Raw genomic sequence first — 111,067 nt, 5'->3', positions numbered from 1 at the left:
CTGGTGGACGACGCGCGCGAGGCGGTGCTGGCACTGCGCGGGCGCGGCGTGCGCGTGCACTGCGTCGCGCTGGACGCCAAGGCGGAACCGCAGCTGCGTGCCATGTTCGGTTTCCGCGGTTACCGGATCGTGACGAACCCGGCGGCGTTGCCGCAGGCGCTGGTCCGCGCCTACGCCCGGACGGTGCTGTGATGACCCCAGGAATCCTCGTGTTGACGGCGGCTGCGGCTGTGCTGAAACTGTTGAACTCGAAAAAGGATGGATGTCCGCGGCAGCGGACGTCTCGATCATGGCAAACAAAGATCCAATCCGCGTAGGCGTGCTGTTTTCCGAGACAGGCGCGACATCGACCATAGGCCGGTCGCAGTTGCATGGCACCTTGCTGGCCATCGACGAGATCAACGAGGCGGGCGGGGTCGACGGACGGGAGATCGTGCCCGTGCGCTACGACCCGAGATCGGATCCCGCCACCTACAGCGTGCTGGCGGAAAGGCTGATCACGCAAGACCGCGTGAATGTCATATTCGGCTGCTACATGTCCAGCAGCCGCAAGGCGGTGCTGCCGGTGGTGGAAAAGTGGAACCGGCTGCTGTTCTATCCGACGCTGTATGAAGGGTTCGAGTTCTCGAACAACATCATCTACACCGGCGCCGCGCCGAACCAGAACAGCGTGCAGCTGGCCGAGTTCATGACTGCCAACTTCGGCGCCCGGGTCTACCTGATCGGCTCGGACTACATCTATCCCTACGAGTCCAACCGCATCATGCGCGAGCTGGTGCTGCAGCGCCAGGACAGCGCCAAGCTGGGCGAGCGCTACGTGCCGCTTACGGCCACCGAACGCGACTATCGCGAGATCCTGGACGATATCCGCAACAAGCGTCCCGACTTCATCTTTTCCACGGTCGTGGGGAATTCCACGGCCTGCCTGTACCGCGCCTACGCGGATGCGGGCTTCGACCCCAAGACCATGCCGATCGCCAGTCTCACGACCTCGGAGGCGGAAATCTCGCAGATGGAGCCCGAGGTGGCTGCCGGACATTTCACGTCCGCGCCTTACTTCCAGTCCATTGATTCCGACATCAACCGGCGCTGCCTGGAGCGGTTGCGGCGGCGCTTCGGCCACGATTGCGTGCCCAACCTGTGCTGGGAGGCGGCGTACTTCCAGATGCACATCTTCGCCAACGCCTTCCGCGACACCGGCACCGACGAGATCGCCCAGATCCTGCCGCGCGTGCTGCAGAGCGAATTCCAGGCGCCCCAGGGCCGTGTGCGCATCGACCCCACCAACCACCACACCTGCCTGTATCCCCGCGTCGGCCGGGTCAATGCCAAAGGCCAGTTCACCATCGTGCGCGAGGCCACCCGGCCGGTGCATCCCGATCCGTACCTGGTCACCCATTCGCTCGGCGACTGGACGGCCACCCTGAGCTCGCTGGAGATCTGATGGGGGAGCCCGCCAGCCGCCAGCGCGCGGTGCGCGCAACGCCTTCCCTGCTCAAGGACCTGCGCACGCTGCGGATCGCCGTCTACCATCCCGACGATGCCGATGGCCGCCAGTTGACGCAGCAATTGCAGCGGATCGGCTGCCAGGTGCAGACCTTCTGGCCTCCGGCGCCGACCTTGCCCGAAGGGCTGGACGCCGTGTTCCTGGCCGTGCGCCCGGACGTGATTGACCTGGGCTTCGAGTGGGCCAAGAGCGAAGACGCGCCCATGGTGATCGCCATCGTCACCTACGAGAATCCGACCATCGTCGAGGCGGTGCTGCGTATCGGGGCGAAAGCGGTGCTGCCTTCGCCCGTGCGCTCATTCGGCCTGCTGTCGTCGCTGGTGGTGGCGCGCCAGGTCTACGACGACATCAAGTCGCACGCCAGGCGTTTGCGCAAGCTCGAAGGCAAGCTGCTGGGCGTGCGCCGCATCGCGGAGGCCAAGAGCATCCTCATGCGCACGCGCAACGTCACCGAGGACCAGGCCTACGACCTGATCCGCGAGCAGGCCATGAACAAGCGCGTCACCACCGAGGAGATCGCCGGCGCCATCGTCAACGCCAACGAGATCCTGTCCTTGGGAAAGTAGGACGCGCCTGGAACGGGCAGGCTCAGTACTTGCCCGTCAGCAGCTCGCCCGCATTCGGCACGCGCGCTTCCAGGTCCAGCACCTTCAGCATCCGGTAGACCGTGGCCGCGGCGGCGGTCACCACCGGCAGACCCAGGCGGTCCTGCACCGGCTGGATCGACGCCAGCGACGGCATCTGCACGCAGGCGGACAGCACCACCGCATCCACGCCGCGCGTGTTCAGGCGGTCGACGTGGCTGGCCGGCGCCATCGGGTCCTGCGCGCCGACCTTCAGGTTGTCGGCGATCTCCAGCGACACGCTGTCCTGCACCTCGATGCCTTCGTTCTCGATGTAGTCCACCACCAGCTTGGTCAGCGGCTTCATGTAGGGCGTCAGGATCGCGACCTTGCGCGCGCCGATGGCGTGCAGGCCTTCCACCAGCGCGCCCGCGCTGGAGATCACCGGCGCCGGCGCGCCGTTGTCCACCGTGGCCTGGTGCAGGCGTTCCTGCGAAACGCGGTGATAGCCCAGCCCCTGGCTCATGATCGCCACCAGGCATGCATAGCCCAGCACGTCCACGCGCGCATCGGACAGTTCCTGCGCGCAGCGGTCCGATTCGCGGTCCATCGAGGCCAGTTCCGCCGCCGTCACCTGCTTCATGCGCATGCGGCTGGAATGGAAGGTGAAGCGCTCGGGCGCGATGGTCTCGCGCAGGCGCAGCATGGCCGGGATCTCGGTTTCCATGGTGGTATTGGAACTGGGGACGATCTGGCCGATGCGCAGGGCGCGGGGGGAAGTGGTCATGGCGATGCTCCTCGAAAGGCGTAACGGGGCCGGCCCGCCGCGGAGCGCGGAAAGCCGGCAATTCGGAATCGGGATGTCAGCCGGTGGCAGTGCCTGCGGCGGCGGGCGCCGGTGTCATGGCAGGTCCCCGGATGTTGTCGTGTGCTCTGGCGGCAGGACTTATTCTGGTCGCGGGGAACGATATTTTCCAATATAGTTTTTATCTGGTTTGATATCTTTCCCAAATAACTGGCCGCCATGGAAATCCGCCAACTCCGCTATTTCGCCGTGCTGGCCGAAGAGCTGAACTTCACCCGGGCCGCGGCGCGCCTGCACATCTCGCAGCCGCCGCTCAGCCTGCAGATCGCGCAGCTGGAGCGCGAACTCGAGGTCAAGCTGTTCGACCGCAACAACCGCCGCGTGACCCTGACCGAGGCCGGCGAAGCCTTCCTGAACGACGTGCGCGCGCTGCTCGCCAGCCTGAAGGACGCCACCGTCCGCGTCCGCGCCGTGGACCAGGGCCTGGCCGGTCGCATCGAGGTCGGCCTGTCCGGATCGCACTTCATGGGTCCCGTGCCGGCCCTGATCGCCCGCTACAAGGGCACCCATCCCCAGGTCTCCGTCCTGCTCAACGAAATGAACCCGGCCGCGCAGCTGGAAGCGCTGCGCGGCCACCGCATCGACGTCAGCATCTCGCGCACCGCCGTCGACGACGAGGAACTGCAGTCCATGCCCCTATGGCCCGACCCCGTCGTGGCCGTGCTCCCCAAAGGCCACCCCCTGTCCGCCCGCAAGCGCCTGGAACTCGGCGACCTCGCCGGCGAAGCCTTCGTCATGCTGCGCCAGGACACCTCGGCCTTCGCCCGCACCCTGGCCGAAACCTGCGCCCGCGCCGGCCTGCCCCTGTCAGCCGCCCAAACCGTCGCCGAAGTCCCCGCCCAACTGGCGCTCGTCGCCGCCGGCCTGGGCGTGGCCCTGGTCCCGCGCTCCACCTGCCGCCACGCCACCGACCGCCTCGCCATTTGCGCCTTGCCCGCCGACATCGCCCGCGCCATGGTCTACGCCGTGACCCGCAGGCAGGGACGCAGGCGCGCGCTGGATGCGTTCTTGCAGACGGCGGCGCAGATGAAGGATGAATGAGAGAGGAGTCGCTCAACACGCAAGACACCGCGTAAGCCCCAAAAGGCCGCCCGCGCGGCCGGCCTGGGGCGGGCCCCGCAAGATCCTCCGCATCATCCAGTCCGAGGTAAGAATGCCAAGTACACAACTCGCCCCAGCGTCCGTGAAGATTCAAGCAGCGGAGCCGGGTGTGGCGGGCAGGCCGGTAGCGCGGGGCGTCGATAAGCCCAAGGGAATCCGAAGGAACCGTCGCAGGCGGTGACGAGGATGACGCAGGGGAAGTCCGGAGCGCAGGCTCCGGACCGCAGTCGTTGCCCCGCGCTACCGGGCGGGCCGCCGCGTCAGGCGGTCAAAAGAAACAAGAAGGGCCGCCCCAAATAGGGCGGCCCTTGCCAGAAACGAGCAAAGCAAAAAAACCTAGCTCGTCAATACACAATCCAAAGCCTCGGGCGCACTCAACCTGACCCGAAACTCCCTCAACTCATCCCGCCGGAACACATGCACAGTCACTCGGTCCCCCACCCTGTACTGCGCCAGCAACAGCTCCAGCCCCGCCGGCGCATCCACCCGCAAGCCGTCCACCGCCACCAGCACATCCCCGGCCGACAGGCCACCCTTGTGCCCCGCGCCGCCCTCCAGCACCGTCGCCAGCGTCAGCGACTCACCCTGCTTGCGCGTGCGCACATCCAGCGAAGGAATATTGGCCGCCGTCTTCCACTGCAGCTTGATACCCTGGGGTTCCAACAGCTCCGCCAGCGGCACGTCCGCCGTCCCATAGGCATGGCGCGCAATGAAGCGCTTCGTATCCACGCCCGTCGCTTCGAGTATCAAGCCAGGCAGCGCGTCCTCAGCCACGCCTTGCTGCTTGCCCTGGTAGAAATCGCGCCCATACCGGTTCCACAGCAGCCGCATCACATCGTCCAGCGAGCGGGCCCCGTTCGTTTCCCGGCGGATCAGCAGATCCAGCCCCAATGCCACCAGCGCGCCCTTGGTGTAGTAGCTGACCAGCGCGTTCGGCGAATTCTCGTCCTGCTTGTAATAGCGCGTCCAGGCATCGAATGAACTCTCGGCCACCGACTGCTTCAGCCGGCCCGGCGTGCGCGCCACGCTGGTGATGGTCTTGGCCAGCAGGCGCAGATAGTCGGGCTGGGTGATCGCGCCAGAGCGCAACAGCAGCAGGTCGTCGTAATAGGACGTGAAGCCTTCGAACACCCACAGCAAGCGCGTCAGGTCCGGTTGCGCCAGATCGTAGGGTACGAAGGCATCCGGCTTTATCCGCTTGACGTTCCAGGTATGGAAATACTCGTGGCTCACCAGGCCCAGGAAGCCGCGGTAGCCTTCGCCCTGGCCCTGCTGGCCCATTACCGGCAGGTCCTTGCGCGCCGTCATCAGCGCCGTGCTGGCGCGATGCTCCAGCCCGCCGTAGCCGTCGCCGGTGACCATCGTCATGAAGACATAGCGGTCCGAGCTGTCCAGGAAGGGCGCGCGCTTGCTGCGCGGCTCGAAGAAAGCGATCTGCGTCTCGCAGATCTTGCGCACGTCGTCCGTAATGCGCGCCAGGTCCAGCTTGGGCGCGACGCCGGTGAACACCAGCTCGTGTTCGGCGCCGTGCGCCACGAAGCTCGACACCTGCGGCGTGCCCATTTCCACCGGATGGTCGATCAGCGCGTCATAGTCCGGCGCCAGGTACAGCCCGAAGCCGTGGCGCCGCGCCGCGCCCTTGTGGCCGCGCGCTTCCGGCAGGCTGGTGTAGACCTTCCAGTCAGAGATCGAGCGCGGCGGTTCCAGGTCCACCAGGCAGGGCAGGTGGTCCTGGCCGTGCACGCGCAGGAACACGCTGGTGCCGTTGAAGAAGCCGTGGGTCTCGTCCAGGTGCGCGCCGCGCACCGACAGGTCCCAGGCATAGACTTCGTACTCCACCCGCAGCGGACCGTCGCAGGGCGCGGCCTGCCAGGTGTGGTTGTCGGTCTTCTCGACGGGCACGCGGCGCGTGCCCGAATAAGCCGCCAGGGATTCGATCTGGCGGGAGAAATCGCGGATCAGATAGCTGCCCGGAATCCAGGCCGGCAGCGACAGGCGCTGGCCGTCGGGGGAGGGGGCTGCGATGCTTAGGGTTATCCGGTAGCGGTGTCCGGCCGGGTCATGGGGCGCGAGGCGGTAAAGTAGCGGCAGAGCGTTGTCTTTTTCCATGGCCATATCTTACTTTCATACTTCATTTGGAGACATCAATGAGCGAGTCGTTTGTGCTGGTCGAAACCCGGGGGCGCGTCGGCCTGCTGACGCTGAACCGCCCCAAGGCCCTGAACGCCTTGAACGATCAACTGATGGATGAGCTCGGCGCGGCGCTGCTGGCGTTCGAAGCGGACGCCGACATCGGCGCCGTGGTCATCACGGGCAGTGAAAAGGCCTTCGCCGCCGGCGCCGACATCGGCGCCATGAAAGACTGGTCCTACATGGACGTCTATGGCAGCGAATACATCACGCGCAACTGGGAAACGCTCAAGCGCATACGCAAGCCCGTGATCGCCGCCGTGGCCGGCTACGCCCTGGGCGGCGGCTGCGAACTGGCCATGATGTGCGACATCATCATTGCCGCCGACACGGCCAAGTTCGGCCAACCCGAAATCAAGCTGGGCGTGATCCCCGGCGCGGGCGGCACGCAGCGCCTGCCGCGCGCGGTGGGCAAGGCCAAGGCCATGGACCTGGCGCTGACCGCACGCATGATGGGCGCTGAGGAAGCCGAGCGCGCCGGCCTGGTGTCGCGCGTGGTCGCGGCCGACAAGCTCATGGAAGAGGCCATGGACGCGGCCACCGTCATCGCCTCCATGTCGCTGCCCTCGGTCATGATGGCCAAGGAATGCGTCAACCGCGCCTTCGAAGGCTCGCTCAATGAAGGCCTGCTGTTCGAGCGCCGCGTGTTCCATTCGCTGTTCGCCACGGAAGACCAGAAGGAAGGGATGGCCGCTTTCACCGAGAAGCGCAAACCGGACTTCAAACACCGTTAATCCTTGTTACGCCCGCGCTTTCGGCCCGGGCGGCCCTGGATCTGCGTCGCGCGCCCTGACAGGGCGCGTTTTTTTTTCATGCGTTCCTGTCCGCGTGTCGGGTTGCGTTTTGAAACGCACGGGCAGCACCTTGTTGCAGGTATCAGTCCTATCCTGAAAAGGCGTCATCGCGAGGTGCCGCGCCAGAGAGGCTTGCCCGAACTGGCAAGTCCTTCCGGCGCGGCGGCTCGCTTGAAAAACCAAAATAAGGAGCCTTGCATGCGTACATCCATCGCTACCCGCCGCTGGTCCGCCGCGGTTCTTGCCGGCGCGTTGAGCGCCTGCTTCGTGACCGCCGTCCAGGCGCAGTCACCGCGTTCGTCCTTGCGCCTGGTGTCCGAAACGCCGTATCCGGCCGCCTCGGCGCCTGCGCCGCAGATGAGCGAGCAAGAACTGCGCGATATCGCCATCGACGCCTACGTCTACGCGTACCCGATGGTGCTGATGGAACTGGCTCGCCGCCAGGCCACCGCCGTGCAGACCCCGCTGGACGGCAAGGCCCCCATGAACCAGTTCGGCCACAAGGCCTCGTTCCCGGACCCTCGCGTGGCCGACGTGCCCTGGCCCAGCGCCGATGCGCTTTATTCCAGCCTCTGGTTCGACGTGTCGCGCGCGCCGCTGATCGTGAACCTGCCCGCGACCGGCAACCGCTATATGGTGTTGTCGGCCCTGGACATGTGGAGCGACGTGTTCGCTTCGCGCGGCACGCGCACCAACGGCAACGGCGCGCAATCCTTCGCCATCGTCGGCCCCGGCTGGCAGGGCAGCGTGCCGGCCGGCATGGACGTGATCCACAGCCCCACCGCCACCGGCTGGCTCATCGGCTGGACCCAGGCGGGCGGCCCGCAGGACTATGCGGCCGTCAATCAGATCCAGGCCGGCATGACGGCCAGCCCGATGGTTGCGGCGCCTGTCGCGGCCGCACGCCCCGCAGGCAGCCGCGGCGCGCGCACCGCCTATCCGCAGACTGGGCCTGGTGTGGGCTCGGCTCCCATCGGCAGCGACCTGCCACCGCCGATGCCCGTGACGGTGCCTGACGGCACGCCGGCCGAGCAGGCCGCGGGCATGGACGCGGCGTCGTTCTTCACGCTGTTCTTCGACGTGATGCGCAACAATCCGCCGCACGCCAACGACACGCCGATGCTGGACCGCATGCGCCGCATCGGCATGGATCCCCGCCAGCCGTTCTCGTACGGCCGGCTGAGCCCGGCCGTGCAGCAGGCGCTGGCGCAGGCCCAACCGCTGGCGGGTCGCCGCATCGCCGACGGCGTGTCGCGCCTGGGCACGCCGATGAATGGCTGGGGCACGGTGCTGAGCGGCATCGGCACGTACGGCACCGACTACACGCGCCGCGCCGCCATCGCCTACGCCGGCCTGGGCGCGCCGACGCCCGAGGACGTGCTGTACCCGGTCACGGTGTCGGATTCCAAGGGCCGCGCGCTGAATTCCAACGAGGACTACGTGCTGCACTTCGACAAGGGCCAATTGCCGCCGGTCAACGCCTTCTGGTCGCTGCATGTCTATAACGAGAAGCACGGCTTTGCCGACAACCCGGCCAACCGCTACGTGCTGCGCAGCACCGACGGCCTGAAGTACAACGCCGACGGGTCGCTGGACATCTACATTCAGCGCCGCGATCCCGGCGAGCGCAAGCGCTCGAACTGGATTGCCTCGCCGGCCGCCGATGCGCCGTTCCTGCTCAGCATGCGCCTGTACTGGCCGCAGGACACCGCGCTGGACGGCCTGTGGGCGCCGCCGCCGGTCAAGGAAGACTGATCGCGGGTTGTAGATGTGTTAAAAAGCGCGGCCTCCATCAAGGATGGCCGCGCTTCATTGCGCAGGGTTTGCGCCGGCGTCGGAAGGGGCCAATTCACGTCCCCAATTTCCTTCGATCCGAGCGTTGTTTACGCCTTACAAACGGCCGAAAGTCATTTGCTAGGGTAAAAAGAATCACGCTATACTCTGCGGGTTTGACGCTTGCGGGATAAGAACACGTAGCGGCTGACAAGTAGCGGATAGGGCGTTGATAACGTGTTTTAAATCAACGGACTACGCACGCTATGGGAGGCAGCTACGGGCAGCGGGACGCGCCGGTTCTGATAGGGGCAAAGAAGCAAAGCGAGGAAGTTTGATGCAACAGAACTCCATGCAGCAGGAAGTGCGGCAGGGTCCGGTTGAAGGTCAAGGTCAGAAGCAAGCAGGGTTTGACCACGACATGACGGATAAAGTTCTGGTTCTCAGTGACGCGGATCGCGCGGCGCTGAATGCTCAAGCCAGCCGCGGGCTCCTGTTGGCATTGGCTGCGCAAGGTGCCATGGGGCTCGCAGCAGCAGTGATTGCGGGGGTTGTCGGAGGGGCGGCGGCAGGTTGGTCGGCGTTGGCGGGGGCGGGAGCGTATTTCATTCCCAATGCGTTGTTCGCATTGCGCCTGGTTGTCAGCGTGCGGGCCGGAAAGGCCAGTCCCTTTACCTTTCTCTCTGGTGAGTTGATCAAGTTGTTCGCAACGGCGTTGCTGTTGTGGCTGCTTTCGCGTGTGGCGCAGGATAGCCTCGTATGGCCTGCCGCGCTGCTCGGCTTGATACTCACATTGAAGGGCTATCTCCTGCTCCTGATGTTCCGCAAGTTGTCATAGCGCCGAGCAGGTTTGCGGCAAACGAAATCGTGGAATCGTCCGGTTCGCAAGGACCGGGCATACAGCAAATAGGGTAGGATTCAAATGGCTGCTGCCAGCGACGTGTCGCCTCAGTCCGCGTATATTCAGCACCACCTGGTGCATCTGAACAATACGGGTGAGAAACAGAGCGCTATCGCTCAGTTCGACATCATCAACTACGACTCGTTGTTCTGGTCGGGCCTGATGGGTCTGATCGTCGTTTTCTTCCTGTGGCGCGCTGCGCGCCGCGCCACCAATGGCGTGCCGGGCCGTTTCCAGGCCTTCGTGGAAATGATCGTCGACATGGTCGACGACCAGGCCAAGGGCATCGTCCACAACGCCAAGAGCCGTCTCTTCATCGCCCCGCTGGCGCTCACCGTGTTCCTCTGGATCATCCTGATGAACGCGCTGGACCTGCTGCCCGTGGACCTGCTGCCCTCGATCTGGCGCTGGACCGGCCTGGGCGCTGAACACGGCGACCCGCTCTACTACCACCGCATTCTGCCGACCGCCGACCTGAACGTGCCGATGGGCATGTCGCTGGGCGTGCTGCTGCTGATGTTCTATTACGGCATCAAGATCAAGCACCCGGGCGGCTTCGTCAAGGAACTGTTCACCGCGCCGTTCCACGCGCACGGCATCGGCGCCATCGTGCTGGCTCCGTTCAACCTGCTGCTGAACCTGATCGAATACGCCGCCAAGTCCGTGTCGCTGGGCATGCGGTTGTTCGGCAACATGTTCGCCGGCGAACTGATTTTCATGCTGATCGCCCTGCTGGGCGGCGCCTGGACCGGCTTCAACGGCGCCAGCATCGGCTTGGGCATCGGTCACATCCTGGCCGGTTCCATCTGGGCGATCTTCCACATCCTGATCGTCCTGCTGCAGGCCTTCATCTTCATGATGCTGACGCTGGTGTACCTCGGCCAGGCTCACGAAGGCCACTGATCCCCCCGATTTCCCGTGTTGGCCACCCGGCCAGCGCGGGATAGCAAGATTATCTTGCATTGAGCAGTACCCCTTATTTTTCAATTTTTGACTTCAGATTTCTAACCAAGGAGTTGTCATGACCAACGTCGCTTTCGTTGCCCTCGCTTGCGGTCTTATCATCGGTCTGGGCGCTATCGGCGCTTGCATCGGCATCGCACTGATGGGCGGCAAGTATCTGGAAGCCTCGGCTCGTCAGCCTGAACTGATGAACGCTCTGCAAACGAAGATGTTCCTGCTGGCTGGCCTGATCGACGCGGCATTCCTGATCGGCGTGGGTATCGCCATGCTGTTCGCCTTCGCCAACCCGTTCGTCGGCTAAGGCACCGCCCGCCGGCGAAAAGGCGGGTCATGACGCTGGCGGCGGTGCGAGTGCAAGCTCCGTCGCCGCCCAGCAAAGTATCGAGTGCTCCGTGACGCCCCTTTCCGGGTGCGGTCGGAGCCGAAAGGTGTTAAAGGAACGACCGTGAATCTGAACGCGACGATCATTTTCCAGATGCTCGTGTTCTTCGTTCTGGGCTGGTTCACGATGAAATTCGTGTGGCCTCCCCTGACGAAGGCGATGGACGAGCGCCGCCAGAAAATCGCCGACGGCCTGGCCGCCGCCGAGAAGGGCAAAGCCGATCTGGCTCAAGCCCAGGCGCGCGTCAGTCTGATCGAGGCTTCTGCCAAGTCCGAAAACCACGCCCGCATCATCGAGGCCGAGAAGCAAGCCGCCTCCCTGATCGAGCAGGCCCGCCGTGAAGCGGAAGCCGAGCGCGCCCGTATCGTGGCGCAGGCTGCCCAGGATGCCGCGCAGGAAGTCCAGCGCGCCCGTGACCTGCTGCGCGACGACGTCGCTGCGCTGGCCGTCAAGGGTGCTGAACAGATCCTCAAGCGCGAGGTTGACGCCCGCGCACACGCCGAGCTGCTCAACCAGCTTCGCGCGCAGCTTTAATCCGGGACCGTCATGGCTGAACTTTCCACTGTTGCCCGGCCCTACGCTGAAGCGCTCTTCAGCGCGGCGCGCGACGACCGTGCCGGCTTGCCGGCCTGGTCCGACCTGGTCAGCGAACTGGCTCAGGTCGCCTCCAACCCCGACGTGCGCGAGGCCATGGCCGACCCGCGTCTGGGCGACAAGCAGCGCGTCGAGCTGTTCTCCGGCCTGGTAAAGGCCGAACTGCCTCAAGCCGCCCGCAATTTCATCGAGCTGCTGGTCGAAAACGACCGGTTGCTGCTGCTGCCCGACATCGCCGCGCAATTCGCGGTGCTGCGGAATCGTCACGACGGCACGGCGCAGGCGGAAATCACCAGCGCGTTCGAGATGAGCGATGCCCAGGTCAAAGAGCTGGTTACCGCACTTGAACAAAAATTCGGCCTCAAGCTCAAGCCCAGCGTCACCGTCGATCCGTCGCTGATCGGCGGCGTGCGCGTGGCCGTCGGTGACCAGGTGCTCGATACTTCCGTACAAGCCCAATTGGCCCGCATGCGCGATCAGCTCGCCGCTTAAGGCAACTAACAGGATTCCAGGAGTCAATATGCAACTCAATCCCTCCGAGATCAGCGAACTGCTCAAGAGCCGCATCGAGGGCCTGGGCGCTTCGGCTGATGTCCGTACTCAGGGCACCGTCGTGTCCGTGACCGACGGTATTACCCGCATCCACGGCTTGTCCGACGTGATGCAGGGCGAAATGCTCGAATTCCCCAACAACGTTTTCGGTCTGGCGCTCAACCTCGAGCGTGATTCCGTCGGCGCCGTTATTCTCGGCGACTACACCGGCGTTTCCGAAGGCGACCAGGTCAAGACGACCGGCCGCATTCTGGAAGTTCCGGTCGGTCCCGAACTGAAGGGCCGCGTGGTGAACACGCTGGGCGAGCCGATCGACGGCAAGGGCCCGGTCAACGCCAAGGCCACCGACATCATCGAAAAAGTGGCGCCTGGCGTTATCGCCCGCCGCTCGGTGTCGCAACCGCTGCAAACCGGCATCAAGGCTATCGACTCGATGGTGCCGATCGGCCGCGGCCAGCGCGAACTGATCATTGGCGACCGCCAGACCGGCAAGACCGCCGTGGCCGTCGACACGATCATCAGCCAGAAGGGCAAGGGCGTCACCTGCGTGTACGTCGCTATCGGCCAGAAGGCTTCGACGATCAACAACGTGGTGCGCAAGCTGGAAGAGCACGGCGCGATGGAATACACCATCGTCGTGGCCGCTTCGGCCTCCGACTCGGCCGCCATGCAGTACCTGGCCGCCTACGCCGGCTGCACGATGGGCGAATACTTCCGCGATCGCGGCGAAGACGCCCTGATCGTTTATGACGACCTGACCAAGCAAGCCTGGGCCTATCGCCAAGTGTCGCTGCTGCTGCGCCGTCCGCCGGGCCGCGAAGCCTACCCGGGCGACGTGTTCTACCTGCACTCGCGCCTGCTGGAACGCGCTGCCCGCGTGAACGAAGAGTACGTCGAGAAGTTCACCAACGGCGCCGTCAAGGGCAAGACCGGCTCGCTGACCGCGCTGCCGATCATCGAAACCCAGGCAGGCGACGTGTCGGCCTTCGTTCCGACCAACGTGATCTCGATCACCGACGGCCAGATCTTCCTGGAAACCGACCTGTTCAACGCCGGTGTCCGCCCCGCAATCAACGCCGGTATCTCGGTGTCGCGTGTGGGTGGCGCTGCTCAGACCAAGGTCGTCAAGAAGCTGTCCGGCGGTATCCGTACCGACCTGGCGCAGTACCGTGAACTGGCCGCCTTCGCTCAATTCGCTTCCGACCTGGACGACGCGACCCGTCGCCAGCTGGAACGCGGCAAGCGCGTGGTGGAACTGCTCAAGCAGCCGCAATACCAGCCGCTGCAGGTGTGGGAACTGGCCGTCACGCTGTACACGGTCAACAACGGCTACCTGGATGAAGTGGACGTGGCCCAAGTGCTGTCGTTCGAGAAGTCGCTGAAGGATCAACTGAAGGCCAAGCATGCGGCCCTGATCCAGCGCATCGAAGACACCAAGGAACTGTCCAAGGATGACGAGGCCGAATTGGCCGCCGCCATTCAGGAATTCAAGAAGCACGGTGCTTTTTAAGAAAGTGATGGGTTAGGCGTCCGCGACGCCTCACCCATCCTTCCCGGATGGTTGAGGCGCGAGCGGAACCCATCGGCCAGTCTTCACAGGAAAGCGCAATGCCCGGAATTAAGGAAATCCGAACCAAGATCAAGAGCGTGCAAAACACGCGCAAGATCACCAAGGCGATGGAAATGGTCGCCGCATCCAAGATGCGCAAGGCGCAGGAACGGATGCGTGCTGGCCGTCCGTATGCCACCAAGGTGCGCGAAATTGCTGCGCACCTGATGCAGGCCAACCCCGAGTACAGCCACCCGTACCTGGTCGAACGCGAAGTCAAGGCGGTCGGCGTGATCATGGTCACGACCGACAAGGGCTTGTGCGGCGGCTTGAACACCAACATCACCCGCGTGACGTTGGGCAAGCTGAAAGAGTTCGAGAAGAACGGCATCGCCGTGCAGGCGACCGCTTTCGGCAACAAGGGCGTGGGCGTGCTGACCCGCATCGGCGCCAAACTGGTTTCCCAGGAAGTGCAACTGGGCGACAAGCCGCAACTCGACCGCCTGCTGGGCGCGATCAAGGTGCAGCTGGACGCCTACCTGGAAGGCCGCATCGACGCGCTGTACGTGGCTTCGACCCGCTTCGTCAACACGATGAAGCAGGAGCCGCTGTTCTTGCGCCTGCTGCCTCTGGCCAGCGGTTTGGATGATCCGTACCAGACGGGCGCTGATAGCCTGGCCAAGACCTCGGAAGTGAAGTCGGACTACAGCTGGGATTACATCTACGAACCCGACGCCCGTAGCGTGATCGACGACCTGCTGCAGCGTTACGTTGAAGGCCTGCTGTACCAAGCCGTGGCCGAGAACATGGCTTCGGAGCAGTCGGCCCGGATGGTCGCCATGAAGGCGGCGTCGGACAACGCCAAGAAGGTCATCGGCGATCTGCAACTGGTCTACAACAAGACCCGTCAGGCCGCGATCACCAAAGAAATTTCGGAAATCGTAGGGGGCGCTGCCGCCGTTTGAGGCAGGCAGCATCCCGTCAAAAGCTATCAAGCAAGGAATCGACATGAGCAACGGAACCATCGTTCAGTGCATCGGCGCCGTGGTGGATATTCAGTTCCCCCGCGATCAAATGCCCAAGATCTACGAAGCGCTTACTCTGGCCGACGAGGGTTCCTCGTTCGCCGAAAAGGGTCTGACGCTGGAAGTGCAGCAACAGCTGGGCGACGGCGTGGTGCGTACCATTGCGCTGGGCTCCAGCGACGGTCTGCGCCGCGGCATGAAGGTCACCGGCACGGGCGCCCCGATCTCGGTGCCCGTCGGCACCGGCACGCTCGGCCGCATCATGGACGTGCTGGGTCGTCCCATCGACGAAGCCGGCCCGATCCAGCACGACGAAAAGCGCGGCATTCACCAAGCGGCTCCCCGTTTCGACGAGCTGTCGCCGTCGGTGGAACTGCTGGAAACCGGCATCAAGGTTATTGACCTGGTTTGCCCGTTCGCCAAGGGCGGCAAGGTCGGCCTGTTCGGCGGCGCCGGCGTGGGCAAGACCGTCAACATGATGGAACTGATCAACAACATCGCCAAGCAGCACAGCGGCTTGTCGGTGTTCGCCGGCGTGGGCGAGCGTACCCGCGAAGGCAACGACTTCTACCATGAAATGGAAGAGTCGAACGTTCTGGACAAGGTTGCGATGGTGTTCGGTCAGATGAACGAACCCCCGGGCAACCGTCTGCGCGTGGCGCTGACCGGCCTGACCATGGCCGAGAAGTTCCGCGACGAAGGCCGCGACATCCTGTTCTTCGTGGACAACATCTACCGCTACACCCTGGCCGGTACCGAAGTGTCCGCACTGCTGGGCCGTATGCCGTCGGCGGTGGGTTACCAGCCCACGCTGGCCGAAGAAATGGGCAAGCTGCAAGAGCGCATCACGTCGACCAAGACCGGCTCGATCACCTCGATCCAGGCCGTGTACGTCCCTGCGGACGACTTGACCGACCCGTCGCCTGCCACGACCTTCCAGCATTTGGACTCGACCGTCGTGCTGTCGCGTGACATCGCCGCCCTGGGTATCTACCCGGCCGTGGACCCGCTGGATTCGTCCAGCCGCCAGCTCGACCCGCAAGTCGTGGGCGAGGAGCACTACGCCGTTGCCCGTGGCGTGCAGCAGACGCTGCAGCGCTACAAGGAACTGCGCGACATCATCGCGATTCTGGGCATGGACGAACTGTCGCCGGAAGACAAGCAGGCCGTGGCCCGCGCTCGTAAGATCCAGCGCTTCCTGTCGCAGCCGTTCCACGTTGCCGAAGTGTTCACCGGTTCGCCCGGCAAGTACGTTCCGCTGGCCGAAACCATCCGTGGTTTCAAGATGATCGTGAACGGCGAGTGCGATGCGCTGCCGGAACAGGCCTTCTACATGGTCGGCTCGATCGACGAGGCCTTCGAGAAGGCCAAGAAACTGCAATAAGGAACCGATATGGCTACCCTGCATGTGGATGTCGTCAGCGCAGAGGAAGCGATCTTCTCCGGTGAGGCGAAGTTCGTGGTGCTGCCTGGCGAAGCGGGTGAACTGGGCATTCTGCCCGGCCACACCCCGCTGATTTCGCGCATACGCCCCGGGACGGTCAAGATCGTTCGTGCCGACCAAGGCGAGGAAAACATCTTCGTCGCCGGGGGCATTCTGGAAGTGCAGCCGGGCAGCGTGACGGTTCTGGCCGACACGGCCATCCGTGCCGCCGACCTGGACGAAGCCCGCGCCCTGGAAGCGCGCCAGAAGGCCGAACAGGCCCTGGCCAACGCCAAGGACAAGGCGGACATCGCCGTGGTCGAAGCTGAACTCGCCATGCTGGCTGCGCAAGCCATCGCGGCGCGCAAGCTGCGCCAAGGCGGCCGTTCGCACTAAGCGACGCTATGCCCCGGGGTTCGCCCCGGACTTGAAAAAAGCGGCCTGCGGGCCGCTTTTTTCATACCAGTCGCGCGCGTCTCCGTGACCAAGGCGTCACCCGCAATGTGCTCACTACGAATAGCTGGGCGGCTGCTGCAACAGTAGCCTTCAGCTTTTCCTGGTCAAGCTTTGGAGGGGAGCGTGCGAGAAGTCCTGGATTGCGGAGTCCTGCTGGCGCCGGGCCACGATGGGGCAATGCGCGATTGGGTCGCGCAGCATCCGGTCAGGCAGACGCGCTTGCGGCTGCATCTGGCGTCCCTGAACCCCTTGCGTTATGCCGGGGCGGCCGAAGCGCCTCAAGCGCATGAGCCGGTCCAGCCGGACGTGCAGGCGCTGGCCCGGCTGGCGGTGGCGTTCAGGCGTTACGACGCCTGCATCCTGCCGGTCGCGCCGTTTTCCCTGGCCTGGACGCGCATGGCCTTGCAGCAGGCGCGCGCCGAATTGACCACGCCGGTGCTGTTGCTGCTCTCCGACATGAAGGCGCCCGCGATCGAAGACCTGCTGAACCTGGGCGCCGCGGATTTCATCACGCAGCCCGTTTGCCTTGAGAGCATGCGGGTGCGCCTGGGCCGCATGGCCCGGGGAGTGCCAGGGCGCGGCGTGGTGCGGGCCGATCTGCGCGAACCCGCGGCCAGCTACCGCGGGCCTGCCGCCGGCTACCGCGAAGCTGCCGCCGGCTATCGCGAACCTGCGGCTGGATATCGCGAGCCCGTAGCCGGATATCGCGAACCTGCCGGCCGTTTCCGCGATTCGCGGCCGCTGCCGGGCGAGGCCGGCGGGCAGCGGTCTCAGGCAATACGCGCCCGGGCTGCGGCGGAGTTCGCCGAGCAGGTCCTGACCAACGCGCGCACCGCGCATTCGCGGTCCGCGCAGGAATCCTTCCGCATCGCCAAGGCGAAGGTGGTGGACGGCTTCGAGCGCGACTACATCCGGCTGGCGCTGTCGCGCCATGGCGGCAACGTGGCGCAGGCGGCGCGCGCCTGCAGCAAGCACCGGCGCGCGTTCTGGGCGTTGATGCGCAAGCACGGCATCGAGGCCGCGCCCTACCGGCAGGCCGCGCAGGAAGCCGCCGCCCAGCCCTGAAAGCGCCGCGCTTGCGCACGGGCAAGTCCGAGCCTGCGGGTTCCCGCGATGGAGCGGCCAAGGGAAGTAAAATCACGGCTTCCGATCATCGAGGATAGTCGTGTCTGCTTCCGTCTTGAAGAACGATGTGTTCTTGCGCTCGCTGCTGCGCGAGCCCGTGCCCTACACCCCGATCTGGCTGATGCGCCAGGCGGGCCGCTACCTGCCCGAGTACCGCCAGACGCGGGCCCGCGCCGGTTCCTTCATGGGCCTTGCTCAGAACCCGGACTACGCGTCGGAAGTCACGCTGCAGCCGCTGGAGCGTTTCGACCTGGACGCGGCCATCCTGTTCTCGGACATCCTGACGGTGCCGCACGCCATGGGCCTGGGCCTGGACTTCGCCGAAGGCGAGGGGCCGCGCTTTGCCCGCCCGGTGCGCACCGAGGAAGACGTGGCGCGCCTGGCGGTGCCGGACATGGACAAGCTGCGCTACGTCTTCGACGCCGTGCGCACGATCCGGCGCGACCTGGATGGCAAGGTGCCGCTGATCGGCTTTGCCGGCAGCCCCTGGACCATCGCCTGCTACATGGTGGAAGGCCAGGGTAGCGACGACTACCGCCTGATCAAGACCATGCTGTATGCGCGGCCCGACCTGCTGCACCGCATCCTGGAGATCAATGCCGAAGCCACGCTGCAGTACCTGAACGCGCAGATCGCCGCGGGCGCGCAAGCCGTGATGCTGTTCGACAGCTGGGGCGGCGTGCTGGCCGATGGCCTGTTCCAGCAGTTTTCGCTGGCCTACACCCGTAAGGTCGTGGCTGGCCTGACCCGCGAGCACGAAGGCCGGCGCGTGCCGGCCATCGTCTTCACCAAGGGCGGCGGCCAGTGGCTGGAACAGATCGCAGCCTGCGGCGCGGACGCCGTGGGCCTGGACTGGACGGTGGACCTGGCGGCCGCGCGCCGCCGCACCGGGGACTCGGTCGCGTTCCAGGGCAACCTGGATCCCATGGCCCTGTTCGGTGGCGGACCCGCCATCCGCGCCGAGGCGCGGCGCGTGCTGGACGCCTTCGGACCGGTGGGCAAGGGCGGCCATGTGTTCAACCTGGGACACGGAATTTCACGCTTTACTCCTCCAGAAGCCGTAGCCGAATTGGTGGAGGAAGTCCACCAGCACAGCCGTTCGCTGCGGGGGTAAGTAAGTGAACGCTTCGGTCCGCAGGGCCGGAGCGGGAGGGCCCCGGAAGGCACTTGTGCACAGCAAGATTGCTCTCGGGGAAAACCCTTTAGAAGCTAGTTTACAATCTGGAAAGCTTGCATAACTCATTGTTTTTAATGATGAAATATGGGTTTTCAACAAGATTTCGCAAGTTTGCGCAATCTTGTCAAATTCCAATTGCCGATGTTGCTCCAGCCTTTTCCCCAAAGTTATCCACAGGCGGAAAAGCGAGCGCGCCGGCATCATCCGGGATCATCCTTCTACATGCACCGTCCTAGCATCCATGTCTGAAGCGCAGGCCAATACCCCCCCTGAGGCGGTGTGTTGGGTGCGCGTGGCCCTGGACGTGCCCCTACCTGGCCCCTTCGATTACCGCAGCGACGCGCCGGTGACGGTGGGCCTGCGGGTCATCGTGCCGTTCGGCCGCCGCAAGCTGATCGGCGTGGTGGTGGACAACCCGGCCGAGCCCTCGTTCGACCCCAAGCAGATCCGCCCGATCGAAGAGGTGCTGGCGGACTTGCCGCCGTTCGACGAGGACTGGCTGCGCCTGGCCCGCTTTGCCGCGGATTACTACCAGCGCCCGCTGGGTGAGGTGATGCTGCCCACCCTGCCGCCGCCGCTGCGCAAGCCTACCGCCTACCAGGGCAAGCGCTCCGCGGGCGGACCGGTGGCGCGGCTGGACGGGCGCAAGCGCAAGGCGGCGCGCGCGCCGGCCCAGGCCGATCAGCCACCCGAACTCAATGACGCCCAGCGCGAGGCGGTGGACACGATAGGCGCGCTGACCGGATTCAAGCCCGTGCTGCTGCATGGCGTGACCGGCAGCGGCAAGACCGAGGTCTATCTGCGCGCGGCCGAGAAGGTCCTGGCGGCCGGACGCCAGGTGCTGCTGATGGTGCCCGAAATCAACCTGACGCCGCAGCTGGAAGGCGCGCTGCGCGCGCGCCTGGAAGCGCTGGTCGGGCCGGACGGGCTGGCGGTCATGCATAGCGGCCTTTCCGACGGCGAGCGCCTGCAGGCCTGGGCCCGCGCCCAGCGCGGCGAGGCGCGCATGCTGCTGGGCACCCGCATGTCGGTGTTCGCGCCCTTGAGCCAGTTGGGCCTGATCGTGGTGGACGAGGAGCACGACGCGTCCTACAAGCAGCAGGACGGCTTGCGCTATTCGGCGCGCGACCTCGCGGTATGGCGCGCCCATGACCTGAACATCCCGGTGGTGCTGGGATCGGCCACGCCGTCGCTGGAAACCTGGCAGCACGCCGAGCGCGGCCGCTACCTGCGCCTGACCCTGCCGGGCCGGGCGCGGGCCAGCAGCCTGCCTTCCATGCGCCTGGTGGACACGCGCCGCCTGCAACTGAAGCAGGGCATGTCGCCGCTATTGCTTGAAGCCATCGGACAGCGCCTGGAGCGCAAGGAACAGTCGCTCATCTTCCTGAACCGGCGCGGCTATTCGCCGGTGCTGCACTGCCAGTCCTGCGCCTGGGTCAGCAATTGCCCGCGCTGCACCGCGTTCACCGTCCTGCATCGCACCGACGGGCGCGGCCACCGCCTGCAATGCCATCACTGCGGCTACCAGGCCCCGGTGCCGCGCGCCTGTCCCGAATGCGGCGACCAGGACCTGGCGCCGATGGGACGCGGCACGCAGCGGGTCGAGGAACATCTGGCGGAGTTGTTTCCCGAGGCGCGCATTCTGCGCATCGACGCCGACAGCACACGCAAGAAGGGCAGCGCCGAGGCGCTGTTCGCCTCGGTGCACGCCGGCGAAGTGGACATCCTGGTGGGCACGCAGATGGTGGCCAAGGGCCACGATTTCGCGCGCCTGGGGCTGGTGGGCGTGCTGAACGCGGATTCGATGCTGTTCGCGCACGACTTCCGCGCGCCGGAGCGCCTGTTTGCGCAATTGATGCAGGTGGCGGGCCGCGCCGGACGCCATCAGGGCAATGGCGAGGTGCTGATACAGACCAACTACCCCGAGCAGCCGGTCTACCAGGCGCTGTTGCGGCACGATTACGCGGGCTTTGCCCGCCATGCGCTGCACGAGCGCGAAAGCACCGGCCTGCCGCCTTTCGTCTACCAGGCGCTGCTGACCGCCGAGGCGCGCGAGCTGAAGGTGGCGCTGGAATTCCTGGAGCGGGCGCGTGCCTTGCCGGAAGGCGAGTGGGCGGCCGATTTTCCGGGCCTGGACAACATCATGCTGTACGACCCGGTGCCGCTGCGCGTGGTGCGCGTGGCGAATATCGAGCGCGCGCAGCTGCTGGCGGAAAGCAGCAGCAGACCGGCCCTGCAGGCCTTCCTGGCATCCTGGTCGCACCATTTGCCGTACTTGGCCAACGAGGCCCGCGTGCGCTGGCAGCTGGAAGTGGATCCGCTGGAAATCTGATCGGCTGCGGCAGGGGCCGATGCGCCGTCGACCCGATTGTTCTATGATCTTTCTCCTCTATCGCGCCGGCGCGGCAGGCCCGCTGCGGCGGCCGCGCCCGTCCCCTTTTTCTCGCGTGTTACCGGCCCGCTGACGGGCGGCCGCAAGCTCCGTGCTTGCCGGCCGCAGCTTCAATGGGGCCGCCGCGACGCATGATCACCTGACTCGAATGTCCGCCAGCGAACCTATAGCCCAAGGCATGAACCCCGCTCAACGCGAAGCGGTGCTTTACCTGGACGGCCCCTGCCTGGTGCTGGCCGGCGCCGGCAGCGGCAAGACGCGCGTGATCACGCAGAAGATCGCCTACCTGCTGCGCGAATGCGGCTACATGGGGCGCAACGTGGTGGCGCTGACCTTCACCAACAAGGCCGCGCGCGAGATGGACGAGCGCGTCAAGACGCTGGTGGACCGCAAGCTCTCCAAGGGCCTGATCATCAGCACCTTCCACTCGCTGGGCGTGAAGATGCTGCGCGAGGAAGCGCGCAACGCGGGCCTGAAGCCCACGTTTTCCATCCTGGACGCCGACGATGCCATGGCCATCATCCAGGAGCTGTTGAACACCACCGACAAGGCCCGGCTGCGCCACGTGCAGGGCATCATCTCGCTGTGGAAGAACGGGCTGATGGAGCCGGACGACGCCGCGCGCGAAGCCATCACGCCGGCCGACGTGGAAGCGGCCAACGTCTACCGCAGCTACGCCGCCACGCTGGCCGCCTACCAGGCGGTGGACTTCGACGACCTGATTCGCATTCCGGCGCTGCTGCTGGCCAACAACGAAGAGGTGCGCACCCGCTGGCAGAACCGCGTGCGCTACCTGCTGGTGGATGAGTACCAGGACACCAACGTGTGCCAGTACCGCCTGGTGCAGCTGCTGACCGGCACGCGCGCCATGTTTACGGCGGTGGGAGACGACGACCAGGCCATCTACGCCTGGCGCGGCGCGACCATCGAAAACCTGGCCAAGCTGACCACCGATTACCCCAATATCAAGCTGATCAAGCTGGAGCAGAACTACCGTTCGGTGCAGCGCATCCTGGCCGCCGCGAACCAGGTGATCGAAAAGAATCCCAAGCTGTTCGACAAGAAGCTGTGGTCCGACCTGGGCGTGGGCGAACCCATCCTGGTATCGGCCATGGACGGCGAGGAGCAGGAGGCCGAATCCATTGCGATGAAGGTGTCGGCCTCGCGCTTCGAGCGCCAAGCGCAGTGGAAGGATTTCGCCATCCTCTACCGCAGCAACCATCAGTCGCGCATCCTGGAACAGGCGCTGCGCAACTTGAAGATCCCGTACACGATCTCGGGCGGGCAGAGTTTTTTCGACAAGACCGAAGTGCGCGACGTGCTGGCCTATTTGCGCATCCTGGCCAACGATGACGACGACCCGGCCTTCATCCGCGCGGCCACCACGCCCAAGCGCGGCATCGGCCAGGCCACCTTGCAGACGCTGGGTCAGTACGCCGCCAGCCGTGAGCTGTCGCTGCTGGCGGCAGTGGCCGAGACCGGCCTGGAAAGCCTGCTGGCTCCGCGGCAGCTGGAGCCGCTGCGCACCTTCACCGAGTTCATCCGCCGCATGCAGTGGCGCGCCGGCCGCGGCGCCGCCGATGCCAAGAACGCCGCGCCGGCCGAGCCCGCGGGTGCGCTGCTGGACGATCTGCTGGAAGCCATCCAGTACGAGCGCCATCTGTATGAGCTGTTCGAGGAGCGGCCCGCGCAGACGCGCTGGCAGAACGTGCTGGAGCTGACCGGATGGCTCAAGCGCAAGGCCGAAGAAGACAACATGACACTGTTCGACCTGGTGCAGCACGTGGCGCTGGTCACCATGCTGGAGCGCGGCGAGGAAGAAGAGCCCGACGCGGTGAAGATGTCCACCCTGCACGCGTCCAAGGGCCTGGAGTATCCGCACGTGTACCTGGCGGGCGTCGAAGAAGGTTTGCTGCCCCACCTGGGCAAGGACGACGAGGTCGGCGATCCGGCGCGCGCGGCCGAGAACCTGGCCTCGCGCATCCAGGAAGAGCGGCGGCTGATGTACGTGGGCATCACGCGCGCGCAGCGCAGCCTGAACCTCAGCTGGTGCAAGCGCCGCCGCCGTGCGCGCGAGGACCTGGTGCGCGAGCCTTCGCGCTTCATCGAGGAAATGGGCTTGGGCGACGTGCGCATGCAGGAAGACGCCGCTACCGCCGCGATGAATCCCAAGGAGCGCATGGCTATGCTGAAGGCGCTGCTGAAGAAATAGGGACCGGTCAGGGCCGCGCTTGTGGAAAGCCGCGGCCTGCTCCTACACTGGACTGCGCCGGCCCCGCAGTCCGGGCGCGGCAACCCCGCTGATCGAAGGAGCGCGCCATGTGTCGCTGGCTGGCTTATACCGGTAGTCCCATACAGATGGAGAGCGTGTTGTTCAAGGCCAAGCACTCCTTGATCGACCAGAGCCTGCATTCGCGCCTGGGCGCCACCACCACCAACGGCGACGGGTTTGGCCTGGGCTGGTACGGCCGCCAGCGCGAAGGCCAGCCGCTGGAACCGCCGTTCCGCTACCGCAGCGTGCATCCGGCCTGGAACGACCGCAACTTGCGCGAGGCCGCGCGGGCCATCCACGCGCCGCTGTTCGTGGCGCACATCCGCGCCGCCACCGATACGCCGGCGCAGGAAACCAACTGCCATCCGTTCCGCCACGGCCAGTGGCTGTTCGTGCACAACGGCGTCATCCGCGACTATCCGCTGCTCAGGCGCGACTTGATGCTGATGATCGCGCCCGCGTATTTCGGTTCGCTGGAAGGCTCCACGGATTCAGAGGTGATGTTCCTGCTGGCGCTGAGCTTTGGCCTGGAGGAAGACCCGCTGCAGGCGCTGGCCCGCATGGTGGGGGCGGTGGAAGAGACCGGCAGGCGCCATGGCGTGGCGCAGCCGATCAACATGACGGTCTGCGCGCTGGACGGCCAGCGCCTGATCGCGGTGCGCTATTCCAGCGAGGCGGATTCGCGCACGCTGTTCCATAACACCTGCGTGAGCCATCTGCGCCAGCTGTATCCCGACAATCCGCAGATCGCGGCGCTGGACGACGATGCCTTCCTGCTGTTGTCGGAGCCCCTGACCGAGATGCCCGGCGCCTGGGAGGAAGTGCCCGAAGCCACCGCTATCATCGCGGGCGGCGGTTCGGTGGCGCATTACCGGTTTGCGCCGGTGCCGCCGGGGGCCTGACCGGCCTGTCAGTGCCCCGTATGCAGATCCGGGTTCAGCGTGCCCCAGGCGGCGGTGCGCACCAGGCATTCCACGGCGCCGGTCTGCGAATTGCGGCGGAACAGCAGGCCGTGCTGGCCCGCCAGCGCCACCGCCTTCACCACGGCGCCCTCCGGTGTCAGCACGCGCGTGCCGGCGGTGATGTAGCAGCCGGCTTCCACCACGCAATCGTCGCCTAGCGAAATGCCGATGCCGGAGTTAGCGCCCAGCAGGCAGCGCTTGCCGATGGACACCACCTGCTTGCCGCCGCCGGACATGGTGCCCATGATGGACGCGCCGCCGCCGATGTCGCTGCCGTCGTCGACGATGACGCCGGCGCTGATGCGGCCTTCGACCATGGACGCGCCCAGCGTGCCGGCATTGAAATTGCAGAAGCCCTCATGCAGCACCGTGGTGCCGGGCGACAGGTGCGCGCCCAGCCGCACGCGCGCCGTATCGGCGATGCGCACGCCGCTGGGCATCACGTAGTCGGTCATGCGGGGAATCTTGTCGACGCCGCGGATCTCCAGGATCTGGCCGGAGGCGCGCAGATGCCAGCGCAGCGCGTCCACCTGGTCGACCGCGCAGGGGCCGGCCGAGGTCCAGGCCACGTTGGACAGCACGTTGAACAGGCCGTCCAGGTTGGCGCCGTGCGGGCGGATCAGCCGGTGGCTGAGCAGGTGCAGGCGCAGATAGGCGTCGTACGCGTCGGCCGGCGGTTCGTCCAGCGACGCGATGGCGGTGCGCACCGCGACGATGTCGACCTTGCGGCGGGTGTCGCGGATCAGCGCGGTGGGCACGTGTTCGCCCAGTGCGGCGCGGGCTTCCTCGGGCGACAGGTGGCGGGTCCCGCTGGCTGGCGAGTTGTCGGCCAGCGAGGGGCGTGGATACCAGGTGTCCAGCACAGCGCCGTCGGCGGCCAGCGTGGCGACGCCATAGGCGATGGCGCCGAGGGGCAGGGGGGAATCGGACATGATGAAAGAAGAAATGCGCAGACTGGGAGGGTAATTCTAAGGCGAAAAGGGGCCGGATTCCGCGACGGCGGAATGCGGTTTTCAGAGACTGCCGAAGGCCCAGCGCAGGCTCAGCGAACCCGTGTGCTCGCGGCTGCCGCCGCCGTACTGGCCGCCGTAGGCCAGCCCGATGACGGCCGAGCGCGACACGGCCAGTTCGGCGCCCACGCCTGCCAGCGCGGCGGACCGGGAGATTGGCGCGCCGGTCACGGTCAGCACGCTGCCGCCGTCCAGGGCCAGGGTGGTTTCGGGCTGCACGTCGCCGAACGCCCCGCGCCAGCCCAGCGTGGCGTGCAGCCTGCCCACGGTAGGTCCCAGCACGAAGCCGGCCTGCCCGCGCACGCCTAGCGTTGCCGTGGTCTGGACGATGCGGCCGGCGTCGGCGGACAGCGCCGTCGAGCCGCCCGATTCGCTGAAGCCGCGCGTGCGCACATTGCGCCAGGCAGCGCCGGCAAACGGTTCGATGCTGGCGATTCCGGACAGCGGCAGTTCGTAGCCCAGTTCGGAGAAGACCTGCGCGGTATAGGCGCTGAGGTCGGCGGTCAGCGTTTGCCGGGGGATGACGCCGGGCATTTCGAAATGCCGCTTGGTGTCGATGTCGTGCCAGGTGTAAGAGGCGCCTGCCAGCAGGTTCAGCTTGCCGGCGCCGGCCAGGAACGACCGCTTGCCGTAGACGCCGGCGGTATAGCTGTAGACATCCAGGCGGAGATCGGCGGCGTCGATGCGGACACGGCTGCGGGTGGCGCCCAGCGCGCCGCCCAGGCGCCAGCCGGCGCCCGCCTCGAACTCGCCGCCGCCATAGACGCCGGTGGTGCGCTGCTTGATGCGGTTCACGTTGGCGCCGCCTTCCAGCGTCTGCCAGTTGTCGACCGCGATCAGCCAGCCCGGCTGCGCCGGCGCGGGACTGGTCGGCCGGTTGGCGAGCAGGTCGCGGGCCGGCTCGGCTTCCCCCGCGTGCGCGCACGCCGCGCCCGCCGCGATCACGGCATGCGCGGCGAACACGTGCGCCGGCAGCAGCCGGCGGACGGCCTTCAGGGACGGCAAGGGCTGCTTACGCCAGTTCCTTCAACAGCAGTTCCCAGAATTTCATGCGCTGTTCCAGCGTCGAAACCAGGATGTACTCGTTCAAGGTGTGCGCGCCGTCGCCATCGGCGCCCAGGCCGTCCAGCGTCGGGATGCCCATGGCGGACGTGAAGTTTGCGTCGCTGCCGCCGCCCGTCATGGGCGCGTCTTCCAGCAGGAAGCCGGCGCGTTCGGCGTAGCCCTGCACCAGCGCCAGCAGATCGGCGGCGGCTTCGGTCTTCACCATGGGCGGGCGGTTCAGTTCCACGTCGATGTCGAGCTCGACGTCCGGACCCACCGCGCACAGTTCGCGCATGCGGCGCAGCACGTCTTCGGCGGCGCCCATGTCGGGCACGCGGAAGTCGACCACGCAGCGGCACAGCGCCGGCACGGTATTGGTCACGGTGCCGCCGGCGATGGTGCCGACGCTGACGGTGATGCCGCGCTCGTAGTCGGTCATGGCTTCCAGCGCCAGCACCTGGTGCGCCATTTCGCGGATCGCGCTGCGGCCCTTTTCATGTTGCATGCCGGCGTGCGCCGGGCGGCCCTTGACGTTCAGGTTCAGCATGCCGGTGCCCTTGCGCGCGGTGACGCACTTGCCGCCGTTGGGGCGCGCCGGTTCGCAGACCAGCGCGTACTTGGCGTTGGCGGCGAAGCGCTCGATGTGCGTGCGCGAGGCATGGCTGCCGGTTTCTTCGTCCGGCACCACCAGGAAGTCCACCGGCAGGCGGGTCGCGCCGGGACGCGCCACGCCGGACAGGGCCGTCAAGGCCAGGTAGATGCCGGCCTTCATGTCGTAGCCGCCGGGACCATAGAGACGGTCGCCTTCGATGCGCACCGGGTTCTCCAGCAGCGTGCCCACGGGGTGCACCGTGTCCATGTGCGCCAGGATCAGGATACCGGGGCGCGTGTCGCCGGGGGCGCGGTTGGTGGCATACAGCAGCGGGCCCGTGGTGGGGCCCAGCGACGACAGCTCGACCGTCAGGCCGGCGGCCGCGGCGTAGTCGGCGATGATGCGCGCCATCGCGGCGATGCCGTCAGGAAAGTTGGAGGGCGATTCGCATTGCAGCCAGCTCTTGATGCCGGCGACGATCTGTTCAGTGCTCTGGGTGTTGGACATGACGGTATCGGATATCTGCAACGAAAAAAGTGAAGGCGTTCAGGCGACCTGCTGGCCGGCCAGGCGGGCCAGTTCGGCGTCGTCGGGCATCTTGCCGTCGAACCAGATGCTGGCGCAGACGGCGGACATGGCGCGGCCGTCATGGCCGATGCCGGGCACGACCTGCAGCTTCCAGCCGAACGGCACGCCGCGACGCTCCGCTTCCTTGCGGCCGAACTCGAAGTAGTTCTGGGCGCGCGCAAAGCGGTGCGGGCCCTGGCGCATGGCGGCGGGTTCGGACGGCAGGTTGGGATCGTCGGTGGCGATGTCCTTGTCGCCCGCCAGGATGGTCATCGGGTAGGCCAGCAGCTTGACCAGGTGGTCCTCGGTCAGGCCGACGCCGTCCATGCCTTCGGGGAAGGGATGGTCGAAGGTCGGCAGCGTGTACCAGCCCGGGTTGCCCGCGGCCACGGCCTTGAACGGCGCATGCGACTGACTGCTCATCAGGCGGTGCACGAACTGGCCGCCGGCGGAATGGCCGAACATGTAGACGTTCTGGCCGTCGGTGATTTCCGCTGCGATCAGGTCCTTGATGACGTTGCCCACCAGCGCGTAGGTCCAGCCGTCGACGTGACGCGGATTGCCGCCGGCCGAGAACACGCGGCCGTTGTTGTAGCTTTCCACGCCGGGCCAGATCTCGTTGGAGAAGGTCAGCGCCACGATCAGGAGCTTGTGCTTGTCGGCGGCGTCGACCCAGAAGTCGCGGTACTCATCGCCGTTGCGCAGCACGCCGTGCTGCACGATGACCACCGGGCAGTCGGGCGTGTGGCCGTAGGGGCGGTAGGTCTGGAGCTTGAAGGGACGGTCGGAATTGCGGTCCTCGTCCACATACAGGATGGCGTTGCGGCCGGCATGGCCCAGTTCGGAGACGATGCGGTCGACGTTGGACATCTCGGAGGGTTTCATCAGGCGTTTGCCTCATTCAGGTGGCAGGCCGACCAGTGGCCTGCGGAGATTTCTTTCAGGACCGGCGCCTGCTCGCGGCAGCGCGGCATGGCGTGGGGGCAGCGGGGATTGAAGGTACAGCCCGGCGGCGGGTTCAGCGGCGACGGGATTTCGCCCTTGATCGGCGTGAACTTGCGGCCGCGGCGGCCCACGTCCGGCACTTCGGCCATCAGGGCCTGGGTGTAGGGGTGGTTGGCGCGGGCGAAGATCTCGGCCGACGTGGAGATTTCCACGATCTTGCCCAGGTACATGATCGCGACGCGGTCGGAGATGTGCTTGACCACGCCCAGGTCGTGGCTGATGAACAGGTACGTGAAGCCGTGCTGTTCGCGCAAGTCCATGAACAGGTTGATCACCTGCGCCTGGATCGACACGTCCAGCGCGGCCACGGGCTCGTCGCAGACCAGGAACTTCGGCGCCACCATCAGCGCGCGGGCGATGCCGATGCGCTGGCGCTGGCCGCCCGAGATCTGGTGCGGGAAGCGGTCGCGGTATTCGGGGTCCAGGCCGACTTCCTGCAGCGCGCGGTCGATGCGCGCCGGGATCTCGGCGCTGGGCGCCAGCTTGTGGACCTTGAGCGATTCGCCCAGGATCTGGCGCAGGCGCTGGCGCGGGTTCAGCGAGGCCTGCGGATCCTGGAAGATCATCTGCACGCCCAGCGTATAGGCCAGCTTGTCGGCGCCGCGCAGGCGGCGTGCTTCCTGGCCCTGGTACAGCAGTTGGCCTTCGGTCTGGCCGTGCAGGCCGGCGACGACGCGGCCCAACGTGGATTTGCCGCAGCCGGATTCGCCGACCAGGCCCACGACTTCGCCGCGCTTGATCGACAGGTCCACGCCGTTGACCGCATACACGGTGCGGCGGTCGATGGGGCGGCCGGTCAGGGCCAGGATGCGCTGGGCCAGGTCGGGCCGCTGCTCGAAGCGCTTGTGGACGTTCTTGAGCTCGATGACGGGAGTATCGGCTTGGCTCATACCGGCTGGGCCTCGCGGGTAATCGGCACGTAGCAGCGGTAGTTGCGCGCGCCTTCGGTGGTAACGGTGGGGGCTTGTTCGGTGCAGCGGGTGACGGCGCTGGTGCAGCGCGGCCGGAACGGACAGCCCGAGGGGCGGCCGGCCAGGCTGGGCGCCATGCCGTTGATCTGGTGCAGGCGCGCGCCGGGCTGGGTGGCGCCGGGCATCGAGTCCAGCAGGCCCTTGGTATAGGGGTGGCGCGGTGCGTCCAGCACTTCTTCGACCGGGCCGCTTTCGACGATGCGGCCGGCGTACATCACGGCCACGCGGTCGGCCAGTTCGGCCACCACGCCCAGATCGTGGGTGATCCAGATCAGCGCCGTGTTGTGCTCGCGGCAGATCTCCTGCATGCGATAGAGGATCTGGCCCTGGATGGTGACGTCCAGCGCCGTGGTCGGCTCGTCGCAGATGATCAGGTCGGGCTTGTTCAGCATGGCGATCGCGATCGCCACGCGCTGGCGCATGCCGCCCGAGAATTCGTGCGGATAGCTCTTCAGGCGCTTTTCCGGCGAAGGAATACCAACCATGGCAAGCGCTTCGCGGCAGCGTTCCTCGGCCTCGGCGCGCGGCACGTCTTCGTGGGTCAGGATGGCTTCCATCATCTGCTCGCCGATGCGCAGCACCGGATTGAGCGTCATCAGGGGATCCTGGAAGATCATGGCGATGCGGTTGCCGCGCAGCTGGCGCATCTGCTCTTCGCTCAGCTTGCGCAGGTCCGTGCCCTTGAACTTCACCTCGCCGTCCACGACTTCCCCGGGCGGGTCGATCAGGCCCAGCAGCGAGAAGCCGGTGACGGATTTGCCGGAACCCGATTCGCCGACCAGGCCGACGATCTCGCCGCGGCGCACGGTCAGGTCGACGCCGTCGACCGCCAGCCAGGCGCCGGCTTCGGTATGGAATGCGGTGCGCAGGCCGCGCACGTCTAGAAGGATTTCGCTCATGCTCGACGGGGATCCAGGCTTTCGCGCAGGCGGTCGCCTACGATATTGATGGAGAGGATCAGCACCAGCAGGGCGATGCCCGGGAACAGGCTGATCCAGTAGTCACCCGACAGCAGGTACTGGAAGCCGTTGGAAATCAGCAGGCCCAGCGAAGGTTCGGTGATGGGCACGCCCACGCCCAGGAACGACAGCGTTGCTTCCAGCGCGATCGCGGTGGCGATCTGGATGGTGGCGAACACCATGACGGGGCCCAGGCAGTTGGGCAGCAGGTGGAACAGCATGATGCGCCAGGCCGGGTAGCCCAGGTTGGCGGCGGCTTCCACATATTCCTTGCGGCGTTCCTGCAGCGCGCGGCTGCGCATGATGCGCGCGTAGTGGCCCCACTGCACCAGCACCAGGGCCAGGATCACCTTGTCGACCCCGCGCCCCAATACCACCAGCAGCACCAGCGCCACCAGGATGGTCGGAAAACCCAGGATGAAGTCGACGATGCGCATGAGCACGGTATCGACCACGCCGCCGACGTAGGCGGCGACCAGGCCGATGGCGCCGCCCACGGCGGTGGCCAGCACCACGGCAGACAGGCCGACCATCAGGCTGATGCGCAGGCCATACAGGATGGCGCTGAGCATGTCGCGGCCCTGGTCGTCGGTGCCGAGCCAGGCGATGCTGCCGTCCATCAGCGCCTGGCGCGGCGCCAGGCGGCCGTCCATGAGCGAGAGGTTGGCCAGGTCGTACGGATTCTGCGGCGCGAAGTAGGGCGCGAAGACCACCAGGATGATCAGGATGGCCAGCGCGATGACGGAGCCGCGCACCGTCGGGCGCGCGTGCAGTTTCTTCAGGATGGAGGCGCGCTTGGGCGTCTCAGCCAGGGGCTGGACGGTGCGGGTGCGGCCGGGATTCGGAGTTTGAGCCATGGCGGATTATTGAGCGGGAGTCACGAGCTGCACGCGCGGATCGAGCGTGGCGTACAGGATGTCCACAACCAGGTTGATGATCACGAAGATCAGGGTGACCAGCATCACGTAGGCCACCACGACCGGGCGGTCCAGCTGGTAGACGCTGTCGATCAGCAGCTTGCCCATGCCTGGCCATGCGAACACGGTTTCGGTGATGGTGGAGTAGGCGATGAGGGTGCCGAACTCCATGCCGATCACGGTGACCACGGGGATCAGGATGTTGCGCAGGATGTGGCGGCGCACGATGCGGCCCGGCTTCACGCCCTTGGCGCGCGCGAACTTCACGTAGTCCTGGCTGCGCGCCTCGACCACGCCCGAGGCGGTCAGGCGCAGCACCAGGGCGATGTTGGCCAGCGCCAGGTTGATGGCCGGCATGATCAGGTGCGACCAGCCGTCGGCGGTCAGGATGGACAGGCGCACGCCCAGCACGGTGACCGTGTCGCCGCGGCCGGTGGCCGGCAGCCAGCCCAGCCACACCGCAAACAGCAGGATCAGCATCATGCCCTGCCAGAAGTTCGGCAGCGAGAAGCCCAGCACCGAGGTGGCCATGATGCCTCGGCCCAGCGGCTGGTCGCGGTACAGGCCCGCGATCAGTCCCAGCGGAATGCCGAAGACACAGGTCAGCATGATGGCGACCACCACCAGCTCGAACGTGGCGGGGATGCGCTGCACGATCAGCTCGATGGCGGGGATGCCGTGCACGAAGGACGTGCCCAGGTCGCCATGCAGCGCGCGCCACAGGAAGCCTGTGTATTGCTGCCATACCGGCAGGTCCAGGCCGAGGCGGGCGATCATCGCCTCGCGCGCGGCCTGGCTGGCTTCGGGACTGACCAGCAGTTCTATCGGGTCGCCCACGGCATAGACCGCGAAGAAGACCACGACCGAAACGGCCAGCAGCACGAACAGACTCTGGATCAGTCTGCGTAGGATGAACAAGGCCACGAGATTATTTCCTTGGTGGGCTCAGGGTTTGCGGGCGCCGCGTAGGGACTTACTTGGCGGGCTTGGCCGACATGGCCAGGGTGTACTGGTCGGCGCGGCCTTCGTAGGTCAGTCCCTTGCGGAACGCCCAGATGCTGCTTTCGAAGTGCAGGGGAATGCTGGGCAGGTCGGCCAGCGCAAGCGTCAGCGACTCCTGCAGCAGCTTTTCGCGCGCAGCCGGGTCCACGGTGACAAGGGCGCGCTTGAACACGCGGTCGAACTCGGGGTTGTCATAGCCGCCGTAGTTGCTGGTGCCCAGGCCGTGTTCCTTGTCGAACGCGCTGACCCAGTATTGCAGGAAAGACGAGGCCTCGCCCGTTTCCGACGACCAGCCGCCCATGGCGAAGCTGAATTCGCGCTTGGCGCGCTTGGGGAAGAACACCGAGCGCGTCATGGTGTCGACGGTGGTCTTGATGCCCACGCGCGACAGGTATTGCGCCACGGCCTGCGTGATCTGCGCGTCGTTGATGTAGCGGTCGTTGGTGGATGAGACGGTCAGCTCGAAGCCGTTGGGGTAGCCGGCCTCGGCCAGCAGCTTCTTGGCGCCGGCCGGGTCGTACTTGAGTACGGGCGGCTTGGGCAAGGTGCCGAACATGCCGTCGGGCAGGAACTGGTTGGCCGGCGTGGCCGCGCCGTCCATGATGCGGTCGGCGATGGTCTTGCGGTCGATGGCCATGGAAATGGCGCGGCGCACGCGCACGTCCTGCAGCGGGTTCTTGCCATCCGCCGCCTTCACGCCAGGGCTGGGGTTGCGCGCCACGTCGGGCTGGAAGTACACCACGCGCACCGACGGCGTGATGACGTGGCCGAAGCCCGGCGTTTCCGAGATGCGCTTGACGTCGCGCGCGGCCGGGTTCTCGATCAGGTCGAAGTCGCCCGCCAGGAGGCCGGTCAGGCGCGGGCCGGCGGCCGGCACGGGCACCATCTTCACGTTGGCCCAGGCCGGCTTGTCGCCCCAGTACGCGTCGTTGCGCGCCAGCTCGATGGCGGTGCCCTTGACGTAGCTCTTCAGGGTGTAGGGGCCGGTGCCGATCACGGAGCGGCCGGTATTGAAGTCGGCCACGGTGGGCCAGGCGCCGGTGACGCCGCACTTGTTCTTCAGGTCGAAGCTGATCGGGCCGTGTTCGGCGATGCCGTTCCACAGCATGCCCATGCGGGTCAGGTCGTTGGGCAGCAGCGGATAGGGCTGGCGCGTCTTGATCACCAGGGTGTTGCCGTCGCGCACCTGCACGTCTGCGAACTTCTGGATGATGGACGGGTACGAGCTGCTGATGGACTGCTCGTTGTTCACCACGCGGCAGAAGGTGAACAGCACGTCCTGCGCCGTGAAGGGCTGGCCGTTGGAGAACTTGACGCCGTCGCGCAGCGTGAATTCCCAGGTCGTGTCGTCCACCGGCTTCCAGGCCGTGGCCAGCCGCGGAATCAGGTTCATCTTGGCGTCCTGGCCCACCAGCGTCTCGAACATGTGCGAGGTCATCGCATCGTTCGGCGTGGCCTGGTGGTAGTGCGGATCCATCGAGGTCGGCTCGGACGACAGGCCGATCCGCAGGGTGCCGGCGGCATCCTGCGCGTAGGCCGCGGTCGTACAGGCGGCCATCGCACAGGCCATGAGAATGCTGCGGTAGAGCGTCTGGGCAGACATGGATTTGTCCCTTTGTTGTATTGGTTATGGTGTTGCAAGGCGGCGTCCCTGCCGGGCCGCCGCGGGTCTTCAGGCGATGGGCTGCGCCAGCCGGACGACGGTGACGCCGGGCCGCAGATTGGCCGTGGACGGCATGATCAGCACGCAATCGTCATAGGGGGTGACCACGGGCTCGCCCTCGGACCAGCCGATCAGGGTGCCGGCGCGGGCCAGCGTTTCCAGGCCCTTCCAGGGCTGGGCGAAGCGGAAGTCCGCGCTCTTGGCGGCGATCGCATCGGTCACGCGCAGCGCGCGCTGCGTGGACGCGGCGGGAGCGAACCAGTCCGCGGGCAGGTCGCCGCGGTCCACCGTGCCGGCTTGCACCAGGAAGCGCGCCATCTGGTCGACCGCGACGCCGCGCGCTTCGGGCGCGCCGTGGAAGCCGCATTCGATCAGCAGGGAGCGCGTGCCGTTGTCGCCGGCTTCGCCGAAGCGGCCGTAGTCGCGCATGCGCACGCCGGCGGCGTGGCCGGCGTCGGCAATGATGGTGGCGGGGTTGCTCAGCGCCAGCGCCAGGTCGATATTGCGTTGTTCCAGGCCGGTCAGCTGCAGCGGCACGTCGGAATTGCTCATCGAATGGAAGTCCAGCAGCCAGTCGGCCTGCTCCACCCAGGGTCGGATCTCGGCCGCGCGGCGGCGTTCCTGGCTGGCGGGCGCGCTCAGCTTGTCGTCGCTCCAGACCCGGTTCATGTCTTCGTCGACGAAGCGCGCGGGGGCGTAGTTGGCGACATCGAAGCGGTCGAACGCCGCCAGGTTGCAGAACGCCAGCGTCAGCGAGCCGCGGCGCGGGCGCAGGCCCGCCGCCAGCGCGTCCTTCAGCGCCCAGGCGCCGCAAAGTTCATTGCCATGGATCAGGGCGCTGAGCATGACGCGCTTGCCCGGCGCGCCCGAATCGAAATGCCAGACGCCCGGGGTGTCCGTGTTGCCCACCCGCTCGGCGGACAGGTCCGGACAGGCAAGAAGAAATGGGCGCGGAAGGGACGCGGGGGCGGGCGTGGACATGGGGACTCCGATGAAGCGACGGGATTGTATAGGCGATGGCGTTCAGGTGGCGGCTAGGCGCCCGTGCGGGCGCGCGCCACAGCGCGTCGGGCGCTGAATCTGGCTGCAAACACGGATTTTCCCTTATTTTTGGGGCGCGTAAAGGGCGCGCCGCCTTCGAGTATTGGGCGAATTCTAGGAGCTTGGAAGCTTTCTCTACAATTAGAAAATTTATCTGGAGCTTTGCAGAAAAGGCAAAGCTTACTCCACCATTCCTTGCGGGCCCCGGAGGTCGAACGTGCACGGCATCGCCTTGAAGTATTTTCTGGAGGTCGCCCAGGCGGGCAGCCTGAGCGGCGCGTCGGAGCGCCTGCATGTGGCGGTGTCGGCCATCAGCCGGCAGATCGCCAAGCTGGAAGAGGAGGCGGGTGCGCCGCTGTTCGAGCGCGCCGCGCGCGGCATGGTGCTGAGCGAGGCGGGACGGCTGCTGTTGGCGCACGCCCGGCGCACCATGCTGGAAGCCGATTCCGTCCTGCAGGAGATCGCCGCGATCAAGGGCACCGCGCGCAACGAGATCCGGGTGGCCTCGGTGGAGGGCGTGGCGCGGATCTTCCTGCCCTCGGTCATGGCCAGGTTCCACCGCGACTGGCCCAACATCCGCTTCGATCTGCACGTGGGGTCGCCCGCCGAGGTCAGCCGCCGGGTGGCCGAGGGCAGCGTGGAGCTGGGCATGGCCTTCATCGCCGAGCGCATCAGCGGGGTCAGCCCGCGCTATTCGCGCCGCGCGCCGGTGCACGCGGTGATGGCCGCCGACCATCCGCTGGCGTACCGAGCCAGCGTCAGCCTGCAGGATCTGAGCCAGTACCCGCTGGCGCTGACCGGGCCCGGCACCACCACGCGGCAGCTATTTGAAATGGGTTGCGCGCTGGAATCGGTACAGCTGGAGCCGGCGCTGACCTGCAACGACTCCTCGCCGCTGCATGGTTTTGTTCTAGGTTCGGACGCCATCATGCTCAGCGGCTACATCTCGGTGGCCTGGAGCCTGCAGCGCGACGAGCTGATCGCGGTGCCGATTTCCAATGCCGAACTGCAGTCTCGCACCCTGCAGATCCAGGTCATGCCGGGCCGGGTGCTGCCGCCCGCGGCCGAAGCGTTCGCCGAGCTGCTGTGCAGCGAACTGGACCGCGCGCTGCAAGGCGGGGCGGCCAAGCAGGCGTAGCGGTCCGGGCGAAAAAAAAACGGCTGCGCGAGGCAGCCGTTTTTCGTTCAGGCGGACCTGATCATTGCTTGTCGGGCGTGACCGAGGTGGCCAGCGTGTACTGGTCGCGGCGGCCTTCGTAGGTGATGCCCTTGCGGAAGGCCCAGATGCTGCTTTCGAAGTGCAGCGGGATCAGCGGCACGTTGTCCAGCGCGATCTGGGTGGATTGCTGCAACAGCTTCTCGCGCTTGGGCGCGTCCACCGTCACGATGGCTTCCTTGTAGACCTTGTCGAAGTCGGCATTGCTGAAGCCGCCGTAGTTGCTGGTGCCCAGGCTGTTAGGGGAATCCAGGGACGCGACCCACAGCTGGAACAGCGCCGAGGCTTCACCCGTTTCCGCTGGCCAGCCGCCCATCGAGAAGCTGAACTCGCGCTTGGCGCGCTTGGGGAAGTAGATGGAAGCCGTCATGGCGTCCACGTTGGTCTTGATGCCGATGCGGGCCAGGTACTGGGCCACGGCTTGCGCAACCTGGCCGTCGTTGACGTAGCGGTCGTTGGTGGACGACAGCGTCAGTTCAAAGCCGTTCGGGTAGCCGGCTTCGGCCAGCAGCTTCTTGGCGCCTTCCGGGTCGAACTTGATTTCCGGGGCCTGGGGCAGCGCGCCGAACATGCCGTCGGGCATGTACTGGTAGGCCGGGGTGGCCATGCCGTCCATGATGCGGGCAGTGATGGTCTTGCGGTCGATGGCCATCGAGATAGCCTTGCGCACGCGCAGGTCCTGCAGCGGGTTCTTGCCGTCGGCGCTCTTGACGAAGGGGCTCGGGTTGCGGCCCACGTCCGGCTGGAAGAAGACCAGGCGGGTCGACGGGGTGGCGACGAAGCCGAACTTGGGGTTGTCCTTCAGGCGCGGCAGGTCGCGCGCGGCGGGGTTTTCGATCATGTCGAAGTCGCCGGACAGCAGGCCGGTCAGGCGCGGGCCGGCCGACGGCACCGGCACGAACTTCACTTCCTTCCAGTAGGGCTTGGGACCCCAGTAGTTTTCATTGCGGACCAGCTCGATGCCGGTGCCCTTGACGTAGGACTTCAGGGTGTACGGGCCGGTGCCGATGGCGTCCTTGCCGTTGTTGAAGTCGGCCACGGTGGGCCAGGCGCCGGTCACGCCGCAACCCTTCTTGGGGTCGAACGTGAGCTTGCCGTGTTCGACGATGCCGTTCCAGACGATGGGCAGCGAGCGCGCCAGTTCGGCGGGCATCAGGGGGAAGGGCTCGCCGGTCTTGATGATCACGGTGTGCGCATCCGGCGTCTGCACGTCGGTGATGCGCTTGGTCATGTCCATGTAGGACTGCGACACGTTGGTTTCGTTGTTCAGCGTGCGGCAGATCGTGAACAGCACGTCTTCGGACGTGAACGGCTTGCCGTTGGAGAACTTGACGTCGTCGCGCAGCTTGAATTCCCAGGTCTGGTCGTCCAGCGTCTTCCAGGAGGTGGCCAGGGCGGGCACCAGCTTCATGTCGGCGCTGCGGCCCACCAGGGAGCTGTAGACGTGCGCGGAGAACGCGTCGTTCTGCGTCATCTTGTGGTAGTGGGGGTCCGCCGAGGTGGGTTCGGCCGACAGGCCGATCTTCAGCGTCTGGGCTTGGGCGGCGGCCAGGGGAATGGCGGCGGCCGCAAGGGCCAGGGTGGTGCGCAACTTCATGGTGACAACTCCGGATGGGGAACGAACCGGATCGCGCCTGCGTGTAAACCGGCCTGCGCCAGCCGCGCTTGCGGCGTCGCCTGGAAGGGGGGCTCAGGGGGTTTTGGCGCCGGGCACGACGGCAAGGGGCCGATTATCGGTAGGGGCTTCGCGCACTGTCAATGCGCAATGGCAAGCGTGGCGCTAGGGAAAACGCTGAGGGGGGAGGGAAATGAGGGCGCCGCGCTGCCTCGTCTGGAGGCCTGCGCGGCGCGATGGCGCCCGGGTGAGGGACGGGGCGCCGAAGAACCGCCGCAGCGGGCGCCGGGAAACCGGCGGGCGTTGCGGCGGGGTCGCGCCAGGCTGAATCGCGGGAGATCGGTCGCGGTTCAGGCCGGCGCGGCAGGGCTTACCACTGCGAGCCGGAGAAGCGCGAGCTGGCGGCGCGAGCCTTGTTCATCGAATCGTTCACTTCGTCGATGAAGGCAAACACAGCGGCAACAGCTGCGACTACGGCTTGGCCGGCCTTCTTCAGGCTGGTCAGCGGATGGGAATTCGGTTGGTTCTCGAGGGCGCCGCGGAGCAGATCGCGCTCCAGCGCATCGGTCAGGCGGGCAGTGTGGTTCAGGGTCAGTTCGCTCATGGTTTGCTCCAGTCCGTTTCGTCTTGGTGTAAACCATTATAGGGATAACCCTAGGATCGATGCAATGCTATTTTTAGGGTAAACCCCTATGTGTTGTAAAAATGTTTATTTGCCGGGGACTTAGCGCCCGTTACGCAGGGCGCGCGCGGCATCCGCCAGCTCTCCGGCGGTCAGGCCGATGGGGCCGACGCCCTGGGCCACCAGCGCATCGGCCGCCGCGCCGTGCAGCCAAACCGCGCCGGCCACTGCCTGATCCAGAGGCAGCTTCTGGGCGATCAGCGAGCCCAGCATCCCTGCCAATACGTCCCCGGTTCCGGCGGTCGCCAGCCCTGGGTTGCCGCTGGTGTTGATCCGCAGTGCGCCGTCGGGGGCGCAGACCACGGTGCCCGCGCCCTTGAGCACGACCCAGGCCCGGTAGCGCTGCGCCAGTTTCCAGGCGGCGCCCCGGCGGTCGGCCTGCACCTCGGCCGCGGCAATGCCCAGCAGGCGGCCGGCTTCGGCCGGGTGGGGCGTCAGCACCACGGGGCCGGCGCCCCAGTTGGGCTGGATCTCGCCGCGGGCCAGCAGGTTCAGGCCGTCCGCGTCCAGCACCAGCGGCGCCTCGCGCCGCAGCACGAACAGCTCGGACAGCGCATTGGCCGCCAGGGCGTCCGTGCCGATGCCGCAGCCGGCGACCCAGGCGGTGACGCCCCAGTCGGATTCCAGCAGCGAACGGCTGTCGCGCAGCATCAGTTCGGGTTGCAGCGGATCGCAGGCCAGGGGCGCGGCGTCCTGGACAAAGCCGACCAGCACCTTGCCGGCGCCGATCTTCAGGGCGGCCCTCGCGGCCAGCAGGGCCGCGCCGGTCATGCCGGGGCCGCCGCCCACCACGCCCACCGTGCCGAAACTGCCCTTGTGGGTGTCCTGGCCGCGGGGGGCGAACAGGGCGGGCAGGCCGGCGCGGTCGATGGCGCCGCCGGGGGACGGGGCGGTAGTGTTCATGGGCTGAGGCTCCTGGGGGTGGCGGCGTGGCGCGTGGATGCGTATCTACTATAGTGCGCCCAAACGGTCCGGCATCCGGCCTGGTTCAACCGACAAGACAATGTGGAGACGAGCATGAGCGACATCACGCTGGAACACTATTCCGCCTACGAGTCCCTGAAGCTGCGCCGGCATCCGGGCGGCGTGCTGGAGGTGATCATGGGCGCCAAGGGCGGCAAGCCGGGCAAGCTGTCCACCGCCGACGACCGCATGCACCGCGAACTGGCCGACATCTGGCGCGACATCGACACCGACCCCGACACCCGGGTGGTGGTGATCCGCGGCGAGGGCAAGGGCTTTTCGGGCGGCGGCGACCTGGACCTGGTGCAGCAGATGGCGGACGATTTCGACGTGCGCACCCGCGTCTGGCGCGAAGCCCGCGACCTGGTCTACAACATCATCAACTGCAACAAGCCCATCGTGTCCGCCATGCATGGCGCGGCCGTGGGCGCGGGCCTGGTGGCGGGCCTGCTGGCCGACATCTCGATCGCGGCGCGGGATGCGCGCATCATCGACGGCCACACCCGCCTGGGCGTGACGGCGGGCGACCACGCCGCCATCGTCTGGCCGCTGCTTTGCGGCATGGCCCGCGCCAAGTACTACCTGATGCTGTGCGAAACCGTCACCGGCGAGGAAGCCGAGCGCATCGGCCTGGTGTCCCTGTGCGTGGACGAGGCCGAGCTGATCGGCCGCGCCTTCGAGGTCGCCAACAAGCTGGCCGCCGGCTCGCAGACCGCCATCCGCTGGACCAAGTATTCGCTGAACAACTGGCTGCGCATGGCGGGGCCGAGCTTCGATACCTCGCTGGCCTTGGAATTCATGGGTTTCGGCGGCCCGGACGTGCGCGAAGGGATCCAGTCCCTGCGCGAACGCCGCGCGCCGAATTTCCGGCCGGACTCGCCGTTTTGAGGGAAACGGGCCCTGTCAGTGCGTATGACGGGCCTGGCCTTGAATGATGGGTCTGGCTTGCAGGAAGGGTGAAGCGCGGTAGATGCCGGAGTTCTTGCGTACAACCTCCCGCGCGCCACCCATCCTACTTCTTGAAGAACTTTGCGAACGCCGCCTGCGCCTCTTCGGATTGCAGGCGGAGGCGGAATTGCTGGGCCTCGTAGTCCAGCGTGTCCTGGATGGCCTGGCGGTCCGCGCGGCGCAGCATGGTCTTGGTCAGGCGCAGCGCGGCCGGCGGCTGGCGCGCCAGGTCGGCAGCGGTGGCTTGCGCCGCCGCCAGCGCCTGGCCCTTGGGCGTGACCGAGGTGGCCAGTCCGGCGTCGCAGGCGTCCTGCGCCGTGAAGGCCTTGCCTTGCAGCAGCCATTCGGCGGCGCGGCGCGCGCCCGCCAGCCGAGGCATCAGCAGGCTGGACGCGCCTTCCGGGCATAGCCCCAATGCCACGAAGGGCATGCGCAAGGTGGCGCCTTCGCCGATGTGAACGAAATCGCAATGTTGCAGCAGGGTCACGCCGATGCCGACGGCGTAGCCCTCGACCGCCGCGATGACCGGCACGTCCGCCGTGGTCAGCGCGCGCAGGAAGGTCAGGCCGGCGCTGTCGCCCGCGCCGCGCTCCGCCTGGAAGTCGCGCAAGTCATTGCCAGCCGTGAAATGCTCGCCCGCGCCCGTCAGGATCACCGCCGCCACCGCCGTGTCGGCGGACGCCAGCGCAATCTGCTCGGTCAGCGCGGCGTAGGTTGCGGTGTCCAGCGCGTTGCGCCGGTCCGGACGGTTGATGGTCAGCGTCAGCACCGCGCCGTTGCGGCTGACCTGCAGGCCGGCGCTCATGCGCCGAACCCTTGGGCCAGGCGGGCCTTGGCCTGTGCATACTCGCTGCGCAGCGTGTCCACGATCTGACGCGTCGGCTGCACGCTGGCGATGCCGCCCACGCCTTGGCCGGCGCCCCAGATGTCCTTCCAGGGCTTGACCCGGCTGGAGCCGAAATTCGACGCGCCGCTATCAGGCTGCGGCAGGTTGGCCGGATCCAGGCCGGCCGCGGTGATGCTGGCCTTCAGGTAGTTGCCGGGGATACCGGTGAAGAACGGCGTGTACAGGATGTCGGAGGCGCTGGCTTCGACGATGGCGGCCTTGTAGCCTTCGCTGGCGTTGGCTTCCTCGCTGGCGATGAAGCGCGTGCCCATGTAGGCGAAGTCCGCGCCCATGGCCTGTGCGGCCAGAACGTGCGCGCCCGAGGTGATGGCGCCAGACAGGATCAGCGGGCCGTCATAGAAGCGGCGCACTTCGGACACCAGGGCGAAGGGGCTGAGCGTGCCCGCGTGGCCGCCGGCGCCGGCGCACACCAGGATCAGGCCGTCCACGCCGGCCTCCAGCGCCTTTTCGGCGTGGCGGATCGTGGTCACGTCGTGGAACACCTTGCCGCCCCAGTCATGGATGCCTTTGACCAGGTCGCCGGGCGCGCGCAGGCTGGTGATGATCAGCGGCACGCGGTGGCTGGCGCACACGGCCAGGTCCTGCTCCAGGCGGTCGTTGGACTGGTGGATGATCTGGTTGACGGCGAACGGCGCCACGGTCGCGCCGGGGTTGGCCTCGCGGTGCGAGGCCAAGCCGGCCTGGATTTCGTCCAGCCAGTCGTTCAGCAGGCTTTGCGGGCGCGCGTTCAGCGCGGGGAACGAGCCCACGATGCCGCTGGTGCACTGCGCCACCACCAGCTTCGGATTGGACACGATGAACATGGGGGCGCAGATGACCGGCAGGGACATCTGGCCGTACAAATCAGTCACGAGAGAGTGGGGCATGGCGTCGTCGCGGAAAAAGGTCACAGGAAGACTTGAACATCGGGACTTGAGCATCGCTGGCGGGTGTGCCTATAATTACCTACCGACCGTCCGGTAATTAATTAATCCTTATTAAACGGCATGCGCCGAAGCGCTGTCAATGGAGGTTCGCGAGTCCCTCCGACTGCTTCGGCGCGGCCCTTGAAAGGCTGCCATGGCGACCTCCGCTCCTCCCGCCCAGAAACGCGCCCGCGCCGGCCGTCCGCCCACCGTGGCGGCCCCGCGCGAACGCATCCTGGAAGAAGCCGCCAAGCTGTTCGCCCGCAGCGGCTACGACGGCAGTTCCGTGTCGGACCTGGCCGCCGCGCTCGGCGTGTCCAAGGCGGCCATCTACCACTACTACACCACCAAGCAGGACATCTACGACGCCATCATCCTGGCCGTGTTGAGCGGCCTGACACAGGCCGTGGCCCAGGAAGTGGCGCGCGCGGAAGGCGCCACCGCCCAACTGCGAGCCTTCATGGCCAGCCATGCGCGCTACTTCGAACAGCATCACGCCGAATTCGTCACCATGTTGATCGGCTATTCCGGCATGGCGCTGCCTGAACGCGAAGACGCCGCCCGCCTGCGCGACGGTTACGAAAAGCGCCTGCGCGAGCTGATCGCCCAGGGCGTCGCTGCCGGCGAGTTCCGGCCGCTGGACGTGGCCACGGCGGGCCGCGCCGTGTTGTCCATGCTGAATTGGATGGTGCGCTGGTACAAGCCCGGCCAGGGCGACAGCGCCGAAACCATCGCCGCCGGCTATTTCGATCTGCTGGTGGGTGGCATGCGCGCCTGAGCGCTGCCGTTCCCGGCTTCCTGCCTCTTGTGAGACTCCCATCATGGCCCTCGATACCGAAACCCTGAACCTGCTGCTGGACGCCGTGCGCCGTTTCGTGCACGAACGATTGATTCCCGCCGAAGACGAACTGGCCGCCAGCGGCCAGGTGCCGCCCGACATCGTCGCCGAAATGCGCGACCTGGGCCTGTTCGGCCTGTCCATCTCGCCCGACTACGGCGGCCTGGGCCTGACCATGGAAGAGGAAGTGCGGGTGGTCTTCGAGCTGGGCCAGACCTCGCCCGCGTTCCGTTCGCTGGCCGGCACCAACATCGGCATCGGCTCGCAAGCCATCGTGCTGGCCGGCACCGACGAGCAGCGCGCGCACTACCTGCCCAAGCTGGCCAGCGGCGAACTGATAGGCTCGTTCGCGCTGACGGAGCCCGATGCCGGCTCCGACGCCATGGCGCTGCGCCTGTCCGCCGTGCGCGACGGCGACAGCTACGTACTCAACGGCACCAAGCGCTACATCACCAACGCGCCCATCGCCGGGCTGTTCTCGGTCATGGCGCGCACCGCGCCGGAACGCCGCGCCAATTCCATCTCGTGCTTCCTGGTCGAGGCCGGCACGCCGGGCCTTTCCATCGGCAAGCCTGACAAGAAGATGGGCCAGGCCGGCGCCCTGACCAGCGACGTGGTGTTCGACAACTGCCGCGTGCCGGCCAGCGCGCTGCTGGGCGGGGAAGAGGGCAACGGCTTCCGCACCTCGATGCGGGTGCTGGACAAGGGCCGCCTGCATATTTCGGCGCTGTGCGTGGGCATTGCCGACCGCCTGCTGCGCGACGCGGTGAAGTACGCCATTGAGCGTAAGCAATTCGGCCAGCCCATCGCCGAGTTCCAGCTGATCCAGGCCATGATCGCCGACAGCCAGGCCGAGCTCTATGCCGCGCGCTGCATGGTGCTGGACGCCGCCCGCATGCGCGACCGCGGCGAAAACACCACCATGCAGGCCGCCTGCTGCAAGCTCTACGCCACCGAGATGGTGGGCCGCGTGGCCGACCGCGCGGTGCAGATCCATGGCGGCGCCGGCTACATGTCCGAGTACGCGGTCGAGCGCTTCTACCGCGACGTGCGCCTGTTCCGCATCTTCGAGGGCACCACGCAGATCCAGCAGCTGGTGATCGCCCGCGAAACCATCAAGGCGCATTCCTGAGCGCGGACCTGGCCCGAGAGGCTAATATCCTGCATGACTGACGGTGATCCGGCGGCGGCCCCCGGCCGCGCCGGAGCATGACGCGCCAGCGGCCGCACGCCGCCGGCATGACGGAATTCCAGTCTGGCCCGCGCGCAATCGCGGGCCGGACGTTTTCATTTCTCTTCTGGCGAAAAGATTACAGATGTCGCAACGTCCCGCTCCCCTTACCGGCATACGCGTGCTGGATCTCACCCGCGTCCTCGCGGGCCCCTGGTGCACCCAGAACCTCGCCGACCTCGGCGCCGAGGTCATCAAGATCGAACGCCCCGGCGCGGGCGACGACACGCGGGCCTGGGGGCCTCCGTACCTGAAGGACGAGGCGGGCAACGACACCACCGAAGCCGCCTACTACCTGTCCGCCAACCGCAACAAGCTGTCGGTGGCGCTGGACATCGCTTCGCCGCGCGGCGCGGAACTGGTGCGCGAACTGGCGCTGCAAAGCGACATCCTGGTGGAAAACTTCAAGGTCGGCGGCCTCTCCAAGTACGGCCTGGACTACGAAAGCCTGAAGGAACTCAATCCGCGCCTGATCTATTGCTCGATCACCGGCTTCGGCCAGACCGGCCCCTACGCCAGCCGCCCCGGCTATGACTTCATGATCCAGGGCATGGGCGGCCTGATGAGCATCACCGGCGAACGCGACGACCTGCCCGGTGGCGGTCCGCAAAAGGCCGGCGTGGCCGTGACCGATCTGATGACCGGCATGTATTCCACGGTGGGCATCCTGGCCGCGCTGCACGAGCGTTCGCGCAGCGGCCTGGGCCAGCACATCGACATGGCGCTGCTGGACTGCCAGGTCAGCATGCTGGCCAACCAGAACCTGAACTACATGACCTCGGGCGTGGCTCCCAAGCGCGCCGGCAACGCCCACCAGAACCTGGTGCCTTACCAGGTGTTCGCGGCCAGCGACGGCCACCTGATCGTGGCGGTCGGCAACGACAGCCAGTTCCGCAATTACTGCGGCGCCATCGGCTTGCCGGAACTGTCGGCCGATCCGCGCTTCTCCACCAATCCGCAGCGCGTGAAGAACCGCGCCGAACTGGTGCCGCTGCTGGCCGAACGCATGGCCACCGGCGCGCGCGACCACTGGCTGGCGTCGCTGGAAGCCGTGGGCGTTCCGGCCGGCCCCATCAACACGCTGGACCAGGTCTACGAAGACCCGCAGGTCCTGGCGCGCGGCATGAAGCGCGAATTGCCGCATCCGACCGCGGGCACGGTGCCGATTGCTTCCAGTCCGCTGAAGTTTTCCGACAGCCCGGTCGAGTACCGCCGCGCGCCGCCCCTGCTGGGCGAGCACACCGAGCAGGTGCTGGCCGAGAAGCTGGGCCTGTCGGCCGAAGAAATCCAGGCGCTGGCGCAGAGCCGGTCCTGAACCCTATTCAGATAAAAGCAGGAGAGTGTTGATGACGGAGATTCAAACCATCGGCGTCGTGGGCGCCGGGGCCATGGGGCGCGGTATCGCGCAGATCGCGGCGCAAGCTGGGCTGCGCGTGCGCCTGTACGACACCAGCGCCGACGCCGTCGCGGCCGCGCGCGAGTCGCTGCGGCAGACCTGGGACAAGCTGGCCCAGAAGGGCAAGATGAGCGCCGCCGACGCGCAGGCCGCGCTGGCGCGCGTGGAGTCCGCCACCGCGCTGACCGACATGTCGAACTGCCAGTTGGTGGTGGAAGCCATCGTCGAGCGCCTGGACGTCAAGCGCGACCTGTTCGCCGCGCTGGAAGGCGTGGTGGCTGAAGACTGCATCCTGGCATCGAACACCTCGTCGCTGTCCATCACCGCCATCGCCGCCGCCTGCAAGCGCCCGCAGCGCGTGGCCGGCTACCACTTCTTCAACCCCGTCGCGCTGATGAAGGTGGTCGAAGTCATCGACGGCCTGCGCAGCGCGCCCGAAGTCGGCGACGCGCTGGCGGAACTGGCGCGCCGCATGGGCCACACGCCCGTGCGCGCCAAGGACATGCCGGGCTTCATCGTCAACCATGCCGGCCGCGGCATGAATACCGAAGGCCTGCGCGTGGCGCAGGAAGCCGTGGCGACCTTCGCCCAGGTCGACGCCGTGATGCGCGAGCAGGCGGGTTTCCGCATGGGCCCGTTCGAACTGTTGGACCTGACGGCGCTGGACGTGTCGCATCCCGTCATGGAGTCCATCTACCGCCAGTTCTTCGACGAACCGCGTTTCCGTCCCTCGCCCATCACCACCGTGCGCCTGGCCGGCGGGCTGATCGGCCGCAAGGCCGGTGAAGGCTTCTACGTCTATGCCGACGGCCAGAAGCAGGTGCCGGCCGAGCCGCCCGTGCCGGCGCTGCCCGAGAACCTCAAGGTCTGGGTCAGCCCCAAGCACGCCGAAGGCTATGCCCGCGCCGCCGCGCTGGTCGAAAAGCTGGGCGCCACGCTGGTGACCGGTTCCACGCCCGACGCCGACGCGCTGATCCTCGTCACGCCCTTCGGCGAAGACGTCTCCACCACCGTTTCCGCGCAAGGCCTGAACGCGGCCCGCACGGTCGGCCTGGACACGCTCTACGCTTTCGACGGCGCCAAGCGCCGCACCATCATGGTGTCGCCCGCCACCGAAACCAAGTGGCGCGACGCGGCGCACGCGCTGCTGGCCGCCGACGGCGTGCCCGTCACGGTGATCGAGGATTCGCCGGGCTTCATCGCCCAGCGCATCGTGGCCACCATCGTCAACATCGCCAGCGACATCGCGCAGCAGCAGATCGCCACGCCCAAGGACATCGACCTGGCGGTGACGCTGGGCCTGGGCTATCCGGTGGGTCCGCTGGCCCTGGGCGACAAGCTCGGCGCCGACCGCATCCTGGAAATCCTGAAGAGCATGCAGCGCGTGACCGGCGATCCGCGCTATCGCCCCAGCCTGTGGCTGCAGCGCCGCGTGCAGCTCGGCATGTCGCTGACCAAGGCGGCCGGCGAGCAATGATCTGACGAGCCGCGTGCGGGGATGTCCCTTGCATGCGCGGCAAAGCCCGCAAGGCGTCATGCCTTGCGGGCTTTTTCATGCACCGCGCGCGGCATCTGCGGTCAGTCCGGCCGCGACTGCCGGTCCCGCCCCAGGCGGCGCAATTCATCCAGCGTGTGGCGCAGCAGCCGTGACGGCTGGCTATCCCCGCGCACGTACATGCCGACCGAGCGCGTAAGCGCCTGCCGCAGCCGCGTCTTGCGCACGCCGCGCTGGGTTGCGTTGTCGAGCGAGGATTCGGGCAGCAGGGCGATGCCGCAGTCGTGCTGCACGAAGCGGGCAATGGTGTTCAGGTCCCGCAGGGAATGGACCGGATTGAAGGGCTGGGAAGCGGCCTGGAAGGCGCGTTCGGTCAGCACGCGCACGCTGGTGCCGGGCGGCATGCTGATCAGGGGCAGCCGCGCCAGTTCCTCGGGCGCCCAGCGCGTCACGTCCGGCTTGATCCGGGCGCTGTGGAATAGCACGAAGGGCTCGGTAAACAGCTCCTGATAGACGAGATCGGAGGCGGCTTCATCGTTCATGGTGGTCACGGCGATGTCCACCCTGCGCTCGCGCAGCAATTGCAGGGCTTCGCTGGCGATGGGATCGAAGACGTCCACCCGGACCCGCGGATGCTTGTGCGCCAGGCTCTGGATCAGCAGCGGGATGAGCGAGGCCGCGAGCGTCGGCAAGGCAGCCACCGCGACCCGGTTGTTGCGGTCGCGCAGCCGCTGTTCCAGCTCCAGCATGCCCTTGTCATGCAGCGCGGTGATCTTGCGCGCGGTTTCGAGTATGTCCTGGCCTTCGCGCGACAGCCGCACCATGCGGGTGGTGCGCTCGAACAGCTGGACGCCCAGCGTCTCTTCCGTTTCCTTCAGCAGTTTGCTCAGCGTGGGCTGCGTCACGTGCAGCATCTCGGCCGTTCTCTGGAAGCTCAGCGTTTCGGCCAGCAGCACGAAGATACGCAGTTGTCTCGTCGTCAGATTCATTCTTTTTGTCTATCAATGCCGTCCAAATCGGAACTTAACCTGAGGGCGTCGCTGCCTTAGCCTTTGCATCACGATCTTTCTCTGGAGCTGGAATGTTTCGTCTTGATGGCAAGGTGGCCCTGGTGACCGGGTGCGGAACGTTGGGTGAGGGATGGGGCAATGGCAAGGCCGCCGCCGCGGTGCTGGCCAGGCAGGGCGCGGCGGTCTACGGCTGCGATCTGAACATAGATGCGGCGCGCCAGACCGCGCAGGCCGTGGCCGGCGAAGGCGGGAAGATCACGGTGCGGCAGTGCGACGTCACGGATGGCGGCCAGGTAGCGGAACTGGTGCGGGCCTGCATCGAGACCTACGGCCGCATCGACGTGCTGGTGAACAACGTGGGGCGCTCGGAACCTGGCGACCCCGTCTCCATGTCCGAGGAACTCTGGCACGACCAGATCCAGGTCAACCTGACCTCCGCGTTCCTGTGCTGCAAGCACGTCATACCTCTCATGAAGAGCGCCGGTGGAGGTTCGATTATCAACATTTCGTCGATCGCCGGGCTGCGCCATGCGGGCAAACCCCAGGTCGGCTACGCGGCCGCGAAAGCGGCCCTGATGCAGATGACGGTGACCACCGCGGTCATTCATGCGCGCGACGGCGTGCGTTTGAATTCGGTGGTTCCGGGCCTGATGTTCACGCCCCTGGTGGAACGCCTGGCGCAGAAGTACGCCCAGGGCGACTACGAGGGTTTCGTGGCGCATCGCCATGCCCAGGTGCCGGCGGGCCGCATGGGCGACGCATGGGACGTGGCTCATGCCGTGGCCTTCCTGGCCAGCGATGAAAGCCGCTACATCACGGGGCAGCAGATCGTGGTGGATGGCGGCATCACCATGGCTACGCGCTGAGGAGGAGGCGACGATGCATGCGCATGAGCAAGCGGGCGCGGGACGCCTGGCCGGCAAGGTGGCCCTGATCTTCGGCGCGGGGTGCGTCGGGCCGGGCTGGGGCAATGGGCGCGCCATCGCCGTGCGCTTTGCCCAGGAGGGCGCGTGGGTGGTGGCGGTGGACAAGCGGCCGGAGTCCTTGCCCGAGACCCTGGAGTTGGCCGGCGACTGCCGGTCCCGCATCGAGACTCACATCTGCGACGTGGGCGACGAGGTCCAGGTGGCCGAACTGGTCGCCGCGGTGGCGCAGCGCCACGGACGGATAGACATCCTGGTCAACAACGTGGGAGGGCCTATCCCTGGCGGCGCCGCGGCCCTGTCGCCCGCCGACTGGCGCCGGCAACTCGACCTGAACCTGACCTCCGTTTTCACCACCTGCCGGCACGTCCTGCCCGTCATGGAAGCGCAGGGCGCAGGCGCCGTGGTCAATGTGTCCTCGACCTCGGCCATACGCTGGACCGGCGCGCCGCAGGTGGGCTATGCCGCCGCCAAGGCCGGCGTGATGCAGTTCGGACGCGTGGCCGGCGTGGAATGCGCCGCGAAGGGCGTCCGCATCAATACCGTCCTGCCGGGCCAGTTGCACACGCCGCTGGTGGATGCCTTTCTTGCCGGCCAGCAGAGCGCGGGCGATGTCGAAGCCCTGCTGGAACGGCGCCGCCGCCGCATTCCGCTGCCGCTCTCCGGCGATGGCCGCGACACGGCCAACGCCGTGCTCTTTCTGGCCTCGGACGAAGCGCGCTTCATCACGGGAACCGAGCTGATCGTGGACGGGGGCATGAGCGCCCGTTGCGACTGAAGAACAACCTCAGGGAAATTACGATGGCACGAATTGAATACGCGGACATTGCCCAGCCGGCGCTCCAGCCGCTGGTGGAGCGCATCGAACGGGAGCGCTCAGGACTGCCGAACCTCTATCGGATGCTGCTCAACAGTCCGCCGGTGGCGCAAGGCTGGCTTGCCTATCTCACGGCGATACGCCAGCAGAGCGCGCTTTCACCCAAGTTGCGCGAGATGCTCATCCTGCGTGTTGCGGTGCTGAACCAGGCCGAATACGAGTTCGAGCAGCATCTGCCCATCGCTCTGAGGTCGGGCTGCGGCGAGGCCCAGATCGAGGCGCTGAGAACTGGAGATTTCGCGTCGCTGGCGCCGGACGAACGCGCGGCGATGGCGTACTGCGATGAGATGACGCGCGAGATCCGGGTCGGGGACGCCACCTTCGCCGCCGTCCGTTCGGCTTTCGACGGCAGGGAGATCGTGGAGATCACGGCCACGGTGGGGGCCTACAACATGGTGTCGCGCTTTCTGGAGGCGATTCAGGTCGACCACGAATGAACGGCTGATTGCCAAGCCGGTGAATAACGATACAGGAGACAGACATGCATAGCTTCAAAGGATTGAGCGGCGCGTTCGCGTCCTTCGCGTTGGGCCTGGCCTTGTGCGCTCCGGCGCATGCCGGCTATCCGGAAAAACCGGTGCAGCTGATCATTCCGTTCGCGCCGGGCGATACCGACCAGATGCTGCGGCCCATCACCGAAAAGATGGGGCAATACCTCGGGCAGCCCATCGTGATGAACTACAAGCCGGGAGCGGGCGGCGGCATCGGCGCGGCATACACGGCCTCGGCCGCGCCGGACGGCTACACCATCGTGGGCAGTTCGCCCGGGGCGCTGGTGGTGGTGCCGCTGGCCAACAAGGAAATCAAGTACACGACGGACTCCTTTGCCCCGGTCGCCGCGATTTCCCTGGGCGGCATGATGATCGTCGCGCCCGGAAAGTCCAAGTACAAGACGCTGGCCGATGTCGTGGCCGAAGCGAAGGCGCGTCCCGACAGCATTTCCTATGGCACCTCGGGCGCGATGGGCATCAGTCATCTGCTGGGCGAGGCGTTTGCATCGGAAGCCAAGGTCCAGCTGCGCCACATTCCTTTCCAGGGCAGCACGCCGGCGGTCACGGCCCTGCTCGGCGGGCACACCGATATCGCCGTGTCGGCGGTGGGGCCGGCCCAGGCGCACATCCAGTCCGGCGGCTTGCGGCCGCTGGCGGTCTTCAGCAGCAAGCGGCTGGCGGCCTATCCCGATGTGCCGACCCTGCGTGAACTGGGCTATGACGTGGGCAGTCCCACCATCTACGGCCTGGTGGCGCCCAAGGGCACGCCGCCGCAGGTGGTCGATGCCTTGTACCATGCCGCGCGCAAGGTGGTGGCCGAGCAGGGCAGCGAGGTAAACAAGACCCTGGGCACGATGGGCGCGGAAATCAGCGTGCTGGGTCCGCAGGAGTATGGCGCCTACCTGCAGGAGCAGCGGGCGTTGTTTTCCAAGGCGATCGGGCTGATCCGGGAGTGACCGGCGTCAGATCTGCCGGACCCGCGCCTTGATCGCGTTCTCGACCATGGACTCGAACTCGTCCACCAGCGGCGATTGCGGCCGGAACGCGGGGCGGTAGAAGGTCAGGTAGTAGTCCACGCTGATGGCGAGCGGCCGCACCACGATCTCGCGGCCGGCGCATTCCAGCGCTGAGAACGGGTTGATGATCGCGACCCCCAGCCCTTGCTTGACCATGGCGCACACGGCGGCGCTGCTGGAGGTTTCGATGCGCAGGCTGCGTGTCACGCCTGATTCCGCGAACATCTGGTCGATGTTGCGCCGGTAGGCGTCGTCATCCGGGAAGTGGATGCAGTCCACCCCGTCGAAATCCTTGGGGTGCAGTACCTTCTTGCGGGTCAGCGGATGCGCCCGGGGCAGGATGCAGACTTCCTGTCCCGCCGGCAGCGTGCGCGCCGAGATGTTGTCCAGCGGCGGGCCGGGTTCCGCCAGGCCCAGGTCGTAGCGTTGCCGGGACAGGGCGTCCATGACTTCGGTCTGCCCGTTGGAATGGATGGTCAGCCTGACGCCCGGATGCACCGCCAGGAACTCGCGGCAGACCACGGGCAGGAAGGTCTGCGCATACGTGGACAGGCAGATGACCTGGATATGCCCCAGCGTGTGGTCCTTGATGGCCGAGGCCGCGCGCATGATCTGGTCCAGGCCGGCATACGAGCGCTCCACTTGCGTATGCAATTCCACCGCTTCCTGCGTCGGGCTCAGCGTGCGGCCCTGGCGGTTGAACAGCCGCAGTCCCAGCGCGCGTTCCAGCGCTTTCAATTCGCGGCTGATGGTGGGTTGCGAAGTGCGCAGCAGGGCCGCCGACCGCGTCACGCTGCCCGTCGTCATGACGGCATGGAAGATCTCAATATGACGAAGGCTGGCTGACATGGCAACACATATCAAGGTCGGATGGAATGCTGTGAATTTGATATTTTGAGGATGAAGATTCTACATGCCATCATAAATGCCACTGCGGGCCGAACGTGTCGGCCCGCTCTCGCATGCAGTGTTTGAGCATAGGAAGGCCCGAGATGGCAAAGCGCGTGCTGGTTGCGGAATTCATGCACGAGACGAACACCTTCAGCATCCGTCCGACGGGACTGGAGGAATTCCAGGGCGGCGCGCTGTGCTTCGATGAAGACGTGCCGCGCCAGTATCGCGGCACGCGTTCGGCCATGGGCGCGGCATTCGAGGCCGCCGACGAATTCGGCTGGACGCTGGCCCATCCGCTGGTCGCATCGGCCAATCCCTCGGGCCGCGTCACGGATGAATTCTTCGACGATGCCTGTCGCCGCATCCTGGGCGCGGCGGACCAGGTCGACGGCGTGTTGCTGCATCTGCATGGCGCCATGAGCGTCGCCAGCCACGATGACGGCGAGGGCGAGCTGTTGCAGCGCCTGCGCGAACGCATCGGCGCGCAGGTGCCGGTCGTCGCGGTGCTGGATCTGCATGCCACGATGACGCAGCAGATGGCGGACTGCGCCAGCGCCCTGATCGCCTACCGTACCTATCCCCACATCGACCAATACGAGCGCACCTGGCAGGGCGCGAAGCTGCTGGCGCGCGCCATGGCGGGCGAGATCCAGCCGCGTGTGGCCCTGGCGCGCCGCCCCATCCTGTACGCGCTGGATGGCGGCCGGACGACGTCCGCGCCCATGGTGGAGCTGCTGCGCCGCGCCGACGCGCTGGAGGCCGAAGGCCAGGCGCTGGCGGTCAGCATCCAGGCGGGCTTTTCCTCCGCCGACGTGCACGACATCGGCCCGTCGGTGGCGGTAACGGTCGATGGCGACCTGGCCGCGGGCCAGGCCATCGCTGAAAACCTGATGGACTATGTCTGGCAGGAACGCCATTACTCGACCATCCATTTCACGCCGCTGGACGAGGCCGTGCGCCGGGCCGCGCAGCCCGACGCCAGCGGCAAGCCCCTGGTCATCGCCGACTACGCCGACAATCCCGGCGCCGGCGCCTACGGCGACAGCACCACCTTGCTGAAGGCCATGATCGCCGCGGACCTGCAGAACGTGGGGTTCTATGCGATCTGCGATCCGCAGGCGGCGCGCGAGGCCGCGGCGGCCGGCGTGGGCAGCACGGTGACCCTGATGGTGGGCGGCAAGACCGATTCCAGCCAGGGCGGCGAGCCGCTGGCCTTGACGGGCTATGTGGCCACCGTCAGCGACGGGCGCTTCGTTGCCCATGGTCCGATGGGCGGCGGCGTGGCCCGCAACTACGGCCTGAGCGTGGTGTTCCGCGTCGGCGGCATCGATATCGTGCTGATCAGCCACAACGGCCAGGCGACCGACCTCGGCCAGTTCACTTCGCTGGGCATCGATCCGACCCGCAAGTCGACGCTGGTGGTGAAGTCCATGCAGCATTTCCGCGCGGCCTTCCAGCCGATTGCGCGCGAGGTCCTGGAAGTGGACGCCGGCGCGCTGTGCACCAAGGATTTCAAGGGCCGCCCCTATCGCCGGATCCGCCGTCCGATCTGGCCGTTGGACGACATCTAGGCGCGTTGCCCAAAACTCGTAAATCGTGGCGGCCGCAAGGCGCGGCAGCTCCGCCACGAACAAACTAAAAACCAAAGGGAAAACGAGCATGAAGCAGCTGAGCAGAAATATTGCCCTGGCGCTGGCCATGGGCTTGGCGTTGGCGGCCCCCGCCGGCGCCGCGGGCGAGGCCAGGCCGCTCAAGGCCGTGATGAACGCCGCCTTGACCAACCTGGACCCGATCCAGACCACCTCCGACATCTCGCTGCTGCACGGCATGATGGTCTACGACACGCTGTTCTCGTGGGACCAGGACCTGGTGGCCAAGCCCCAGATGGTCGAGTCCTACCAGCTCAGCGACGACAAGCTGACCTATACCTTCACCCTGCGCGAGGGCCTGAAGTGGCACGACGGGCAGCCGGTGAAGGCCGAGGATTGCGTGGCGTCGATCCAGCGCTGGTGGGTGCGCGATACGCTGGGCCAGCGCATCGCCGCGCTGGCGACCGATATTTCCGTCATCGATGACCGTTCCTTTCGCATCGTGCTGAAGGCGCCCTTCGGTTACCTGCTGGACGCGCTGGCCAAGACCGGCAGCAATTTCCCGGCGATGATGCCCAAGCGCCTGGCGCAGACCAGCCCGTCGGAACAGATCCGCGAAGCCGTGGGCTCCGGGCCCTACAAGTTCGTGAGCGCGGAATGGGTGCCGGGCAGCAAGACCGTCTACGTCAAGAACACGGACTACGTGCCGCGCAATGAACCGCCCAGCGGCACCGCCGGCGGCAAGATTGCCAAGGCCGAGCGCATCGAATGGCTGGTGATGCCCGACCAGCAGACCGCCCAGGCGGCGCTGATGAACGGCGAGATCGACTTCATCGAAACTCCCCAGGCCGACTTCATCCCGATGCTGCGCGAAGCCAAGGGCGTAAAGGTCGACACCACCGCGACCTTCGGCATCCAGGGCATCCTGCGCATGAATCACCTGCAGCCGCCGTTCGACAACGTCAAGGCCCGCCAGGCCATGGCGGCGCTGGTCAATCAAGAGACCTACATGCGCGCCATCGTCGGCAATCCCGATTTCTATCAGGTGTGCGATTCGGTCTTCGTCTGCGGTTCGCCCTTGCAGACGCACAGCAAGCTGACCTACGCCAGCGACAAGGCGCGTGTCGAGACCGCCAAGCGCCTGTTCCAGGAAGCCGGCTACAAGGGCGAACCCATCGTCATCCTGAATCCCACCGACAGCGCGCTGTCCAGCGCCGCCGCCATGGTGACGGCGCAGGTGATGCGCGAAGCGGGCCTGAACGTGGACCTGCAGTCCATGGATTGGGCTTCCATCGTGGCGCGCCGCCCCAACAAGGGCAAGCCGTCGGAAGGGGGCTGGAACATCTTCATCAGCAACCAGTCCGGCATGACGGCCGCCAATCCGCTGACCAACCTGGGCCTGGCCGCCACCTGCGAAAAGGCCTGGTTCGGCTGGCCTTGCGATGAAAAGATCGAAGCCCTGCGCGACGAGTTCGCCACGGCCTCGTCGCTGGATGACCGCCGCCGCATCGCGCAGGCCCTGCAGGACCGGGCCGACGAATCCGTGCCCTACATCTCGTTCGGCCAATGGACCCAGCCCGTCGCCTATCGCAGCGACCGGCTCAGCGGCATCCTCAAGCTGCCGAACGCTTTTGCGTTCTGGAACATTGCAGTCAAGTAGCCAGGGCGTTTCCCGCCTGGTTCGTCGGGGCGGGGCCCACAGCGCGGCTCCGGCCCGGCGGCGGGCCCGCCCCAGTTTTCCGCAGGAGTAGTTCGTGGCGAGTCATATCTTGCGGCGCCTGCTGGCCACGGTGCCGGTCGTCGTCATCGTCGCCGTATTGGTGTTTCTGCTGTTGCGCCTGACGCCCGGCGACCCCGCGGCGGTCATCGCGGGCGAGCACGCGTCGGCGGCCGACATCGAGCGCATCCGCGCAGCGTTGGGCCTGGACCGCCCCTTGCTGGAGCAGTTCTTCATCTGGGCGGGGACGCTGCTGCAAGGGGACCTGGGGCGGTCCATCATCAGCAACATGCCGATCTCGTCGCTGATCGCGCAGCGCGTCGAGCCCACGCTGTCGCTGGCGCTGTCGACCATGGCGGTGGCGCTGCTGATCTCGCTGCCGTTGGGCATCGCGGCGGCCTGGGGCTCGCGCACCTGGGTCGACCGCTTCACCATGGTGCTGGCCATCCTGGGCTTTTCGCTGCCGGTGTTCCTGGTGGCGTATGCGCTGATCTACTTCTTCTCGATGAAGCTGGGCTGGTTCCCGGTGCAGGGCTACCGGCCGCTGTCGCAAGGCGTGCTGCCCTGGCTGCAGGGCCTGGCGCTGCCGACCCTGTCGCTGTCGTTCACCTATGTCGCGCTGCTGGCGCGCACCACGCGCGCCAGCATGCTGGACGTGCTGTCCGAAGACTACATCCGCACGGCCCAGGCCAAGGGCGTGCGCACGCGCGCGCTGTTGCTGCGCCATGCCTTTTCCAACGCAGCCGTGCCGGTGGTGACCATCGCTGGCATCGGCATCACGCTGCTGATCAGCGGGGTCGTCATCACCGAGACGGTCTTCAACATTCCGGGCCTGGGACGCCTGACGGTGGATGCCATCCTCAGCCGCGACTATCCCATCATCCAGGCGCTGATCCTGCTTTTTTCCGCCGTCTACGTCGTGATCAATCTGCTGATCGACCTGCTGTATCCGATCCTCGACCCGCGCATCGAGTACTGACGCCATGTCCGCCAATCCCAATTTCGTCATGACTGGCCCGGCGCGCCGCGTGTGGATGCCCAGGTTCCTGCGCGGCCGCCCCGCGCTGGTATGCGGCGGCGCGTTGCTGATCGTACTGGTCATCATCGCCATCGCATCGCCCTGGCTGACCGCCAGCGCCCAGGCCATCTCGCCGTTGAACCGCTTGCGTCCGCCGTCGGCCAATCTCTGGTTCGGCGCCGACCAGCTGGGCCGCGACATCTATGCGCGCACCTTGCAGGGCGCGCGCGTCTCGCTGGTGGTGGGCGTGAGCGTGGCGCTGCTCAGCGCCTTCATCGGACTGGTGCTGGGCGTGGTCTGCGGCTTTTACCGCCGCATCGACATGGTCGTCATGCGCTTCATGGACGCGCTGATGGCCATCCCTTCGATCCTGTTGGCTATCGCGCTTACCACGCTGGTGCGCGGCGGCATGCTGCTGGTCATCGTGGCCATTACCGTGCCGCAGATTCCGAACGTGGTGCGGCTGGTGCGCAGCGTGGTGCTGACCCTGCGCAGCCAGCCCTACGTGATCGCGGCCATCGCGGCCGGCACGCGCCAGCCGCTCATCATGGTGCGCCACATCGTGCCCAATGCGCTGTCGCCGCTGATCGTGCAGGCGACCTATGTGTGCGCGTCGGCCATCCTGACCGAAGCCGGCCTGAGCTTCATCGGCGCCGGCGTGCCGCCGGAGGTGCCGAGCTGGGGCAACATCATTGCCGGGGCTCGCTCGTACTTCCAGATCGCGCCCTGGGCCATCTTCTTCCCGGGCATAGGCCTGGCGCTTACCGTGCTGGCGGTCAACCTGCTGGGCGACGGGCTGCGCGACAGCCTGGACCCGCGCGCATCGAGGAGACTCTGAGCGATGGATGCCACGATCGCGCGCGCTGGAATGCCCGCCGAACCGCTGCTGAGCGTGCGGGGGCTGCATACGCGCTTCTACAAGGACGATACCGTCATCCATGCCGTGAATGGCATGTCGCTGGACCTGTGGCCGGGCGAGGTGCTGGGCGTGGTGGGGGAATCGGGCTGCGGCAAGAGCGTGACCGCGCTGTCCATCCTGCGCCTGATCCCGCGCGCCGCGGGCCGCGTGGTCGACGGCGAGATCCGCTTCGAGGGCCGCGACCTGCTGGCCCTGTCGCCGCGCGAACTGGCCGAGGTGCGCGGGCGCGACATCTCGATGATCTTCCAGGAGCCCATGACCTCGCTCAATCCCGTGCTGCGGATCGGCGACCAGGTGGCCGAGACGCTGCAATTGCACAAGGGCATGAGCCGGCGCGCGGCCTGGGACCGCGCCGTCGAGCTGCTGGAGCGCGTGCGCATCGCGGACCCCGCCCGCCAGGCGCGCGAGTACCCGCACCGCCTGTCTGGCGGCATGCGCCAGCGGGTCATGATCGCCATGGCCCTGGCCTGTTCGCCGCGCCTGATGATCGCGGATGAGCCCACCACGGCGCTGGACGTCACGGTGCAGGCGCAGATCCTGGAGCTGATGGCGGACCTGAACCGGCAGACCGGCGCGGCGATGATGCTCATCACCCACGACCTGGGCGTGGTGGCCGAAATGGCCCACCGCGTCATCGTGATGTACGCGGGCAACACCGTCGAAGAAGCCAAGGTGGAAGAGCTGTTCGTCAACCCGCTGCACCCCTACACGCGCGGCCTGATGGCCGCCATCCCGCGCCGAGGCGCATGGCGCGACTCCGCCGCGCCGCAGGCCCTGCAGGAGATTCCGGGCATGGTGCCGTCCTTGCGCGCGCCGGTCGTCGGCTGCGCGTTCGCGCCGCGCTGCGCCTACGCCACCGCGCGTTGCGCCACGCAGGCGCCGCCCATGCAGACGCGCGCCAACGGCCATGCGGTGGCCTGCTGGGAAGCTGATCGCATGGAACAGCTGGGGAGGCCGGCATGAGCCAGGATCATGAGGCGCCCGTGCTGTCGGTGCAGGGGCTGAAGATGCATTTCCCGATACGCCGCGGTGTATTGGGGCGGCAGGTGGGCACGGTGTACGCCGTCGATGGCGTCGATTTCACGCTGCAACCGGGCCAGACGCTGGGGCTGGTGGGCGAATCCGGCTGTGGCAAGTCGACCCTGGGCCGCACGCTGGTCCGGCTGATGGAGCCTACCGCGGGCGAGATCCGGCTGGACGGCCAGGACATCAGCCGCCTGACGCCGGGCGAGCTCAGGCCGCTGCGGCGCAAGATGCAGATCGTGCTGCAGGATCCGTTCTCATCGCTCAACCCGCGGCGCACGGCGGCCGACAGCGTCATCGAGCCGCTGGCCAACTTCGAGCGCCTCACGGCTGCCGGCCGCCGCGAGCGCGCCGCCGAGCTGTTCGCCAAGGTGAGCCTGCCGGCCGAGGCTATGCAGAAGTATCCGCACGAGTTCTCCGGCGGCCAGCGCCAGCGCCTGGGCATCGCGCGCGCCTTGTCGGTGTCGCCGCGGCTGATCGTGGCCGACGAGCCCGTGTCGGCGCTGGACGTGTCGGTGCAGGCGCAGGTGATCAATCTGATGATGCGCCTGCAGCAGGACCTGGGCGTGGCCTATGTGTTCATCTCGCACGACCTGGCCGTGGTCGAGCACGTGAGCCATAGCGTCGCCGTCATGTACCTGGGACGCATCGTGGAGATCGGCAGCCGCAATCAGTTGTTCAGCGCGCCGCGGCATCCCTACACGCAGGCATTGCTGGCGGCGGCGCCGGTGCCCGATCCCTTCAGGAAGGCCGCGCGCCAGGTCGTGCCGGGCGACGTGCCCAGTCCGGCCAGCCCGCCGTCCGGCTGCCATTTCCATACCCGTTGCGCGCAGGCCGGCCCGCGTTGCCGGCGCGAGGCGCCGGCGCTGCAAGGCGCGGATGGCCACGCCGTGGCCTGTCACCTGTACACCGGCGGAACCGCCTAGGAATTCCGCCGTCAGTTGTTTCCGGCCGCGGCGATGCTGCCTGTGTAGACGGCCAGCGCCGGCCCCGCCAGCTGCAGGCGCGGCAGCGCCGCCGGCGCCGGCTCTATCGTGATGCTGAGCACGCCGCCGTGACGGGTCCGCACCCGCACCTGGGTCGACGCATGGCCGCGCAGCCACGCCAGCAGGGCCGCGGCGGACGCGCCCGTGCCGCAAGCCTGCGTCTCCGCCTCCACGCCGCGTTCGAAGGTGCGGATGGCCAGGCCCTGGGTGTCGCGGGCCACGAAATTGATGTTCGCGCCCTGCGGAAAGAAGGGGTGATGGCGCAGCACCTGTCCCAGGCCCGGCACATCGATATCGTCCAGCGGCCCGTCGGTCCAGATGACCGCATGCGGCACGCCGGTGTTGGCGTAGTCCAGGGTCCAGCGGCGTCCCGCCGCCATGATCTCCAGGTCCAGCGCCACGTCGGTGGGCGTGGTCAGCGTGACGCTGATCTCGCCGTTGCCCAACAGGCGCGCTTCGATGGGGCCGGCCAGGGTGCTGAAGCGATGCCGCGGCGGCGCGATGCCGTGCTGGATCGCGTAGAGCGCGACGCAGCGCGCGCCGTTGCCGCACATTTCCGCCGGCATGCCCGACGCATTGATGATCTCCACGCCGTAGTCCGATTCCAGGTCCGGCGCCGCGCGCACCACGATCAGCCCGTCCGCGCCTATGCCCGTGGTGCGCGCGCACAGGCGGCGGCCCAGCGCGGCCAGATCCGCGCCCAGCTTGCCCAGGCGGTCGTCGACCACGATGAAGTCGTTGCCGCAGCCTTCCATTTTGGTGAAAGCAATCATGCCCATCCCGCTGGCCGGCGTGAAATACCGGTCTGGCGATGATGGTACCGGCCCGCCGTCCGCGCGAAAAATATCAAATTGGCGGCCAGGTCTTCATGGCTGATATGTGAGCTCGGAGCGTCCTTGCGGGCGAAAAAAAACCGGCGCGAGGCCGGTTTTTTTTGAGGGGCGCCGGATTACTTGGCCGCATCCACCATGTATTGCACCGCTGCGCGGATGTCGTCTTCCGAGGCGTTGGCCGCGCCGCCCTTGGGAGGCATCGGCGGCTTGCCTTGCATGGCGACCTTGACCATGGCGTCCATGCCGGTCTTGATGTACGGATCCCAGGCGGCCTTGTCGCCGAACTTGGGCGCGTTGGCCACGCCGGTGGCATGGCAGGCGAAGCAGACGCTCTTGTACAGCTTTTCGCCGGCCGGGTTGACCGTGGCGGCGGCAGCCTGGGGCGCGGCGGCCGGGGCGGCAGGAGCGGGAGCGGCGGCAGCCGGTGCGGCAACAGCAACCGCGGCGGCGGGGGGCGGAGCAGCGGCGGCAGGCGCGGGCGCAGCGGCAGCTTCCTTCTTGTCGCCTTCCGGAGCCGGCGCGGCGGGTTCAGGCAGCGAGCCGCCCGACTTGTTGGCCATGTAGACCACGGCGCGGCCGACTTCGTAGTCGGACAACGTGGGGTTGCCGCCCTTGGCGGGCATGCCGCCCTTGCCGTGCAGGGCCACGTTCATCATGGCGTCGTAGCCCGCGGTGATGAAGGGCGCCCAGGCGGCGTTATCGCCTACCTTGGGTGCGCCAGCCACGCCGGCGGTATGACAGGCCGTACAGACGGCGGCGAAGACTTGTTCGCCGGTCTTGAAGACCTTGGGGGCGTTTGCATCGACCAGCTGGAAGCCCGCGACCGGGGCAATGCGCTTGGCGACGGCTTCCTGAGACAGCGTATCCGAACCAGCTCCTACCTTGTTGCCCGAGACCACCATGTTCACCAATAGGATGATGATGGCGATGGGGATCACGAAGGCCAGGATGACCGTGACGATCAGTTGCTTCGGGGTCTTGATGGGGGTGGCGTGCTCTTCTATGTGTTCCTGCTCGTTGCTCATGACCAAATCCTGCTAACGGGTACCGGGGGCGCCTGGCGGCGGCAACAGAAAATCAGTACTGCACAATTCGGCGGCGTGGACGGCCCGCCTTGCAAGCAAACGCTGGATTATATAACGGTGTCATAGACACGCGTCCAATGCAACTGACCGGGTTTTCGCTGAGTTTGACGGCAGATTTGGTCCGATCCATGCAAGTCCTGGAAAACTGGGTACAATACCGCCTCCTTGCGCTGCGCCCGTAGTTCAATGGATAGAATGAGAGTTTCCGAAGCTCTTGATACAGGTTCGATTCCTGTCGGGCGCGCCAATCATGCAAGGCGTTGCGTGCGGCATGTGCCCGCGGCGCGATGCCAGCCGGGCCTGTTCAGGCGATCCAATCCGGCCTTCATCCTCGGTCCCGGTACTCATAACTTCAAGCAGAGCCATTTTTTCCTGCTGATCGGCCGTCTGGCGCGCCGGGCAGGGGATTTAAAATCGGTGTACGTTTCGCCCCGCGCCTGCTGCGTCGGCAGGACCCCTCGCGCGTAGCCCCCGACCCTATTGCGACCCGTCATCGGCCCGACTCCCGCCTCCTCCTTGCCAGGTTCGTCGTACGCCGCCCGCATCCGCCAGGTGCAGGTCGATGCCTTGCGCCGAAGCTTTCCATTCGCCCTGGCCGGGTCGCTGATCAGCGCCAGTTTTTCGGCCTTCGCCTTGTTCGGCGTGCTGCCGGAGCAGGAGATCCTGCTTTGGCTCGGCGCCACGCTGGTCGTGGGCGTGCTGCGCTGGGCCTCGGTCGTCGCGTACGACCGCCACCGCGATGATTCGGCGGCGGCGCAGCGCTGGGTGCGGCGCATGCTGGCCGGCAATCTGTGTTCCGGCATCCTGTGGGGCTTGCCGTTCGCTTACTGGACCTTCTTCGTCCCGCTGGAATACCAGCTGTTCTTCATCGTCATCCTGTTCGGCCTGGGCACGGGCGCCATCTACTCGAACTACATGATGCTGCCGGTGATGTACGCGTTCGAAGTGCCGGCCTTCGCGCCCATGTTCATCGCCTTGTCGGCGCAGCCCTCCGCCATCCATCTGGCGCTGGTGACGGGCGGCCTGGCATATCTGGTCGCGACGCTGGCCTTCATACACCGCATGAACCGCACCCATCTGGACGCGCTGCGGCTGGGCTATGAAAACATGGCGCTGCTGGAACAGGTGCGCCAGGAAAAGACCGCTGCCGAGCGCAGCGACCTGGAGAAATCCCGTTTTCTTGCCGCGGCAAGCCATGACCTGCGCCAGCCCGTGCACGCGGTGAACCTGTTCCTGGGCCTGCTCGCGAACGAGCCTTTGTCCAGGCACGGGCGCTACCTGGTCGACAACATCACCAGCGCGATGTCCGCGATGGGACATCTGTTCGACGCCCTGTTGAATCTGTCGCGGCTGGATGCCGGCGTCATCGAACCGCGCTTCGAGACATTCAAGGTCCAGCCGCTGCTGGACCAGTTGCAGGCCGAATATGCGCCGCAGGCCGGCGAGAAGGGCATACGGCTGCGGGTGTGCCCGAGCGCGGCCAGCGTGCGGTCGGATCCCGTGCTGCTGGAGCGCATGCTGCGCAACCTGATCAGCAACGCCATCGTGCACACGGAGAACGGCCGCGTCGTGGTCGGTTGCCGCCGGGCCGGGGACCGACTGCGCATCGAAGTCTGGGACAACGGTCCGGGCATTCCCAAGTCGGAGCAGGAACGGATCTTCTGGGAGTTCCATCAGCTACGCAATCCCGAGCGTGACCGCAGCAAGGGCCTGGGGCTGGGCCTGGCCATCGTGCGCCGCACCGCCAGGCTCCTGGGCCATGAACTCGCGCTGCGTTCGGAAGAAGACCGCAGCACTGTCTTCACCGTGACGGTGCCGCTCTCGGATTCGGCCGGGGCCGGTCTGTCGGCCGTGGATTCAGGCCTGCGGCTGCCCCAGGGCCCCGCAACTGGAGACAGTCTGCGCGGCAAACTGACGCTGCTGGTGGACGACGACGCGCAGAATCTGGCGGGCCTGTCCATGTTGTTCGAAAGCTGGGGTTGCCGCGTCATTGCCGCCACCAGCGGCAATGCGCTGTTCGAGCGCGTGCTGCCGCTGGCGGAGCGTCCGGCCCTGATCGTCACGGACTACCGGCTGCGCGAGCATGAGACCGGCATTCATGTGATCGAGCGGCTGCGGGAGGAATACAACGATCCCGACTTGCCCGCCTTGCTGGTCAGCGGCGATACCGATCCGGCGCGGCTGGTCGAAGCCGCTGCCCGCGGCGTGCCACTGCTGCACAAGCCCGTCCAGGTGCAAGCGCTGCGCGAGCATGTGACGAGCCTGCTGCACGCCAGGGACGCGTCATCCCTGGCTGGAGACGCCGCATGACTTCGGTGTTGCTCATAGACGACCACGCCATGTTCCGCGAAGCGCTGGTCATGGCAATGGGCTATGCCGTGCCCGGCCTGACGCTGCATCCCGCAGCCAGCGCCCAGGAGGCGCTGGAGGCGCTGGAACAGCATCCGGAGATCCGGCACGTCATCATGGATTTCTACCTGCCCGACATGACCGGGGCCGAGCTGCTCAAGCGATTGCGGCAGCGGCGGGCGCAACTGCGCATCCTGGTGCTGTCGGCCTCGCAGGATCCGGAAGACCGGCGCCGCGCGATGGAGGCGGGTGCGCAAGGCTTCCTGAACAAGTCCGCCAGCGGCCAGGAACTGGCCGCGGCGCTGGAAGCCGTCAACGAGGCGCCGGCGCTTCGCGGCACGGCAGCGGCCGCGCAGTCCTCCAGCGAGCAGGACGAGGCCGCCTTGTTGCGGACGCTGACGCCGCGCCAGAGCGAGGTGCTGCGCCTGATGTGCGACGGCCTGCGCAACAAGGAAATCTCGGAGCGCCTGAACATGACCGAGAAGACGGTCAAGACGCATGTGTCAGCCATTCTGGGCGCCTTGGGCGTGCTCAATCGCACGCAGGCGACGCTGGTGGCCCGGCGCGGCGGCGTTTACGGGAAGCCGGTCTAGGCAGCGTGACGTTCAGTTTCGCCTGCGGCTTGCAATCGGCGTGCAACTTTACAACAGCGGATACGGCCGCTTTGGATACATTCGTTTGCCTGTGCGCGTGATGAATTCTGCATCCGAACCGCGTTCGTTTATTTCCGATGATTAACGGCCCCCTCAACGATTCCGGTTCTGGCCCGCTATGGCAATTTCGCGGGCAGATGCGCATGAATCCATGATCCATTCAGGGATGCGCTTGTCGGGGCGATGACCGCCGCGGCGTCTATTTGTTGCACTGAATCATGCGGAATATTGCGAATATCAAATTCCGTGGTTTTGCCTTGATCGGCGCTATTACACAAGATCGATGCGGGTCAGGAAAACACGCAGTTCTGATAGGGCTTCGAACTGCGGAAAAGCCAGAGCAATTCGTTAGAATCAATCGCTTGGGATTAATAGCGGGAGCCCGGCCTTCCGCTTTGCATTCGGGCCCGCAGACCGATACCAGCGTTTGCGAGCCTTGGGGAAAACAGGCGTCAAAGGTCCTTTTTTTCCAGAGCCAGCGCTTGTATTCGCCAATCCGGCGAGCGCAATGCAGCATCGCAGCAAAAAAACTCCCTACTGATTCCGATAACCCGCTTCGGTGCACGCCTGGATTATCCAGGCGTAGCCGGGGACTTGGTCTTGTCTCAGGCTTAGGATGTCCACCGCATGAATCTCCGGTTTCTGGAAACTTTTGTCCGTGCCGCCAGGCTCAAGAAAATGACTTTGGCGGCGGAAGAGCTGCATGCTTCCCAGGCGGCTATCTCGGCCCGCATCGCGGCATTCGAGGAAGAGCTGGGAGTACGGGTGTTCGTGCGGGAAAAGGGCAAGCAACTGAGCCTGACGCCGGCCGGCGCGGAAATGCTCGGACCCGCGGAAGAGCTGCTGGCTCATGCGAGGGCATTCACCACCAGGTTCGCGGTGACGGACCCCAGGCAGATCAGCATCGGCCTCAGTGGCACGGTCGCGCAAGCGATACTCGAACCCATGGCCGAGACGCTGGCGAGGCACTGGCCGAACGTCACGGTGCACTTGCGTCGCTGACCAGCACCGACATACGCCAGCAATTGCTGGAAGGCGCGCTGGACATAGGGTTGCTATTGGGCAGCATTGAAGAGCCGACGGTGATCAACCGGAAGTTGCTGGAGCTGGACTACATCTGGGTCTGCAACCCCCGGCTGATGGTCGGTGACATTGAACCGTCCATGGACCAGTTGAAGGAACTCACTCTGCTTTGCTATCCGGTGGATTCGTTGATGTACTCGGCGATTGCCAGCCATTTTTCGTCTCCGCAGATGCAAGACTTCAAGCTGATCGTGGTGAGGTCGCTGTCGGTCATGTTGCGTCTGGTGCTCGCGGGCGCCGGATACGCGGTCTTGCCGGTCGAACTCATCCGCGATGAGCTTGATTCAGGCAAGCTCGTGCCAATGCGATTTTCCAGGCCGTTTCCGATGCAGGCCTATTTCGCCGCCTACATCGACCAGCCCGCGATTCCACTGCGGGCCGCCATGGTCGAGTGCATTTGCGAGGTCGCGCAACAGTTCACGAACGGCATGGCGGAAGAGTTGTTGCTTGCCGGATGACGGGCCGGCGTTGAAATCGATGACTGCGCGACGTCAATCCCGGTCAGCGGGAGACGCCGCGACGATCCTCCGCCACACCTGGGCATCGCGCTCGATGGTCTGCGCAAACGCCGCGGGGCCTGCGCCTACCGGTTCCACAATTTGCTTGGCGAATGCTGCCCGCAAGGCCGATTCGGCCAAGGCCTGCTGCACGCTGCGCGCGATCTTGGCAGTGACCTCTGGCGGCGTGCCGCGCGGCGCGCAAATGCCGACCCAGCCTACGAAGTTCAGGTCCTCCAGATCTTGTTCGGCCAAGGTTGGCACGTCCGGAAGCTGCGGCATGCGCTGGGCCATGCTCACGGCAAGTCCCTTGACGCGGCCGGACTCGACAAAGGGCAGCGCCGAAACGATGCTGTCCATCATCAGGTTCACGCGCCCCGTCGTGAGGTCCGCATAGGCAGGCGTCGAGCCCTGGTAAGGCACGTGCAGCATGTCCAGGCCATTGCGTATCCTGAATTCCTGGCCGACGAGGTGGGGCATGGTGTTCTTGCCGCCCGAGGCATAGCTGTATTTGCCGGGAGCCTGCTTTGCCGCCGCGATGAACTCCTTGAGGGTGGAGGCGGGCACGCCGGGATCGGCAACCCAGATCATCGGCGTATTGGCTATGTGGACGACGGGTACCAGATCGTCGACGCGGTACGGCAAGCCTGGGTAGAGCACAGTGGCCATGACCAGGCTGCTGGTGGAGCAGAGCAGCAGGGTATGGCCGTCGGGGCTGGCTTTGGCGACGCTTGCGGAGCCTATGGTGCCGCCGGCTCCCGGCCGGTTGTCGATGACCAGCGGTTGTCCCAAAGCCTGGCCTGCGAGGCCGGCGATCTGGCGGGCGACGGCGTCATTGCCTCCGCCGGGAGGAAAGGGCACGACCAGCGTCACGGGTTTGCCGGGCCAGTCGAAGGACTGGGATGTCTGCGCCGCAGACATCAGAGCGCAGGCAAGGGACAGTAGTCCAGCCATGGCGAAGCAACGCAAGGGAAGGCGGCCGGTCATACTGCTTCTTGGGGAAAGAGTGGATCGGAAGATTACGAAAAACAGGCATCCTGCCCGAAATTCTTGCCTTGATGAAGCTAATAAATATTCATACCAATCAAGAAAAATTAATCACCCGACTTTCGCGGCTACCAGGCGCTTCGTTCACTTTGAAAACGAGTGGAGTACGTTTTCGAATGGTTCCATTTCTGGCGAAAAGAGTGGTCCTACAGAGCATCAAATCCTGTTGCTAAGCTTGCCAAAAAATTTGGTTCGGATACCCAAATCGAAGCTAGCCTAGGAGGAATACGAATGAATGCTCGTAATTTAGAAAGTGGGGAAGGCAAGCAGCACGCAGCCGGGGATAACGGCGGGAATGCCAATAAGCTCAATGCGGCGCTGAAGCCGCGCCACCTGACCATGATGTCCATCGCCGGAGTCATCGGCGGCAGCCTCTTCGTGGGTTCAGGGAGCATCGTGCATTCGGCGGGTCCGGCAGCGGTGCTGGCGTACCTGGCGGGCGGCATCCTGGTGGTCTTCATCATGCGCATGCTGGGAGAGATGGCAACCGCCAGCCCCGACACGGGTTCTTTTTCCACCTATGCCGATCGGGCCATCGGCCGGTGGGCCGGCTTTACCATCGGCTGGCTGTACTGGGGCTACTGGGCCATGCTGATGGCATGGGAAGCGCATGTCGCGGGCATTATCTTGCACGAGTGGTTTCCCCTGGTATCGGTCAACGCGTTCACGTTGGGGGTGACCCTGGTTCTGGTCCTGCTGAATCTATTCAACGTCAGAAACTATGGCGAGGCCGAGTTCTGGTTTGCCCTCATCAAGGTGGTGGCCATTGTCTGCTTCATTGTCGTGGGCACGCTGGCCCTGCTGAAGCTGTGGCCCTGGGGCGAGACCCAGGGCATGTCGAACCTGGTGGCGCACGGTGGCTTCATGCCCAATGGCGCCAAGGCGGTCGTGGTGGCATTGCTGGGCGTCATGTTCGCTTTCCTGGGTGTGGAAATCGTCACCATCGCGGCGTCAGAGACGCCGAATCCGGCCGAGCAAATCAGCCGTGCCACGCGCTCGGTCGTGTGGCGTGTCTGCCTTTTCTACATCGGCTCAATTTTCCTGATTGTGGCCCTGGTTCCCTGGAATGACCCGCTGCTCGGACAACCTGGCTATGGAGCCTATCGGCGCACGCTGGAAGCGCTGGGTGTGCCTGGCGCGCAGTTCGTGATGAATTTCGTGGTGCTTACCTCGGTCTGCAGTTGCCTGGTGTCGGCGCACTACACCGCCTCCCGCATGTTGTTTTCGCTCGCCAAGCGTCGCGACGCGCCTGCCCTGTTGGGGCGGACGCGCGGGCGCACGGGAATTCCCGTGTACTCGGTGATCGCTTCCTGCGCCATCGCGGTGATCCTGGCGCTGATCAACTTCGTAGATGCCCTGCGTCCCAAGGACGTACTGGATACGCTGATGAATATCACCGGCATGGTGGCCATGCTGGTGTACCTGGTGATCGCTTGCTCGCAGCTGCGCATGCGCAGAAAGCTGCGTGAGGAGGGCAAGGAGCCTCTGGTGCGCATGTGGCTCTTCCCGTGGCTGACCTGGGCGGTGATCGTCTTCATCGTGGCCGCATTGACGACCATGGTGTTTGTCGAGGAGTACCAGACGGTCGTGTTATCCACGGGAGCGGCTGCGTTGGCCGTGGTGCTGATCGGGCAGCTTCGCCATGGGCCTGGCAGAGGCGGCCTGGGGGTCTCTCGCACTTGACCACAGGATGCATGGAGCCTGCGATCCATTTGGATGGGGTCGAACCCCGGCAGGTTCATAAAAGCGACAGGGCTGCCGGGTCAAACTGTGAACGCCAATCACGCGCTGGGGCAGCGAACGGCGACACGTTTGCGAGCTTCAATCGTCCAGCGCCGGCACGGTCCCGATCTGCATGAGGATGCGCGGCGATTCCATGTCGCCGGTTTCCGTGTCGATCTGCACTTCGTAGGCGGCGACGCCGGCGAACTTGGAGGCCATGGAATTGGCGATGCGGATGGCGCCGAACTCGCTGCTGGCGGGACGGATTTCACCGGGGGCGACGCCATTGGCGGCGGCGCGGTAGGGCACGACGATGTACTGGACGAGATGGGCAGCTTCTGACACAGGGTTCTCCTGGACGACAGTTTTTTGGGCGAGCGAAATGTATCACGTCGTACTGTGTTTTTGTACAGTATTGTTAGGTGCTGCGCCAACAATTTTCAGCCGCCCTGGGAAAACCCCTAGCGCCCGCTCGTTGCCCGAATTTCACCTCGCCCCTATGATTTTCGAAAATCTTAATATTTTTATAAAAAGAGGCAAGGGATGGAAGCGAACCGCTATGACGCGTACCGCGAGGACACCATAGGCCGCGCCAATGTGGCCGACTCGCCCGAGCTGATCGCCTACTACAAGGACCTGGCCCGTCTGGAAACGGGCGCCTTGTGGACGGTGGCGAACAAGATCGAGCCCTGGGCGCCGCGTTCGGCCTCGGTGCCGGTGGTGTGGCGCTACCAGGACCTGCGCGGCCACGTGCTGCGTTCCGCGGAGCTGGTCTCGCCCGAAGAGGCGGGCCGCCGCGTGATCTACCTGAACAATCCCGGCCGCCGCGACGTGGCCGCCGCCGTCGGCTGGCTGTATTCGGGCCTGCAGGTGATGCAGCCCGGCGAGCTGGCTTCCGCCCACAAGCATTCGCATTCGGCGCTGCGCTTCATCATGGAAGGGCGCGGCGCGTTCACCGTGGTGGACGGCCACAAGATGACGCTGGGCGCGAACGATTTCGTGCTGACGCCCAACGGCACCTGGCACGAACACGGCGTGGCCGAAGACGGCACCACCTGCATCTGGCAGGACGGCCTGGACATCCCGCTGGTCAACGCGATGGAGGCCGGCTTCTATGCCGTGCATCCCGACCTGAACCAGACCGTGACCTATCCGGTCGATGACACCAGCGCCGCGTGGGCCAATGCGGCGCTCAAGCCCCAGGTCTCCGGTTGGACCAAGCCCTATTCGCCGCTCTTCAAGTACGAATGGGAGCCCACCTACGAAGCGCTGCGCCGCTATGCGCGCACGACCGCCGGCAGCCCCTTTGACGGCGTCCTGCTGGAATATGTCAACCCCGCCACGGGCGGCCCGGTCATGCCCACCATCGGCGCCAGCATGCAGCTGCTGCGCCCCGGCGAGCACACCAAGGCCCACCGCCACACCGGCAGCTTCATCTACCAGGTGGCCAAGGGCAGCGGCTATTCCATCATCGACGGCAAGCGCTACGACTGGACCGAACGCGACATCTTCTGCGTGCCTTCCTGGGCCATCCACGAACACGTCAATCTGTCGTCTAACGATGACGCCTGCCTGTTCAGCTTCAACGACCTGCCCGTGATGCGCGCGCTGGCGCTTTACCGCGAAGAAGCGGTCAAGGAAAACGACGGCCATCAAGTGCTGATCTAGCGCTGCCTGTTCCCTTTTTGATTCTTTTCCGCCGCGCGGACCCGGTCCGCGCGCCTGACTCAACTCGTCCTGAATTTATGGAGTTCTTATGCGCTTGGTGACTTTTCGCGCTCATCCCACCGCCGCCGCCCGCCTGGGCGCATTGGCCGAAGGCTATGTCGTCGACCTGGCCCTGCTGGGCCAAGCCGGCGGCGTCGACCTGCCCGACGACATGCTGGCCTTCATCGACCTGGGGCCCGTCGCCGTGGCGCAGGCCAGCAAGCTGATGGAAACCTATCGCGGCAACTGGCCCGTGGGCAGCGCGCTGCCGCAGGAAAACGTCAAGTTGCTGGCGCCGATTCCGCGGCCCCGCAAGAACATCTTCGGCATCGGCCTGAACTACGTGGAGCACGTGGCGGAATCCAGCCGCACGCTGGACACCTCGGCCGACCTGCCCAAGCAGCCGGTGATCTTCTCCAAGCCGCCCACCACCGTCATCGGCCCGGGCGATGCCATCGAGCACAACGCCAAGATCACGCAGCAGCTGGACTGGGAAGTGGAGCTGGCCGTGATCATGGGCCGCCGCGCCTCGCGCGTGGCCGAGGCCGATGCGCTGTCCTATGTATTCGGCTACAGCGTGATGCTGGACATGAGCGCGCGCGATTGCCGCCGCGCCGGCCAGTGGATCTATTCCAAGGGCCAGGACACCTATGCGCCTTTCGGTCCATGCATCGTCACCGCCGACGAGATCCCGGATCCGCAGGTGCTGGATCTGTGGCTGACGGTCAACGGCGAGAAAAAGCAGGGCTCCAACACGCGCCACATGCTGTTCAAGGTGCCGTTCCTGATCTCGGACATCAGCGCCGGCATCACGCTGGAACCGGGCGACATCATCGCCACCGGCACGCCGGAAGGCGTGGGCGCCGGCCGCAAGCCGCAGGAATGGCTGTGGCCGGGCGACGTGGTGGTGGCCTGCGTCGAAGGCATCGGCACGCTGCGCCATCCGGTGGTAGCGGTCTAGAAAACGCCTGGCCGCGCAGCGGCGGGCAACGCAGTCTCCAAGGGGAAAACATGATCAAGAAACAGATACTGGGCGGCGCGTTGTCCGTCGCGCTGGGCGCCGCGGCGTCCATGGGGGCAGCCCATGCCGCGGAACCGGTCAAGATCGGCTTCATCGCCACCTTGTCCACGCCGGCGGGCTACATCGGCGAGGACGAGCGCGATGCGTTCAACCTGGCCATCAAGCAGGGCGGCGGCAAGCTGGGCGGCGTGCCCGTGCAGCTGGTGATCGAGGACGATGGCCTGAAGCCCGCCAACGCCAAGCAGGCGGCCGACCGCCTGCTGCAATCGGGCGTCAAGCTCTATACCGGCGTGAACTTCTCCAACGTGCTGGCGGCCGTCGTGCCCAGCGTGGTGAAGTCGGGCGCGTTCTACGTCAGCCTGAATCCCGGCCCGTCGAACTTCGCGGGCGAAAAATGCGATCCCAATTACTTCGTCGCGTCCTACCAGAACGATGCCTTCCATACGGCGGGCGGTGTGGCCGCCAACGAGCTGGGCTACAAGAAGGTCGTGCTGCTGGCGCCCAATTACCAGGCGGGCCGCGACGCGATCGAAGGCTTCAAGCGCACCTACAAGGGCGAAGTCGTCGCCGAGATCTACACCAAGCTCGACCAGTCGGACTTCTCGGTGGAGCTGGCGCGCCTGCGTTCGCTGGCGCCCGACGCCATCTACCAGTTCCATCCGGGCGGCACCGGCATCAATTTCGTCAAGCAGTATGCGGCGGCGGGGCTGAACAAGAGCATCCCCATGCTGATGCCCAGCTTCTCGATGGACGCGCGCATGATCCAGGCCACGGGCGATGCGTCGGCCGGCGCCTACATCACCGGCATCTGGTCGCAGGACTTCGACAACCCGCAGTCCAAGGCCTTCGTGCAGGCCTTCAAGGAAGCCTACGGCCGCATGCCCACGGACTACGCGATGCAGTCCTATGACACCGCGCAGCTGATCGGCGCGGGCCTGAAGGCCACCGGCGGCGACCTGTCCAAGGCGGCGGAATTCCGCGCGGCCTTGCGCCAGCCCGAGTTCACGTCGCTGCGCGGCAAGTTCAGCATGAACACCAACCAGCATCCGATCCAGGACCTGTACCTGATGCGCATCGAGAAGGGCAGCGACGGCAGCCTGGCGCCGCATCTGGTCCGCAAGCTGGTGTCCGATGACAAGGACGCCTACGCGCAACTCTGCAAGATGCCGTCATGACCCTTCTGTTTGAACAGCTGCTCAACGGCTTGCAGTTCGGCGCCATGCTCTTCATGCTGGCGGCCGGACTGACGCTGATCTTCGGCATCATGGGCGTGGTCAACCTGACGCACGGTTCCTTCTACATGGTGGGGGCCTACTGCGCCGCCTATGCAATCGGCACCACGGGCTCGTTCCTGGCGGGCGTCCTGGCGGCCTTGCTGGGCGCCGGCCTGTACGGCATCGCGGCCGAGGTGCTGGTGATCCGCAAGCTGTACAAGCGGGACCACCTGTACCAGGTGCTGGCCACCTTCGGCCTGCTGCTGTTCTCCAATGAGGCGGTCAGCCTGATCTTCGGCCGGCGTCCGCCGCTGGTCGGCATACCGACCTTCCTGGAAGGCGCGGTGACGCTGGCGCCGGGCTTCCAGTATCCGCTGATCCGCCTGTCCTTCATCGCCATTGGCGCGCTGGTGGCGGTGGGGCTGTGGTGGCTGGTCAACCGCACGCGGATCGGCATGCTGATCCGCGCCGGCGCCGACGACCGCGAGATGGTCGACGCGCTGGGCGTGGACATCCGCAAGCTCTACACGCTGGTGTTCGGCCTAGGCGCCTTGCTTTGCGGCCTGGCCGGCGTGATGGCGGCGCCGCTGCTGGCGGTGGAAATCGGCATGGGTGAGCGCATCCTGATCACCACCTTCGTGGTCATCGTGATCGGCGGGGTCGGCTCGGTGCGCGGCGCCTTGGCCGGCGCGCTGCTGGTGGGCATGGTCGACAGCCTGGGGCGCGCCTTCCTGCCGCAGTTGCTGTCGACGATGTTCTCGCCCGCCACCGCCGACCCGCTGGCCGCGGGCCTGGCGTCGGCCAGCATCTATGTATTGATGGCGATCGTGCTGATCGCCAAGCCGGGCGGGCTGTTCCCGGCGCGAGGATGAAGATGGCATACACACTTACGAACCGAGCCCGCTGGGGCCTGGCCGGCCTGGCGGTGCTGATCCTGCTGCCGGCCGCGGCGCTGGCCTCGGGCTCGCCGTTCCTGATCGGCGTGGTGACGCGCTTTTTGATCTACGGCCTGGCCGCGGTCAGCCTGGACCTGGTGATCGGCTACGGCGCCATGGTCAGCTTCGGCCACGCCATGTTCTTCGGCCTGGGCGGCTACGCGGTCGGCATCATCGCCTTCCACACTTCGGAGGCGGGTCCGATCTTCGGCTGGGCCGGCAGCAATGCCGCGCTGGTGGTGTGGCCGATAGCGCTCATCGTCTGCGCGCTGGCCGGCTGGCTGTTCGGCTACCTGGCGCTGCGCACGCGCGGCGTGCAGTTCATCATGATCACGCTGGCGTTCGGCCAGATGGTGTACTTCGTGCTGGTGTCGCTGCAGTTCTACGGCGGCGACGACGGCCTGATGATTCCGCAGCGCAATGAGCTGCCCGGCATCAATCTGGAAAGCCCCATGGTTTTCTACTACGTGTGCCTGGCGCTCTTGACCCTGTGGACGCTGCTGTGCATCCGCGTGACCAATTCGCGCTTCGGCATGGTGCTGCAGGCGCTGCGCCAGAGCGAGCGGCGCGCGGTGAACCTGGGCGTGGCGCCCACGCCGTACCGCCTCAGCGCCTTCGTGCTGTCCGCGGTGGGCACGGGCCTGGCCGGCGTGCTGTGGGCCAATTATGCCGGGCTGGTGACGCCGGACATGGCGGCCTGGACCAAGTCCGGCGAACTCATGGCCATCGTGATCCTGGGCGGCGTGGGCACGCTGCTGGGGCCGATCGCGGGCGCGGCGGTGTTCCTGGGGCTGGAGCAGATGCTGTCGTCCCTGACCGAGCATTGGCTGCTGTACATGGGGCCCATCCTGGTGCTGGTGGTGCTGTGGGGCCAGAAGGGCCTGTTCGGAAAACTGCTGGAGACGCGCCATGCCGACTGACGCAAGCGCGAGCCTGCTGCGCCTGACGCAGCTGCGCAAGGCCTTCGACGCCGTGGTCGCGACCAACGGCGTGGACCTGGACGTGCGCGCGGGCGAGATCCACGCCATCATCGGCCCCAACGGCGCGGGCAAGTCCACCCTGATCGCGCAGATCTGCGGCGAGATCCGGCCGGACTCCGGCACCATCCACCTGGACGGGCAGGACGTGACCGCGCTGCGCGCCTTCGAGCGCGCGCGCCTGGGGCTGGGCCGATCGTTCCAGATCACCGAGCTGTGCCAGGAATACACCGCGCTGGAGAACGTGATCCTGTCGCGCATGCTCAAGGGCGGCCGCGCCTTCCAGGCCTGGTCCAACCCGCGCCATGATGCGTCGCTGAAGACCGAGGCCATGCAATGGCTGACGCATGTGGGGCTGGAGGACCGCCGCCACGTGCGCTCGGCCGACCTGGCGCACGGCGAGAAGCGGCAACTGGAACTGGCGGTGGCGCTGGCGCGTTCGCCGCGGCTGTTGCTGCTGGACGAGCCCATGGCCGGCATGGGGCCGGAGGAATCGGCGCGCATGACACGGCTTTTGCAAGGCATGAAGGGCGACTACGGCATCCTGCTGGTCGAGCACGACATGGACGCGGTGTTCGCGCTGGCCGACCGGATCAGCGTGCTGGTCTACGGCCGCGTGGTGTTCAGCGGCTCGCCCGACGAGGTGCGCCGCAATCCCGAGGTGCGCGCGGCCTATCTGGGAGAAGAACATGTTGAAGGTTGAGGGCCTGACCGGCGGCTACGGCTCCAGCAAGGTGCTGTTCGGCATGTCGTTCGAAGCCAGCGAAGGCGAGGTGATTTCGCTCATCGGGCGCAACGGCATGGGCAAGACCACCACGATCAAGACCCTGATGGGCATGCTGCCCGCCACTGGCGGCGCGGTGCAGTTCCGCGGCCAGTCGCTGGGCAAGTCCGCGCCCAGCAGCGTGGCGCGCCTGGGCGTGGGGCTGGTGCCCGAGGGCCGGCGCGTGTTCGGATCGTTGACGGTGCAGGAGAACCTGGTGGCGACCGCGCGCGCGGCGCCGGGCCGCTGGGACCTGGAGCGCGTCTACGCCTTGTTTCCGCGCCTGAAGGAACGGCGCGGGCAATCGTCGCGCACCCTGTCCGGCGGCGAGCAGCAGATGCTGGTGGTGGGCCGCGCGCTCATGACCAATCCCAAGCTGCTGATCCTGGACGAAGCCACCGAAGGGTTGGCGCCGCTGATCCGCCAGGAAATCTGGCGCTGCCTGCGGTCGCTGAAGGCCGAAGGCCAGACCATTCTGGTGATCGACAAGAACCTGCCGGAAATGGCGACGCTGGTGGACCGCCATTACATCGTCGACAAGGGCCGGGTAGCCTGGTCGGGCAAACCGGCGGAGCTGTCCGCCCAGCCCGACCTGGCGCAGCGCTACCTGGGCATATGAGCGGGGCGGCGAAGCGGCATATGGCCCCGGGCACGCGCTGCCGCGGGCAGGCGCGTGCGCCGGAGGGCGCGGGTAGAATGGGCCGCCTGCGCGCGGCCCCGGCCGCCGACATCTGGAGACCATCTTGAAGCCTAGAATCAAAGCTTCCCGCCAGGACGATCCCGGATCGGACGGGAGCGCCGGCGTGGAAGAAATCACGCTGTCCGAGCAGGTCTACCGCCTGCTGCGGCGGGACATCATGCGCGGCGCCTTCGCGCCGGGACAGTCCTTGCGGCTGGAGTTGCTGAAGCAACGCTACGGCAGCAGCTTTTCCCCCATCCGCGAAGCGTTGAACCGCCTGCGCAGCGAACGCATGGTCGTCAGCACCACTTCGCGCGGCTTCAGCATCGCGCCCCTGTCGGTCGAGGAAATGTGGGACGCCTGCGAAACCCGCATCCTGATCGATTGCGACGCCTTGCGCCGCTCGCTGGCCAATGCCGACGATGCCTGGGAAACGCGGCTGGTTGGCGCATATCACGCGCTGACGCTGGCGGCGCAGCGGGCGGACCAGGCGGCCGAGCCTTCGGAAGAACTGGACGAGCTGCTGGAGGCGCGCCACCTGGAATTCCACCATGCGCTGATTGGCGCCTGCCGTTCGAGCTGGCTGTTGGACCTGTCCACCCAGCTGTACGCGCAGACCGAGCGCTACCGCCGCCCGGCGCGCGCCGGCGCCACGGCCTACGGTCCGGAGCGCAACGTCGACGACGAGCACCGCCAGCTGCTGGACGCTGCGATCTCGCGCGACGTGGAAGGCTGCGTCGCCATGCTGGCCGCGCACTACCGCAAGACGGCGCAGTTCATCGAACGCATCATTTCCCAGCCCGAAACGCAGGCCCGGCATGCATAACGCTGACATCGATCTCTTCTTCCCCACCGTCGCCGAGCGCGAGGTGCAGTACAACGCGCGCCAGTCGGTGCCGGATTTCGACGCCTGCGTGCGCCGCTATGCGGAGTCGTCGGCCCGAGTACGCACGCGCCGTCCCGGCATCCTGGACCTGCGCTACGGCATGGGCCAGGACGAACGGCTGGACCTGTTCCTGCCCGCGGCGTCGAACGCGGCGGCGCCCGTGTTCGTGTTCATCCACGGCGGTTACTGGCGCGCGCAGCGCAAGGAAGACGCGCCGGTCATGGCCGAGGCGTTCAACGCCGCGGGCGCGGCCGTCGCGACCCTGGAATACACGCTGGTGCCCGAGGCCACCCTGGGCGAGGTGGTGCGCGAAGTGCGCTCCGCCGTGGCCTGGCTGTACTGGAACGCGGCGGCCTATGGCGTGGACCCGGAACGTATCTATGTCGGCGGCAGTTCGGCGGGCGGCCATCTGGCCGCCATGCTGGCCGCGCCCGATTGGCCGGCGCGTTACAACCTGCCGGATGACGTGATCAAGGGCACGCTGGCGCTGAGCGGGCTGTTCGACCTGCGGCCGCTATGCGACGTCCTGCCGAATACCTGGCTGCAGCTGACGCCTGAGCAGGCCGCGCATCAAAGCCCGATCTTCCATCTGCCGGAACGCGCGGGCCCGATGCTGCTGGCCGTGGGCGGGCTGGAGACGCAAGGCTTCAAGAACCAGACGGCGGCATTCGAGGCCGCCTGGAACGCCGCAGGGCTGGCCTCCACCCGCATTCCGACGCCGCAGTGCAACCACTTCGACCTGGTCAATGAGCTGGAGGATCCGGACAGCGAGCTAACCCGCGCCACCTTGGAAATGATGGGGCTGGCGAAGGCGGACGGGGTCCGGCGGGCGGAGTTGCAGAAGAGCTGAGGGCGGCGCCTGGCGGCGTTGCTGCTGGGTTGCGCGCGATCCTCGCACGGGTACCGGCGGGGATTTCTCGCGCTGCGTCCGTCCTACTTCTGCGGCGTATAGCGCAGTTCGTCCAGCTGGTAGCCCTGAGCCTTGGCGGCGTCCAGGGCGCGGTCCAGTTCTTCCTTGGGCAGTTGCGGCGAGCGTGACAGGATCCACAGATACTTCCTGTCCGGCGTGCCGACCACGGCCCAGCGGTATTCGGGGTCCAGTCCGATCACCCAGTAGTCGCCCTTGAACGGCTTGAAGAACGAAACTTCGAGCTTGGCGTTGTTGCTGCCTTCGACCACCGTCGCGGTGCCGGACGCGGAATCGATGTCGCCATCCTTGGTGCGGCAGCGGTTGTTCACGCCGACGGTGCCGTCGGGATGCGCGGTGTATTCGGCGGTGGTGTCTCCCACGCAGTCGCGCTGGAAGAACATGGGGAAATTCGCGATCTCGTACCACATGCCTGCGTAGCGTTTCAGGTCCACCGATTCCACGGTTTGCATGGGCGGCGGCGCGGCATGGGCTATCCCCGTCATGCTGGCGGCCAGGGCCAGCAGGAATGTTGCGGTGCGACGCATGGGGAAAACCTCCTGATGTGACAGAGCGGTCCGCGCTGGCCGGGGGCCGGCCGGCGCGGATCAAAACCCTAACGATACGCCTTATTTGAGCGGGGCCTTCAACGCCGCGTGGTAGCGCGCCACGTAGGTGTCGAAATCCTCGGTGTCCGATTGTTCCAGGCGCTGTTGTTCGGCGACCGACTGCGCGGCGGCCTGCTCGTAGGCGGCAGCCAGATCGGCCGGCAGAGGCTGGGCGCGCAGCGTGTCGGCGTGCTTGCGGCTGAGGTCCAGCGAATAGTCATGGAACGACAGGCGGCTGTCCGACAGCGAGGCCAGCAGGCGGGCCGACGGCGTCGATTCCGGCTGGTCGAGCTTGGCGCGCTGGGCCGCCAGGGCATCGGCGTAGGCGCTGCCGCCCAGCGCGGAGTCGTACAGCGCGGCGTAGGGCGCGATCTGGTCGAGCAGTTCGTGACCCCATTGCGCCAGGCCGATGGCCTGGCCTTCGCGGTCCAGTTGCAGGCCGGGCTTGCGGCCTTCCTTGACGACGGTCGAGAAGTTGTCGGCGCTGCGCTGGCAATAGCCGTTGGCGGGGAAGAACGGGCTGTCGGACGCGGTGCAGAACAGCAGGAAGGCGTCGACGAAGCGGCCGGTGTCGGCGTCGATGCCGACGGGCGAGTTCGGGTCGATGTCCAGGCAGCGGACCTCGACGTACTGCACGCCGCGTTCGGCCAGCGCGGTGATCGGGCGCTCGCAGCGGCCGGTGGCGCGCTTGGGGCGGATGCTGGAGTAGTACTCGTTTTCGATCTGCAGCACGTTGGTGTTGAGCTGGATCCATTCGCCGTCGCGGTGCGTGCCGATCTTCTGGTAGTCGGGCCAGGGTTGCGTCACGGCGCCGTACAGGCGGCCCAGGAACGTGTCCAGGTCGTTGTAGCAGAGCTTGAGCTGCGACTGCGCCTTGTTCTGGTAGCCCAGGTCGCTCATGCGCAGGCTGGTGGCGTAGGGCAGGTACAGCGTGCTGTCGCCCAGCTTCTGCAGCGGGTGCTCGCGCCCGCGCAGGAAATCGCTGGCCACGGCCGGGGCCGCGCCGAACAGGTACATCAGCAGCCAGGAATAGCGGGTGAAGTTGCGGATCAGGCCGATGTAGCCGCGCGAACGGCGGTCTTGCACGCTGCCGGGCTGGGTATCCAGCACGGACCACAGGTCCTCGGCGAGCGAGAAGTTGTAGTGCACGCCGGCGATGCATTGCATGGTCTTGCCGTAGCGCACGGCCAGGCCGCGGCGGTACACGTGCTTGAGCATGCCGGTATTGGACTTGCCGTACCAGGCGATGGGGATGTCGGCTTCGGGCGGCAGCGTGGCCGGCATGGACTGGTTCCAGATCAGCTCGTGGTCCAGCACGCCGTAGACGTGGCGATGGGTGTTGGTCAGTTCGGCCAGCAGCGCGTCGACGTCCGTATGCGTGCCCGTGATGAGTTCGAGCAGGGATTCGGAATAGTCGGTGGTGACGTGTTCGTTGGTCAGCGCCGATCCCAGGCCGGCGGGGTGCGGCTTGCGGGACAGGACACCCTGTTCGTCCACGCGCAGGCCTTCCTTTTCGATGCCCCGCAGGGTCTGGGTCAGCAGCGATCGGTTGGCCTCCAGGCGGGAGAGGCGGTTGGCGGCAGTATCAGTCACGGGTTCTTCTCGTTTGGGTCTGTCGCCGGATTTTACGGGGTGCCGGCCTCCTGTGCCGAGGGAGTCAATACTGGGGACAGGGACAATGCCTGCGCGGTGCGCGCCAGCCATTCGTCCAGGTCGGCATAGACCGGATCGGCGATGGGGGCGGTTTCGTTGAAAATCTCGTGCCAGGCAGTGTCGTACCAGCGCAGCGTCAGCAGTTCGGCGGGCGCCCGCTGGGCGAACTGGCGGCTGCCTTCCGCGGCGACGATGGAGTCGTCGCCCGCCACCATCAGCAGGGTGCGATAGGACAGCAGCGGGGCTTCACGCAGGGACTCGCGGCCGCCTTCGTCCACGAAACGGGCCAGCCGGCCTGTCATGCTGCGCCGCACGAGGGGATCCGAGCGGTAGGCCTTCACCACGGCGGGGTCGTGAGAGATCCGGGCCGGGGCCAGTCCGTGGGGCACGCGCAGGTCGGGCGCATGCAGTGACATCCAGGTCAGCGTGCGCCGCACCCAGGGAGGCACGTGCACCACGAAGGGCGGCGAGCTGAGCACCAGCGCGTCGAGCTCGGCCATGCGCCGCAGCGCAATCCGCACCGCGACCAGGGCGCCCAGGCTATGGCCCAGCAGGATGGGCGGCCGTCCGTGCGCGGCGGTCCAGGCCTGCAGCCGGTCGACGGCGTCGACCACCAGGTCGTCCTCGCGGTTCAGGGTCGCGGGCCGTCCGCCGGAGTGGCCATGGCCGCGATGGTCATGGGCGCCCACGGTCCAGCCGCGCGCCGCGAGCCAGCGCGCCAGCCGGTCGTAGCGCCCGGCATGCTCGCTAAGTCCGTGCAGCAGGTAGATACTGGGAACGCCCGGGCCTGTGACAGGCGGGGGCACATTGGGCGCGGCGGGCCAGACATAATTGGCCAATGGCGTGCCGTCCGGCGCGGGGGTCATCGAAATCGGCGACAATTTCTGGCTTCCTCGAAATGAATAGACAGTCCAGGTCCTCGGGTAATGACGATTTCATCGCTGTTTCGTTTCATGTTCAAGAAAGCCGGCGCGATAAGCGCGCTGGCCCTGCTGATGGCGTGCTCGCCCAGTTACAACTGGCGCGAAGTGGACGTGGCCGATGGCCACGTGCGCGCCGCGTTTCCGGACCGGGTCTCGACGGACACCCGCGACCTGAAGCTGGATACCCATACCTTGAGTTTTACCCTGGCCAGCGCCACCGTGGGCGAGGCCGTCTTCGCCGTGGGATCGGCGCCGCTTCCGCCCGAGATCGCAAAGGATCCGGCCGCCAAACAGGCGCTGGGCATGGCGCTGATGCATTCCTTGTACGCCAACATGCAGGCTCCGCCGCCGACCGAATGGCCGCCCTACGGGCAGGAATTCGAGGTGCAGGGCAAGGCCATGGGCAAGCCCGGATGGCTGCGGGCCCGGATCTGGGTCACCGACACCATGCTGATCGAGGCCGTCGCGGCCGGCACCGTGGAAAGCCTGCCTGCCGATCGGGCGCGCGAGTTCCTGAGTTCAGTCGTCATCAAGCCGTGAGGGATGCGATCAAGCCCAGCTTCATGGCCATGACCACCGCTGCGCGTCGGCCGCGCACGCCAAGCTTGTCGCAAGCGTTGCACAGGTGGAAATTCACGGTGCTTTCGCTCACGCCCAGGATGCGGGCGGTTTCCCAGCTGGTCTTGCCCATGGCTGCCCAGTGCAGGCAGCTGGCCTGCCGTTCCGAGAGCGGCTTGATGGCGAGGGCCGGCTTGGTTGCCGGTTCCGTGGCCAGGGTCGTGGTCAGGTTTGGGGCCAGCTTCGTGGCTAGATTCGTGGATGGATTCGCGGCTGGTTGCGGGGCCGTGGCGGTTTGGGCATTGGCTGACATGGCGGTTAAGGGCGGGAGCCCGGCGGTTGACGAATGGCCCCATGCTGCCGCCCCAGGCGCACGCCCGGCAAGCAATGATGCCGCGGCGCATCGATCTTCTTATCTCTAACGGAATAAGCGCATGCCTGCCGTCGTGCAGTTCTACTTTTCCGCGATCGTGCTGATGCTGCCGCTGCTGTTCTGCGTGGGCATAGGGGTGTACTGGGGCAAGCGTGATCTGCCGTTCGGCGGCTCCTTCATCACGATGCTGGTCACTTCGGTGACCACGCCGGCCCTGGTGTTCCATACCTTCGTCACCACCCATCTGGATGACCGCGCGCTGGCCGACGTGGCGGCGGCGACCCTGCTCGCCCTGCTGTTTTGCGCGCTGGCATGCGCGCTGCTGCTGAAAGCCTGGAAGCTGCCCGTGCGCACCCTGCTGCCCACGGCCTTTCTGCCCAATGCCGGCAACCTGGGTCTGCCGATTTCGCAGATGGCCTTCGGCGACGCGGGCCTGTCGGTGGCGGTGGCGTTCTTTGCGGTCAGCTCATTCGTCATGCATACCATCGCCGTGCGCCTGCTGCCGGGGGTGAACACCAAGGGCAGCTGGAAGAGTCCGATTCTGCTGGCGTCCCTGATCGCGGTGGCCTTGCGCCTTCTGCACGTGCCGGTGCCCGCCTGGCTGATCGAGACCACGCGCATGCTAGGCGCGGTGACGGTGCCGCTGATGCTGCTGAGTCTGGGCCATGCGCTGGCGCTGATTCCTGCCAATGGCCTGCGCGACGGCGCCAAGGTCGCCGCCATCCGCCTGGCCGTGGGTCTGGCGGCGGGGCTGGCGGTGGTGTGGGCGCTGGACCTGGAGCCGGTGCTGGCCGGCGCGCTCAGCCTGCAGATGGCCATGCCCTGCGCGGTGGTCAGCTACATGTACGTCAAACGCTACACGTCGCTGGGGGATACGGCGGCGGGCGCGGTGCTGGTGTCGACGGTGGCTTTCCTGTTGCTGGCGCCGGTGATCCTGTGGTTCAGCCACGGGGGCTGATCGGGCAAGGCAATTGTCGCGACGCTGTCGCGACAATTGCCTTGCCCGAGCGCCGCGCCGCGGGGGCCTACGCCGTGCCCGACATGGCGCGCAATTGCGCCATCAGCGCGTCGGGGATGTCGATGCCATGCTTGAGCGCTTCGTCGCGCAGCTTGCGGCGGCGGTCGCCCGGCAGGCGCACGCCTTCGTCTTCCAGCATGGCGTCGACTAGCGTTTCGACGCGGTCCAGGTAGGTGTTGTTGCCGGCCAGCGCGCCCGGATCGATGGCCAGGAAGGCCTGGCCCAGGCGCGCGGGGCCGCCCTCGTCGACGAAGAACGATTCCGTTTCGAAGCCGAAATGCGCGCCGGTCAGCGCGCACACCAGCAGTTCGACGATCAGCGCCAGCATTGCGCCCTTGACGCCGCCTGCGGGCAGCATGCTGCCCGCCAGGCCGGCCTTGGGATCGGTGGTGGGCTGGCCCTCGGCGTCCAGCGCCCAGCCCAGCGGGATGGGCTGGTTGTCGCGGGCCGCGATCATGAGCTTGCCGCGCGCCACCTGCGACAGCGACAGGTCGATGAGCAGGCGCGCGCCGCCGCGGCGCGGGAATACCGCTGCCACGGGGTTGGTGCCGAACAGGGGGCGCTTGCCGCCCCAGGCCGGCATGGCGGCCGGCGAGTTGCTCAACGCCAGCGCGACCAGGCCGGCGTCGGCCAAGGCTTCCAGGTGGTAGGCCGCCGCGCCGAAGTGGTGGCTGTTGGTGACGCCGACGAACGACACGCCATGCTCGCGGGCGCGCGCCGCGGCCTGTTCCACGGCCATCGCGCAGGCCGGGTACGCCAGGCCCGAGCCCGCGTCGATCAGCGCCGCGCCGCCGCGTTCGTGCACCAGTTTTGGCACGGCCGAGCCGATGGCGCGGCCGGCGCGCAGATGGCCGGCGTAGAACGCCACGCGCGACAGGCCGTGCGAGCCCAGGCCCTGGCTTTCGGCGTACACCAGGGCGCGCGCCGTGCTGTCCGCCATCGCCGCATTGGCGCCCGCGGCGGCCAGGCCGGCCGCGGCCAGGAGTTGAAGTTCGTCGAGATAGATGTGAGCCATGTGCTTCCCGTCAGGAGGCGCGCGTCGCGGATGCCGCGGCGCCGCCGGTAAGCGCCATTGTCACACCGGCGGCCACCATGTCGGAAACCCGGGTGTTGGCTTCCTGCGTCAGCCCGGCGATGTGCGGCGTGAGGATCAGGTTGGGGGCGCCGGCCAGCGGGCCGCCTGCGGGCAGGGGCTCCTGGTTGAACACGTCCAGCGCCGCGCCGCGCAGATGGCCGGCCCGCAAGGCCTGGGCCAGCGCGGACTCGTCCACGATGCCGCCGCGCGAGGTATTGATCAGCACGGCGCCCGGCCGCATGCGCGCGATGCGGCCGGCGTCCAGCAGCTGCCGCGTGCCGGGCGTGAGCGGCAGATGCAGCGTGACCACGTCGGCCTGCGCCAGCAGTTCGTCCAGCGGCAGGGCGACGACGCCGGTCTCGCGCCAGGCCGGGTGGTCCGGCGGCAGCGCCGCGTCGCAACCGGCCACGCGCATGTCCAGCCCCTGGGCCAGGCGCGCGGTCAGCCGGCCGATGCCGCCGAAGCCCACGATGCCCAGCATGCGGTCCTGCGCCTCCAGCCCTTGCGAGAGCGCCGTGCGCGGCCAGGCGCCGGCGGCCACTTCCGCCGACGAGGCATAGGCGCAGCGCAACAGCATCAGCGCCGTGCCGATGACGTACTCGGCCACGGCGCGGGCATTGGCGCCGGTGGCCGGTATGACCGCGATGCCGCGCGCGGCGCATCCGTCCAGGTCGATGTTGTCCAGCCCCACGCCCAGGCGGCCCACGGCCCGCAGGCGCGGCGCCGCCTGCAGCAGGGCGGCGTCGACCTGGCTGCGGTTGCGCACGATCAGGGCGTCGGCCTCGCCCGCCGCCGCCAGCAGGGCTTCGCGCCGTTCCACCAGTTCGGGCGCGTAGCGCACGTTGAACCGCTGGCGCAGCGCGTCGACCGCGGGCTCGTCCATGAACTCGGAGATAAGGATATGCATGGGCAGGAGCTCCAAGGGGTCAGGCGATCTGGATGTTGGCGTCGCGGATGATCTTGGCCCAGCGGTCCACCTCGGATTTCAGGTAGGCGCCGAATTCGGCCGGGCCACGCGGCTGCGGCACGAAGCCCAGCTGCAGCAGCGACTGCTTCATGGCCGGTTGCGATACCTGGCGCACGATGGCGTCGCCGATGCGCTGCACCAGTTCGGGCGGCGTGCCAGCGGGCGCCAGCACGCCGGTGAAGTTCTCGACGATCAGGTCCGGCAGGCCGGCTTCCTTCACCGTGGGCACGTCGGGCAGGTCGGCGCTGCGTTCGCGGGTGGTGATGGCCAAGGCCCGCAGCGCGCCGTTCTTCACGTGCGCCAGCGATTCGGGATAGTTGGAGAACACCACGTCCAGGTGGCCGCCGATCAGGTCGGTGAGGGACGGCGCGCCGCCCTTGTACGGGATGTGCATCATCGGCAGGCCCGTGAGCTTCTGGTAGAGCGCCAGCGTCAGGTGCGGCGGGGTGCCGTTGCCGCTGGAGCCCGCCGACAGCGAACGGGAGCGCGCCGCCTTCGCCAGGTCGGCCATGCTCTTGATGTCGCTCTTGGCGTTGACCACCACCATGATGGGCGAGGACGCCAATCCCGCCAGCGGCGTCAGGTCGCGGGTCAGGTCATAGCCCGCCTTGCCGGCGAAGAGCGTGGCGTTGGCCGCGTGCGACAGCGTGATCGCCAGCCAGGTGTAGCCGTCCGGGGCGGCGTGCGAGACGTGGGCCGCGCCGATATTGGCGCTGCCGCCAGGCTTGTTTTCCACCACCACGTTCCAGCGCTCGGCGTCGCCCAGGGCCTTGCCGACCTGGCGCGCGGCCACGTCGGTGAGGCCGCCGGGCGGGAAGGGCACCACGTAGTTGATCGGCCGTTCCGGCCAGCTTTTCTGCGCCAGCGCGCGCTGCCATGGCGCCAGGGCACAGAGTCCGGCGGCGCCCAGGGCGCCGAGCAGGCGCCGGCGTTGCGCGGCGTCGGGGTGTTGATCGTGTTCGCTGTTCATCTGTCTTCCTCCTTGGGGGACGCCCGGGTAGGAATGCAACCGCCTGTGCTGCCGTGGCGCATGCCGCCCGGGTCTGCTGGTGTGGTTTTGAGACGATGCTGCGGAGATGCTGGCGGCAGCACGGCGCGTCCGCAATCCTGCTTGCGGACGCGCCGTTGCCGGGGACGACGGGCGCGGTCAGGCGCTTTCGAAGATGCGGGTCAGGACGAATTCGCGGTGGCCCAGCGCCTCGGCCGCGGTCCAGCGGCCGTTGGCGGTGACCAGCATGCATTCCAGCAGCTTGTCGCCGGCCTGGTTCAGGTCGATTTCACGCTGCAGCAGGCCGCTGGTGTCCACGTCTATGTGTTCCGACATGGTGCGCACGGTGCGCGGATTGGCGCAGATCTTGATGACCGGCAGGATGGGGTTGCCGATGACGTTGCCCTGGCCGGTGGGGAAGAAATGCACCGCATAGCCCGAGGCCGCGCACAGGGTCACCATCTCGGCCGCGGCGGAGGACGAATCCATGAACCAGAGGCCGGGGCCGTCGGGGATCTCGGCCTTGTCGATGACGCCGTCCACCCGGCACTGCTTGCCGATCTTCTGGATATTGCCCAGCGCCTTTTCCTCGATGGTGGTCAGGCCACCCGCGATATTGCCCTTGGTGGGTTGGGATTCCGACAGGTCGCTGGTCTTCCAGCGGTCGATCATGTCCTGGTAGCGGTTGAACATGAACATGAAGCGCTCGCGCACCGCGTCGTTGGCGCAGCGCTCGGCCACGATGTGCTCGCCGCCGGTCAGCTCGGACGTTTCGCCGAACACCAGGGTGGAGCCCAGCGCGTAGAGCTTGTCGAAGGCATTGCCCACGGTGGGGTTGGCGCCACAGCCCGAGGTGGTGTCGGATTCGCCGCACTTGGTCGATACCCACAGGTCGGCGATGGGGCATTCGCTGCGCGTCAGCGCGGTGGCGTAATGCACGAATTCCTTGGCGCAGCGCGAGGCGCGCATGATGGTGTCGTGGTCGCCGTGCAGTTCGATGCTGAAGCCCATGACGGGCTTGCCGGTGGCGGCGATGCCGTCGACCACGCGCTTGGTCCAGCCCTCTTCGATGCCGATCACCACGACCGCGGCAACGTTGGGATTGCAGCCGGTGCCGATCAGGGTGCGGAAGTGCAGTTCCAGGTCTTCGCCGAACTGCAGCCGGCCATAGGGGTGGGGCAGGGCCATGGTGCCCTTGATGTTGTTGGCGACGGCTTCGGCCGCGGCGTTGGAGATGTCGTCCACCGGCAGGACGATGACGTGGTTGCGGACGCCGACGCGGCCGTTGTCGCGGCGGTAGCCCTGGAAGGTGGTGGATGCGGTGATGATGGACATGGCGGATTCCTGTGCGGGAGTAGGGGGCTTACCAGCGCTTGGTCTTGATGTTGTGCACATGGGCGTGCTGGCCGGCCTTGATGGGCTCCACCACGCGGCCGATGTCGACGCCGTACTTGAAGACGGTGTCGCCCACTGCCATGTCCTTCATCGCCACCTTGTGGCCGATGGGTATGTCCTGCGACGCGCGCACATGGATGATCTTGTCTTCATCCATGATCCAGGCATTCAGTTCGGTTCCGGCGGTGACTCCTTCCACGACGGCGACCGCCACCGTGTCCTTGGCATCGTGCAATACGGCGTGAATCATTTGTCTTCCTCTCTTGGGCTGGGGCGCGGGGCGCGGATCACTACGGCCAGGAAATCTTATGGCCCGCGTCCATGCGTGTCAACTAAATCATATATATGAATTATATGAGTTGAGCAGGTTCCGTCCCCACCGCTACACTGTGGGCTCCGGATTTTTGCGATGCACCCATGAACACCAGCCTGTCAACGACTGTGCCTTTGGGCAGTCCCCTGTACGCGCAGGTCAAGCAGGCCGTGCTGGCCGCGCTGGCGCAGGGCGAATGGAAGCAGGGCGAGGCCATCCCGCCCGAGAAGGTGCTGGCGGAACGCTTCGGCGTGTCCATAGGCACCTTGCGCAAGGCCATCGACGAGCTTGCCGCCGAAAACATCCTGGTGCGCCACCAGGGCCGCGGGACCTATGTGGCGGTGCACACGCGCAACCATCATTTCTTCAAGTTCTTCCGCATCGTGCGGCAGGACGGCGACAAGTCCTATCCCGCGACCGAGCTGCTGCGCTTTCGCCGCGTGCGCGCCTCGGCCACCGCGCGCGAGAAGCTGAACCTGCCGGCCGGCGCGATGGTGTTCGAGTTCTTCAACGTGCTGTCGCTGAACGGCGACGTGGTGATGGTGGACGAGATCTGTCTGCCGGAATCGTGCTTTCCGGGCATGACGGAAGCGCATCTGCGCGACCGCGCCAGCACCCTGTACGCGCTATACCAGGACGTGTTCGGCGTGAACGTGATCGCCACCGACGAACGGCTGCGCACCTGCGTGGCGGAGCGGCAGCAGGCGAGGGCGCTGGGCGTGGCCGAAGGCAGCCCCTTGCTGGAGATCCGCCGCGTGGCGTTTTCGTACAAGCGCCAGCCGGTGGAATGGCGCATTTCGCGCGTGAACACCGAGAGCTACGAATACCTGGGCCAGGAGCCCTGGGAGGCCGGCGCCTGAGCGGCGGCCGCGCGCACGGCAGGTCGTCGGCGCCGCCGCCCGCCGCCGTGGCGCGTTCAAGCAGTGCTAGAATTCCTGCCGCAGTACAAAATATTTCGGCGCCGATTTGCCTGATCCGCTTGCGGGCGCCTTCCAATAAATCCAGCTAAAGAGGTCCGTATGACCACTCCTGCCCAGAATTTGGCCGGTGATTCGGCCAGCGGGTTCGTACCCGCAACCGTCACGACTTCCGATTCCGTTGATCCCGGTTCGGTCGGCCTCGTCGCTCCCACCTTCATCCGTTTCGATGAGCCGCTGCCCTTGCAAAGTGGCCAGTCGCTGGCTGCCTATGAACTGGCCGTGGAAACCTACGGCACGCTCAATGCCCAGCGCAGCAACGCGGTGCTGATCTGCCATGCGCTCAACGCCTCGCATCACGTGGCAGGGCAAGCGGCCGACAACCCCAGCGACGTGGGCTGGTGGGACAACATGGTGGGCCCCGGCAAGCCGGTGGACACCAATATCTTCTTCGTGATCGGCGTCAACAACCTGGGCTCCTGCTTCGGCTCGACCGGCCCGGCCAGCCTCAATCCGGATACCGGCAGGCCCTGGGGCGCCGCCTTCCCGGTGCTGACCGTGGAGGACTGGGTGCGGGCGCAGGCCAGGGTGGCGGACCACTTCGGCATCGAACGCTTCGCGGCGGTGATGGGCGGATCGCTGGGCGGCATGCAGGCGCTGAGCTGGGCCATCACGCTGCCGGACCGCGTGGCCAATTGCGTGGTCATCGCCAGCACGCCGCGCCTGTCGGCGCAGAACATCGGCTTCAACGAGGTGGCGCGCCGCGCCATCATCACCGACCCGGATTTCCACGGCGGCGACTATTACGCGCAGGACACGGTGCCGCGCCGCGGCCTGTCGGTGGCGCGCATGATCGGCCACATCACCTACCTGTCCGACGACGACATGGCCGAGAAATTCGGCCGCGCCCAGCGCGCGCCGGCCGAGAACGGCGCCTACCACTACGGCTATGACGTCGAGTTCGAGGTGGAGTCGTACCTGCGCTACCAGGGCGAGAAATTCACGCGCTATTTCGACGCCAATACCTATCTGCTGATCACGCGCGCGCTGGATTACTTCGATCCCGCGCGCAACACGGGCGGCGACCTGGCCCGGGCGCTGGCTCCGGCCAAGGCCGACTTCCTGCTGGTGTCGTTCTCGACCGACTGGCGCTTCCCGCCGGAGCGTTCGCGCGAAATCGTGCGTGCGCTGCTGAAGAACGCCAGCCCCGTGACCTACGCCGAGATCGATGCGCCGCATGGCCACGACGCCTTCCTGCTGGAAGATGCCCGCTACCATGCGGTGGTTCGCGGCTATTACGAACGCATCGCACGCGAGCTGGGCCTCGGCGCCGCGGCCCAGAACGAAGGACGTTCCGTATGACTCCCGTGACTCCCCGCCCCGCGCACAGCGTCCTGCGGCCCGACCTGGCGCGCATCGCCAGCTGGATCGAGCCCGGCAGCCGCGTCCTGGACCTGGGCTGCGGCGATGGCGCGCTGCTGGCGCACCTGCGCGATCATCGGCAGGTGCGGGGCGCTGGCGTGGAGCTGGACGACAACTGCGTCATCGCCTGCGTGCGGCGCGGCGTCGAGGTGATCCAGCAGAACCTGGAGGACGGGCTGGCGCTGTTCGACGACAAGCAGTTCGATACCGTGGTGCTGTCGCAGACCCTGCAGTCCATGCACCGCACCGAGCACATCCTGCGCGAGATGGCGCGGGTGGCGCGCTACGGCGTGGTGTCGTTTCCCAACTTCGGCTACTGGCCGCATGGCTGGGCCATCCTGCGCGGCCGCATGCCGGTGACGGGCCAGATGCCCTACCAGTGGTACAACACGCCGAACATCCACCTGTGCACCCTGCGCGACTTCGAGCAGCTGGCGGGCGAGCTGCGCCTGGATATCCTCGAACGCGCCACCTTCAATGAAGGGCGCGAGGTGAAAGTGCTGCCCAGCTGGCGCAGCACCCTGGCGGTGTACCGCTTCGCGTCGCCCTGACATTCGGACACGCCTGCCGCCTGCACGGCAGGTCGCCAGGCCCTAAAATGCCGCAAGCCTGCGGCCCTGGTCGGCGCGCCGGCGTGTTTCAGGAGACCGTCATTACCGCTGCATCCAACGTCTACTCCAGCCCCCGCGTGGCGCCCTTGCTGGTCCTGGGCTTTGCCAGCGGATTGCCGCTGGCGCTGACCAGCGGCACCTTGCAGGCCTGGGCCACGGTGGAAAACGTGCCGCTGCAGGAGATCGGTTTCCTGACCCTGGTGGGCAGCGCCTATACCCTCAAGTTCCTGTGGGCCCCACTGGTGGACCGCTATGCGCCGCCCTTGCTTGGGCGGCGGCGCGGCTGGATGCTGCTGACCCAGGTGCTGCTGGGGCTGGGCATTATGGCGATGGGCGCCTTGTCGCCTTCGTCCGCCTTGCAGACCCTGGCCTTGTTCGCCGTGATCGTGGCCTTTCTGTCGGCCACGCAGGACATCGCCTTCGACGCCTATTGCACCGACGTGCTGCGCAAGGAAGAGCGCGGCGCGGGCGCCGCCATCAAGGTCATGGGCTACCGGCTGGCCATGATCGTGTCTGGAGGGTTGGCGCTTATCCTGGCGGACCAGTGGATAGGCTGGCACAACACCTATGTGCTGATGGGCGGCCTGATGCTGCTGTGCACGCTGGCGACGTTCTGGGCGCCGGAACCCGAGCACGTCGCCCGCCCGCCGCGCACCTTGCGCGAAGCCGTGGGCGAACCGCTGCACGAATTCTTCTCGCGGCGCGGCGCGCTGGCCGTGCTGCTGCTGATCGTGCTGTACAAGCTGGGCGATGCCTTCGCGGGCGCCCTGTCCACCACCTTCCTGATCCGCGGCGCGGGCTTCACGCCGACGGAGGTGGGCACGGTGAACAAGGTGCTGGGGCTGGCCGCCACCATCATCGGCGCGCTGGCCGGCGGCTCGCTGATGTCGCGTTGGGGCCTGTACCGCTCGCTGATGGCCTTCGGCCTGCTGCAGGCGGTATCGAACCTGGCGTACTGGCTGATCGCCATCAGCCCCAAGAACCTCTGGCTGATGGCCACGGGGGTGGGCATCGAGAACCTTTGCGGCGGATTGGGCACGGCGTCCTTCGTCGGCCTGCTGATGGCGCTGTGCCGCCAGCGCTTTTCCGCGACCCAGTTCGCCTTGCTGTCGGCCTTGTCCGCCGTGGGCCGCACCTACCTGGCTGGTCCGCTCACGCCGCCCCTGGTCAATGCCATGGGCTGGCCAGGCTTCTTCCTGCTGACCGTGGTCATTGCGCTGCCGGGCCTGGTGCTGCTGAAGATGCTGCGCGGGACGATAGAAACCATGGAAAAGCAGGGCGAAGCGCAGGGTGGGTGAAGCGCGCGGCGCGTTCGGAAAGAACCCCGCCGCCCTCCGTGCGTAAGCCATCAACATCCTGCGCCAGCACGTGCCGGCGGCACCCCCCCAAAAAAAACGGCGCCTCGGCGCCGTTTTTCGCTGCTGGGGCATGCTTATGCCCCGATGGCGTCACTCTTCGCCGGTCAGTCTGACGATCAGCACGTCGCTGGGCAGGGATTCCAGCAGCCGCTCGGCCACGCTGCCGATGGCGGTGCGCAGGATGCCGGTGCGGCCGTGGGTGCCCGTCACCACCAGGTCGGAGCGGTGGTTGAACGAGTATTCCGACAGCACGGTTTCCGGCTGGCCGCATTCCAGCACCATCTTGGGAGGCGCGACCTGGGCCAGTTCGGGCGTTTCAGCGGTAAATTCCCGGGCGTTCTGTTCGGCGGCCTTGTAGAAGTTGCGCGTGACGGCGTCGTCCGGCACGTTCTTGCCCTGGAAGGGCACGTCGAAGGCGTGGAACAGCGTCAGTTCGGCGTTCGGCACCAGCTGCAGCGCGGCGCGCAGCGCCTGGCGCGAGCCGGCGGAGAAGTCCGTGGCGACCAGCACGTCGCGGTACGGCCGGCGCGGGCGGGTCTTGACGACCAGCACCGGCTGGCGCGCCTGGCGGGCCAGTTTTTCCACCGTGGTGCCCAGCAGCAGCCGGCCCAGGGTCTCGTCGCGCGCGGTGCCGGTGACGATCAGCGAGCAGCCGTAGCTGTCGGCCGTTTCCATGATGCGCACCAGGGGATCGCCGCTGACGACCACCACTTCGGTCGGCACGTCGGCGGCCGCCAGGTCCTCGGCCAGCTCGCGCTCGGCCAGCGCCTTGTGGTCCGTCGACAGGCGCCGCCACACGGGCGTGGTCAGGCGGGCCGGCGTGGCATGGGACTCCATGACATGCAGGACGATGAGCTTGGTATCGAGTTCCTTGGCCAGTTGCAGCGCCCGGTCCAGGGCGCGGTCGCCGCGCGCGCTCAGGTCGGTTGCGAGCAGGATAGGGCCAGTTTGCTGTGTCATACGTTTTCTCCCGGTTATGGCCAGGCCGCCGACTCCCCGCGTGCGTGCGATCCGGCCGATCCGCCCTCGCGGGCATATCACCATTGTCCCGCGGCCTTGCGCAGGGGGACTTGATGGATATCAACGCACCGTCCAGCGTAAGGGATGACGCGCGCGCGGGCAACGGGCGTCCGCCGCCGCGGCGGCTTAATACAATGGGGCCAGTCCAACTCGCCTGCGTCCCATGTTCCCGGATCTTTCGCCCACCCTGCTGCATACGCTGTATCTCGTCGCCATCGTGGCGGAAGCGATGACCGCGGCGCTGTCGGCCGGCCGGCGCGACATGGACTGGATGGGGGTCTGCATCATCGCCTGCGTGACCGCGCTGGGCGGCGGTTCGCTGCGCGACGTGCTGCTGGGACACTATCCGCTGACCTGGGTGATCCACCCCGAATATCTGTGGATGACGGCCGGCGCGGCCATCGTCACCGCCCTGATTGCGCCGGTCATGCGGCGTCTGCGCAGCCTGTTCCTGCTGGCCGACGCCCTGGGCCTGGTGGCGTTTACCGTCATCGGGTGCCAGGTGGCGCAGCTGATGCAGCTGCCGGTCACCGTGGTGCTGATCAGCGGCATGATCACCGGCTGCGCCGGCGGCGTGCTGCGCGACGTGCTGTGCAACGAAGTGCCGCTGCTGTTCCGCAAGGAACTCTATGCCAGCGTGTCCTTCGTGACCGGCGGCCTGTACCTGGGCTCGCAGGCCCTGGGCCTGTCCGCCAATGCGGCGGTGCCGATCGCGCTGGCCGCGGGCCTGGCGGTGCGCCTGCTGGCCCTGCGCTTCAACTGGCAGATGCCGAAGTTCGTCTATCGGGATGACTGGGACTGAGCGCGGCGCGGGGTCTGCCGCTCTGCAACAATTTTCTTATTTATGTTTCAAGAGATTTCTAGTATCTTCAAGAGGTCTCATACCATGCATTGCGCAGTACAAGGGGAGCCGATTGGACGTCAAAGCGCCCGCCACGATTCCATATTTCCTGCAGGAACAGATCCGTGAATTGATCGTGGACGGCAGCATCCGGCCGGGCCAGCCGTTGCGCGAACAGGAACTGGAACAGCGTTTCGGCACGAGCCGCAGTCCGATCCGCGAGGCGCTGCGCCTGCTGGAGCTGAGCGGCCTGGTCACGCACATCCAGCGCAAGGGCTTCCGGGTCACCCTCTACACCGAAGCGCAGATCCGGCATCTGTACCTGTTGCGCGCGGAGCTGGAAGCCTATTGCCTGCGCCAGGCGGCAGAGGCCGACGATTTGGCGCCGCTGCTGGCCGAACAGCGCGGCCACGACGCCGCCATCGCGGCGGCCCTGGCGATGGGCAATGCGCAGGCCGCGATCGCGGCAGCTTGCGAGTTCTATCTGGCCGCGGCCCGCAGCACGGGCAACACGCCGCTGGCCAGCATGCTCAGCAAACTCTACGAACAGATCGAGCCGCTGCGCTACCTGCTGGCCAAGCAGGCGATGCCTTTCAGCGGGATCCAGATCTGCACCCGCGGCGTCATCGAGGCGCTGGCGGTGCGCGACGTCGAGCGCGCGGCCAGCGTGACGCGCAGCTATCTGGCGGACGTGCTGCCGGGCGTGCTCGAGGCCTACAGGAACGCCGCGTTGCAGGACGCGGAAGAGGCGCCGCTGCGCTACGGCCGCGGCTGAGCCTGGCGCGTTCCGGCAAGCCGAGCCCGGGTCTGAGTTTGTGCCGACAGCGCCCTAGCCCTGCGGCGGCGTGCGCACTTCGATGCCGGCTTGCTCCAGCGCCTTGCGGATGCCGTCGGCGAAGATCAGGGCATTGGGCTGGTCGCCGTGGATGCAGAGCGTGTCCGCCTGCACCGGCACGTCCTTGCCGTCCACCGAGCGCACCTTGCCTTCGCGCACCATGCGCACCACTTGCGCCACCGCCCGGTCCAGGTCTTCGATCATGGCGCCCGCGCGCGTGCGCGGCGTGAGCGAGCCGTCGTCCTGATAGGAGCGGTCGGCGAAGACCTCGTTGGCGGCCGTCAGGCCGATGGCGCGGGCCGCGTCGATCAGTTTGCTGCCGGCCAGCCCGTACAGGATCAGCGAGGCGTCCACGTCCTTGACGGCCTGGCAGATCGCGCGCGCCAGGCCTTCGTCCTTGGCCGCCATGTTGTAGAGCGCGCCGTGCGCCTTCACGTGATGCAGCCGCGCGCCTTGCGAGGCGGCCACGCCGGCCAGCGCGCCGATCTGGTAGACCACGATGTCGTAGGCTTCGTCGGGGCTGATCTGGATGACGCGGCGGCCGAAGCCGGCCAGGTCCTGCAGGCTGGGATGCGCGCCCAGCGCCACGCCGCGCGCTAGCGCGGCAGCGACGGTCTTGCGCATGGTGGCGGGGTCGCCGCCGTGGAAGCCGCAAGCGATGTTGGCGGAGCTGACGAATTGCAGCACCGCCGCGTCGTTGCCCATGGTCCAGGCGCCATAGCTTTCGCCCATGTCGCAGTTCATGTCGATGCGGGTGGTCATGGCAAATTCCTTTCTAGGCGAGGAGCGCGCGCAAGGGGGCCAGCGCGTCCTGCAATTGCGTGAAGGCGCGTTCGCGCTCGCTGTCCAGGCGCTGCGCCTCTTCCAGTTCGATCAGCTGGAAGCGCAGCGTCTGGCCCGGCGCGCATTGCGCCAGGGCGGGCAGGTCCACCGTGGCGATCTGCGCAATCTTGGGGTAGCCGCCGGTGGTCTGCCGGTCGGCCATGAGAATGATGGCTTCACCGCCCGAGGGCACCTGCACAGTGCCGAAACACGCGGCTTCCGACAGCATCTGCCGCGGCTGGCGCATCGATAGCGCCGGACCCAGCAGGCGGTAGCCCATGCGGTCGGACTGCGGGCTGATGCGGAATTCGGCGCCGCCGCCGAACGCCTGGCGGCTGTCTTCGGAGAATTCATCCCAGTGCATGCCGGGCAGGAAGCGGATGGATGCGCGGCGTTTGGCGCCCAGCGCCGCGGGCAGGTAGACGCGCTGGTTCCATAGCGCTTCCTGCAGCGCGTCCAGGTCGCGGCCGGCGGCCAGCGGCGCGCGCAGCGGGATCTGGTCGCCCTTGGCCAGCGCGCGGCCCTGGAAGCCGCCGAAGCCGCTGCGCAGATAGGTGCTTTCGCTGCCCATGACGCGGGGCAGGGCGTAGCCGCCGTGGACCGCGAGATAGCCGCGCACGCCCATGGCCGGCCTGGCGCCGAAGGCCAGCGTGTCGCCGGCTCGCGCCACCAGCGGGCGGTGCAGGGGGATGTCCTGGCCGTTGAGCGTGGCGCCGAGGTCGGCGCCCGCCAGCGCGAAACAGGCCGGCGCGTCGAAGCGCAGGGTCGGACCGGTCAGGGTCATTTCCAGCGTGGCGTGTTCGTCCTGGTTGCCGGCCAGCGCGTTGGCCAACCGGTGGGCGCGCTCGTCCATGGCGCCCGCGGCCGGGATGCCCTGGTGCTGGTAGCCCTCGCGGCCGCGGTCCTGGAAGCTGGACAGCATGCCGGGCTTGATCACGCTGATGCTCATGTCCGGGCCCCCCGGATGCGCTCGAACTCCGCGGCGCTGATGGGCACGAAGCGGACCGAGTCGCCGGGTTGCAGCAAGGCGGCGGGCTCGCGCGCCGGGTCGAACATGGTGAGCGGCGTCGCGCCGATGATGTTCCAGCCGCCGGGTAGGCGGCTCGGGTAGATCACGGTCTGCCGGTTGGCTACCGCGACCGCGCCGGGCGGCACGGCGGTGCGCGGCGATGGCCGGCGCGGAATGTTGAGCCTTTCGTCGTGCACGCCCAGGTAGGCGTGGCCGGGGGCGAAGCCCAGCATGAAGACCATGCTGCGGGGCTGGCTGTGCAGCCGGATGACGTCATCGGGCGTGAGGCCGGCGGCCTCGGCCACTTCGGCCAGGTCGGGACCGTGTTCGCCGCCGTAGCAGACCGGAATGTCGATCTCGCGCCCGCCCAGGGCGTCCGCGGCGATGCCTTCGGACAGCAGTTGCCTGATGCGTTCGGAGAGTTGCGCGTAAGTGGGGCCGCCGCTGGCGCCGGGACGGTAGTGCACCGCCACCGCGACGAAGGACGGCACCACGTCGGTCACGCCGGGAAGCCGCGCATCGCGCAGCTTGCCGGCCGAGGCCAGACAGGTCCTGCCCACGGCTGCGTCGATCTGGTCGCCAAAGGAAACGATCAGGCAGCGGTCACCCTGGGGCAGGATGCGCCATGAGGTTTCGGCCGGAGAAGGAGGTTCTGAAATTGCGTTCAACGACACGAAACCTGTAAAGACGGATTACTTGGCGAACAGCGAATCCAGGTTCTTGAACGCCTTGAATTCCAGCGCGTTGCCCGACGGATCGAGGAAGAACATGGTGGCTTGTTCGCCCACTTCACCCTTGAAACGGATGTAGGGCTCGATGACGAATTCGGTGCCGGCGTCGGTCAGACGCTTCGCCATTGCTTCCCATTGTTCCATGGAAAGCACGGCGCCGAAATGGCGCACGGGCACATTGTGCGAATCCACGGCGCTGGTGGCCTTGTGGCCGCATTCGCTGGGCGCCAGGTGGGCGACGATCTGGTGGCCGTAGAAGTTGAAGTCGATCCATTCGGGCGAGCTGCGGCCCTCCGGACAGCCCAGTTTTTCGCCATAGAAGGCGCGGGCTTCGGCCAGGTCGCGGACCGGGAAGGCGAGGTGGAACGGCGGCAGGTTGGTTTGAGCGGTCATGGAAGGCTCCGGGTCAGGCAAGGAAAAATGATCGATCGGATCGCCAGACGCCGCAAGCGCGGCGGTCTGGCATCGATGGGTAGTTTAGGGATTGTTTTTTTGATTGAAAAACGATATTTTTTGCTACTTAGCATCGAAAATTTTGATCGTGATCAAAGAGTTCAAAACCTTTATCGCGGTAGCCCGCGATGGCACCTTTACCGGCGCCGGCGCCCGGCTGGGGCTGACCCAGTCCGCGGTCAGCGCCCAGATCAGGCGTCTGGAGGACTACCTGGGCGGGCCGCTGTTCGACCGCAGCGCCCGCGCCGCGGTGCTGAACGCCCATGGCCGCGAAGTGCTGCCGCAGGCGGAAGAACTGGTCGCCATGGCCGAGCGCATGATCACGGCGGGCGGCGCGGGCCACGTCAGCGGTTTGCTGCGCATCGGCGCCATCGCATCGGTGCAGCAGGACCTGCTGGCGCGCGCCCTGGGCGGATTCCGCGCGGTCTATCCCGACGTGCGCGTGCGCATCGTGCCCGGCGTGTCCTTGGCGCTGCTGGGGCAGGTGGACGCGGGCGAGGTGGACATGGCCATGCTGATCAAGCCGCCTTTCGCCCTGCCGCCCGAACTCGGCTGGCAGCCGCTGCTGCGCGAGCCCGTGATGCTGGCCATGCCCGCGGCCATGCCGGTCGCGCCCTGGCGCGAACTGCTGGCGACCCAGCCCTTCATCCGCTACGACCGCGCTTCGTTCGGCGGGCGCGTGGTGGACCTGTTCCTGAAGAAGCAGCGCATTCCCGTGCGCGAGGCCGTGGAACTGGACGAAATCGACGCCATCGCCAACATGGTGCGGCAGGGGCTGGGCGTGGCGCTGCTGCCGCAGCTGCGGCGGCTGGACATGACCGGCTTGCGGCTCCTGCCGCTGGAAGAGGCGGCGTTTTACCGGGAGATCGGGCTGATCGGGCGCCTGCCCTTCGACGCCGGCAGCGTGCAGGAGAAGATGGCGGAGTGCCTGGCGGCGGCCGCGGCCGAGCCCTGAGCGCGGATGGGGGGAATTGCGGGGGAAGGGCGGCCATGGCGCGGCAGCCATGGCCCGAGGGGGGGGCGGACGTAGCGGCGCAGACGCGCCGCTCGTCCTTGCGTCCCTGATCTACAGCCGGTCGCAGCGCACCGTGATCGGATGGCTGCGCAGCGTGGACATCACGACGTCGTCCACCACGCCTTCCACGTCGGTGATCACGTAGCCGATCTGGCCGCGGGTCTGCAGGGTCTGGCTGACGATGTTCAGGCCGTGCTGCGCCATCAGGTTGTCCAGCGTGCCCAGCGCGCCCGGGGCGTTGCGGTGCACGTGCAGGATGCGCGTGCCGCCGGCCGGTTCCAGATAAGGCAGTTCAGGGAAGTTGACCGCGCCCTTGGTGGTGCCGGCCTGCAGGAAGCGCACCAGCTTCTCGGCCACTTCGCGGCCGATGTTCTCTTGCGATTCCTGCGTGCTGCCGCCGATGTGCGGCGTCAGGATCACGTTGGGCAGGCCGATCAGCGGACTGGCCAGCGGCTCGTCCGCGCCCTTGGGCTCGGTCGGGAACACGTCCAGCGCGGCGCCGGCCAGGTGGCCGGATTTCAGCGCCGCGTGCAGGGCGTCGATATCCACCACCGTGCCGCGCGAGGCGTTGATGAGGATGGCGCCGCGCCGCATGCGCGCGATGGTGTCCGCGTTCATGATGTTCTCGGTGGCCTTGCCGCCCGGCACGTGCAGGGTCACCACGTCGGCCTGTTCCAGCAGCTCGTTCAGCGTGGCGGCGGGCCGGGCATTGCCCAGCGGCAGCTTGGCTTCGACGTCGTGATAGACGACGCGCATGCCCAGGCCTTCGGCCAGCGTGCTGATCTGCGAGCCGATGTTGCCGTAGCCCACGATTCCCAGCGTCTTGCCGCGGGTCTCGAAGGCGCCCGCGGCGCTCTTGTCCCAATGGCCCAGATGCACGCGTGCGTTCTTTTCGGGAATGCGGCGCAGCAGCAGGATGGCTTCGCCCAGCACCAGCTCGGCGACCGAACGGGTGTTGGAGAACGGCGCGTTGAACACCGGAATGCCGCGCTGCATGGCCGTGTCCAGGTCGACCTGGTTGGTGCCGATGCAGAAGCAGCCCACGACGCGCAGGTCGGGGTTGGCGGACAGCAGGGCGGCATCCAGGTGCGTGCGAGAACGGATCCCCGCCACCTGCGCGCCGCGCAGCGCTTCGCCAAGCTGCGCCGGCGACAGTGCGGACGCGTGCGTGACGATGTCGGTGTAGCCGGCGGCCTCGAAGACGGCGCGGGCGCTGGGATGGATGTTCTCGAACAGGACGATTTTTGCCATGACAGCCTGGGGGTGGGTGAGGAATCCGTTTGATTGATTGTGGACCATTTTTGCTGCAGTGCAAGGAGTAGCCATAGGGACGGTGTGGATGTAGGCCGCGCCAGCCAGGTGCGGCGGGCATCCCGGGACGCCGCAGCGCTTGCCGCCGGGATCGCGGGTAACTTATTATTAAGAATAATTCGCATTTCATATTTATGAAAATGCACCGCGATCCCAGCCTGGCCTGCTCCCCATGACCGCCACCGGTAATCCCGCACAGCCCATCGAAGTGTTCTACGGCGACCATCACGGCTGGCTGCGCGGCTGGCTGCGCAAGCGGCTGGGCGGCAATGCCTGCGACGCCGCGGACCTGGCGCACGACACCTATGTGCGCGTTCTTGCCACGGGTCGGGTGCCTCAGCCGGAGGAATCGCGCCGCTACCTGACCCAGATCGCCAACGGCCTGCTGATCGACCTCTACCGTCACCGGCGGATCGAAGCGGCGTACCGGGACGCGGTCGCCGCCTTGCCCGAAGCCCAGGCGCCCTCGGAAGAGGCGCGCGCCCTGGTGCTGGAAGCGTTGGTGGAAATCGACGCGATCCTGCACCGGATGCCGGCGAAGGTGCGGATGGCCTTGCTGTTGCGCAAGCTGGACGGGCTGAGCTACGCCGAGATCGCGGCGCGGCTGAGCGTGTCCGTGTCGTCCGTCGAAAAATACATCGCGTCCGCGCTGCTGGCCTGCTACGAGGCGCTTTACGATGCCGCGAGCTGAGACCCGGCCGGCCCTGGGGCCGATCGATCCGGCCATCGTGCGTTCCGCATCCGAGTGGATGGCGCGCCTGTGGTCGGACAGCGCCAGTCCCGCCGACCTTGCCGCCTGCGAGCAATGGCGCGCCGCGCATCCCGACCACGAACGGGCCTGGAGCCGCTTGCAGGTCATGGACGCCAAGCTGGAAAGCGTGTCGGGCGCCGCGGGATGTCAGGTCCTGCTGGAATCCGGAGCGCCGGCATCCGCGTCGCGCCGCAAGGCCATGCGCGTCCTGGGCCTGGGCGTCCTGGCCGCGGGGGCGGCCTACGCCTTGCAAGAGACGGGCAACTGGCGGGCCTGGACGGCGGATTACCGCACGGACGTCGGCGAGATTCGCGCGATGACCTTGGCCGACGGCACGCGCCTGGTGCTCAACACCGGCAGCGCCATCGACGTGCGCTTTGACGGCCAGGAGCGCCGGATAGATCTGCTGGGCGGCGAGATCCTGGTGACCACCGCGCCCGACCCCGCGCCTGCGCATCGGCCCTTGCGGGTGTACAGCCGGCAAGGCGCGGTGCAGGCGCTGGGCACGCGCTTCACCGTGCGCGACGACGGCCGGTTCGCGCACGTCGCCGTGTTTGAAGGAGCCGTCGACGTGTACCCCGGAGGCCTGGACGGGCGCGCCGCCGTCAGGGCACAGAGCGGCCAGCGCACGCGCTTCGACGCGGCGCACGCCGAGGCGACGCGCGACGCGCGGGAAAGCGAGGCGGCGTGGAGCCAGGGCGTGCTGGTCGCGGAGAACATGCGGGTCGCGGACTTCCTGGCCGAGCTGGGCCGCTACCGGCCCGGGTTCCTGCGCTGGGACGCGGCGGTGGCGGACTTGCGGGTCACGGGCGTGTTTTCCTTGCGCGATACCGACAGGGCGCTGGACACCTTGGCGCTGGGCCTGCCCGTCGAGGTCCGTTCCCGCAGCCGCTACTGGGTGGCCGTGGGGCCGAGGGCGGGCCGCTAGCGGGGCGCTCGCCGTTGCAAGTGCGGTTCGAAGCCCAGCCCGAAATGCAGTCCCAAACGCACTCCCAAAGGCACCCCCAAGCGCAGCCTCAAGCGCAGCCCCAATCCCCGTTACAAATTTTCCTGGCCCGCCATTGAGGAAATTCCCTGTTCGTCCGGAAGACGTTGCAAGCCGCACTTCTTCTTCCGCACTTTCAGGGACCCGACCGATGGCAAGCCGCCGCAATCTTGATTCAATCTGCACCCGCCGGACGCCTGCCGGCGCCGCCATGCTGAGGGCGGCGCTAGGCCTCGCCTTGGGCCTGGGCGGAACCACGCTGGCTGCAAGCGCGGCACATGCCCAGTCCGCAGCTTCCGGCCAGGCCGCGTCGGCGCGCAGCTACGCGATCCCCGCGGGGCCGCTGGACCAGGCGCTGACCCGCTACGCCAGCGAGGCCGGCGTGGAGCTGTCGGTGGACGCGGCGCTGACCCGGGGCAAGAGCACGGCGGGCCTGCAAGGCCGCTATGGCGTGCAGGACGGTTTTGCCCGCTTGCTGCAGGGGCAGGGCTTGCGCGTGGTGCAAGGCGCCGGCGGCGCGTACTCCTTGCGGCCCGCGCCCGCGCAACTGGACGGCGCCACCACCTTGCCCGCCGTCACCGTCACCGGCAGCGCCGAAACGGCCTGGAGCGCGGTGGACGGCTATGTGGCCACGCGCAGCGCCACCGGCACCAAGACCGACAGTTCGATCCTGGAAACGCCGCAATCAATTTCCGTGGTGACGGCCGACTTCATCAAGGAAACAGGCGCATCGCGCCTGAAGGAAAGCCTGGCCTACACGCCCGGCATCAACACCTCGCCCTGGGGCGCGGATACGCGCTTCGACTGGACCGTCATCCGCGGCTTCGACGCGCAGACGCCCGGGTATTACCTGGACGGCTTGCAGCTGCGCAACAACAACAGCTGGGCGGTCTGGCAGACGGAAGTCTACGGCGCCGAGCGGATCGAAGTGCTGCGGGGGCCGACGTCCGTGCTGTATGGCCAGAACGGCGCGGGCGGCATGATCAACGTCGTCAGCAAGCGGCCGACCGAAGAGCCGCTGCACGAGCTGGAAGCGCAGGTGGGCAACCATGCCCGCCGCCAGGTGGCGGGCGATTTTTCAGGCCCGCTGGACGAGAGCGGCAAGGTGCTCTACCGCATCACGGGGCTGGCGCGCGACGCCGAGCTGCCTGCCAGCGGACTACCCAACGACCGTTTCTACATTGCGCCGGCGCTGACGCTGAAGCCGTCCAGCGATACGACGCTGACCCTGCTGTCGCACTACCTGCGGGTGCGCGACGGCAGTTCGTATGGCAGTTTTCCGGAGGTCGGCACCCAGCTGTACAACCCCAACGGCAAGTTCTCGCGCAATACCTACGTGGGCGAACCGGATTTCGACCGCTTCCGGCAAGAGCAATGGATGGTCGGCTACATGCTGGAGCATCGCTTCAACGACACCTGGACCGTGCGCCAGAATGCGCGCTACGGCTATACCAGCGTGGACTACAGGCAGGTGTACGTGCGTGGCGGCTTCGCCACGGTGAATCCCGACGACCCGAACGATCCGGCCAACTTTCGCATGCTGGAGCGCTATCCGTTCGGCAGCCAGGAAAACGCGCGGCTCTTCACCATCGACAACCAGGCGCAGGCCAAGGTGCAACTGGGCGCCACGAGCCACACCTTGCTGTTCGGCCTGGACTACCAGCATTCGCGCAATTACCAGAGCACCTACAACGACGGCGTCGTGAACCCGATAGACGGCTACGACCCGGTGTATGGCAGCCCCGTAAAAACGGCGGCGCCCTGGTTCGATGCCACCACCAAGCTGGCCCAGACCGGGTTCTATCTGCAGGACCAGATCAAATGGGGTAACTGGGTGGCGACGCTGGGCGGCCGCTACGACAAGGCCTCGGCGGACGTGAACAGCAACATCGACGGTTCGCGCACGAAGATCTCGGAACACAATTTCAGCGCGCGTGGCGGGCTGGTGTATCTGCATCCGAGCGGCGTGGCGCCTTACTTCAGCTATGCCGAGTCGTTCTCGCCCACGGCGACGATAGACCCGGTCACCAACAGCCCGATGAAGCCCGAGACCGGCAAGCAGTATGAGCTGGGCATCCGCTACGAGCCGCCTGGCGGCACCAGCCGCTACAGCGCCGCAATCTTCGATCTGCGGCGCCGCAACTACATCACCTACACCCCGGAGTTCCTGCCCAAGCAAACCGGCGAAGTCGTGGTGCGCGGACTGGAGCTGGAGGCCGCGTTCCGGCCGTTGACGCAAATGAATGTGGTGGCCGCCTACACCTACACGCCCAAGGCGGAAGTCACCGCCAGCAGCACGCCCAGCGAAATCGGCAAGCAGATGCAGGCGGTGTCCCGCAACCAGTTCGCCTTGTGGGCCGACTACCGCTTCGAATCGGGGCTGAAGGTGGGGGCGGGCGCAAGATACACCGGACCGAATTGGGGCTATGCCGAATCCGCGGCCGAGAAGATTCCGGGCTATACGCTGATCGACGCGATGATCGGCTATCAGGTGCAGCGCTGGAACCTGGCCCTGAACGTGCGCAACCTGACCAACAAATCCTATTTGAGCAATTGCAGCAATGGTGATTGCCGCTACGGCGACGGGCGCACGGTCCTGGCCACGGCCACCTATCGCTGGTAGCCGGGCCGGCCGCAGGCCGCTTAGCGGTAGGCCTGGAAGACCTTGGCGCCGCCTTGCTTGTCGACCAGGACGACGTCGTGCGGCGTTTTGCGGCCGCCGTACTCGGGGCCGTCCATGCCGGGCGAGCCCAGCGGCATGCCGGGCGCGGCCAGGCCGGCGGCGTCGGTTTTTTCCAGCAGCAGGCGGCGCACGTCGCTGGCGGGCACGTGGCCTTCGATCGCGTAGCCTTCTACCGCCGCGGTATGGCAGGAGCCGTAGTTGGCCATGCCGGCGTTGCGGCGGATCGGGCTGGTGTCCTGGACGTCATGCGTGGTGACGGCGAAACCGTTGTCGCGCATGTGCTTGACCCAGTCTTCGCAGCAGCCGCAGGTGGGGGTCTTCCAGACCTCTACCTTGACGGGCGTCTGGGCGGTGGCGAAAACGGGCGCGCACAGCGCGGCGGCAAGGGCCAGGCGGCGCGTAAGACGCGTAAGGCGGGGAAGATTCATGGTGCTCCGTTGCGGGGATACGGTTTGGACCGTCCAAGGATACGTCATGCCGGGGGAAGGGCGCTGCCGGCACTGTAGGGGAACGGGGCTGACCCCATTCTGTCGTCCGCATTACGTTTTTGTAATGTGCGCCGCGCCCGCCTGGCTGTCGGGGCCGCGCAGCGTGATGCCGACGACGGTGCCGTGCGCGTCCGAGGCCGCATCGACCTCGCCGCCGTGCATGCGGGCGATGGCGCGCACGATGGCCAGGCCCAGGCCATGGCCCTCGCTGCGCGGCGCGCGCGCCTGGCCGGAGCGGAAGAAGCGGTCGAAGATGCGGGGCAGGTCGGCGGGCGGTATCGGCGCGCCCGGGTTGCGCACTTCCACCCGCGCGCCGGCCGGCGAATCCGAGCAGGCCAGCACGATTTCGCCGCCGCGGGGCGTGGCCTTGATGGCGTTGGAGATCAGGTTGGCCAGGGCGCGCCGCACCAGCCCGGCGTTGGCGGCCACGGTGGCGTCGCCTTCGCAGCGCAGGTGCACGCCGTTTTCCTCCAGTGTGGCCTCGTAGTATTCGGCCACGCGCCGCGCTTCGGCGGCCAGCGACACCGCCGCCAGGTCCGCGGCGCGTTCGCCGCGGTCGGCGCGCGCCAGGAACAGCATGTCGTTGACCAGCGTCTTCAGGTCTTCCAGCTCTTCCAGATTGGATTCCAGGGCGTCGCGCAATTCAGCCGCCTCGCGCGGCGAGGACAGCATGATCTGCGTGCCGTTGATCAGCGTGGCCAGCGGCGTGCGCAGTTCATGCGCCACGTCGGCATTGAAGCCTTCCATCTGCTGGTAGGCCGCCTGCAGGCGCTCCAGCGTGCGGTTGAAGGAACGGACCAGGTCGTGCAGTTCGCGGTCGGTGTGTTCCAGCGGCAGGCGCCGCGCCAGGTTGTCGGGCTGGATGCTGGCCGCCTGTTCCGACAGCCTGCGCGCCGGCGCCATGCTGCGCCGCACGGCCCAGGCCGCCAGCACCACGGTCGCGCCCACCCACAGCGCGCAGATCAGGACCAGGGCGGTGCCGTAGGCGTACAGGAACTGCGAACTGGTGCGCGTGCTGACCGCCACGGTCAGTTGTGCGCCGGGCAGGATGCGGTCGTTCATGGCGACGCGCAGGCCGCGCATGCGGCCGCCGTCGGCGGTCTGCAGCACCACCTGCCGGCCGCCTTCCAGGGTGTCCAGGGTTTCAGGGGCGGGGCCGCCGTACACCGTCTGGCCCTGGGCGTCCACGATCCAGATGCCCAGCTGGCCTTGCCCCGCGCGCATTTCGTCGAAGGTCGCGGCCAGATCCTTCAGGCCGCGCGCGCTGTTCTGCATGTCGATCAGGTGGTCGATCAGTTCCAGCTTGCCGCTGACCTCGGTGATTTCCTGGCGCTCCACTTCGCGCTTGAGCGCCCAGAACAGCGTGGCGCCCGCCAGGCTGGACACCAGTAATGCGATGGCGCCCAGCAGCAGCGTCAGCCGCGCCTGCATGGAACGCATGCGCGGGGGCTTCATGCGGGATGGTCGTCCGCGGGGCGGCCATCCGCGGGGCGGGACTCCAGCACGTAGCCCATGCCGCGCACGGTGTGCAGCAGCTTGGTGTCGTAGGGATCGTCCAGCTTGCCGCGCAGGCGCCGCACCGCCACGTCGATGACGTTGGTGTCGCTGTCGAAGTTCATGTCCCAGACCTGCTCGGCCAGCGTGGTGCGGGACAGCACCTGGCCCTGGCGGCGCAGCAGCAGGGCCAGCAGGTTGAATTCCTTGGCGGTCAGGTCCAGGCGGCGGCCGCCGCGCTGGGCGCGCCGGCGCACCAGATCCAGTTCCAGGTCGGCCACGCGCAGCAACGTGGGTTCCTGCGTGCGCCCGCGGCGCAGCAGCGCCTGCACGCGCGCCAGCAGCTCCGAGAAGGCAAAGGGTTTGATCAGGTAGTCGTCGGCGCCGCCTTCCAGCCCGCGCACGCGGTCCTCGACCGCGTCGCGCGCCGTCAGCATCAGGATGGGCGTGTCCTTCTGTTCGCGCACGGCGGCCAGCACGCCGAAGCCGTCGACGCCCGGCAGCATCACGTCCAGCACGATAAGGTCATAGGCGCCTTCCAGCGCCAGATGCAGGCCGTCCACGCCGTCGCGCGCCACGTCCACGACGTGGCTTTGCTCCGACAATCCCTTCTTGAGGTAATCGGCCAGTTTGGGTTCGTCTTCGATAACCAGGATACGCATGGCGGAAAATTTACCATCCGCCGCGCGCAAACGGATCAGCTCTGTGTATCGATGGCGATGCGGTCGGGCGGGAAGCGCAGGGCGAACACGCTGCCCTTGCCGGGGTCGCTGGTGATCAGCAGTTCGGCGTCATGGCGCATGGCGATGTGCTTGGTGATCGCCAGCCCCAGGCCGGTGCCGCCCACGGCGCGCGAGCGGCCGCGGTCCACGCGGTAGAAGCGTTCGGTCAGGCGCGGCAGATGGCGGGCAGGGATGCCGATGCCGGTGTCCTGCACGCTGTAGCGCGCGCCGCCGTCTTCCTCGCGCTCCCAGCGCACGGTGATCTTGCCGCCGTCCGGCGTATAGCGCACGGCATTGGTCAGCAGGTTGGACAGGGCCGAGGTCAGTTCGGTCTCGGCGCCCAGCACGTCCAGCGATTCGTCGATGTGCCATTCCAGCACGTGGCGGCCGCCCGACAGCGCCTCGATCTGCTGGCGCGCCTTTTGCAGCAGCGCGCCCATGTTGACGGCGCGCGGATCGCTGCCCGGCGACGATTCCAGCGTGGACAGGGTCAGCAGGTCTTCGACGATGGCCTGCATGCGCTGGGCCTGCTCATGCATCATGTCGATGTACTGCTCGCGCTGCTCGGCGGGCAGCGCGTCGGCCGGCATGTCGCGCAGCGTCTCCAGGAAGCCCGCCAGCACGGTCAGCGGCGTGCGCAGCTCGTGCGAGACGTTGGCCACGAAATCGCGGCGCGTGGTTTCCAGGCGTTCAATCTGCGTGACGTCGCGCGTGATCAGCAGGCGCTGATTGCTGGCGTAGGCCGTCAGCTGCATCATCATTAGCCGCTCCTGGCCTTGCTGGCCCAGGCGCACCAGGATGGGCTCGGGCCAGGAAGGGCGGTGCGCGTATTCGACGAATTCAGGCGCGCGCAGCAGGTTCAGCAGATTGTGGCCGCGGTCGGCGGGCAGGCGCAGTCCCAGGTGCTGGCGCGCCATGCGGTTGCACCAGTCGATCTGGAAATCTTCGTTCAGGGTCACCGCGCCGTCAGGCAGCGCCTGGGCGGCGGCCAGCATGCCCTGCATGGTGTTCTGGGTTTCGTTCAGCTCGCGGGCGCGGGCGCGGGTGTAGCGGTACAAGGGGGCGAGGATGTCGTCCCAGGGGCCGACGGAGGCCGGAGGCGAGGTATCGGGGTGATGGGCCCAGTGGGACACCAGGTGCAGGCGCCAGCTGCGCCAGAGCAGCATGGCGACCAGCGCGGCGGAGAACAGTATCCAGCCCGCCGGATCTCCTATGAGCCATTGGACCAGTAATGCGGCGGCCGCCCACAGGGCGACCAGGACTAGGGTGCGCAGCCAGATCATCGTGCGGGAGTTTTACCGCGTGGGGAGCTGTGCCGTAAACCGGTAGCCGCTGCCGCGGACCGTTTCCACGTGGGCGTCGTGGCCGCTGGGTTCCAGCGCCTTGCGCAGGCGGCGGATATGCACGTCGACCGTGCGCTCTTCCACGAAGACGTGGTCGCCCCAAACCTGGTCCAGCAGCTGCGAGCGCGAGAACACGCGTTCGGGGTGGGTCATGAAGAAGTGCAGCAGGCGGAATTCGGTGGGGCCGATCTGCAGCGACTGGCTGTTGCCCGACAGGCGGTGCGTCACCGGATCCAGCTTCAGGCCGCCCACGTCGATCACGTCGTCGGTCAGCTGGGGCGCGCGGCGGCGCAGCACCGCCTTGATGCGGGCCATCAGCTCCTTGGGCGAGAACGGCTTGGTGATGTAGTCGTCGGCGCCGGCTTCCAGGCCGTCGACCTTGTCCTGCTCGGAGCCCTTGGCGGTCAGCATGATGACCGGGACGGCGCGGGTGCGCTCGTCGTTGCGCAGCTTGCGCGCCATGGCAAGGCCGGATGTGCCGGGCAGCATCCAGTCGAGCAGGATCAGATCGGGAAGTTCGGCGCGGATCAGGGTCTGGGCCTGGTCGGCGTCGAAGGCGCGCAGCACCTTGTGCCCGGCGAAGGACAGGTTGACGGCGATCAGTTCCTGGATGGCGGGTTCGTCTTCGACGACGAGAATGGTGCTGGACATGGCGAATTGGGCACACTTCTGAGCGCCGGCGCGGCGCGAACATTGCGATAGTATGGCCGCAATATTTCAGGTATGTGACCGCCGTGTGCCATAGTCGCCGTCCGCCGGCTTCGGCGGAGAGCCCGATAGGCTACCATTGGGCGATATATCGGGAATTCACCATGCAAAACCCCTCCGAATCGCAACATTCCGCGGATTCCGCCTCGCAATCGACCCATTTCGGCTTCCAGACGGTGCCGGAAGGCGAAAAGGCCCGCAAAGTCGCCGAAGTCTTCCATTCCGTCGCCCAGCGCTACGACATCATGAACGATTTCATGTCGGCCGGGCTGCACCGTGTCTGGAAGGCCTTCACCATCGGCCGCGCCGCCATCCGTCCGGGCATGAAGGTGCTGGACATCGCCGGCGGCACGGGCGACCTGGCCAAGGCCTTTGCCAAGCGCGCCGGCCCCACGGGCGAGGTCTGGCTGACCGACATCAACGACTCCATGCTGCGCGTGGGCCGCGACCGCCTGACGGACGCCGGCCTGCTGGTCCCCACCGCCGTGTGCGACGCCGAGCGCCTGCCGTTCCCCACGGGCCACTTCGACCGCGTCAGCGTGGCCTTCGGCCTGCGCAACATGACCCACAAGGACCGCGCCCTGGCCGAAATGACCCGGGTGCTCAAGCCGGGCGGCAAGCTGCTGGTGCTGGAATTTTCGCGCGTGGCCAAGCCGCTGGCGCCGGCCTACGACTGGTATTCCTTCAATGTCCTGCCCTGGCTGGGCAAGAAGGTCGCCAAGGACGAGGCCAGCTACCGCTATCTGGCGGAATCCATCCGCATGCATCCCGACCAGGAAACCCTGGCCGACATGCTGCGCACGGCCGGACTGGAGCGGGTGCAGTACTTCAACCTGACCGCCGGCATCGCCGCCTTGCACGAAGGCGTGAAGCTGGGCTGATCCGCTGGGCCGATCCGCGCCAGCCAATAAGGATGTTTCACCGCCCTTTCGGGAACTTGTGGGGCGGCGTCTTGTCCGTTATTCTTACGTTATTCAGATTACTGTAAGAAAAGTCGCGACTATGGTCCCGCGGTCCGCGGGGCTCCCTGCTGCTCGGGGCGGCAGGGGCGCGAGTACGAGGGAGCAAACCTATGTCCAAATTCTGTCTTTCGCGGTTTGTCGCCGCGGCGCTGATCGCCGTTTCCGGCGCGGCTCTGGTGACGGCGTCGTTTGACGCCGAAGCCCGCCGTGCCGGCGGTGGCAGCAGCGTCGGCCGCCAATCCTCCAACGTGACCCAGCAGCGCCAGGCGACCACGCCTCCGGCCGCGGCCAACAATACGGCGGGCGCCACCGCCGCTCCGGCAGCCGCCGGCGCGGCCACGGCCGGCGCCGCCACCGCGGG

The 111,067-nt window shown here is 66.9% G+C and carries 105 protein-coding genes, 1 tRNA gene, 2 pseudogenes and 1 riboswitch (1 of these 109 cut by a window edge); of the genes and pseudogenes, 65 read left to right on the top strand and 43 right to left on the bottom strand.

The window, feature by feature from the left end:
• The 3 genes from HWY37_RS22000 to HWY37_RS21990 form a co-directional block, all read left to right on the top strand.
• Positions 1-192 carry the 3' portion of a nitric oxide reductase activation protein NorD gene (locus HWY37_RS22000; RefSeq protein WP_246302375.1) on the top strand. 1,791 nt of this gene lie to the left of the window's left edge, so 192 of the gene's 1,983 nt are visible here — the last part of the coding sequence; the start codon falls outside the window, past its left edge; its stop codon occupies positions 190-192.
• A 97-nt stretch (positions 193-289) separates the two neighbouring features.
• The gene (locus HWY37_RS21995) at positions 290-1,444 is read left to right on the top strand and encodes a transporter substrate-binding domain-containing protein (RefSeq protein WP_175206866.1); all 1,155 of its coding nucleotides are present in this window, start codon (positions 290-292) and stop codon (positions 1,442-1,444) included.
• Positions 1,444-2,073, top strand: a complete 630-nt coding sequence (locus HWY37_RS21990; protein WP_175206867.1) for an ANTAR domain-containing response regulator — start codon at positions 1,444-1,446, stop codon at positions 2,071-2,073. The genes HWY37_RS21995 and HWY37_RS21990 overlap by 1 nt, the downstream gene beginning before the upstream one ends.
• Positions 2,074-2,095: 22 nt before the next feature.
• On the opposite strand, the gene HWY37_RS21985 is transcribed toward HWY37_RS21990, so the two are convergent.
• Positions 2,096-2,857 carry a maleate cis-trans isomerase family protein gene (locus HWY37_RS21985; RefSeq protein WP_176089849.1) on the bottom strand — a complete coding sequence of 254 codons (762 nt, stop codon included), beginning with the start codon at positions 2,855-2,857 and terminating at the stop codon, positions 2,096-2,098.
• 237 nt (positions 2,858-3,094) lie between these two features.
• Between HWY37_RS21985 and HWY37_RS21980 the strand changes: the two genes are divergently transcribed.
• Positions 3,095-3,976 (top strand): LysR substrate-binding domain-containing protein, encoded by an 882-nt coding sequence (locus HWY37_RS21980; protein ID WP_175206869.1) that lies wholly within the window; start codon positions 3,095-3,097, stop codon positions 3,974-3,976.
• Between the two features lie 396 nt (positions 3,977-4,372).
• Here HWY37_RS21980 and HWY37_RS21975 read toward each other — a convergent pair whose 3' ends face one another.
• A complete protein-coding gene (locus HWY37_RS21975; protein WP_425485032.1) occupies positions 4,373-6,151 on the bottom strand; it encodes a M61 family metallopeptidase in 1,779 nt (592 codons plus the stop codon).
• 32 nt (positions 6,152-6,183) lie between these two features.
• On the opposite strand from HWY37_RS21975, the gene HWY37_RS21970 reads away from it, so the two are divergent.
• The 16 genes from HWY37_RS21970 (at position 6,184) to HWY37_RS21895 (ending at position 24,506) form a co-directional block, all read left to right on the top strand.
• Positions 6,184-6,960 (top strand): enoyl-CoA hydratase, encoded by a 777-nt coding sequence (locus HWY37_RS21970; protein ID WP_175206871.1) that lies wholly within the window; start codon positions 6,184-6,186, stop codon positions 6,958-6,960.
• Positions 6,961-7,218: 258 nt separating this feature from the next.
• A complete protein-coding gene (locus HWY37_RS21965) occupies positions 7,219-8,775 on the top strand; it encodes a DUF1254 domain-containing protein (protein WP_175206872.1) in 1,557 nt (518 codons plus the stop codon).
• Positions 8,776-9,214: 439 nt separating this feature from the next.
• Positions 9,215-9,631 (top strand): ATP synthase subunit I, encoded by a 417-nt coding sequence (locus HWY37_RS21960; protein WP_175206960.1) that lies wholly within the window; start codon positions 9,215-9,217, stop codon positions 9,629-9,631.
• Positions 9,632-9,715: 84 nt separating this feature from the next.
• Positions 9,716-10,597 carry a F0F1 ATP synthase subunit A gene (gene atpB / locus HWY37_RS21955; protein WP_175206873.1) on the top strand — a complete coding sequence of 294 codons (882 nt, stop codon included), beginning with the start codon at positions 9,716-9,718 and terminating at the stop codon, positions 10,595-10,597.
• 118 nt (positions 10,598-10,715) lie between these two features.
• Positions 10,716-10,958: a F0F1 ATP synthase subunit C gene (atpE, locus tag HWY37_RS21950; protein WP_003815363.1), complete on the top strand. Its 243-nt coding sequence runs from the start codon at positions 10,716-10,718 to the stop codon at positions 10,956-10,958.
• Positions 10,959-11,102: 144 nt separating this feature from the next.
• The gene (locus HWY37_RS21945) at positions 11,103-11,573 is read left to right on the top strand and encodes a F0F1 ATP synthase subunit B (protein WP_013391129.1); all 471 of its coding nucleotides are present in this window, start codon (positions 11,103-11,105) and stop codon (positions 11,571-11,573) included.
• Positions 11,574-11,585: 12 nt separating this feature from the next.
• Positions 11,586-12,125: a F0F1 ATP synthase subunit delta gene (locus HWY37_RS21940; RefSeq protein WP_175206874.1), complete on the top strand. Its 540-nt coding sequence runs from the start codon at positions 11,586-11,588 to the stop codon at positions 12,123-12,125.
• 28 nt (positions 12,126-12,153) lie between these two features.
• Positions 12,154-13,695: a F0F1 ATP synthase subunit alpha gene (atpA, locus tag HWY37_RS21935; protein ID WP_054455187.1), complete on the top strand. Its 1,542-nt coding sequence runs from the start codon at positions 12,154-12,156 to the stop codon at positions 13,693-13,695.
• Between the two features lie 98 nt (positions 13,696-13,793).
• Positions 13,794-14,699: a F0F1 ATP synthase subunit gamma gene (atpG, locus tag HWY37_RS21930; RefSeq protein WP_054455186.1), complete on the top strand. Its 906-nt coding sequence runs from the start codon at positions 13,794-13,796 to the stop codon at positions 14,697-14,699.
• A 43-nt stretch (positions 14,700-14,742) separates the two neighbouring features.
• On the top strand, positions 14,743-16,143 hold the full coding sequence (atpD, locus tag HWY37_RS21925) for a F0F1 ATP synthase subunit beta (protein WP_054455184.1): 1,401 nt from the start codon (positions 14,743-14,745) through the stop codon (positions 16,141-16,143).
• A 9-nt stretch (positions 16,144-16,152) separates the two neighbouring features.
• Positions 16,153-16,578 (top strand): F0F1 ATP synthase subunit epsilon, encoded by a 426-nt coding sequence (locus HWY37_RS21920; protein WP_013391134.1) that lies wholly within the window; start codon positions 16,153-16,155, stop codon positions 16,576-16,578.
• A gap of 183 nt (positions 16,579-16,761) precedes the next feature.
• A complete protein-coding gene (locus tag HWY37_RS21915; protein ID WP_246302374.1) occupies positions 16,762-17,703 on the top strand; it encodes a helix-turn-helix domain-containing protein in 942 nt (313 codons plus the stop codon).
• Positions 17,704-17,803: 100 nt separating this feature from the next.
• Complete coding sequence (gene hemE, locus HWY37_RS21910) at positions 17,804-18,877, top strand: uroporphyrinogen decarboxylase (protein WP_175206875.1); 1,074 nt, start codon at positions 17,804-17,806, stop codon at positions 18,875-18,877.
• A 304-nt stretch (positions 18,878-19,181) separates the two neighbouring features.
• Positions 19,182-21,272 (top strand): primosomal protein N', encoded by a 2,091-nt coding sequence (locus tag HWY37_RS21905; RefSeq protein WP_175206876.1) that lies wholly within the window; start codon positions 19,182-19,184, stop codon positions 21,270-21,272.
• Between the two features lie 208 nt (positions 21,273-21,480).
• Positions 21,481-23,544, top strand: a complete 2,064-nt coding sequence (locus tag HWY37_RS21900; RefSeq protein ID WP_176089847.1) for a UvrD-helicase domain-containing protein — start codon at positions 21,481-21,483, stop codon at positions 23,542-23,544.
• A gap of 107 nt (positions 23,545-23,651) precedes the next feature.
• The gene (locus HWY37_RS21895) at positions 23,652-24,506 is read left to right on the top strand and encodes a class II glutamine amidotransferase (protein ID WP_175206878.1); all 855 of its coding nucleotides are present in this window, start codon (positions 23,652-23,654) and stop codon (positions 24,504-24,506) included.
• A gap of 8 nt (positions 24,507-24,514) precedes the next feature.
• Here the strand turns inward: HWY37_RS21895 and dapD are convergent, their stop codons facing one another.
• The 10 genes from dapD to HWY37_RS21845 form a co-directional block, all read right to left on the bottom strand.
• Complete coding sequence (dapD, locus tag HWY37_RS21890) at positions 24,515-25,498, bottom strand: 2,3,4,5-tetrahydropyridine-2,6-dicarboxylate N-succinyltransferase (RefSeq protein WP_175206879.1); 984 nt, start codon at positions 25,496-25,498, stop codon at positions 24,515-24,517.
• A gap of 81 nt (positions 25,499-25,579) precedes the next feature.
• Positions 25,580-26,581 (bottom strand): autotransporter outer membrane beta-barrel domain-containing protein, encoded by a 1,002-nt coding sequence (locus HWY37_RS21885; RefSeq protein WP_246302373.1) that lies wholly within the window; start codon positions 26,579-26,581, stop codon positions 25,580-25,582.
• 7 nt (positions 26,582-26,588) lie between these two features.
• Positions 26,589-27,719, bottom strand: coding sequence for a M20 family metallopeptidase (locus HWY37_RS21880; RefSeq protein WP_175206880.1), 1,131 nt, complete (start codon positions 27,717-27,719; stop codon positions 26,589-26,591).
• Between the two features lie 39 nt (positions 27,720-27,758).
• The gene (locus tag HWY37_RS21875) at positions 27,759-28,664 is read right to left on the bottom strand and encodes a prolyl oligopeptidase family serine peptidase (RefSeq protein ID WP_175206881.1); all 906 of its coding nucleotides are present in this window, start codon (positions 28,662-28,664) and stop codon (positions 27,759-27,761) included.
• The gene (locus HWY37_RS21870; protein WP_176089846.1) at positions 28,664-29,674 is read right to left on the bottom strand and encodes an ABC transporter ATP-binding protein; all 1,011 of its coding nucleotides are present in this window, start codon (positions 29,672-29,674) and stop codon (positions 28,664-28,666) included. The genes HWY37_RS21875 and HWY37_RS21870 overlap by 1 nt, the downstream gene beginning before the upstream one ends.
• Positions 29,671-30,654 carry an ABC transporter ATP-binding protein gene (locus HWY37_RS21865; protein WP_054455169.1) on the bottom strand — a complete coding sequence of 328 codons (984 nt, stop codon included), beginning with the start codon at positions 30,652-30,654 and terminating at the stop codon, positions 29,671-29,673. The genes HWY37_RS21870 and HWY37_RS21865 overlap by 4 nt, the downstream gene beginning before the upstream one ends.
• The gene (locus HWY37_RS21860; protein ID WP_176089845.1) at positions 30,651-31,571 is read right to left on the bottom strand and encodes an ABC transporter permease; all 921 of its coding nucleotides are present in this window, start codon (positions 31,569-31,571) and stop codon (positions 30,651-30,653) included. Before HWY37_RS21860 ends, HWY37_RS21865 begins: the two co-directional genes overlap by 4 nt.
• A gap of 6 nt (positions 31,572-31,577) precedes the next feature.
• Positions 31,578-32,555 (bottom strand): ABC transporter permease, encoded by a 978-nt coding sequence (locus HWY37_RS21855; protein ID WP_088138004.1) that lies wholly within the window; start codon positions 32,553-32,555, stop codon positions 31,578-31,580.
• A 49-nt stretch (positions 32,556-32,604) separates the two neighbouring features.
• The gene (locus HWY37_RS21850) at positions 32,605-34,236 is read right to left on the bottom strand and encodes an ABC transporter substrate-binding protein (RefSeq protein ID WP_176089844.1); all 1,632 of its coding nucleotides are present in this window, start codon (positions 34,234-34,236) and stop codon (positions 32,605-32,607) included.
• 69 nt (positions 34,237-34,305) lie between these two features.
• The gene (locus HWY37_RS21845) at positions 34,306-35,277 is read right to left on the bottom strand and encodes a M14 family metallopeptidase (protein WP_176089843.1); all 972 of its coding nucleotides are present in this window, start codon (positions 35,275-35,277) and stop codon (positions 34,306-34,308) included.
• A 277-nt stretch (positions 35,278-35,554) separates the two neighbouring features.
• On the opposite strand from HWY37_RS21845, the gene HWY37_RS21840 reads away from it, so the two are divergent.
• Positions 35,555-36,475 (top strand): LysR family transcriptional regulator, encoded by a 921-nt coding sequence (locus HWY37_RS21840; protein ID WP_176089842.1) that lies wholly within the window; start codon positions 35,555-35,557, stop codon positions 36,473-36,475.
• A 61-nt stretch (positions 36,476-36,536) separates the two neighbouring features.
• Here the strand turns inward: HWY37_RS21840 and HWY37_RS21835 are convergent, their stop codons facing one another.
• The 3 genes from HWY37_RS21835 to HWY37_RS21825 form a co-directional block, all read right to left on the bottom strand.
• Positions 36,537-38,150 carry an ABC transporter substrate-binding protein gene (locus HWY37_RS21835; RefSeq protein WP_176089841.1) on the bottom strand — a complete coding sequence of 538 codons (1,614 nt, stop codon included), beginning with the start codon at positions 38,148-38,150 and terminating at the stop codon, positions 36,537-36,539.
• A 388-nt stretch (positions 38,151-38,538) separates the two neighbouring features.
• Positions 38,539-38,772 (bottom strand): hypothetical protein, encoded by a 234-nt coding sequence (locus tag HWY37_RS21830; RefSeq protein ID WP_175206888.1) that lies wholly within the window; start codon positions 38,770-38,772, stop codon positions 38,539-38,541.
• 120 nt (positions 38,773-38,892) lie between these two features.
• Positions 38,893-39,753 (bottom strand): NAD(P)H-hydrate dehydratase, encoded by an 861-nt coding sequence (locus tag HWY37_RS21825; protein ID WP_176089840.1) that lies wholly within the window; start codon positions 39,751-39,753, stop codon positions 38,893-38,895.
• 114 nt (positions 39,754-39,867) lie between these two features.
• Here HWY37_RS21825 and HWY37_RS21820 point away from each other — a divergent pair, with 114 nt between their 5' ends.
• Positions 39,868-40,701 (top strand): enoyl-CoA hydratase/isomerase family protein, encoded by an 834-nt coding sequence (locus HWY37_RS21820; RefSeq protein WP_013391155.1) that lies wholly within the window; start codon positions 39,868-39,870, stop codon positions 40,699-40,701.
• 124 nt (positions 40,702-40,825) lie between these two features.
• Here the strand turns inward: HWY37_RS21820 and HWY37_RS21815 are convergent, their stop codons facing one another.
• Positions 40,826-41,566 (bottom strand): enoyl-CoA hydratase-related protein, encoded by a 741-nt coding sequence (locus tag HWY37_RS21815; protein ID WP_175206890.1) that lies wholly within the window; start codon positions 41,564-41,566, stop codon positions 40,826-40,828.
• Positions 41,563-42,534 carry an NAD(P)H-dependent flavin oxidoreductase gene (locus HWY37_RS21810; RefSeq protein ID WP_175206891.1) on the bottom strand — a complete coding sequence of 324 codons (972 nt, stop codon included), beginning with the start codon at positions 42,532-42,534 and terminating at the stop codon, positions 41,563-41,565. Before HWY37_RS21810 ends, HWY37_RS21815 begins: the two co-directional genes overlap by 4 nt.
• A 193-nt stretch (positions 42,535-42,727) precedes the next feature.
• On the opposite strand from HWY37_RS21810, the gene HWY37_RS21805 reads away from it, so the two are divergent.
• The 4 genes and pseudogenes from HWY37_RS21805 to HWY37_RS21790 form a co-directional block, all read left to right on the top strand.
• The gene (locus HWY37_RS21805) at positions 42,728-43,351 is read left to right on the top strand and encodes a TetR/AcrR family transcriptional regulator (protein ID WP_176089839.1); all 624 of its coding nucleotides are present in this window, start codon (positions 42,728-42,730) and stop codon (positions 43,349-43,351) included.
• A 43-nt stretch (positions 43,352-43,394) separates the two neighbouring features.
• Positions 43,395-44,543 carry an acyl-CoA dehydrogenase family protein gene (locus HWY37_RS21800; RefSeq protein WP_175206893.1) on the top strand — a complete coding sequence of 383 codons (1,149 nt, stop codon included), beginning with the start codon at positions 43,395-43,397 and terminating at the stop codon, positions 44,541-44,543.
• Positions 44,544-44,727: 184 nt separating this feature from the next.
• Entirely contained in the window at positions 44,728-45,957 is a 1,230-nt protein-coding gene (locus tag HWY37_RS21795) for a CaiB/BaiF CoA transferase family protein (RefSeq protein ID WP_175206894.1), read from the top strand.
• A 16-nt stretch (positions 45,958-45,973) separates the two neighbouring features.
• Positions 45,974-47,515: pseudogene (locus HWY37_RS21790) on the top strand (3-hydroxyacyl-CoA dehydrogenase); the annotation flags it as partial.
• 101 nt (positions 47,516-47,616) lie between these two features.
• Here HWY37_RS21790 and HWY37_RS21785 read toward each other — a convergent pair.
• Positions 47,617-48,522, bottom strand: coding sequence for a LysR family transcriptional regulator (locus HWY37_RS21785; RefSeq protein WP_175206896.1), 906 nt, complete (start codon positions 48,520-48,522; stop codon positions 47,617-47,619).
• Between the two features lie 92 nt (positions 48,523-48,614).
• Between HWY37_RS21785 and HWY37_RS21780 the strand changes: the two genes are divergently transcribed.
• The 4 genes from HWY37_RS21780 to HWY37_RS21765 are packed head-to-tail and all read left to right on the top strand — an operon-like array spanning position 48,615 to position 51,790.
• On the top strand, positions 48,615-49,409 hold the full coding sequence (locus HWY37_RS21780; protein WP_176089837.1) for an SDR family NAD(P)-dependent oxidoreductase: 795 nt from the start codon (positions 48,615-48,617) through the stop codon (positions 49,407-49,409).
• A gap of 13 nt (positions 49,410-49,422) precedes the next feature.
• Positions 49,423-50,244, top strand: a complete 822-nt coding sequence (locus HWY37_RS21775) for an SDR family NAD(P)-dependent oxidoreductase (RefSeq protein ID WP_176089836.1) — start codon at positions 49,423-49,425, stop codon at positions 50,242-50,244.
• 23 nt (positions 50,245-50,267) lie between these two features.
• Entirely contained in the window at positions 50,268-50,780 is a 513-nt protein-coding gene (locus tag HWY37_RS21770) for a carboxymuconolactone decarboxylase family protein (protein ID WP_175206899.1), read from the top strand.
• A gap of 44 nt (positions 50,781-50,824) precedes the next feature.
• Positions 50,825-51,790, top strand: coding sequence for a tripartite tricarboxylate transporter substrate binding protein (locus tag HWY37_RS21765; protein WP_175206900.1), 966 nt, complete (start codon positions 50,825-50,827; stop codon positions 51,788-51,790).
• Positions 51,791-51,796: 6 nt separating this feature from the next.
• Here HWY37_RS21765 and HWY37_RS21760 read toward each other — a convergent pair whose 3' ends face one another.
• Entirely contained in the window at positions 51,797-52,699 is a 903-nt protein-coding gene (locus tag HWY37_RS21760; RefSeq protein ID WP_175206901.1) for a LysR family transcriptional regulator, read from the bottom strand.
• Positions 52,700-52,842: 143 nt separating this feature from the next.
• Here HWY37_RS21760 and HWY37_RS21755 point away from each other — a divergent pair, with 143 nt between their 5' ends.
• From HWY37_RS21755 to HWY37_RS21730, 6 genes are all read left to right on the top strand, one after another.
• Entirely contained in the window at positions 52,843-54,315 is a 1,473-nt protein-coding gene (locus HWY37_RS21755) for a M81 family metallopeptidase (protein ID WP_176089835.1), read from the top strand.
• 88 nt (positions 54,316-54,403) lie between these two features.
• Positions 54,404-55,993, top strand: coding sequence for an ABC transporter substrate-binding protein (locus HWY37_RS21750; protein ID WP_217706407.1), 1,590 nt, complete (start codon positions 54,404-54,406; stop codon positions 55,991-55,993).
• Positions 55,994-56,087: 94 nt separating this feature from the next.
• Positions 56,088-57,029 (top strand): ABC transporter permease, encoded by a 942-nt coding sequence (locus HWY37_RS21745; RefSeq protein ID WP_175206903.1) that lies wholly within the window; start codon positions 56,088-56,090, stop codon positions 57,027-57,029.
• A gap of 4 nt (positions 57,030-57,033) precedes the next feature.
• Positions 57,034-57,906, top strand: coding sequence for an ABC transporter permease (locus HWY37_RS21740; RefSeq protein ID WP_175206904.1), 873 nt, complete (start codon positions 57,034-57,036; stop codon positions 57,904-57,906).
• 3 nt (positions 57,907-57,909) lie between these two features.
• The gene (locus tag HWY37_RS21735; RefSeq protein ID WP_217481288.1) at positions 57,910-58,950 is read left to right on the top strand and encodes an ABC transporter ATP-binding protein; all 1,041 of its coding nucleotides are present in this window, start codon (positions 57,910-57,912) and stop codon (positions 58,948-58,950) included.
• The gene (locus tag HWY37_RS21730) at positions 58,947-59,936 is read left to right on the top strand and encodes an ABC transporter ATP-binding protein (protein ID WP_175206905.1); all 990 of its coding nucleotides are present in this window, start codon (positions 58,947-58,949) and stop codon (positions 59,934-59,936) included. The genes HWY37_RS21735 and HWY37_RS21730 overlap by 4 nt, the downstream gene beginning before the upstream one ends.
• 11 nt (positions 59,937-59,947) lie before the next feature.
• On the opposite strand, the gene dapF is transcribed toward HWY37_RS21730, so the two are convergent.
• Together dapF and HWY37_RS21720 are read right to left on the bottom strand one after the other, a co-directional pair.
• Positions 59,948-60,769: a diaminopimelate epimerase gene (dapF, locus tag HWY37_RS21725; RefSeq protein WP_176089834.1), complete on the bottom strand. Its 822-nt coding sequence runs from the start codon at positions 60,767-60,769 to the stop codon at positions 59,948-59,950.
• 176 nt (positions 60,770-60,945) lie between these two features.
• Complete coding sequence (locus tag HWY37_RS21720; RefSeq protein ID WP_176089833.1) at positions 60,946-61,854, bottom strand: c-type cytochrome; 909 nt, start codon at positions 61,852-61,854, stop codon at positions 60,946-60,948.
• 232 nt (positions 61,855-62,086) lie between these two features.
• Here HWY37_RS21720 and HWY37_RS21715 point away from each other — a divergent pair.
• The 5 genes from HWY37_RS21715 to HWY37_RS21695 all read left to right on the top strand — a co-directional run bounded on the left by HWY37_RS21715 (position 62,087) and on the right by HWY37_RS21695 (position 66,457).
• Positions 62,087-62,161: transfer RNA gene (locus HWY37_RS21715), tRNA-Arg, on the top strand.
• A gap of 269 nt (positions 62,162-62,430) precedes the next feature.
• A complete protein-coding gene (locus HWY37_RS21710) occupies positions 62,431-64,224 on the top strand; it encodes an ATP-binding response regulator (protein ID WP_246302372.1) in 1,794 nt (597 codons plus the stop codon).
• On the top strand, positions 64,221-64,856 hold the full coding sequence (locus HWY37_RS21705; RefSeq protein WP_176089832.1) for a response regulator transcription factor: 636 nt from the start codon (positions 64,221-64,223) through the stop codon (positions 64,854-64,856). The genes HWY37_RS21710 and HWY37_RS21705 overlap by 4 nt, the downstream gene beginning before the upstream one ends.
• A 687-nt stretch (positions 64,857-65,543) precedes the next feature.
• On the top strand, positions 65,544-65,918 hold the full coding sequence (locus HWY37_RS21700; RefSeq protein WP_176089831.1) for a LysR family transcriptional regulator: 375 nt from the start codon (positions 65,544-65,546) through the stop codon (positions 65,916-65,918).
• A gap of 23 nt (positions 65,919-65,941) precedes the next feature.
• Positions 65,942-66,457 carry a substrate-binding domain-containing protein gene (locus HWY37_RS21695; RefSeq protein ID WP_176089830.1) on the top strand — a complete coding sequence of 172 codons (516 nt, stop codon included), beginning with the start codon at positions 65,942-65,944 and terminating at the stop codon, positions 66,455-66,457.
• A gap of 33 nt (positions 66,458-66,490) precedes the next feature.
• Here HWY37_RS21695 and HWY37_RS21690 read toward each other — a convergent pair whose 3' ends face one another.
• Entirely contained in the window at positions 66,491-67,483 is a 993-nt protein-coding gene (locus tag HWY37_RS21690) for a Bug family tripartite tricarboxylate transporter substrate binding protein (protein ID WP_246302371.1), read from the bottom strand.
• Positions 67,484-67,774: 291 nt separating this feature from the next.
• Here HWY37_RS21690 and HWY37_RS21685 point away from each other — a divergent pair, with 291 nt between their 5' ends.
• Positions 67,775-69,226 (top strand): amino acid permease, encoded by a 1,452-nt coding sequence (locus tag HWY37_RS21685; protein WP_175206920.1) that lies wholly within the window; start codon positions 67,775-67,777, stop codon positions 69,224-69,226.
• 138 nt (positions 69,227-69,364) lie between these two features.
• Here HWY37_RS21685 and HWY37_RS21680 read toward each other — a convergent pair whose 3' ends face one another.
• Complete coding sequence (locus HWY37_RS21680; protein WP_175206921.1) at positions 69,365-69,610, bottom strand: hypothetical protein; 246 nt, start codon at positions 69,608-69,610, stop codon at positions 69,365-69,367.
• A 198-nt stretch (positions 69,611-69,808) separates the two neighbouring features.
• On the opposite strand from HWY37_RS21680, the gene HWY37_RS21675 reads away from it, so the two are divergent.
• The 9 genes from HWY37_RS21675 to HWY37_RS21635 all read left to right on the top strand — a co-directional run bounded on the left by HWY37_RS21675 (position 69,809) and on the right by HWY37_RS21635 (position 78,297).
• Positions 69,809-70,933 carry a cupin domain-containing protein gene (locus tag HWY37_RS21675; RefSeq protein WP_176089829.1) on the top strand — a complete coding sequence of 375 codons (1,125 nt, stop codon included), beginning with the start codon at positions 69,809-69,811 and terminating at the stop codon, positions 70,931-70,933.
• An 88-nt stretch (positions 70,934-71,021) separates the two neighbouring features.
• Complete coding sequence (locus HWY37_RS21670; RefSeq protein ID WP_176089828.1) at positions 71,022-71,933, top strand: fumarylacetoacetate hydrolase family protein; 912 nt, start codon at positions 71,022-71,024, stop codon at positions 71,931-71,933.
• 50 nt (positions 71,934-71,983) lie between these two features.
• Positions 71,984-73,168 (top strand): ABC transporter substrate-binding protein, encoded by a 1,185-nt coding sequence (locus HWY37_RS21665; RefSeq protein ID WP_176089827.1) that lies wholly within the window; start codon positions 71,984-71,986, stop codon positions 73,166-73,168.
• Positions 73,165-74,079 (top strand): branched-chain amino acid ABC transporter permease, encoded by a 915-nt coding sequence (locus tag HWY37_RS21660; protein ID WP_176089826.1) that lies wholly within the window; start codon positions 73,165-73,167, stop codon positions 74,077-74,079. The genes HWY37_RS21665 and HWY37_RS21660 overlap by 4 nt, the downstream gene beginning before the upstream one ends.
• Positions 74,076-75,062 carry a branched-chain amino acid ABC transporter permease gene (locus HWY37_RS21655; protein WP_175206926.1) on the top strand — a complete coding sequence of 329 codons (987 nt, stop codon included), beginning with the start codon at positions 74,076-74,078 and terminating at the stop codon, positions 75,060-75,062. Before HWY37_RS21660 ends, HWY37_RS21655 begins: the two co-directional genes overlap by 4 nt.
• A complete protein-coding gene (locus tag HWY37_RS21650; RefSeq protein ID WP_176089825.1) occupies positions 75,052-75,822 on the top strand; it encodes an ABC transporter ATP-binding protein in 771 nt (256 codons plus the stop codon). The genes HWY37_RS21655 and HWY37_RS21650 overlap by 11 nt, the downstream gene beginning before the upstream one ends.
• Positions 75,809-76,501 carry an ABC transporter ATP-binding protein gene (locus tag HWY37_RS21645; RefSeq protein ID WP_176089824.1) on the top strand — a complete coding sequence of 231 codons (693 nt, stop codon included), beginning with the start codon at positions 75,809-75,811 and terminating at the stop codon, positions 76,499-76,501. Before HWY37_RS21650 ends, HWY37_RS21645 begins: the two co-directional genes overlap by 14 nt.
• 124 nt (positions 76,502-76,625) lie before the next feature.
• A complete protein-coding gene (locus HWY37_RS21640) occupies positions 76,626-77,387 on the top strand; it encodes a GntR family transcriptional regulator (RefSeq protein WP_175206929.1) in 762 nt (253 codons plus the stop codon).
• Positions 77,380-78,297: an alpha/beta hydrolase gene (locus HWY37_RS21635; RefSeq protein WP_176089823.1), complete on the top strand. Its 918-nt coding sequence runs from the start codon at positions 77,380-77,382 to the stop codon at positions 78,295-78,297. Before HWY37_RS21640 ends, HWY37_RS21635 begins: the two co-directional genes overlap by 8 nt.
• Before the next feature lie 83 nt (positions 78,298-78,380).
• Here HWY37_RS21635 and HWY37_RS21630 read toward each other — a convergent pair whose 3' ends face one another.
• The 3 genes from HWY37_RS21630 to HWY37_RS21620 all read right to left on the bottom strand — a co-directional run bounded on the left by HWY37_RS21630 (position 78,381) and on the right by HWY37_RS21620 (position 81,481).
• Complete coding sequence (locus HWY37_RS21630) at positions 78,381-78,902, bottom strand: lipocalin family protein (protein WP_175206931.1); 522 nt, start codon at positions 78,900-78,902, stop codon at positions 78,381-78,383.
• Between the two features lie 81 nt (positions 78,903-78,983).
• Positions 78,984-80,555: a glutamate--cysteine ligase gene (gene gshA, locus HWY37_RS21625; protein WP_175206932.1), complete on the bottom strand. Its 1,572-nt coding sequence runs from the start codon at positions 80,553-80,555 to the stop codon at positions 78,984-78,986.
• Between the two features lie 32 nt (positions 80,556-80,587).
• Positions 80,588-81,481, bottom strand: coding sequence for an alpha/beta hydrolase (locus HWY37_RS21620; protein ID WP_175206933.1), 894 nt, complete (start codon positions 81,479-81,481; stop codon positions 80,588-80,590).
• 60 nt (positions 81,482-81,541) lie between these two features.
• Between HWY37_RS21620 and HWY37_RS21615 the strand changes: the two genes are divergently transcribed.
• On the top strand, positions 81,542-82,078 hold the full coding sequence (locus tag HWY37_RS21615) for a hypothetical protein (protein ID WP_175206934.1): 537 nt from the start codon (positions 81,542-81,544) through the stop codon (positions 82,076-82,078).
• Here HWY37_RS21615 and HWY37_RS34850 read toward each other — a convergent pair.
• Complete coding sequence (locus tag HWY37_RS34850) at positions 82,068-82,313, bottom strand: helix-turn-helix domain-containing protein (protein ID WP_373418167.1); 246 nt, start codon at positions 82,311-82,313, stop codon at positions 82,068-82,070. The genes HWY37_RS21615 and HWY37_RS34850 overlap by 11 nt on opposite strands.
• Before the next feature lie 217 nt (positions 82,314-82,530).
• On the opposite strand from HWY37_RS34850, the gene HWY37_RS21605 reads away from it, so the two are divergent.
• Positions 82,531-83,427, top strand: a complete 897-nt coding sequence (locus tag HWY37_RS21605; protein ID WP_176089821.1) for an AEC family transporter — start codon at positions 82,531-82,533, stop codon at positions 83,425-83,427.
• Between the two features lie 67 nt (positions 83,428-83,494).
• On the opposite strand, the gene HWY37_RS21600 is transcribed toward HWY37_RS21605, so the two are convergent.
• The 5 genes from HWY37_RS21600 to HWY37_RS21580 form a co-directional block, all read right to left on the bottom strand.
• Positions 83,495-84,502: an Ldh family oxidoreductase gene (locus HWY37_RS21600; RefSeq protein WP_176089820.1), complete on the bottom strand. Its 1,008-nt coding sequence runs from the start codon at positions 84,500-84,502 to the stop codon at positions 83,495-83,497.
• 10 nt (positions 84,503-84,512) lie between these two features.
• Complete coding sequence (locus tag HWY37_RS21595) at positions 84,513-85,469, bottom strand: hydroxyacid dehydrogenase (RefSeq protein WP_176089819.1); 957 nt, start codon at positions 85,467-85,469, stop codon at positions 84,513-84,515.
• 19 nt (positions 85,470-85,488) lie between these two features.
• Positions 85,489-86,499, bottom strand: a complete 1,011-nt coding sequence (locus HWY37_RS21590; RefSeq protein ID WP_175206939.1) for a Bug family tripartite tricarboxylate transporter substrate binding protein — start codon at positions 86,497-86,499, stop codon at positions 85,489-85,491.
• A 177-nt stretch (positions 86,500-86,676) separates the two neighbouring features.
• Positions 86,677-87,852: a UxaA family hydrolase gene (locus HWY37_RS21585; RefSeq protein WP_176089818.1), complete on the bottom strand. Its 1,176-nt coding sequence runs from the start codon at positions 87,850-87,852 to the stop codon at positions 86,677-86,679.
• Between the two features lie 28 nt (positions 87,853-87,880).
• Positions 87,881-88,162, bottom strand: coding sequence for a UxaA family hydrolase (locus HWY37_RS21580; RefSeq protein WP_042795507.1), 282 nt, complete (start codon positions 88,160-88,162; stop codon positions 87,881-87,883).
• A gap of 167 nt (positions 88,163-88,329) precedes the next feature.
• On the opposite strand from HWY37_RS21580, the gene HWY37_RS21575 reads away from it, so the two are divergent.
• The 4 genes from HWY37_RS21575 (at position 88,330) to HWY37_RS21560 (ending at position 92,473) form a co-directional block, all read left to right on the top strand.
• Positions 88,330-89,085, top strand: a complete 756-nt coding sequence (locus tag HWY37_RS21575; protein WP_176089817.1) for a GntR family transcriptional regulator — start codon at positions 88,330-88,332, stop codon at positions 89,083-89,085.
• Positions 89,086-89,173: 88 nt separating this feature from the next.
• Positions 89,174-89,255, top strand: a riboswitch (SAM riboswitch).
• Positions 89,245-90,504: a homoserine O-succinyltransferase MetX gene (gene metX / locus HWY37_RS21570; RefSeq protein ID WP_175206942.1), complete on the top strand. Its 1,260-nt coding sequence runs from the start codon at positions 89,245-89,247 to the stop codon at positions 90,502-90,504. (Overlaps the previous riboswitch by 11 nt.)
• A complete protein-coding gene (metW, locus tag HWY37_RS21565; RefSeq protein ID WP_175206943.1) occupies positions 90,501-91,115 on the top strand; it encodes a methionine biosynthesis protein MetW in 615 nt (204 codons plus the stop codon). The genes metX and metW overlap by 4 nt, the downstream gene beginning before the upstream one ends.
• A 47-nt stretch (positions 91,116-91,162) precedes the next feature.
• Positions 91,163-92,473 (top strand): muropeptide transporter, encoded by a 1,311-nt coding sequence (locus HWY37_RS21560; RefSeq protein ID WP_258129466.1) that lies wholly within the window; start codon positions 91,163-91,165, stop codon positions 92,471-92,473.
• Between the two features lie 150 nt (positions 92,474-92,623).
• On the opposite strand, the gene HWY37_RS21555 is transcribed toward HWY37_RS21560, so the two are convergent.
• Positions 92,624-93,493 carry a universal stress protein gene (locus tag HWY37_RS21555; protein WP_175206944.1) on the bottom strand — a complete coding sequence of 290 codons (870 nt, stop codon included), beginning with the start codon at positions 93,491-93,493 and terminating at the stop codon, positions 92,624-92,626.
• A gap of 223 nt (positions 93,494-93,716) precedes the next feature.
• On the opposite strand from HWY37_RS21555, the gene HWY37_RS21550 reads away from it, so the two are divergent.
• The gene (locus tag HWY37_RS21550) at positions 93,717-94,355 is read left to right on the top strand and encodes a trimeric intracellular cation channel family protein (protein WP_175206945.1); all 639 of its coding nucleotides are present in this window, start codon (positions 93,717-93,719) and stop codon (positions 94,353-94,355) included.
• Between the two features lie 112 nt (positions 94,356-94,467).
• Positions 94,468-95,169 (top strand): GntR family transcriptional regulator, encoded by a 702-nt coding sequence (locus tag HWY37_RS21545; RefSeq protein ID WP_175206946.1) that lies wholly within the window; start codon positions 94,468-94,470, stop codon positions 95,167-95,169.
• A gap of 54 nt (positions 95,170-95,223) precedes the next feature.
• Here the strand turns inward: HWY37_RS21545 and HWY37_RS21540 are convergent, their stop codons facing one another.
• The 4 genes from HWY37_RS21540 to HWY37_RS21525 are packed head-to-tail and all read right to left on the bottom strand — an operon-like array spanning position 95,224 to position 98,184.
• Positions 95,224-95,991, bottom strand: a complete 768-nt coding sequence (locus tag HWY37_RS21540; protein ID WP_176089816.1) for a LamB/YcsF family protein — start codon at positions 95,989-95,991, stop codon at positions 95,224-95,226.
• 13 nt (positions 95,992-96,004) lie between these two features.
• Entirely contained in the window at positions 96,005-97,000 is a 996-nt protein-coding gene (locus tag HWY37_RS21535) for a 5-oxoprolinase subunit C family protein (protein ID WP_176089815.1), read from the bottom strand.
• Positions 96,997-97,728, bottom strand: a complete 732-nt coding sequence (gene pxpB, locus HWY37_RS21530) for a 5-oxoprolinase subunit PxpB (RefSeq protein WP_176089814.1) — start codon at positions 97,726-97,728, stop codon at positions 96,997-96,999. The genes HWY37_RS21535 and pxpB overlap by 4 nt, the downstream gene beginning before the upstream one ends.
• 24 nt (positions 97,729-97,752) lie before the next feature.
• Entirely contained in the window at positions 97,753-98,184 is a 432-nt protein-coding gene (locus tag HWY37_RS21525) for a VOC family protein (protein WP_006386852.1), read from the bottom strand.
• A 148-nt stretch (positions 98,185-98,332) separates the two neighbouring features.
• Between HWY37_RS21525 and HWY37_RS21520 the strand changes: the two genes are divergently transcribed.
• Positions 98,333-99,199: a LysR family transcriptional regulator gene (locus HWY37_RS21520; protein WP_175206950.1), complete on the top strand. Its 867-nt coding sequence runs from the start codon at positions 98,333-98,335 to the stop codon at positions 99,197-99,199.
• 111 nt (positions 99,200-99,310) lie between these two features.
• Here HWY37_RS21520 and serA read toward each other — a convergent pair whose 3' ends face one another.
• The gene (gene serA, locus HWY37_RS21515; RefSeq protein WP_176089813.1) at positions 99,311-100,510 is read right to left on the bottom strand and encodes a phosphoglycerate dehydrogenase; all 1,200 of its coding nucleotides are present in this window, start codon (positions 100,508-100,510) and stop codon (positions 99,311-99,313) included.
• 232 nt (positions 100,511-100,742) lie between these two features.
• On the opposite strand from serA, the gene HWY37_RS21510 reads away from it, so the two are divergent.
• The 3 genes from HWY37_RS21510 to HWY37_RS21500 all read left to right on the top strand — a co-directional run bounded on the left by HWY37_RS21510 (position 100,743) and on the right by HWY37_RS21500 (position 104,929).
• Positions 100,743-101,261, top strand: a complete 519-nt coding sequence (locus HWY37_RS21510) for a sigma-70 family RNA polymerase sigma factor (protein WP_175206952.1) — start codon at positions 100,743-100,745, stop codon at positions 101,259-101,261.
• Positions 101,248-102,249, top strand: a complete 1,002-nt coding sequence (locus tag HWY37_RS21505; RefSeq protein ID WP_246302370.1) for a FecR domain-containing protein — start codon at positions 101,248-101,250, stop codon at positions 102,247-102,249. The genes HWY37_RS21510 and HWY37_RS21505 overlap by 14 nt, the downstream gene beginning before the upstream one ends.
• A 268-nt stretch (positions 102,250-102,517) precedes the next feature.
• Positions 102,518-104,929, top strand: a complete 2,412-nt coding sequence (locus HWY37_RS21500) for a TonB-dependent siderophore receptor (RefSeq protein WP_175206968.1) — start codon at positions 102,518-102,520, stop codon at positions 104,927-104,929.
• Positions 104,930-104,949: 20 nt separating this feature from the next.
• Here HWY37_RS21500 and HWY37_RS21495 read toward each other — a convergent pair whose 3' ends face one another.
• From HWY37_RS21495 to phoB, 5 genes are all read right to left on the bottom strand, one after another.
• Entirely contained in the window at positions 104,950-105,417 is a 468-nt protein-coding gene (locus tag HWY37_RS21495; RefSeq protein WP_176089812.1) for a DUF411 domain-containing protein, read from the bottom strand.
• A 111-nt stretch (positions 105,418-105,528) separates the two neighbouring features.
• Positions 105,529-106,932: a heavy metal sensor histidine kinase gene (locus HWY37_RS21490; protein WP_176089811.1), complete on the bottom strand. Its 1,404-nt coding sequence runs from the start codon at positions 106,930-106,932 to the stop codon at positions 105,529-105,531.
• Entirely contained in the window at positions 106,929-107,633 is a 705-nt protein-coding gene (locus tag HWY37_RS21485) for a heavy metal response regulator transcription factor (protein WP_175206955.1), read from the bottom strand. Before HWY37_RS21485 ends, HWY37_RS21490 begins: the two co-directional genes overlap by 4 nt.
• A 35-nt stretch (positions 107,634-107,668) precedes the next feature.
• Entirely contained in the window at positions 107,669-108,976 is a 1,308-nt protein-coding gene (gene phoR, locus HWY37_RS21480; RefSeq protein ID WP_176089810.1) for a phosphate regulon sensor histidine kinase PhoR, read from the bottom strand.
• A gap of 12 nt (positions 108,977-108,988) precedes the next feature.
• Positions 108,989-109,687, bottom strand: a complete 699-nt coding sequence (gene phoB, locus HWY37_RS21475; RefSeq protein WP_006227196.1) for a phosphate regulon transcriptional regulator PhoB — start codon at positions 109,685-109,687, stop codon at positions 108,989-108,991.
• Between the two features lie 161 nt (positions 109,688-109,848).
• On the opposite strand from phoB, the gene ubiE reads away from it, so the two are divergent.
• Both ubiE and HWY37_RS21465 read left to right on the top strand, forming a co-directional pair.
• Positions 109,849-110,625 (top strand): bifunctional demethylmenaquinone methyltransferase/2-methoxy-6-polyprenyl-1,4-benzoquinol methylase UbiE, encoded by a 777-nt coding sequence (gene ubiE / locus HWY37_RS21470; protein ID WP_175206957.1) that lies wholly within the window; start codon positions 109,849-109,851, stop codon positions 110,623-110,625.
• Positions 110,626-110,816: 191 nt separating this feature from the next.
• Positions 110,817-111,067, top strand: a pseudogene (locus HWY37_RS21465) (Tim44 domain-containing protein); the annotation flags it as partial.

Origin of the sequence: Achromobacter anxifer, assembly GCF_903652925.1 — a bacterium.
Classification (GTDB): Bacteria; Pseudomonadota; Gammaproteobacteria; order Burkholderiales; family Burkholderiaceae_B; genus Achromobacter; species Achromobacter anxifer.
The sequence above is the reverse complement of the archived record's forward strand: the minus strand, read 5'-3'. Positions and strand labels throughout refer to the sequence as shown.

What these genes read in the sequence shown, in the direction of transcription:
- HWY37_RS21995 (WP_175206866.1), top strand. Translation starts at nt 290, where the DNA reads ATGGCAAACAAAGATCCAATCCGCGTAGGCGTGCTGTTTTCCGAGACA.
- HWY37_RS21990 (WP_175206867.1), top strand. Translation starts at nt 1,444, where the DNA reads ATGGGGGAGCCCGCCAGCCGCCAGCGCGCGGTGCGCGCAACGCCTTCC.
- HWY37_RS21985 (WP_176089849.1), bottom strand. Translation starts at nt 2,857, where the DNA reads ATGACCACTTCCCCCCGCGCCCTGCGCATCGGCCAGATCGTCCCCAGT.
- HWY37_RS21980 (WP_175206869.1), top strand. Translation starts at nt 3,095, where the DNA reads ATGGAAATCCGCCAACTCCGCTATTTCGCCGTGCTGGCCGAAGAGCTG.
- HWY37_RS21975 (WP_425485032.1), bottom strand. Translation starts at nt 6,151, where the DNA reads ATGGCCATGGAAAAAGACAACGCTCTGCCGCTACTTTACCGCCTCGCG.
- HWY37_RS21970 (WP_175206871.1), top strand. Translation starts at nt 6,184, where the DNA reads ATGAGCGAGTCGTTTGTGCTGGTCGAAACCCGGGGGCGCGTCGGCCTG.
- HWY37_RS21965 (WP_175206872.1), top strand. Translation starts at nt 7,219, where the DNA reads ATGCGTACATCCATCGCTACCCGCCGCTGGTCCGCCGCGGTTCTTGCC.
- HWY37_RS21960 (WP_175206960.1), top strand. Translation starts at nt 9,215, where the DNA reads ATGACGGATAAAGTTCTGGTTCTCAGTGACGCGGATCGCGCGGCGCTG.
- atpB (WP_175206873.1), top strand. Translation starts at nt 9,716, where the DNA reads ATGGCTGCTGCCAGCGACGTGTCGCCTCAGTCCGCGTATATTCAGCAC.
- atpE (WP_003815363.1), top strand. Translation starts at nt 10,716, where the DNA reads ATGACCAACGTCGCTTTCGTTGCCCTCGCTTGCGGTCTTATCATCGGT.
- HWY37_RS21940 (WP_175206874.1), top strand. Translation starts at nt 11,586, where the DNA reads ATGGCTGAACTTTCCACTGTTGCCCGGCCCTACGCTGAAGCGCTCTTC.
- atpA (WP_054455187.1), top strand. Translation starts at nt 12,154, where the DNA reads ATGCAACTCAATCCCTCCGAGATCAGCGAACTGCTCAAGAGCCGCATC.
- atpG (WP_054455186.1), top strand. Translation starts at nt 13,794, where the DNA reads ATGCCCGGAATTAAGGAAATCCGAACCAAGATCAAGAGCGTGCAAAAC.
- atpD (WP_054455184.1), top strand. Translation starts at nt 14,743, where the DNA reads ATGAGCAACGGAACCATCGTTCAGTGCATCGGCGCCGTGGTGGATATT.
- HWY37_RS21920 (WP_013391134.1), top strand. Translation starts at nt 16,153, where the DNA reads ATGGCTACCCTGCATGTGGATGTCGTCAGCGCAGAGGAAGCGATCTTC.
- HWY37_RS21905 (WP_175206876.1), top strand. Translation starts at nt 19,182, where the DNA reads ATGTCTGAAGCGCAGGCCAATACCCCCCCTGAGGCGGTGTGTTGGGTG.
- HWY37_RS21900 (WP_176089847.1), top strand. Translation starts at nt 21,481, where the DNA reads ATGTCCGCCAGCGAACCTATAGCCCAAGGCATGAACCCCGCTCAACGC.
- HWY37_RS21895 (WP_175206878.1), top strand. Translation starts at nt 23,652, where the DNA reads ATGTGTCGCTGGCTGGCTTATACCGGTAGTCCCATACAGATGGAGAGC.
- dapD (WP_175206879.1), bottom strand. Translation starts at nt 25,498, where the DNA reads ATGTCCGATTCCCCCCTGCCCCTCGGCGCCATCGCCTATGGCGTCGCC.
- HWY37_RS21880 (WP_175206880.1), bottom strand. Translation starts at nt 27,719, where the DNA reads ATGTCCAACACCCAGAGCACTGAACAGATCGTCGCCGGCATCAAGAGC.
- HWY37_RS21875 (WP_175206881.1), bottom strand. Translation starts at nt 28,664, where the DNA reads ATGAAACCCTCCGAGATGTCCAACGTCGACCGCATCGTCTCCGAACTG.
- HWY37_RS21870 (WP_176089846.1), bottom strand. Translation starts at nt 29,674, where the DNA reads ATGAGCCAAGCCGATACTCCCGTCATCGAGCTCAAGAACGTCCACAAG.
- HWY37_RS21865 (WP_054455169.1), bottom strand. Translation starts at nt 30,654, where the DNA reads ATGAGCGAAATCCTTCTAGACGTGCGCGGCCTGCGCACCGCATTCCAT.
- HWY37_RS21860 (WP_176089845.1), bottom strand. Translation starts at nt 31,571, where the DNA reads ATGGCTCAAACTCCGAATCCCGGCCGCACCCGCACCGTCCAGCCCCTG.
- HWY37_RS21850 (WP_176089844.1), bottom strand. Translation starts at nt 34,236, where the DNA reads ATGTCTGCCCAGACGCTCTACCGCAGCATTCTCATGGCCTGTGCGATG.
- HWY37_RS21845 (WP_176089843.1), bottom strand. Translation starts at nt 35,277, where the DNA reads ATGTCCACGCCCGCCCCCGCGTCCCTTCCGCGCCCATTTCTTCTTGCC.
- HWY37_RS21835 (WP_176089841.1), bottom strand. Translation starts at nt 38,150, where the DNA reads ATGAAGTTGCGCACCACCCTGGCCCTTGCGGCCGCCGCCATTCCCCTG.
- HWY37_RS21830 (WP_175206888.1), bottom strand. Translation starts at nt 38,772, where the DNA reads ATGAGCGAACTGACCCTGAACCACACTGCCCGCCTGACCGATGCGCTG.
- HWY37_RS21825 (WP_176089840.1), bottom strand. Translation starts at nt 39,753, where the DNA reads ATGAACACTACCGCCCCGTCCCCCGGCGGCGCCATCGACCGCGCCGGC.
- HWY37_RS21820 (WP_013391155.1), top strand. Translation starts at nt 39,868, where the DNA reads ATGAGCGACATCACGCTGGAACACTATTCCGCCTACGAGTCCCTGAAG.
- HWY37_RS21815 (WP_175206890.1), bottom strand. Translation starts at nt 41,566, where the DNA reads ATGAGCGCCGGCCTGCAGGTCAGCCGCAACGGCGCGGTGCTGACGCTG.
- HWY37_RS21810 (WP_175206891.1), bottom strand. Translation starts at nt 42,534, where the DNA reads ATGCCCCACTCTCTCGTGACTGATTTGTACGGCCAGATGTCCCTGCCG.
- HWY37_RS21805 (WP_176089839.1), top strand. Translation starts at nt 42,728, where the DNA reads ATGGCGACCTCCGCTCCTCCCGCCCAGAAACGCGCCCGCGCCGGCCGT.
- HWY37_RS21800 (WP_175206893.1), top strand. Translation starts at nt 43,395, where the DNA reads ATGGCCCTCGATACCGAAACCCTGAACCTGCTGCTGGACGCCGTGCGC.
- HWY37_RS21795 (WP_175206894.1), top strand. Translation starts at nt 44,728, where the DNA reads ATGTCGCAACGTCCCGCTCCCCTTACCGGCATACGCGTGCTGGATCTC.
- HWY37_RS21785 (WP_175206896.1), bottom strand. Translation starts at nt 48,522, where the DNA reads ATGAATCTGACGACGAGACAACTGCGTATCTTCGTGCTGCTGGCCGAA.
- HWY37_RS21780 (WP_176089837.1), top strand. Translation starts at nt 48,615, where the DNA reads ATGTTTCGTCTTGATGGCAAGGTGGCCCTGGTGACCGGGTGCGGAACG.
- HWY37_RS21775 (WP_176089836.1), top strand. Translation starts at nt 49,423, where the DNA reads ATGCATGCGCATGAGCAAGCGGGCGCGGGACGCCTGGCCGGCAAGGTG.
- HWY37_RS21770 (WP_175206899.1), top strand. Translation starts at nt 50,268, where the DNA reads ATGGCACGAATTGAATACGCGGACATTGCCCAGCCGGCGCTCCAGCCG.
- HWY37_RS21765 (WP_175206900.1), top strand. Translation starts at nt 50,825, where the DNA reads ATGCATAGCTTCAAAGGATTGAGCGGCGCGTTCGCGTCCTTCGCGTTG.
- HWY37_RS21760 (WP_175206901.1), bottom strand. Translation starts at nt 52,699, where the DNA reads ATGTCAGCCAGCCTTCGTCATATTGAGATCTTCCATGCCGTCATGACG.
- HWY37_RS21755 (WP_176089835.1), top strand. Translation starts at nt 52,843, where the DNA reads ATGGCAAAGCGCGTGCTGGTTGCGGAATTCATGCACGAGACGAACACC.
- HWY37_RS21750 (WP_217706407.1), top strand. Translation starts at nt 54,404, where the DNA reads ATGAAGCAGCTGAGCAGAAATATTGCCCTGGCGCTGGCCATGGGCTTG.
- HWY37_RS21740 (WP_175206904.1), top strand. Translation starts at nt 57,034, where the DNA reads ATGTCCGCCAATCCCAATTTCGTCATGACTGGCCCGGCGCGCCGCGTG.
- HWY37_RS21735 (WP_217481288.1), top strand. Translation starts at nt 57,910, where the DNA reads ATGGATGCCACGATCGCGCGCGCTGGAATGCCCGCCGAACCGCTGCTG.
- HWY37_RS21730 (WP_175206905.1), top strand. Translation starts at nt 58,947, where the DNA reads ATGAGCCAGGATCATGAGGCGCCCGTGCTGTCGGTGCAGGGGCTGAAG.
- dapF (WP_176089834.1), bottom strand. Translation starts at nt 60,769, where the DNA reads ATGATTGCTTTCACCAAAATGGAAGGCTGCGGCAACGACTTCATCGTG.
- HWY37_RS21720 (WP_176089833.1), bottom strand. Translation starts at nt 61,854, where the DNA reads ATGAGCAACGAGCAGGAACACATAGAAGAGCACGCCACCCCCATCAAG.
- HWY37_RS21705 (WP_176089832.1), top strand. Translation starts at nt 64,221, where the DNA reads ATGACTTCGGTGTTGCTCATAGACGACCACGCCATGTTCCGCGAAGCG.
- HWY37_RS21700 (WP_176089831.1), top strand. Translation starts at nt 65,544, where the DNA reads ATGAATCTCCGGTTTCTGGAAACTTTTGTCCGTGCCGCCAGGCTCAAG.
- HWY37_RS21690 (WP_246302371.1), bottom strand. Translation starts at nt 67,483, where the DNA reads ATGACCGGCCGCCTTCCCTTGCGTTGCTTCGCCATGGCTGGACTACTG.
- HWY37_RS21685 (WP_175206920.1), top strand. Translation starts at nt 67,775, where the DNA reads ATGAATGCTCGTAATTTAGAAAGTGGGGAAGGCAAGCAGCACGCAGCC.
- HWY37_RS21675 (WP_176089829.1), top strand. Translation starts at nt 69,809, where the DNA reads ATGGAAGCGAACCGCTATGACGCGTACCGCGAGGACACCATAGGCCGC.
- HWY37_RS21670 (WP_176089828.1), top strand. Translation starts at nt 71,022, where the DNA reads ATGCGCTTGGTGACTTTTCGCGCTCATCCCACCGCCGCCGCCCGCCTG.
- HWY37_RS21665 (WP_176089827.1), top strand. Translation starts at nt 71,984, where the DNA reads ATGATCAAGAAACAGATACTGGGCGGCGCGTTGTCCGTCGCGCTGGGC.
- HWY37_RS21660 (WP_176089826.1), top strand. Translation starts at nt 73,165, where the DNA reads ATGACCCTTCTGTTTGAACAGCTGCTCAACGGCTTGCAGTTCGGCGCC.
- HWY37_RS21655 (WP_175206926.1), top strand. Translation starts at nt 74,076, where the DNA reads ATGAAGATGGCATACACACTTACGAACCGAGCCCGCTGGGGCCTGGCC.
- HWY37_RS21650 (WP_176089825.1), top strand. Translation starts at nt 75,052, where the DNA reads ATGCCGACTGACGCAAGCGCGAGCCTGCTGCGCCTGACGCAGCTGCGC.
- HWY37_RS21645 (WP_176089824.1), top strand. Translation starts at nt 75,809, where the DNA reads ATGTTGAAGGTTGAGGGCCTGACCGGCGGCTACGGCTCCAGCAAGGTG.
- HWY37_RS21635 (WP_176089823.1), top strand. Translation starts at nt 77,380, where the DNA reads ATGCATAACGCTGACATCGATCTCTTCTTCCCCACCGTCGCCGAGCGC.
- HWY37_RS21630 (WP_175206931.1), bottom strand. Translation starts at nt 78,902, where the DNA reads ATGCGTCGCACCGCAACATTCCTGCTGGCCCTGGCCGCCAGCATGACG.
- HWY37_RS21620 (WP_175206933.1), bottom strand. Translation starts at nt 81,481, where the DNA reads ATGACCCCCGCGCCGGACGGCACGCCATTGGCCAATTATGTCTGGCCC.
- HWY37_RS21615 (WP_175206934.1), top strand. Translation starts at nt 81,542, where the DNA reads ATGACGATTTCATCGCTGTTTCGTTTCATGTTCAAGAAAGCCGGCGCG.
- HWY37_RS21605 (WP_176089821.1), top strand. Translation starts at nt 82,531, where the DNA reads ATGCCTGCCGTCGTGCAGTTCTACTTTTCCGCGATCGTGCTGATGCTG.
- HWY37_RS21600 (WP_176089820.1), bottom strand. Translation starts at nt 84,502, where the DNA reads ATGGCTCACATCTATCTCGACGAACTTCAACTCCTGGCCGCGGCCGGC.
- HWY37_RS21595 (WP_176089819.1), bottom strand. Translation starts at nt 85,469, where the DNA reads ATGCATATCCTTATCTCCGAGTTCATGGACGAGCCCGCGGTCGACGCG.
- HWY37_RS21590 (WP_175206939.1), bottom strand. Translation starts at nt 86,499, where the DNA reads ATGAACAGCGAACACGATCAACACCCCGACGCCGCGCAACGCCGGCGC.
- HWY37_RS21585 (WP_176089818.1), bottom strand. Translation starts at nt 87,852, where the DNA reads ATGTCCATCATCACCGCATCCACCACCTTCCAGGGCTACCGCCGCGAC.
- HWY37_RS21580 (WP_042795507.1), bottom strand. Translation starts at nt 88,162, where the DNA reads ATGATTCACGCCGTATTGCACGATGCCAAGGACACGGTGGCGGTCGCC.
- HWY37_RS21575 (WP_176089817.1), top strand. Translation starts at nt 88,330, where the DNA reads ATGAACACCAGCCTGTCAACGACTGTGCCTTTGGGCAGTCCCCTGTAC.
- metX (WP_175206942.1), top strand. Translation starts at nt 89,245, where the DNA reads ATGACCACTCCTGCCCAGAATTTGGCCGGTGATTCGGCCAGCGGGTTC.
- metW (WP_175206943.1), top strand. Translation starts at nt 90,501, where the DNA reads ATGACTCCCGTGACTCCCCGCCCCGCGCACAGCGTCCTGCGGCCCGAC.
- HWY37_RS21560 (WP_258129466.1), top strand. Translation starts at nt 91,163, where the DNA reads ATGCCGCAAGCCTGCGGCCCTGGTCGGCGCGCCGGCGTGTTTCAGGAG.
- HWY37_RS21555 (WP_175206944.1), bottom strand. Translation starts at nt 93,493, where the DNA reads ATGACACAGCAAACTGGCCCTATCCTGCTCGCAACCGACCTGAGCGCG.
- HWY37_RS21550 (WP_175206945.1), top strand. Translation starts at nt 93,717, where the DNA reads ATGTTCCCGGATCTTTCGCCCACCCTGCTGCATACGCTGTATCTCGTC.
- HWY37_RS21540 (WP_176089816.1), bottom strand. Translation starts at nt 95,991, where the DNA reads ATGACCACCCGCATCGACATGAACTGCGACATGGGCGAAAGCTATGGC.
- HWY37_RS21535 (WP_176089815.1), bottom strand. Translation starts at nt 97,000, where the DNA reads ATGAGCATCAGCGTGATCAAGCCCGGCATGCTGTCCAGCTTCCAGGAC.
- HWY37_RS21525 (WP_006386852.1), bottom strand. Translation starts at nt 98,184, where the DNA reads ATGACCGCTCAAACCAACCTGCCGCCGTTCCACCTCGCCTTCCCGGTC.
- serA (WP_176089813.1), bottom strand. Translation starts at nt 100,510, where the DNA reads ATGGCAAAAATCGTCCTGTTCGAGAACATCCATCCCAGCGCCCGCGCC.
- HWY37_RS21510 (WP_175206952.1), top strand. Translation starts at nt 100,743, where the DNA reads ATGACCGCCACCGGTAATCCCGCACAGCCCATCGAAGTGTTCTACGGC.
- HWY37_RS21505 (WP_246302370.1), top strand. Translation starts at nt 101,248, where the DNA reads ATGCCGCGAGCTGAGACCCGGCCGGCCCTGGGGCCGATCGATCCGGCC.
- HWY37_RS21500 (WP_175206968.1), top strand. Translation starts at nt 102,518, where the DNA reads ATGCTGAGGGCGGCGCTAGGCCTCGCCTTGGGCCTGGGCGGAACCACG.
- HWY37_RS21495 (WP_176089812.1), bottom strand. Translation starts at nt 105,417, where the DNA reads ATGAATCTTCCCCGCCTTACGCGTCTTACGCGCCGCCTGGCCCTTGCC.
- HWY37_RS21490 (WP_176089811.1), bottom strand. Translation starts at nt 106,932, where the DNA reads ATGAAGCCCCCGCGCATGCGTTCCATGCAGGCGCGGCTGACGCTGCTG.
- HWY37_RS21485 (WP_175206955.1), bottom strand. Translation starts at nt 107,633, where the DNA reads ATGCGTATCCTGGTTATCGAAGACGAACCCAAACTGGCCGATTACCTC.
- phoR (WP_176089810.1), bottom strand. Translation starts at nt 108,976, where the DNA reads ATGATCTGGCTGCGCACCCTAGTCCTGGTCGCCCTGTGGGCGGCCGCC.
- phoB (WP_006227196.1), bottom strand. Translation starts at nt 109,687, where the DNA reads ATGTCCAGCACCATTCTCGTCGTCGAAGACGAACCCGCCATCCAGGAA.
- ubiE (WP_175206957.1), top strand. Translation starts at nt 109,849, where the DNA reads ATGCAAAACCCCTCCGAATCGCAACATTCCGCGGATTCCGCCTCGCAA.